Origin of the sequence: Streptomyces sp. NPDC052036 (assembly GCF_040680495.1) — a bacterium.
Classification (GTDB): domain Bacteria; phylum Actinomycetota; class Actinomycetes; order Streptomycetales; family Streptomycetaceae; genus Streptomyces.
Genome location: NZ_JBFAWW010000029.1, coordinates 1 through 95,901 on the forward strand (window position 1 = coordinate 1; position 95,901 = coordinate 95,901).

Annotated in this window: 83 protein-coding genes; 37 read left to right on the top strand and 46 right to left on the bottom strand. The window is 71.5% G+C overall.

Translation table 11 applies throughout. From position 1 onward, the window contains the following. Positions 1–108: 108 nt before the first annotated feature. The 3 genes from AB0L95_RS30330 to AB0L95_RS30340 all read right to left on the bottom strand — a co-directional run bounded on the left by AB0L95_RS30330 (position 109) and on the right by AB0L95_RS30340 (position 5,110). Positions 109–1,977 carry a cellulase family glycosylhydrolase gene (locus AB0L95_RS30330; RefSeq protein ID WP_365166944.1) on the bottom strand — a complete coding sequence of 623 codons (1,869 nt, stop codon included), beginning with the start codon at positions 1,975–1,977 and terminating at the stop codon, positions 109–111. Between the two features lie 47 nt (positions 1,978–2,024). Next, the gene (locus tag AB0L95_RS30335) at positions 2,025–2,546 is read right to left on the bottom strand and encodes a metallophosphoesterase (protein ID WP_365166946.1); all 522 of its coding nucleotides are present in this window, start codon (positions 2,544–2,546) and stop codon (positions 2,025–2,027) included. Between the two features lie 107 nt (positions 2,547–2,653). After that, the gene (locus AB0L95_RS30340) at positions 2,654–5,110 is read right to left on the bottom strand and encodes a SpoIIE family protein phosphatase (protein ID WP_365166948.1); all 2,457 of its coding nucleotides are present in this window, start codon (positions 5,108–5,110) and stop codon (positions 2,654–2,656) included. Between the two features lie 190 nt (positions 5,111–5,300). Between AB0L95_RS30340 and AB0L95_RS30345 the strand changes: the two genes are divergently transcribed. Next, positions 5,301–5,765, top strand: a complete 465-nt coding sequence (locus tag AB0L95_RS30345) for a hypothetical protein (RefSeq protein ID WP_365166950.1) — start codon at positions 5,301–5,303, stop codon at positions 5,763–5,765. Between the two features lie 130 nt (positions 5,766–5,895). On the opposite strand, the gene AB0L95_RS30350 is transcribed toward AB0L95_RS30345, so the two are convergent. Next, positions 5,896–7,335 carry a S1 family peptidase gene (locus AB0L95_RS30350; protein ID WP_365166952.1) on the bottom strand — a complete coding sequence of 480 codons (1,440 nt, stop codon included), beginning with the start codon at positions 7,333–7,335 and terminating at the stop codon, positions 5,896–5,898. Positions 7,336–7,530: 195 nt separating this feature from the next. On the opposite strand from AB0L95_RS30350, the gene AB0L95_RS30355 reads away from it, so the two are divergent. The 5 genes from AB0L95_RS30355 (at position 7,531) to AB0L95_RS30375 (ending at position 14,717) form a co-directional block, all read left to right on the top strand. Then, positions 7,531–7,938, top strand: a complete 408-nt coding sequence (locus AB0L95_RS30355) for a PaaI family thioesterase (protein WP_365166954.1) — start codon at positions 7,531–7,533, stop codon at positions 7,936–7,938. Positions 7,939–8,552: 614 nt separating this feature from the next. Next, positions 8,553–8,768 (top strand): type A2 lantipeptide, encoded by a 216-nt coding sequence (locus AB0L95_RS30360; RefSeq protein WP_365166956.1) that lies wholly within the window; start codon positions 8,553–8,555, stop codon positions 8,766–8,768. Positions 8,769–8,861: 93 nt separating this feature from the next. Beyond that, positions 8,862–9,668 (top strand): HlyD family efflux transporter periplasmic adaptor subunit, encoded by an 807-nt coding sequence (locus AB0L95_RS30365; RefSeq protein ID WP_365166958.1) that lies wholly within the window; start codon positions 8,862–8,864, stop codon positions 9,666–9,668. Positions 9,669–9,685: 17 nt separating this feature from the next. Next, positions 9,686–11,899 (top strand): NHLP family bacteriocin export ABC transporter peptidase/permease/ATPase subunit, encoded by a 2,214-nt coding sequence (locus tag AB0L95_RS30370; RefSeq protein ID WP_365167128.1) that lies wholly within the window; start codon positions 9,686–9,688, stop codon positions 11,897–11,899. A 1-nt stretch (position 11,900) separates the two neighbouring features. Beyond that, complete coding sequence (locus AB0L95_RS30375; protein ID WP_365166960.1) at positions 11,901–14,717, top strand: NHLP bacteriocin export ABC transporter permease/ATPase subunit; 2,817 nt, start codon at positions 11,901–11,903, stop codon at positions 14,715–14,717. A 3-nt stretch (positions 14,718–14,720) separates the two neighbouring features. Here the strand turns inward: AB0L95_RS30375 and AB0L95_RS30380 are convergent, their stop codons facing one another. After that, positions 14,721–15,251, bottom strand: a complete 531-nt coding sequence (locus tag AB0L95_RS30380) for an SRPBCC family protein (RefSeq protein WP_365166962.1) — start codon at positions 15,249–15,251, stop codon at positions 14,721–14,723. Positions 15,252–15,256: 5 nt separating this feature from the next. Then, on the bottom strand, positions 15,257–15,598 hold the full coding sequence (locus AB0L95_RS30385) for a metalloregulator ArsR/SmtB family transcription factor (protein ID WP_311694672.1): 342 nt from the start codon (positions 15,596–15,598) through the stop codon (positions 15,257–15,259). Positions 15,599–15,786: 188 nt separating this feature from the next. On the opposite strand from AB0L95_RS30385, the gene AB0L95_RS30390 reads away from it, so the two are divergent. Beyond that, positions 15,787–17,286: an MFS transporter gene (locus AB0L95_RS30390; RefSeq protein ID WP_365166965.1), complete on the top strand. Its 1,500-nt coding sequence runs from the start codon at positions 15,787–15,789 to the stop codon at positions 17,284–17,286. Here the strand turns inward: AB0L95_RS30390 and AB0L95_RS30395 are convergent, their stop codons facing one another. Next, on the bottom strand, positions 17,287–18,897 hold the full coding sequence (locus tag AB0L95_RS30395; protein ID WP_365166968.1) for a phosphatase PAP2 family protein: 1,611 nt from the start codon (positions 18,895–18,897) through the stop codon (positions 17,287–17,289). 198 nt (positions 18,898–19,095) lie between these two features. Then, complete coding sequence (locus AB0L95_RS30400) at positions 19,096–19,578, bottom strand: VOC family protein (protein ID WP_365166971.1); 483 nt, start codon at positions 19,576–19,578, stop codon at positions 19,096–19,098. 138 nt (positions 19,579–19,716) lie between these two features. On the opposite strand from AB0L95_RS30400, the gene AB0L95_RS30405 reads away from it, so the two are divergent. The 3 genes from AB0L95_RS30405 (at position 19,717) to AB0L95_RS30415 (ending at position 22,273) form a co-directional block, all read left to right on the top strand. Further along, entirely contained in the window at positions 19,717–20,919 is a 1,203-nt protein-coding gene (locus AB0L95_RS30405) for an epoxide hydrolase family protein (protein ID WP_365166973.1), read from the top strand. A 111-nt stretch (positions 20,920–21,030) separates the two neighbouring features. Then, on the top strand, positions 21,031–21,669 hold the full coding sequence (locus tag AB0L95_RS30410; RefSeq protein WP_365166975.1) for an ATP-dependent Clp protease proteolytic subunit: 639 nt from the start codon (positions 21,031–21,033) through the stop codon (positions 21,667–21,669). A gap of 1 nt (position 21,670) precedes the next feature. Then, positions 21,671–22,273: an ATP-dependent Clp protease proteolytic subunit gene (locus tag AB0L95_RS30415; protein ID WP_365166978.1), complete on the top strand. Its 603-nt coding sequence runs from the start codon at positions 21,671–21,673 to the stop codon at positions 22,271–22,273. Positions 22,274–22,307: 34 nt separating this feature from the next. Here AB0L95_RS30415 and AB0L95_RS30420 read toward each other — a convergent pair whose 3' ends face one another. Beyond that, positions 22,308–22,769, bottom strand: a complete 462-nt coding sequence (locus AB0L95_RS30420) for a helix-turn-helix transcriptional regulator (protein ID WP_365166980.1) — start codon at positions 22,767–22,769, stop codon at positions 22,308–22,310. Positions 22,770–23,027: 258 nt separating this feature from the next. On the opposite strand from AB0L95_RS30420, the gene AB0L95_RS30425 reads away from it, so the two are divergent. Then, entirely contained in the window at positions 23,028–23,915 is an 888-nt protein-coding gene (locus tag AB0L95_RS30425; protein ID WP_365166982.1) for an RNA polymerase sigma factor SigF, read from the top strand. A 105-nt stretch (positions 23,916–24,020) separates the two neighbouring features. Here the strand turns inward: AB0L95_RS30425 and AB0L95_RS30430 are convergent, their stop codons facing one another. Next, positions 24,021–24,473: an ATP-binding protein gene (locus AB0L95_RS30430; RefSeq protein WP_365166984.1), complete on the bottom strand. Its 453-nt coding sequence runs from the start codon at positions 24,471–24,473 to the stop codon at positions 24,021–24,023. A 237-nt stretch (positions 24,474–24,710) separates the two neighbouring features. Between AB0L95_RS30430 and AB0L95_RS30435 the strand changes: the two genes are divergently transcribed. The 4 genes from AB0L95_RS30435 to AB0L95_RS30450 all read left to right on the top strand — a co-directional run bounded on the left by AB0L95_RS30435 (position 24,711) and on the right by AB0L95_RS30450 (position 27,301). Then, entirely contained in the window at positions 24,711–24,857 is a 147-nt protein-coding gene (locus AB0L95_RS30435) for a hypothetical protein (protein ID WP_311694682.1), read from the top strand. Further along, the gene (locus tag AB0L95_RS30440) at positions 24,854–25,462 is read left to right on the top strand and encodes a PRC-barrel domain-containing protein (protein WP_365166987.1); all 609 of its coding nucleotides are present in this window, start codon (positions 24,854–24,856) and stop codon (positions 25,460–25,462) included. Before AB0L95_RS30435 ends, AB0L95_RS30440 begins: the two co-directional genes overlap by 4 nt. Further along, entirely contained in the window at positions 25,462–25,881 is a 420-nt protein-coding gene (locus AB0L95_RS30445; protein ID WP_365166991.1) for a PRC-barrel domain-containing protein, read from the top strand. Before AB0L95_RS30440 ends, AB0L95_RS30445 begins: the two co-directional genes overlap by 1 nt. A gap of 109 nt (positions 25,882–25,990) precedes the next feature. Then, positions 25,991–27,301: a streptophobe family protein gene (locus AB0L95_RS30450; protein ID WP_365167131.1), complete on the top strand. Its 1,311-nt coding sequence runs from the start codon at positions 25,991–25,993 to the stop codon at positions 27,299–27,301. A gap of 68 nt (positions 27,302–27,369) precedes the next feature. Here the strand turns inward: AB0L95_RS30450 and AB0L95_RS30455 are convergent, their stop codons facing one another. Next, entirely contained in the window at positions 27,370–27,780 is a 411-nt protein-coding gene (locus tag AB0L95_RS30455; RefSeq protein WP_365166993.1) for a hypothetical protein, read from the bottom strand. Between the two features lie 402 nt (positions 27,781–28,182). On the opposite strand from AB0L95_RS30455, the gene AB0L95_RS30460 reads away from it, so the two are divergent. Beyond that, positions 28,183–28,569 (top strand): nuclear transport factor 2 family protein, encoded by a 387-nt coding sequence (locus tag AB0L95_RS30460; RefSeq protein WP_365166996.1) that lies wholly within the window; start codon positions 28,183–28,185, stop codon positions 28,567–28,569. Here the strand turns inward: AB0L95_RS30460 and AB0L95_RS30465 are convergent. Both AB0L95_RS30465 and AB0L95_RS30470 read right to left on the bottom strand, forming a co-directional pair. Next, positions 28,566–31,118, bottom strand: coding sequence for an ATP-dependent Clp protease ATP-binding subunit (locus AB0L95_RS30465; protein ID WP_365166998.1), 2,553 nt, complete (start codon positions 31,116–31,118; stop codon positions 28,566–28,568). The genes AB0L95_RS30460 and AB0L95_RS30465 overlap by 4 nt on opposite strands. Positions 31,119–31,387: 269 nt before the next feature. Next, positions 31,388–32,305 (bottom strand): AraC family transcriptional regulator, encoded by a 918-nt coding sequence (locus tag AB0L95_RS30470; RefSeq protein WP_365167001.1) that lies wholly within the window; start codon positions 32,303–32,305, stop codon positions 31,388–31,390. A gap of 181 nt (positions 32,306–32,486) precedes the next feature. Here AB0L95_RS30470 and AB0L95_RS30475 point away from each other — a divergent pair, with 181 nt between their 5' ends. Further along, positions 32,487–33,470, top strand: coding sequence for an oxidoreductase (locus AB0L95_RS30475; RefSeq protein ID WP_365167004.1), 984 nt, complete (start codon positions 32,487–32,489; stop codon positions 33,468–33,470). Here the strand turns inward: AB0L95_RS30475 and mgrA are convergent. Continuing rightward, entirely contained in the window at positions 33,448–34,449 is a 1,002-nt protein-coding gene (mgrA, locus tag AB0L95_RS30480; RefSeq protein ID WP_365167007.1) for an L-glyceraldehyde 3-phosphate reductase, read from the bottom strand. The two genes, AB0L95_RS30475 and mgrA, sit on opposite strands and share 23 nt — an antisense overlap. Positions 34,450–34,559: 110 nt before the next feature. Here mgrA and AB0L95_RS30485 point away from each other — a divergent pair, with 110 nt between their 5' ends. Together AB0L95_RS30485 and AB0L95_RS30490 are read left to right on the top strand one after the other, a co-directional pair. Continuing rightward, positions 34,560–35,468, top strand: a complete 909-nt coding sequence (locus tag AB0L95_RS30485) for a LysR family transcriptional regulator (protein ID WP_365167010.1) — start codon at positions 34,560–34,562, stop codon at positions 35,466–35,468. 126 nt (positions 35,469–35,594) lie between these two features. After that, positions 35,595–36,110 (top strand): DinB family protein, encoded by a 516-nt coding sequence (locus tag AB0L95_RS30490; RefSeq protein ID WP_365167012.1) that lies wholly within the window; start codon positions 35,595–35,597, stop codon positions 36,108–36,110. Here AB0L95_RS30490 and AB0L95_RS30495 read toward each other — a convergent pair. The 4 genes from AB0L95_RS30495 to AB0L95_RS30510 all read right to left on the bottom strand — a co-directional run bounded on the left by AB0L95_RS30495 (position 36,092) and on the right by AB0L95_RS30510 (position 39,105). Further along, entirely contained in the window at positions 36,092–37,162 is a 1,071-nt protein-coding gene (locus AB0L95_RS30495; protein ID WP_365167014.1) for an adenosine deaminase, read from the bottom strand. The genes AB0L95_RS30490 and AB0L95_RS30495 overlap by 19 nt on opposite strands. Positions 37,163–37,208: 46 nt before the next feature. Then, entirely contained in the window at positions 37,209–37,601 is a 393-nt protein-coding gene (locus AB0L95_RS30500; protein ID WP_365167016.1) for a VOC family protein, read from the bottom strand. 206 nt (positions 37,602–37,807) lie between these two features. Continuing rightward, positions 37,808–38,737, bottom strand: a complete 930-nt coding sequence (locus tag AB0L95_RS30505; protein WP_365167018.1) for a M56 family metallopeptidase — start codon at positions 38,735–38,737, stop codon at positions 37,808–37,810. After that, entirely contained in the window at positions 38,734–39,105 is a 372-nt protein-coding gene (locus tag AB0L95_RS30510) for a BlaI/MecI/CopY family transcriptional regulator (RefSeq protein ID WP_365167020.1), read from the bottom strand. The genes AB0L95_RS30505 and AB0L95_RS30510 overlap by 4 nt, the downstream gene beginning before the upstream one ends. 176 nt (positions 39,106–39,281) lie before the next feature. On the opposite strand from AB0L95_RS30510, the gene AB0L95_RS30515 reads away from it, so the two are divergent. Then, entirely contained in the window at positions 39,282–39,962 is a 681-nt protein-coding gene (locus AB0L95_RS30515) for a phosphatase PAP2 family protein (protein WP_365167134.1), read from the top strand. Between the two features lie 4 nt (positions 39,963–39,966). Here the strand turns inward: AB0L95_RS30515 and AB0L95_RS30520 are convergent, their stop codons facing one another. Together AB0L95_RS30520 and AB0L95_RS30525 are read right to left on the bottom strand one after the other, a co-directional pair. Continuing rightward, positions 39,967–40,872: an oxidoreductase gene (locus tag AB0L95_RS30520; RefSeq protein WP_365167022.1), complete on the bottom strand. Its 906-nt coding sequence runs from the start codon at positions 40,870–40,872 to the stop codon at positions 39,967–39,969. 54 nt (positions 40,873–40,926) lie between these two features. Beyond that, positions 40,927–42,291, bottom strand: coding sequence for an RICIN domain-containing protein (locus tag AB0L95_RS30525; protein WP_365167024.1), 1,365 nt, complete (start codon positions 42,289–42,291; stop codon positions 40,927–40,929). Positions 42,292–42,699: 408 nt separating this feature from the next. On the opposite strand from AB0L95_RS30525, the gene AB0L95_RS30530 reads away from it, so the two are divergent. After that, on the top strand, positions 42,700–43,752 hold the full coding sequence (locus AB0L95_RS30530) for an acyl-CoA dehydrogenase family protein (RefSeq protein ID WP_365167026.1): 1,053 nt from the start codon (positions 42,700–42,702) through the stop codon (positions 43,750–43,752). Positions 43,753–43,828: 76 nt separating this feature from the next. Here AB0L95_RS30530 and ssuE read toward each other — a convergent pair whose 3' ends face one another. From ssuE to AB0L95_RS30555, 5 genes are all read right to left on the bottom strand, one after another. Beyond that, entirely contained in the window at positions 43,829–44,383 is a 555-nt protein-coding gene (gene ssuE / locus AB0L95_RS30535; protein ID WP_365167028.1) for an NADPH-dependent FMN reductase, read from the bottom strand. A 61-nt stretch (positions 44,384–44,444) separates the two neighbouring features. Then, complete coding sequence (locus AB0L95_RS30540) at positions 44,445–44,612, bottom strand: hypothetical protein (protein ID WP_365167030.1); 168 nt, start codon at positions 44,610–44,612, stop codon at positions 44,445–44,447. 192 nt (positions 44,613–44,804) lie between these two features. After that, complete coding sequence (locus tag AB0L95_RS30545) at positions 44,805–44,888, bottom strand: putative leader peptide (protein ID WP_365167136.1); 84 nt, start codon at positions 44,886–44,888, stop codon at positions 44,805–44,807. Between the two features lie 134 nt (positions 44,889–45,022). Continuing rightward, a complete protein-coding gene (locus AB0L95_RS30550) occupies positions 45,023–46,930 on the bottom strand; it encodes a DUF305 domain-containing protein (protein WP_365167032.1) in 1,908 nt (635 codons plus the stop codon). Between the two features lie 439 nt (positions 46,931–47,369). Beyond that, positions 47,370–47,537, bottom strand: coding sequence for a hypothetical protein (locus AB0L95_RS30555; RefSeq protein WP_365167035.1), 168 nt, complete (start codon positions 47,535–47,537; stop codon positions 47,370–47,372). A gap of 300 nt (positions 47,538–47,837) precedes the next feature. Between AB0L95_RS30555 and AB0L95_RS30560 the strand changes: the two genes are divergently transcribed. The 4 genes from AB0L95_RS30560 (at position 47,838) to AB0L95_RS30575 (ending at position 52,587) form a co-directional block, all read left to right on the top strand. After that, on the top strand, positions 47,838–49,367 hold the full coding sequence (locus AB0L95_RS30560; RefSeq protein ID WP_365167037.1) for an SDR family oxidoreductase: 1,530 nt from the start codon (positions 47,838–47,840) through the stop codon (positions 49,365–49,367). Between the two features lie 71 nt (positions 49,368–49,438). After that, positions 49,439–50,815: a deoxyribodipyrimidine photo-lyase gene (locus tag AB0L95_RS30565; RefSeq protein ID WP_365167039.1), complete on the top strand. Its 1,377-nt coding sequence runs from the start codon at positions 49,439–49,441 to the stop codon at positions 50,813–50,815. Positions 50,816–51,079: 264 nt separating this feature from the next. After that, entirely contained in the window at positions 51,080–52,033 is a 954-nt protein-coding gene (locus AB0L95_RS30570) for a YihY/virulence factor BrkB family protein (RefSeq protein ID WP_365167042.1), read from the top strand. Positions 52,034–52,146: 113 nt separating this feature from the next. After that, entirely contained in the window at positions 52,147–52,587 is a 441-nt protein-coding gene (locus AB0L95_RS30575; protein ID WP_365167045.1) for an SPW repeat protein, read from the top strand. A 90-nt stretch (positions 52,588–52,677) separates the two neighbouring features. Here AB0L95_RS30575 and AB0L95_RS30580 read toward each other — a convergent pair whose 3' ends face one another. Then, positions 52,678–54,126, bottom strand: a complete 1,449-nt coding sequence (locus AB0L95_RS30580) for an APC family permease (RefSeq protein WP_365167048.1) — start codon at positions 54,124–54,126, stop codon at positions 52,678–52,680. Positions 54,127–54,330: 204 nt separating this feature from the next. On the opposite strand from AB0L95_RS30580, the gene AB0L95_RS30585 reads away from it, so the two are divergent. Together AB0L95_RS30585 and AB0L95_RS30590 are read left to right on the top strand one after the other, a co-directional pair. Then, positions 54,331–55,515: an ROK family transcriptional regulator gene (locus tag AB0L95_RS30585; RefSeq protein ID WP_365167050.1), complete on the top strand. Its 1,185-nt coding sequence runs from the start codon at positions 54,331–54,333 to the stop codon at positions 55,513–55,515. Positions 55,516–55,620: 105 nt separating this feature from the next. Further along, complete coding sequence (locus AB0L95_RS30590) at positions 55,621–58,428, top strand: sugar-binding domain-containing protein (protein ID WP_365167053.1); 2,808 nt, start codon at positions 55,621–55,623, stop codon at positions 58,426–58,428. Here the strand turns inward: AB0L95_RS30590 and AB0L95_RS30595 are convergent. After that, on the bottom strand, positions 58,415–59,875 hold the full coding sequence (locus tag AB0L95_RS30595; protein ID WP_365167055.1) for a hydrolase: 1,461 nt from the start codon (positions 59,873–59,875) through the stop codon (positions 58,415–58,417). The genes AB0L95_RS30590 and AB0L95_RS30595 overlap by 14 nt on opposite strands. 335 nt (positions 59,876–60,210) lie before the next feature. On the opposite strand from AB0L95_RS30595, the gene AB0L95_RS30600 reads away from it, so the two are divergent. Further along, entirely contained in the window at positions 60,211–60,474 is a 264-nt protein-coding gene (locus tag AB0L95_RS30600) for a GlsB/YeaQ/YmgE family stress response membrane protein (RefSeq protein ID WP_365167057.1), read from the top strand. Between the two features lie 123 nt (positions 60,475–60,597). Here the strand turns inward: AB0L95_RS30600 and AB0L95_RS30605 are convergent, their stop codons facing one another. The 3 genes from AB0L95_RS30605 to asnB form a co-directional block, all read right to left on the bottom strand. Then, on the bottom strand, positions 60,598–61,452 hold the full coding sequence (locus AB0L95_RS30605; protein WP_365167059.1) for a GNAT family N-acetyltransferase: 855 nt from the start codon (positions 61,450–61,452) through the stop codon (positions 60,598–60,600). Positions 61,453–61,690: 238 nt separating this feature from the next. Next, positions 61,691–62,320 (bottom strand): chaplin, encoded by a 630-nt coding sequence (locus tag AB0L95_RS30610; protein ID WP_365167062.1) that lies wholly within the window; start codon positions 62,318–62,320, stop codon positions 61,691–61,693. 185 nt (positions 62,321–62,505) lie between these two features. Next, a complete protein-coding gene (gene asnB, locus AB0L95_RS30615) occupies positions 62,506–64,347 on the bottom strand; it encodes an asparagine synthase (glutamine-hydrolyzing) (protein WP_365167064.1) in 1,842 nt (613 codons plus the stop codon). 371 nt (positions 64,348–64,718) lie between these two features. Here asnB and AB0L95_RS30620 point away from each other — a divergent pair, with 371 nt between their 5' ends. From AB0L95_RS30620 to AB0L95_RS30630, 3 genes are all read left to right on the top strand, one after another. Then, the gene (locus tag AB0L95_RS30620; RefSeq protein ID WP_365167067.1) at positions 64,719–65,813 is read left to right on the top strand and encodes a chemotaxis protein; all 1,095 of its coding nucleotides are present in this window, start codon (positions 64,719–64,721) and stop codon (positions 65,811–65,813) included. A 60-nt stretch (positions 65,814–65,873) separates the two neighbouring features. Then, positions 65,874–66,908 carry a Gfo/Idh/MocA family oxidoreductase gene (locus AB0L95_RS30625; RefSeq protein ID WP_365167139.1) on the top strand — a complete coding sequence of 345 codons (1,035 nt, stop codon included), beginning with the start codon at positions 65,874–65,876 and terminating at the stop codon, positions 66,906–66,908. A gap of 267 nt (positions 66,909–67,175) precedes the next feature. Then, a complete protein-coding gene (locus tag AB0L95_RS30630) occupies positions 67,176–68,597 on the top strand; it encodes a SpoIIE family protein phosphatase (protein ID WP_365167069.1) in 1,422 nt (473 codons plus the stop codon). A gap of 79 nt (positions 68,598–68,676) precedes the next feature. Here the strand turns inward: AB0L95_RS30630 and AB0L95_RS30635 are convergent, their stop codons facing one another. Further along, positions 68,677–70,176, bottom strand: a complete 1,500-nt coding sequence (locus AB0L95_RS30635; protein WP_365167071.1) for a hypothetical protein — start codon at positions 70,174–70,176, stop codon at positions 68,677–68,679. A gap of 233 nt (positions 70,177–70,409) precedes the next feature. Between AB0L95_RS30635 and AB0L95_RS30640 the strand changes: the two genes are divergently transcribed. Both AB0L95_RS30640 and AB0L95_RS30645 read left to right on the top strand, forming a co-directional pair. Beyond that, on the top strand, positions 70,410–71,549 hold the full coding sequence (locus AB0L95_RS30640) for an aminoglycoside phosphotransferase family protein (protein WP_365167074.1): 1,140 nt from the start codon (positions 70,410–70,412) through the stop codon (positions 71,547–71,549). Positions 71,550–71,836: 287 nt separating this feature from the next. After that, the gene (locus AB0L95_RS30645) at positions 71,837–73,810 is read left to right on the top strand and encodes a peptidoglycan recognition family protein (RefSeq protein WP_365167077.1); all 1,974 of its coding nucleotides are present in this window, start codon (positions 71,837–71,839) and stop codon (positions 73,808–73,810) included. Positions 73,811–73,881: 71 nt separating this feature from the next. On the opposite strand, the gene AB0L95_RS30650 is transcribed toward AB0L95_RS30645, so the two are convergent. The 7 genes from AB0L95_RS30650 to AB0L95_RS30680 form a co-directional block, all read right to left on the bottom strand. Next, positions 73,882–74,379 (bottom strand): hypothetical protein, encoded by a 498-nt coding sequence (locus AB0L95_RS30650; RefSeq protein WP_365167079.1) that lies wholly within the window; start codon positions 74,377–74,379, stop codon positions 73,882–73,884. Between the two features lie 288 nt (positions 74,380–74,667). After that, a complete protein-coding gene (locus AB0L95_RS30655) occupies positions 74,668–75,585 on the bottom strand; it encodes a universal stress protein (RefSeq protein ID WP_365167081.1) in 918 nt (305 codons plus the stop codon). A 133-nt stretch (positions 75,586–75,718) separates the two neighbouring features. After that, positions 75,719–75,961 carry a DUF397 domain-containing protein gene (locus AB0L95_RS30660; protein ID WP_365167083.1) on the bottom strand — a complete coding sequence of 81 codons (243 nt, stop codon included), beginning with the start codon at positions 75,959–75,961 and terminating at the stop codon, positions 75,719–75,721. Between the two features lie 82 nt (positions 75,962–76,043). After that, on the bottom strand, positions 76,044–77,210 hold the full coding sequence (locus tag AB0L95_RS30665; protein WP_365167085.1) for a thiolase domain-containing protein: 1,167 nt from the start codon (positions 77,208–77,210) through the stop codon (positions 76,044–76,046). Beyond that, a complete protein-coding gene (locus tag AB0L95_RS30670) occupies positions 77,207–78,277 on the bottom strand; it encodes a thiolase domain-containing protein (RefSeq protein ID WP_365167087.1) in 1,071 nt (356 codons plus the stop codon). The genes AB0L95_RS30665 and AB0L95_RS30670 overlap by 4 nt, the downstream gene beginning before the upstream one ends. Continuing rightward, a complete protein-coding gene (locus tag AB0L95_RS30675) occupies positions 78,274–79,215 on the bottom strand; it encodes an OB-fold domain-containing protein (RefSeq protein ID WP_365167090.1) in 942 nt (313 codons plus the stop codon). Before AB0L95_RS30675 ends, AB0L95_RS30670 begins: the two co-directional genes overlap by 4 nt. 40 nt (positions 79,216–79,255) lie before the next feature. Continuing rightward, positions 79,256–80,056 carry a crotonase/enoyl-CoA hydratase family protein gene (locus tag AB0L95_RS30680; RefSeq protein WP_365167093.1) on the bottom strand — a complete coding sequence of 267 codons (801 nt, stop codon included), beginning with the start codon at positions 80,054–80,056 and terminating at the stop codon, positions 79,256–79,258. Between the two features lie 187 nt (positions 80,057–80,243). Between AB0L95_RS30680 and AB0L95_RS30685 the strand changes: the two genes are divergently transcribed. Next, positions 80,244–81,860 carry an acyl-CoA synthetase gene (locus AB0L95_RS30685; protein ID WP_365167095.1) on the top strand — a complete coding sequence of 539 codons (1,617 nt, stop codon included), beginning with the start codon at positions 80,244–80,246 and terminating at the stop codon, positions 81,858–81,860. 103 nt (positions 81,861–81,963) lie between these two features. Here the strand turns inward: AB0L95_RS30685 and AB0L95_RS30690 are convergent, their stop codons facing one another. Further along, the gene (locus AB0L95_RS30690) at positions 81,964–82,800 is read right to left on the bottom strand and encodes an alpha/beta hydrolase (protein ID WP_365167097.1); all 837 of its coding nucleotides are present in this window, start codon (positions 82,798–82,800) and stop codon (positions 81,964–81,966) included. A gap of 192 nt (positions 82,801–82,992) precedes the next feature. Between AB0L95_RS30690 and paaK the strand changes: the two genes are divergently transcribed. Further along, positions 82,993–84,288 carry a phenylacetate--CoA ligase PaaK gene (gene paaK / locus AB0L95_RS30695; protein WP_365167100.1) on the top strand — a complete coding sequence of 432 codons (1,296 nt, stop codon included), beginning with the start codon at positions 82,993–82,995 and terminating at the stop codon, positions 84,286–84,288. 6 nt (positions 84,289–84,294) lie between these two features. Here paaK and AB0L95_RS30700 read toward each other — a convergent pair whose 3' ends face one another. The 3 genes from AB0L95_RS30700 to AB0L95_RS30710 all read right to left on the bottom strand — a co-directional run bounded on the left by AB0L95_RS30700 (position 84,295) and on the right by AB0L95_RS30710 (position 89,187). Then, entirely contained in the window at positions 84,295–85,794 is a 1,500-nt protein-coding gene (locus tag AB0L95_RS30700; protein WP_365167103.1) for an acyl-CoA synthetase, read from the bottom strand. 82 nt (positions 85,795–85,876) lie between these two features. Further along, positions 85,877–87,073: a MerR family transcriptional regulator gene (locus AB0L95_RS30705; protein ID WP_365167106.1), complete on the bottom strand. Its 1,197-nt coding sequence runs from the start codon at positions 87,071–87,073 to the stop codon at positions 85,877–85,879. A 995-nt stretch (positions 87,074–88,068) separates the two neighbouring features. Continuing rightward, entirely contained in the window at positions 88,069–89,187 is a 1,119-nt protein-coding gene (locus AB0L95_RS30710; RefSeq protein WP_365167109.1) for an NAD(P)/FAD-dependent oxidoreductase, read from the bottom strand. 53 nt (positions 89,188–89,240) lie between these two features. Here AB0L95_RS30710 and AB0L95_RS30715 point away from each other — a divergent pair, with 53 nt between their 5' ends. Continuing rightward, positions 89,241–89,927 carry a TetR/AcrR family transcriptional regulator C-terminal domain-containing protein gene (locus AB0L95_RS30715; RefSeq protein WP_365167111.1) on the top strand — a complete coding sequence of 229 codons (687 nt, stop codon included), beginning with the start codon at positions 89,241–89,243 and terminating at the stop codon, positions 89,925–89,927. A gap of 187 nt (positions 89,928–90,114) precedes the next feature. Next, positions 90,115–90,312, top strand: a complete 198-nt coding sequence (locus AB0L95_RS30720) for a hypothetical protein (protein WP_365167114.1) — start codon at positions 90,115–90,117, stop codon at positions 90,310–90,312. 7 nt (positions 90,313–90,319) lie between these two features. On the opposite strand, the gene AB0L95_RS30725 is transcribed toward AB0L95_RS30720, so the two are convergent. From AB0L95_RS30725 to AB0L95_RS30740, 4 genes are all read right to left on the bottom strand, one after another. Then, a complete protein-coding gene (locus tag AB0L95_RS30725; RefSeq protein WP_365167117.1) occupies positions 90,320–91,870 on the bottom strand; it encodes an acyl-CoA synthetase in 1,551 nt (516 codons plus the stop codon). Continuing rightward, positions 91,867–92,976 (bottom strand): nitronate monooxygenase, encoded by a 1,110-nt coding sequence (locus tag AB0L95_RS30730; RefSeq protein ID WP_365167121.1) that lies wholly within the window; start codon positions 92,974–92,976, stop codon positions 91,867–91,869. Before AB0L95_RS30730 ends, AB0L95_RS30725 begins: the two co-directional genes overlap by 4 nt. A 65-nt stretch (positions 92,977–93,041) precedes the next feature. Next, positions 93,042–94,646, bottom strand: coding sequence for an NAD(P)/FAD-dependent oxidoreductase (locus tag AB0L95_RS30735; RefSeq protein ID WP_365167124.1), 1,605 nt, complete (start codon positions 94,644–94,646; stop codon positions 93,042–93,044). A gap of 82 nt (positions 94,647–94,728) precedes the next feature. Further along, positions 94,729–95,637 carry an oxygenase MpaB family protein gene (locus tag AB0L95_RS30740; protein WP_365167126.1) on the bottom strand — a complete coding sequence of 303 codons (909 nt, stop codon included), beginning with the start codon at positions 95,635–95,637 and terminating at the stop codon, positions 94,729–94,731. Between the last annotated feature and the right edge of the window lie 264 nt (positions 95,638–95,901).

Consider the following 95,901-nt stretch of genomic DNA (forward strand, 5'->3'; position numbering starts at 1 on the left):
CCTCAGCGGACAGAGTGACTTCAACAGCACGAGGACCCGGCGACATGAAAACAGGCCACCAACTTACCCCCGAAATTTCTGGCGCATCACACTAGCCGATCTCCTCCGCTAGCTGAACTCCTTCGCCGCCCACGCCGACAGCTCCGTCCGCGCCGCGCTCAGCAGCGACGCGGACGGGGCCGTCGCTCCGTTCGCGACCAGCGCGTAGTGCACGGCCGCGGTGCCGGAGGCGGTCAGCAGCAGCCGTTGGCCGCCCGCGCCACCGGGTTCGTCCGCCACGGCGATCGGGGTGGACCCGGTGTACGCGGGCAGTCCCGCCGTGGTGCCGAGGTCGGAGACCACGGTGGTGGACGCGGCCGGGAAGGAGGCGGGCAGATGCAGCTCCGTGGGCGCGGCGGAGCCGTCCGAGCGCCAGACCAGCAGGCCGTACTGGCCCGAGCCCACCAACTGCGCCACGTCGGGCAGCGAGGCCGGGACCGGATTCCAGGTCAGGGTGGTGGAGCCGTCCCGGGAGCGGTCCTCGTACGTGAAGGCGAGCGCCGTCCCGGCGGTGGCGCTCGGGTAGAGCCGGTCCAGCAGCCGGGCGTCCTGGCGCACCACCGGGGAGCCGGAGTCGTCGAGGGCGACCGCCGAGAGATCCTCCCCGTTCCAGGCGTCGCCCGAGGTGAGGACCTTGTCCGGGTTGCCGTTCATCGCCTCGTGGTGGCGGCCGCTGTAGAGATCCCACTGCCACTGGGTGCCGGACAGTACCGGTCCGGAGGCCGCCGGGTCGTTCCACCAACTCGCGCCCGGCAGCCGGGAGTCGAGGGCCTGGTACATCGCCTTCACCACGGTGGGCGCCTTGTCGGAGACCGAGCCGGACAGGGGATGGCCGAACTCGCTGACGACCGCGGCCGTGCCCAGGGCGGCGGCCCGGTCGCGCACGGTGGCGAAGTCGGCCGCGTACTGCCCGTCCCCGGCCTTTCCCCACATCAGGATGCCGGAGATGGCCTTCTGATCGTAGAAGTGGGCGTTGAAGACATAGCGGGGTCCGAGCGTGCCCGCGTCGAGGAGTCCCCCTTCCTGCTTCTGGGTGGAGATGTTGGCGTTCCAGAAGAGGTTCGGCTCGACGAAGGTCGGTTTGTCCTGCCAGCCGGCCGCGTCCATGCGCGCCCGGAACCGCTCGTAGAACGGCAGGAGCACGTTCTGCTCCCAGGTGCGGCTCGTCTCGCCGGAGTCGTAGGTGCCCGCGTGCGGCTCGTTGTACGGGTCGAAGCCCACGACGCCCGCGAACTCGTCGTCGGTCAGGTGCTGGGCGAGGTACGCCATGGTCTGCTGGGCGGTGGCGAGGAAGGCGTCCTGCACGCCGTACGCGTTGTGCCAGAAGTCGTACGACGCCTTCGTCACCGCCTGGTTCTGGGTGATGTTCTGGCCCCAGAAGAGACAGATCCCGCAGGACTCCGCGGGGTAGCTCCCGGCAGCCACCGCCCATTGCGGGGCGCCGTCACCGGTGTACCAGCTGCCCTCGTCGAACAGGTACCGCGAGTAGAGGTCCTGGTGGAAGTCGGGCAGAACGCGAATGCCGGCGTCGAGGAACGGCCGCATCTGCTCCGTGACCGCGGCGAGATAGGCCGTGTCGGTCCGGCCTCGTACGGGCTCGGCGTGGGCCCACGAGAGCAGGAAGCGGACCGTGTTGCCACCGCCGAGTGTGCGCAGAGCGGCCGCGGACTTCTGCGCGTCGGCGACCGAGGCGAAGGGCAGTCCGCTGTTCTCCGCCAGTTTGGTCTCGCCCGAGACGTTGTAGCCTCGCAGCACGACCTCGCGGCCGAGGCCGTCGGTCAGGTGACCGTCCCGGACGGTGAGGGCGGACCGGGCTCGGGCGTCGAACCAGAGGGAGCCCGGGAGAGAGGCGGCGGCCACGGGATGCCCGCCCGTCGCCGCGAGCAGGCCGGTGAGCGACACGAGAACGCCGAGCAGATGCGCACGCAGTTTCGCCATGACCATTACAATCCGGCGAGAGGTGCGATGCGTCAACTCCCTTTCGGCTACGGCCTGTTGGGGTGCCCGGTCCGCGGGGGCAGGCTGTGCAGCCGTACGTCCATGAGCGCGCCCTCGGCCACCGTCGCGGTCATGTATGTGCAGTGGGGTAGGCGGCGCCGGTCGGTCGGGGAGCCGGGGTTGAGCAGTCGCAGGCCGGTGTTCGTGGTGGTGTCCCACGGGATGTGGCTGTGCCCGAAGACCAGCACGTCGAGATCGGGGAAGCGCGCGGCGCAGCGGGTTTCGCGCCCCTGGGCGGCGCCGGTCTCGTGGACCACTCCGAGGCGCAGACCGCCGAGGTCGGCGCGGGCCACCTCGGGCAGCCGGGCACGCAGGGCGGGACCGTCGTTGTTGCCGTGGACGCCGATCAGCCGCGCGGACCGGCTCTCCAGCAGATCGAGCGTGGCGACGTCCACCCAGTCGCCGGCGTGGATCACGACGTCGGCGCGCGGGAGTTCGGCGAGCAGCTGCGGGGGCAGTTCCCTGGCGCGCCGGGGGACGTGGGTGTCGGACATGAGCAGCAGACGCACGACGTCAGGGTGTCATGACGCAGCGACCGGGGCGCGCCGCCCGCACGGGGACGCGTCCACGGCCCTGCGCAGGCCGGCGTCCGTGGTCGTGTCCACGTGTGGTGTCGTCAGGTGCGGGCACTCGTCGGTGTCTGTTCGAGGAGGATGTCCGCCCACACCTGCTTGCCGCCGCTGACCGGGAGCGTCCCCCATGCCGCGGCGACGGCCCCGACGAGCAGGATGCCCCGGCCGCCGGTGGCCTCCCAGCCGATGCTCGTCGGCTTGACGGGCGTACGCGGTGAGGCGTCCGCGACCGCGACGCGCAGCCGGTGGTTGAGCAGGGTGAGGTCGAGGCGCACCCGGCCGTCGGTGTGCACAAGGGCGTTGGTGACGAGTTCGGAGACGACGAGGAGCACCGTGTCGAGGTCCTCCGTCGCCACGCCCCAGGTACGCAGGGAGCGCCGGGTGAAGCGGCGGGCGTGCCGGACCGCCTCGGGCACACGCCACACCGTCCAGGTCTCGCGCAGCGGGCGCACCGCCATGCCGTCGTAGCGGACGAGGAGAAGCGCGACGTCGTCGCTGCGGTTGGCGTCGGCGAGCAGCGCGTCCGCGACGAGCCCGAGGTGCCCGGGATCGGCGGCGGTCAGCTCCCGGGCCAGCCGCACAAGGCCGTCGTCGAGGCTGGTCTCGGCGGTCTCCACCAGGCCGTCCGTGGTGAGGGCGATGACCGCGCCGGGCCCCAGCCGCAGCTGGGTCATCGGATACTCGGCCTGGTCGACGACGCCGAGCGGCGGTCCGCCCTCCGCCTCGACGATCTCCGCTCTGCCGTCCGGATGGCGCACCACCGGCGGGATGTGCCCGGCACGGACGCACCAGGCGGTGCCCTCCTCCAGGTCGACGTCGACATAGCAGCAGGTGGCGAAGAGGTCGGACTCCATCTCCACAAGGAGCCGATTGGCGTGCGAGACGACGACGTCAGGGGGATGGCCCTCGGCGGCGTAGGCGCGCAGGGCCGTGCGCATCTGGCCCATGAGGGCGGCGGCTGAGGCGTTGTGACCCTGTACGTCGCCGATGACGAGGGCGGCGTGGTTCTCGGGCAGCGGGATCACGTCGTACCAGTCGCCGCCGAGTTCCAGGCCCGCCGTGGTCGGCAGATAGCGGGCCACGGCGTCGGCGCCGGGCAGCCGGGGCAGACGGCGCGGCAGAAGGGCGCGCTGGAGCATGCCGATCAGTTCGTGTTCGGCGTCGAAGGCGTGGGCGCGCACGAGCGCCTGACCGGCGAGGCCCGCGGCGGCGGTGAGCAGGGCGCGCTCGTCGGGGGTGAAGTCGTGCGGGCTGTCCCAGCCGATGAGGCAGGCGCCCGCCGTTCGTCCGCCCGCCGGCAGCGGCAGCACGACCAGGCCGCCGGGCCCCACCTCGGCGAGTGCGGGTTCCAGATCCGTACCGGCGGGCCAGATCCCCGCGCGGCCCTCCCGCAGTGCGGCGGCGAGGGTCGGCATGGCGCGTACCGGAGCGTCGGGCCACTCGGTGCGCCATTCGGTGCGCCACAACTCGGGCCAGGCCTCCGGTTCGGGCGGGTCGAGGACGGTGACGACGAGCCGGTCGGACTCCAGCTCGGCCAGGGCCATACGGTCCGCCCCCAGCGGGGTGCGCAGGGCGGCGACCACGGCCCCGCTGACATCGCGGACGGTGCCCGCCATGGCGAGGGCCGCGGCGAGCCGTTGGATACGGGTGACGTCACTGACGGCGGGGCGCAGTTTCGAGGCGTCGGCGACCGTACCGACGAGCCGGGCAGGCCGTCCCTCCTCCACGGGCAGCAGCCGCCCGCGCAGCCGCAGCCACCTCGGCGCGCCGGAGGGCTGGAGGATACGGAACTCCAGTTCCCGGTCGCCGACGGAGAAGCGGTCGGGTTCGACGACGGACATCAGGGCCGGCACGTCCTCCGGCACGGTCCGGGCGAGCAGGGTCTCGACCCTGCCGTCGAACGTGTCCGGATCGATGCCGTAGAGATCCAGCACCTCGCCGTCGACCTCGACCCGGCCGGTGTCCACGGTGAGAACGAACGATCCGCCGACCGGTCGGCCGGGCCCGGCCGTGCCCGGCGCGGGGCCGACGACGGCGTCGGCGACGAGCTGGAGGCACTCGCGGTCCTCGGTGTCGAAGCCGTCCGGATGGTCGGTGACGGCGGCCAGGCAGCCTCCGTCGCGCAGCGGCAGGATCCCCAGCCAGAAGTCCGGGTCCGGCAGCGAGCCCCCGTCGGAACAGCGGCCGAGGTCCTCGGGCGCAAGCCACAGGGGCTGCCCGGTGCGGTGGACGTCCGCCAGGGGGGACCCCGCGGGAAGCGGATGGACGTCGCGCAGCCCGTACAGGGTCCTTGGCACACCGACCGCCTCGGTAAGCCGCACCCCCTCACCGTCCTCGTGCGGGACGTAGACGGCGACGAGGGTCGCCGTGGTGAAGGCCAGGGCCTGTTCGAGGACGCGGCGCAGCCGCTCGCGCGGTTCGAGGTCCGAGGTGAGCGTCTTGAGGGCAAGTTCCGCACGCTGCGTTCTCGTTCTGCGTCCCGCAGCGCCCTCACTGCCCACTCTGCAATTACAGCGCTTCCGCCGCTGCGGCGCAGCCCCTCTGCGCGTGTCGGCGCAGCTCTTTGTGCGTGTCGTTACCTCGGGGCGCCGCCGGACGGTCGTGGTGGAGCCCGGCCGGGGTGCCGGACGGCGGTGCGTCCCGGTTCCTGGGGTGACGGGGACACCCGGGAAGCGCGGGAGCGGCCCTACGGTGGTCCCAGCCCGGCGAGCCGGCCTCCCGCAGGCGGGGCGCCCGGCCGGAGCAGCCGCCGGAGCGGGTGCCGGTGAGCATCCATCGGCTCATCGACGACTGGACGCGCCATCCGGCCTGCGCAGTGAGCGCTTCCGTCTGCTGTGGAGCCGCCACGAGGTACGGCCGCGGCGCAGCCGGCTCACCCACCCCCAGGTCGGCGATCTGGAGCTGCACTCGAACAAGTTCGAGATCGGCGGTACGGACGAGATGACCCTCGTGGTCTTCCGTCCCGAACCGGGCAGCCGCAGCGCCGAGTCGCTGGCACTGCCGGGGAGTCTCCACGCGGGCTCGGGCGACGCCGACGGCCCGCTGCGCACGGGGCCCGCGGAGGGGGACGCGGGCGCTGCCGGGGAGCGCCGTACGGATCGGATCGCGCCGCGGCAAGGGCGGCGTTCCGGCCACCGCGCCGCCGACGAGGGGTGACCGGTCCGGGCTCCCCCAAGGTGGGGTGACTTCGCGGTCGCGAACGCCTCGGAGAGCGCGTTCCCTGCCGACGTCGAACGGTCCGGCCCTCCCGCCGGAGGGCCGGACCGTGACGCATCGACCTACCGGCTCAGTGGCTCGTCAGCGAGGAACCGTCGCCCGCGCCACTACCCTGCGCCTGCCCGGACGGCTCGCTGCCGGACTGCTCACCACCGGACTGGTCGGCCGCACCGCCCGCCTGCTGACCGGCACCACTCTGGTCACCGGCACCGGCGCTCTGCTGACCGGCACCGCTCTGGTCACCAGCACCGGCACCGCTCTGGTCACCGGGGCTCGCGCTCTGGTCACCGGCACCGGCACCACTCTGGTCACCAGGGCTCGCGCTCTGGTCACCCGAGCCCGCCGCGCCGCCTGCGCCCGCTGCGCCACCCGCGCCGAGCGTCGCGCCGGTCGCCTTGAGCGCCGCGGTCACCGGCTGGAAGAAGGTCTCGCCACCGGCGGTGCAGTCACCGCTGCCGCCCGAGGTCAGACCGACCGCGCTGCCGTCCTGGGTGAACAGGGAGCCACCGCTGTCTCCGGCCTCGGCGCAGACGTCGGTCTGGATAAGCCCGGTGACGGTGTCCACACCGCCCGGGACGGTCTCGCTCTGGAAGTTGACGGTGGCGTCGAGACCGGTGACGGATCCGTCGTGCAGACCGGTCGTGCTGCCCATCCGGAAGACCTGCTGGCCCACCACCGCGTCCGCGGCCTGGGTGATCTGGACCGTCTGCCCGTTGCCGGCGTTGACCTCGCTCGGCGCCTGGGTCTGGGGGTCGTCGTACTTGACCAGCGAGAAGTCGCCGTTGCCGGGGAAGGTGGCCTGGTCGACGGTGGCGATCGGCTGCCCGTTCTGGGAGTCGGACCACTCCTTGGCCGCGACGCCGCAGTGGCCGGCCGTCAGGAAGGCCGGGCTGCCGTCGCTCGCGGTGACGTTGAATCCGAGGGAGCAGCGGACGCCACCGCCGTTGGCCTGGGCGAAGATGGCGTCACCGCCCGACACCAGCGTCTTGAAACTGCCGCCGGACTTCTTGAGGGTCGCCATGCCCGAGCCGAGGCTCTTGACCGTCGACTCCACCTTGTCCCACTTGGCGCCGGTGACAGTGCTGTCGGCGCTGACCTGGATCTTGTTGGTCTTGGGGTCCACGGACCAGGCGGTGCCGGGGACCGTGGCCTGCGCCTTGAGCGTCTTGGCGGCGGCCTGGAGCGCGGCGGTGCTGTTCTGCACCTTGTTGGGGATCGCGCCGGCCTTTGTGATGGTGTTGATGACATTGCTGTCGTTGCCGACCACATTGACGACGATCTGCTGCTTGTCGGCGTTGTAGTACGAGCCGGCGAAGGCATCACCCAGCTGGGCGGCGATCCCCGAGGCGAGGCTCGAGACGTCGTTCGCCTTGAACGTCTTCGGAGTGGCGTCCGACGAACCCGTCTGGGACGCGTTGGCGTTGGGCAGCAGAAGGGCCGCCGCTCCGAGCGCCGCCACGCTTCCCACCGCGATCGCGGCCTTGCGCTTGGGTATGCGTTTGTGACTCAACTCTTTACCTCCTGGGGACGGGGGGTACATCGCCGCCGTCCGGCAGCTGACTGGGGCGCCTGGATGCCTGTTGATACGCACGTGTCACGAGAGGTGTTCAACAGGTCTGACATCTGGCCGAGTTGGCGTATGCGAAAGCGTTAAATAGGTGGCAAACGCGTCTGCGGAGTCCCGGAGGGGGGTAAGAAATCACGCATGACGCCAGCCGAAGCCGACAAGATCCTCGCCGGCAGCTTCGCCCCCTGGGTGCAGGACCTGGGTCTGAGCGTGGTCGAACTGGACGAGCGGCGGGCCGTGCTGCGGCTGCCCTGGTCCACCCGCCTGGCCCGGGAGGGCGGCGCGCTGTCGGGGCAGGCACTGATGGCTGCGGCCGACACGGCCACGGTGATCGCGGTGTCGGCGGCGCGCGGCGGCTTCGTCCCCATGACGACCGTCCAGCAGTCCACCAGCTTCCAGCGCGCGGTCGTGGACACGGATGTACTGGTGGAGGCGGTCCTCACCAAACTGGGCAGGCGTATGGCGTTCGCCGACATCACGATGACGTCGGGCGACGCGGCCACGATCGCGGCACGGGCGAGCACGGTGTACGCGCTGCTGGGTTGACCCCCGGCGAACGGTCCGCGGCGGTTTCTCCAGGCGCCCGGTCGCGCCGGATTCCGTACGCGAGCGACGGCACCGGAGCACATACCCGACCGCCTCAGGCACCGTACGCACGACCGCCGCAAGCACCGTACGCACGACCGTCACAGGCACCGTTGAGACACGCTTCGCGACCGCTCGGTGACGTACAGTCCCGTACCGGGAGCGGAATCCCGGCTTCAGGGAATCTGCACACCGATTGCGCATCCGGGTCACCGTGCACGACGGATCTGCACACTCGCGCGCCGGGGTCCGCGCCATTGGACCAGGAGTGTCCTATTCGGATTCCGGACCGCAAGCGGCCGGGGGCACCGAAGGGGCGCCCCATGTGAAGAAGTGGCCGACACGGCGTGCGCACACCTGCACGGATCGCCCTCTCGGAACATCAATTGCCCTGGTGAGAGCGTTGGTTGATTGGAAGAGCCGGGCTCCGGCGTGCTTTGATCCGTTGCACCGCGGGGGCCGCCCCCATGGGGCCCGGCGACGGGTTCCCGGCGTCCGCGGGCGCGGCCGACCATCTGTCCCCAGAGGGGGCCGCTCTCCCCCTTGTGAATATCCATATGAAGGGAAGTTCCATCATGAACTCCACCCCCCAGGTTGCGACCGCCGAGATCTCGGACGCCGAGCTGGACGCCGTTTCCGGCGGCCTGCAGCTGAACGCCGTTGGCACCGTCACCGGCCTGGTGGACGGCGTCGCCCCGGTTTCCGGCCTGGTCGGCACGGCTGTCGGCACCGTCGAGGGTGTCACCGGCCTGAACACCTCCCCGGTCACCCAGCTGGTCGCCGGTCTCTGATCGCACCTTTGTACCGTTGAGTCCCGGAACCGTATCCCGGTTCCGGGACTCTCGGATGCCGTAAATCTCTCCGAACAGGTGAGGGAAAGTTCCGTGCAGTTCCGCCAACAGGCCCTCGCCAAGCTGCAGTCGCCCGAAGAGCTGGATCTCCCGGTGCGCTTCGCCCGCCCCCAGGGCTGGCTCGTGCTCACCGTGACGGTGGTTGCCATGGCCGCCGCGTCTGCGTGGGCCGTCACCGGCTCGGTGACCTCCACGGTCGGCGCACCGGCCATCCTCACGCATGGAGAGGGCAGTTACCTCCTGCAGAGCCCTGTCGCCGGACAGGTCACCGCGGTCCTCGCCCAGGAGGGCGAACAGCTTCCCGCGAACGCACCCGTGGTGAAGGTGCACACGAGCGACGGCGACTCCGTGGTCCGCACGGTCGCCGCGGGCCGCGTCACCGCGCTCGCCGCCACCATCGGCCAGATCATCCAGACCGGGGCGAACGTCGCCTCGGTGGAGAAGGTGGCCCACGCCTCCGACCCGCTGTACGCAACGATGTACGTGCCGGCCGAGAACGCCGCCGCCATCCCCGCGAACGCCTCCGTGGACCTCACGGTCCAGTCGGTGCCGACCCAGCAGTACGGGGTGCTGCGCGGTCATGTGAAGTCCGTGGACCGGGCGCCCCAGTCGGCGCAGCAGATCGCCTCGTTCCTGGGCGACGGCCAGCTCGGTGAGCAGTTCACCAGGAAGGGCCGCCCGGTGGCCGTCCTGGTGCGGCTCGACAAGTCCTCCGGCACGAAGAGCGGCTACCGATGGTCGTCCGTGGACGGCCCCCCGTTCGCTCTCACCTCCATGACCCTGGCCTCCGGTTCGATCCGCATGGCCGATCAGCGTCCCGTCGATTGGCTCCTGCCGTGACCGCTCCCTCGGACACCCTGCCCCCGGTACGGGGCAGACGCCGCGCCACGCCGCCGAAGCGCACGGTGCCCAAGGGCCGGACGAAGACCGTCCGCACGCCCACCGTGCTGCAGATGGAGGCCGTGGAGTGCGGTGCCGCCTCCCTGGCCATGGTGCTCGGGCACTACGGCCGGCACGTCCCTCTCGAGGAGCTGCGCATCGCCTGCGGTGTCTCCCGCGACGGCTCACGCGCCAGCAACCTCCTGAAGGCGGCCCGCAGCTACGGTCTGACGGCCAAGGGCATGCAGATGGACACGTCCGCGCTCGCCGAGGTGCGGGCGCCGGCCGTCCTGTTCTGGGAGTTCAACCACTACGTCGTCTACGACGGCATGGGGCGCCGCTTCGGCCGCCGCGGCGTGTACGTCAACGACCCCGGCAAGGGCCGTCGTTTCGTGCCCATGGAGGACTTCGACACCAGCTTCACCGGTGTCGTCCTGGTGATGGAGCCGGGCGAGGACTTCACCCGGGGCGGGCGCAAGCCAGGCGTCCTGGGCGCCATGCCCGCCCGGCTGCGCGGCACCTCGGGCACGATGCCCGCCGCGATCCTCGCGAGCCTCCTGCTGGTGGCGGTGGGCGCCGCGCTGCCCGCGCTCAGCCGTACCTATATCGACATGTTCCTGATCGGCGGGCAGACCTCGCTGCTCGGGGTGCTGTTCGCCTCGATGGCCGCGTGTGTGCTGCTGACGATCGTGCTGACCTGGTTGCAGCAGGCCAATCTGCTGCGCGGCCGAATCATCTCGTCCACGCTCTCCAGTGCCCGCTTCCTGCGCCATCTGCTGCGCCTGCCGGTGACGTTCTTCTCCCAGCGCAGCCCGGCCGACCTGGTACAACGTCTGCAGTCCAACGACGCGGTCGCCGAGACCCTGGCCCGCGACCTCGCGGCGGCCGGTGTGGACGCGGTCGTCGTCGTGCTCTACGCGGTGCTGTTGTACACGTACGACCCACAGCTGACGTTCGTCGGTGTCGGCGTCGCGCTGCTCAACGTGGTGGCGATGCGGGTGGCCGTACGACTGCGGGCGACACGCACCGCGAAGCTGCGGGCGGACAGTGCCCGGCTGACCAACACCGCCTACACCGGGCTGCAGTTGATCGAGACGATGAAGGCCACCGGCGGCGAGGACGGCTACTTCCGCAAGTGGGCGGGGCAGCACTCCACGACGCTGGAGGAACAGCAGCGGCTCGGGGTGCCGAGCGCCTGGCTGGGAGTGGTCGCGCCGACGCTCGCCACGCTCAATAGCGCGCTGATCCTGTGGATCGGCGGGCTGCGGGCGGTCGAGGGACACATCTCGGTCGGTCTTCTGGTCGCCTTCCAGGCACTGGTGACACGGTTCACCGCGCCGATCACCCGTCTCAACGGCGTCGCGGGCCGTATCCAGGACTTCGCCGCGGACGTGGCACGCCTGAAGGACGTGGAGAGCTTCCAGGCCGACCCGCTCTACGGCCGCTCCGGACGCGGCGAGTCGACCCGCCGGCTGCACGGCCATGTCGAACTCGAACACATCACCTTCGGTTACAGCCCGCTGGACAAGCCGCTGCTGAACGGCTTCAGCCTGACGGTCGGCCCGGGTCAGCAGGTGGCGCTGGTCGGCGGTTCCGGCAGCGGCAAGTCGACGGTGTCCCGGCTGATTTCGGGCCTGTACACGCCGTGGGAGGGCGAGATCCGTATCGACGGGCGACGCCTGGAGGACATCCCGCGCGGCGCGCTCGCCGCCTCGGTCTCCTTCGTCGACCAGGACGTCTTCCTCTTCGAGGGCACGGTCCGGGACAACGTGGCGCTGTGGGACCCCTCGATCCCGGACGACGCGGTGGTCGCGGCGCTGCGGGACGCGGCCCTGTACGACGTGGTGACGCGCCGCCCCGGCGGCATCCACAGCCGGGTCGAGCAGGACGGTCGGAACTTCTCCGGCGGGCAGCGCCAACGCCTGGAGATCGCCCGGGCGTTGGTGCGCGATCCCAGCATCCTGGTCCTCGACGAGGTGACCAGCGCCCTGGACGCGGAGACCGAGCAGACCGTGATCGACAACCTCCGCAAGCGAGGCTGCGCCTGTGTGGTGATCGCGCACCGGCTGAGCACCGTGCGTGACAGCGACGAGATCGTGGTGCTCCAGCACGGCACGATCGTGGAACGGGGGCGGCACGACGCCCTGGTGGCGGCCGGCGGGGCGTACGCCGAGCTGGTCAGGGAGCGATGAGATGACAGCGGTTCACGAGGGCGACCTCGTTCTCGGCGCTCTGGGCGCGATGGGATCCCCGGTCGACTGCTCCGGCCTCGGCCGGCTCGACCTGGAGGGCCCTCAGGTGCTGTGGCTGGTCGCGGCCGGCGCGCTGGACCTGTTCGCGGTGGACGCCGCGGCGCAGGGCCACTGGCACCACCTCGGCCGCCTGGAGGCGGGCACGCTGCTGCTCGGCCCGGTCCCGGGACCCCAGCACACCCTGGTCGCCCGCCCGGTGCGCGACTGCGCGGTGCGCCGTATCCAGCTGCGCGAGCTGTATCAGCAGGCCGACACCCAGACCTGGTCGTACGACGAGTACGGCAACCCGCAGTACGTACCGCCGACGACGAGCCCGCTGGAGTACGCGCTCGCCCTGGGCGTCGGCCGGAGCCTGTCGATCCTCTTCCAGGCACCGACGGCGAACGAACGGGCCGCCGAGATCACCGACGACGACGTGTTCTGGATGCAGGTGCCGCCGGGCAGCGTCCAGTACGGCTCGCTCTACGGGGCGGAGGCGGCGGCCGATCTGCTGATGGATCCCGCGGTCTGGCAGGGGATGGTCGACCAGCAGTACCGGCTCCTCACCACCCTCGACCGGTGGATCGAGCAGGTGGAGCGCAGCCACGAGACCCGTACCGCGGCCGGTATCAAGGCGGGCGAGGCGGTCCGCGCCCAGGCCGACCGCACCCTGCTCGCCTCGATCGGCAGGGCGTCGGCCCGGCGCACGACGGCGGCCGACGACGACGCCACCTACGCGGCCTGCCGACTGGTGGCGCGCGCCGCCGGGATCACGCTGGCCGACCCCACGGGGGGCGACACCGAGAGCGACCGCCTCGACCCGGTCGAGCGCATCGCCGTCGCCTCCCGGGTGCGGACCCGGGTGGTACGGCTGGACGGGCGCTGGTGGCGCGACGACGTCGGACCGCTGGTCGGCCACCGGGCTCTGTCGGGCGCGCCGGTCGCGCTGTTGTGGCGGCGCGGCGGCTATGTCGCCGTGCAGCCCTCGTCGGGCCGGGAGACTCCCATCGAGAAGGCGAACGCGGCGGAGTTCGAGCCGCGGGCCGTGATGTTCTACCGGCCGCTGCCCGAGCAGCGGCTCGACCCGCTGCGGCTGCTGCGGTTCAGCATGCGCGGCACCCGGGGCGATCTGCTGGGACTGCTGCTCAGCGGTCTGGTGACCGTCGCCATCGGCTCGCTGGTGCCCATCGCCACCGGCAAGGTGCTCGGCGAGTATGTGCCGAAGGCCCAGCAGGGGCTGATCGTCCAGGTCTGCCTCGCCCTGATGGTGACCGGTGTGGTGGCCGCGGCGTTCATGCTGTTGGAGAACATGAGCATCCTGCGCCTGGAGGGACGGATCGAGGCGACGCTCCAGCCGGCGGTCTGGGACCGGCTGCTGAGGCTGCCGACGAAATTCTTCGCGCAGCGCTCCACCGGTGAGCTGGCGAGCGCGGCGATGGGTATCAGCGCCATTCGCCGGCTGCTCGCCGGGGTCGGCCCGGTGGTCGCCCAGTCGGTGACGGTCGGCGTGATGAACCTGGGGCTGCTGCTGTGGTACAGCGTGCCCATGGCGCTGGCCGCGATCGCCATGCTCGTCGTCATCGCCGCTGTCTTCCTGGGGCTCGGGCTGTGGCAGGTGCGCTGGCAGCGGCGACTGGTGCGGCTCGGCAACAAGCTGAACAACCAGGCGTTCCAGACCCTGCGCGGGCTGCCCAAGCTGCGGGTCGCGGCGGCCGAGAACTACGCGTACGCCGCCTGGGCCGGCGAGTTCGCGCGCAGTCGTGAGCTGCAGCAGAAGGTGGGCCGGATCAAGAACCTCACCACGGTGCTGGGTTCGGTGTATCTGCCGCTGTGCTCGCTGCTGCTGTTCGTCCTGCTCGCGGGCCCGGCCAAGGGCACCCTGTCGGCCGCCGACTTCCTCACCTTCAACACCTCGGTCACCATGCTGCTGACCTCGGTCACCCAGCTCACCGGCGCGTTCGTCTCGATGGTGGCGGCGCTGCCACTGTTCGAGGAGATCAGGCCGGTGCTGGACGCGACACCGGAGGTGCGTACGGCGAGCACCCGCCCGGGTGTGCTGTCCGGCGCGATCGAGGCGCGCCGGCTCTCGTTCCGCTATGCCGACGACGGTCCCCTGGTCCTCGACGATGTGTCCTTCGCCGTGCGGCCGGGCGAGTTCGTGGCGATCGTGGGCCCGAGCGGCTGCGGCAAGTCGACGCTGCTGCGCCTGCTGATCGGCTTCGACAAGCCGTCCTCGGGCAGCGTGCTGTACGACGGGCAGGACCTCGCGGCGCTCGACCAGTCGGCGGTACGCCGGCAGTGCGGGGTGGTGCTCCAGCACGCGCAGCCGTTCACCGGCTCGATCCTGGACGTCATCTGCGGCACCGAGCCGTACACGCCGGAGGAGGCGATGGCCGCGGCGGAGATGGCGGGACTGGCCGAGGACATCAAGCGGATGCCGATGGGCCTGCACACCATCGTCCAGGGCAGCGGCGCGATCTCCGGCGGACAGCGGCAACGGCTGATGATCGCGCAGGCCCTGATCCGCCGCCCGCGCATCCTGTTCTTCGACGAGGCGACGAGCGCGCTGGACAACGAGACCCAGCGCAGGGTCATCGAGTCGACCCGGGCCCTGAACGCGACCCGGATCGTGATCGCCCACCGGTTGTCCACCGTGCTGGACGCGGACCGGGTCATCGTGATGGAGGACGGGAAGGTCGCCCAGCAGGGCCCGCCGGCCGAGCTCCTCGCGGACACCGGCGGGCGACTGCACGAGCTGGTACGACGTCAGATGGCGTGAGGGTCAGGCGTCGCTGCCGGGAACGGGCGCGCCCGAGGGGATCCCGGCCCGGATGTACCGCTCGTAGTAGTCCTTCCAGGGGGCGGTCTCCCCGGCATGCGGGCCTTCGAAGCGCTCTCCGCGGGCCCGGGCGTCCAGGGCCGCGAGGCAGACCTCCCAGCCGGCGCCGTTGCGGGCGGCGGTGTTCTGCTCCCCGAGGACGTTGGTGAGGGTGAAGCGGGTCCGTCCGCCCTCCAGTTCCTCCAGGTCGAAGCGCAGTTCGTCACCGCCCCAGGTGAAGGAGAGATGCCGGGGCGCGGCGACGGCCAGGACCGCGCCGGTGGGCTCCGGCATATGGGGGTCCCCGCTGAAGTGGACGGTGCCGCCGGGACGCAGTTCGAACTCGGCGCGGGAGGGGAACCACCGGACGAGTTCGTCGGGGTCGGTGACCAGCCGCCAGACATGCTCGACCGGGTGGTCGTAGACCCGGCTGAAGCGGACGGCGGGGCGGCCGTCGTCGAGGGTGAGATAGGTGCCGGTGAGGTCGGCGGCCATGGTGATCAGTCCTTCGCGGAGGGTCGGTCGGGGTCGTCCGAGGTCTCGTCGAGGCGCCGCCCCAGCGCGTCGAGGCTGCGGTTCCACAGCCTGCGGTAGGGGTCGAGCCAGGCGTCGAGTGCGGCGATCGGGGCCGGGTCGAGCGCGTACACGCGGCGCTGCGCGTCCTGTCGTACACGCACCAGGCCCGCGTCGCGCAGCACCTTCAGATGCTTCGACGTGCTCGGCTGGCTGAGACCGCACGCCTCGACGATCTCACCGACGGGCCGCGGCCGCTCCAGGAGCAGCGCGACGATGGCCCGTCGGTGGGGGTCGGCGAGGGCAGACCACAGGGAGGCATCGGACACCGCTCCAATATGCCCCATCAGTTATATTCCCGTCAAGGAATGAAGGGCTCCACCGGAGGCCCGCCCTTCCGCGCGAACCGGCCCATCGAAACGTTGCCGTTTCGCGGGAAGCGGTCTAGGCTCGAAGTGTACGAAACAGTTTCGTTTATGGCTGTCCCCGAACGACTTTCCCTGGAGTGGTTTCTGCCATGTCCCAGACGGTGAAGACCGGTATCCCGACGGACGCCGTGGAGACACCGCCCACGGCCTCGCCGAAGCGGTGGTGGATCCTCGCGGTCATCGCGATCGCGCAGCTGATGGTGGTGCTGGACGCCACGATCGTGAACATCACCCTCCCGTCCGCCCAGGCGGACCTGGGCTTCTCCGACGCCAACCGGCAGTGGATCGTCACCGCGTACGCGCTGGCGTTCGCGTCCCTGCTGCTGCTCGGCGGGCGCATCGCGGACCTGTTCGGCCGCAAGCCCGCCTTCCTCGTCGGGGTCGTCGGCTTCGCGGCGGCCTCCGCGCTCGGCGGCGCCTCCACCGGCTTCGGCATGCTGGTCACCGCCCGTGCTCTGCAGGGCGTCTTCGGCGCGCTGCTGGCGCCGGCCGCGCTGTCGCTGCTGAACACCACGTTCACGGACGCCCGGGAGCGGGCGCGGGCGTTCAGTGTGTACGGCGCGATCGCGGGCGCGGGCGGCGCGGTCGGCCTGCTGCTGGGCGGGCTGCTGACCGACGCACTCGACTGGCGCTGGACGCTCTATGTGAACGTGGCCATCGCCGTCGTCGCCTTCGCGGGCGGCTGGATCCTGCTCGGCAACCACCGCGACGCCGCGAACTCCAAACTCGACGTGCCGGGCACCGTCCTGGTCGCGGGCGGTCTCTTCGCCCTCGTCTACGGCTTCTCGAACGCCGAGACGCACCACTGGGGTTCGCCGCAGACCTGGGGCTTCCTGATCGCGGGCGGTGTGCTGCTCGCCGCCTTCTCCTGGTGGCAGACCCGGGCCGCGCACCCGCTGCTGCCGCTGCGCGTCCTGCTCGACCGCGACCGTGCGGCCTCCTATCTCGCGGTCCTGATCACCGGCGCGGGCATGTTCGGTGTCTTCCTCTTCCTCACCTACTACCTTCAGCTGAACCTCGGCTTCAGCCCGACGAAGACCGGTGTGGCGTTCCTGCCGATGGTCGGGGCCCTGATGGTGTCGGCGCAGCTCGGTACCACGGTGCTGCTGCCGCGGATCGGGCCGAAGATCATGATCCCGCTGGGCTTCGCCGTCGCCACGGCCGGCATGGCCTGGCTCACCGGCATCGGACTCGGCTCGCACTATCTGAGCGCGGTGCTGCCTCAGCTGATCGTGATCGGCGTGGGCCTCGGCCTGGTGATGCCGTCGGCCATGCAACTCGCCACCGGCGGGGTGGCGGCCGAGGACGCCGGGGTCGCCTCCGCGGCGGTCAACGCGATGCAGCAGGTGGGCGGTTCCATCGGTACGGCGCTGCTGAACACGCTGGCCGCGAGCGCCGCGACCGACTACCTGGCCGGGAAGGACGCGACCAGCAGGCTGGTCCGGGCACAGGCGACCATCGAGAGCTACACCACCGCCTTCGAGTGGTCGGCGGGCCTGTTCGCGGTGGGCGCGGTCCTCGCGTTCCTGCTCTACCGCGGCGGCACCCAGCAGCCAGCCGCCGAGGGCGCCCCCGTCGTCCACATGTGATCAGTACCCGTGAGCCGAGGGGCCGCCGTCCGCAGGGAGACGGCGGCCCCTCCCCCGTCCGCGGAGCCGGGCGACGGCGGCGGCGAGCCACGCCTGCTGGACGATCTCACTCCGCGGCAGGGCGGGCCGGTAGACGACCAACGCCCGGTTCCGCTTGCCCAGCCTCAACGCCCCCGGAGCCGGGACGACTTCACCGTCGTAGGCACAGGTGTCCGTGCCCTTGAGGTCCTCGATCCGCACCTCGGGCACCCGCTCGGCGACATACACCGGGGAGTGTCCGAGGGCCCCGAGGAACGCCGCGAGGACCACCCGGGTACGGGCCAGCCGGTGGTCCCCGTCGATGAGCCGCAGATCGAGCAGCCCGTCGTCGAGCCGCGGGCGGAAGGCGGGCGCGAAACCGTCAGGCACATAACGGCAGTTGCCCGCGAAGAGCAGCCAGAGTCTGCGGCGCCGTCCGTCGATGCGCACGTCCGTGGGCGCGGCGGCGCGCAGAAGCCGGATCAGCGCCACGGTCGCCGCGGGCCATTTGCCCAGCCGCCGCTCCAGGCGCTCGCGCAGCCGGACCAGTTCGGGATAGAGACCGATGGCGAAGGTGTTGAGGAACTCCACCGGAACCGTGTCCGCGTCCTGGTCCGCGTCCGTGCTCATTTCCTGGGGAACGGCGGTCCCGAGGTCCACGGCGACCGCCTCACCGCGTTCCACCGCGGCCACCGTGTCCTCGACATGCGGGACACCCACATCGAGGGCGAAGTGGTTGAGGGTGCCACCGGGGAACACCGCGAGGGGCAGGCCGTGCCGGGCGGCGGACCGGGCCACCGCGTTGACGGTGCCGTCGCCTCCGTGGACGCCCAGCGCGCCGCCTCGCGCGAGGGCTCGGCGGACCGCCCGGTCGAGCAGCGCGTCGAAGGCGTCGTCCGGTCCGCACTCCACGAGTTCCGCCCCTGGCAGGAGTTCCGCCAGGAGGGTGGTGACCGGCAGCGGGGCGGCCGGGGGCCCGGCGCCGGTGTTGACGAAGACGACGAGCCCGTCGCCGCCGGGCAGGGCGGGTGCCGCGGCGGGCGGGCGCTCGCGCTCCGGATTCACCTGGCGCGGCGGCCACCAGCGGCAGGTCAGCACCGCCGCGCCGACGCCGATCGCCGTCCCGGCCAGGACGTCCCCCGGGTAGTGCACACCCACGTAGACCCGCGAGAAGGCGACCGCGGCGGCCACCGGGGCGATCAGCGCGCCGTAGCGGACGGATTCGAGGGCGACCCCCGTGGCGAAGGCCGCGGCCGACGCCGAGTGACCGGAGGGGAAGGAGGTCGTACGCGGCTGGCGCAAGAGGTGCCGGATCTGCGGCACGGGGTCCAGGAGCGGTCGCGGGCGCCGAGCGGACCACTTGACGAAGGTGTTCACGGTCAGCGAGGCGAGGACGAGCGAACCGGCACCGCGCAGGGCGGCGCGCCGACCGGTGCGACCGCCGAGCGTCACGAGCCCGGCCGCCGCGCCCAGCCACAGCCGGCCGTGGTCCGCCGAGCGGCTCAGCCGGGTGAGCGCGGGGTCCGCGCCCGGCACACGGGCGGCGGCGACCCGGATGAACAACCGCTGGTCCAACTCGCCGAGGAAGCGCATGCTCCACGGCTACCGGCCCGTGCCGACGGCGGCATCCGGGACGCACCCGACCGGCCGCGTCGCTGCTCCGAACGGCGGACCCCCGCGGGTCCCGCGTCGGCCGGGAGCGCGGAGCACGCCCGGGCGTCGGCGACAGCTCAGGGGCGTGCGGCGGCCACTCCCGGCAGGGCGCGGCGCGGCTCCGTACGCCCGCGGCCGCTACTCCCCCGCGTACGCCTTCTCCAGGGCCGCGATGTCCAGCTTGGACATCGTCATCATGGCCTGGGTGGTGCGGGCCGCCTTCGCCGCGTCCGGGTCGCTGATCAGCTCGATCAGCCTGGCCGGTACGACCTGCCAGGACAGGCCGTACCGGTCCTTGAGCCAGCCGCAGGGGCCGGGCTCGCCGCCGCCCTCGGTGAGCCGGTTCCAGTAGTGGTCCACCTCGTCCTGGTCGTCGCAGAAGATCTGGAAGGAGACGGCCTCGTTGAACGTGAACTGCGGTCCGCCGTTCAGCGCGACGAACTTCTGGCCGTTGGCCACGAACTCGACGGCCATGACGGAGCCCGCCTGGCCGGGGCCCGCGTCGGTGTAGCGGCCCACACGGCCGAGCTGGGAGTTCTTGAAGACGGACACATAGAAATCGGCCGCTTCCTCGGCCTGGCCGTCGAACCACAGACAGGTGGTGAATGCCTCGGCGGACATCGGTACCTCCTCGGGTGGGAACGTCATCCTCCCGGTAGACCGATCCTCGGCCCCCGACTCATCGGTGGCGAGCCGACCGCTTTTCCCGGCCACGTGATCGGGGGGTGCACCCCGTGGCCGGGACTACGATCCGCCACCATGACCACCTCCGAGAACGCGGCGTCCCCGCAGCCGTTCCGCATCGACATCCCGCAGAGCGACCTCGACGACCTGCACGAGCGCCTCGACCGCACCCGTTGGCCCGACGCGCTGCCGGATGTGGGCTGGGCGTACGGGGTCCCCCTCGACTATCTGCGCGAGCTCGTACGGTACTGGCGCCACGACTACGACTGGCGCGCCGCCGAGGCGCGGCTGAACGAGTGGCCGCAGTTCACCACGGAGATCGACGGAGCACGGATCCACTTCGCCCACATCCGTTCCCCCGAGCCGGACGCCACCCCGCTGCTGCTCACCCACGGCTGGCCGGGCTCGATCGTGGAGTTCCTCGACGTGGTCGGGCCGCTCGCCGATCCGGCCGCCCACGGCGGCGACCCCGCCGACGCCTTCCACCTCGTGGTGCCGGCCCTTCCCGGCTACGGTTTCTCCGGCCCCACCCGGGACACCGGCTGGGAGGCGGGCCGCATCGCCGACGCATGGGCCGAGCTGATGGACCGGCTCGGCTACCGGCGGTTCGGCGCGCAGGGCGGCGACTGGGGCGCTGCGGTCTCCCGGGAACTGGGCCGTGCCCACCCCGACCGGGTGATCGGTGTTCATCTCAATCTGCTGCCGGGCGCGCAGCAGACCACGGAGCCGACCACCGAGGAACTGGCCGCGCTGAGCCCGCACGAGCGGGAGCGCACCCTCACCTCCTGGCGCCGATGGGAGCAGTGGCAGCGGGAGGGCACGGGCTACGCGATCCTGCACTCCACCCGGCCGCAGACGCTCGCCTACGCCCTCACGGACTCGCCGGTCGGCCAGCTCGCCTGGATCGTGGAGAAGTTCCGCGAGTGGACCGACTCGCGGGAGCTGCCCGAGGAGGCCGTCGACCGGGACCGGCTGCTCACCGACGTGATGCTGTACTGGCTGACCGGCACCGCCGGTTCGGCGGCCCGTATCTACTACGAACGGGCGCATGCCGCGGGCCGCGCCGCCGCACCGTCCGAGCCGTCGACCGCGCCGACCGCCGTCGCCGTCTTCCCGGCCGAGCTACAGATTCCGCTGCGGCACCGGGCGGAGCGGACCGAGAACATCGTGCGCTGGACGGAGTTCGACCGGGGCGGGCACTTCGCGGCGATGGAGGAGCCCGACCTGCTGGTGGACGACGTGCGGGCCTTCTTCCGGCAGCTGCGCGAGAAGAACTGAACCTGTCTCTCTGCCCTCGGCGAATCTGCGGCGGGCAGAGAAACGGTGTCCGCCCGTCGCGGCGGGCCAACAGTGGAGTCGACGGCATCCGTGCCACGACAAGGAGACCCGATGACTCCACTGACCACGCTCTTCCCGCGCGCGGAGGAGGGCGACACCTCGCCCAGCCGGTTCGACGACCATCTCGCCGCACAACTGCTCGCCCAGCGCATCGTCTTCCTGGGCACGCAGGTCGACGAGGTGTCGGCGAACCGGGTGTGCGCGCAACTGCTCCTGCTGTCCGCGGAGGACCCGCGTACCGACATCGGCCTGTACATCAACAGCCCCGGCGGATCCGTCACCGCCGGGCTCGCCATCTACGACACCATGCGGCTCATCCCCAACGACGTGTCGACGCTGGCGATGGGATTCGCCGCCAGCATGGGCCAGTTCCTGCTGACCGTGGGAACGCGCGGCAAGCGCTTCGCCCTGCCGAACGCGCGGATCATGATGCACCAGCCCTCGGCGGGCATCGGCGGCACCACGGCGGACATCGAGATCCAGGCGGAGAACCTGGCGTACACGAAGCAGGCCATCGAACGGATCACCGCCGAGCACACCGGGCAGAGCGAGGAGACCATCGCGCGGGACGGCGACCGTGACCGCTGGTTCACGGCCGATCAGGCCCGGCAGTACGGGATGGTGGACCGGGTCGTGGAGTCGCTCGCCGACGTCCGCCCGGCCGCCGCGCGCCGACGGATGGGGCTGTGACATGGGGTCGTACACGGTTCCTTACGTCGTGGAGCGGACCGCGCAGGGCGAGCGGTCCTACGACGTCTTCAGCAGGCTGCTCTCCGAGCGGATCGTCTTCCTCGGCACCGAGATCGACGACGGTGTCGCCAACGTCGTCATCGCTCAGCTCCTCCATCTGGAGTCCGCGAACCCGGAGCAGGAGATCGCCGTCTACATCAACTCCCCGGGCGGGTCGTTCACGTCACTGATGGCGATCTACGACACGATGACGTTCGTCCGGGCCCCCATCTCCACCTTCTGTGTCGGACAGGCGGCTTCGACGGCGGCGGTGCTGCTGGCCGGCGGCGACCCCGGCCGGCGGTTCGTGCTCCGGCACGCCCGGGTGCTGCTCGGCCAGCCCGCGGCCGGCGGGCAGCAGGGAACGGTCTCCGACCTGAGCCTGAAGGCCAAGGAGATGGTCCGTATCCGCTCCCAGGTGGAGGAGGTCCTCGCCCGGCACACGCACCACGAGGTGGCGACCCTGCGGGCGGACATGGACCGGGACAGGATCTTCACCGCGGAGGAGGCCGTGGCCTACGGCCTCGCCGACCAAGTTCTCGGCCGGCGAGGCACGTTCGAGTGATCCGGCGGGCCGGGAGCCGGACTCCGCGGGACGGTCAGGCGACGAGGCACAGCCCGTCGTAGCGACCGCCCGGCCGGGCCGTCAGCGACGTACGGCCCCGGCCCGGCCGGTTCCGGGCGCCTCGCGCCAACTCGTCCTGGGCGAGCGAGAGCAGGTCCCCGAGACCGAGCCCGAGCGCCCGGGCAGCGGCCGCGAGGACCTCGGAGGACGCCTCCTTGCGGCCGCGCTCCAGCTCGGACAGATAGGGCATCGAGATGCGCGCCGCTTCCGCGACGTCCTTGAGCGTGCGCTCCTGGGCAAGTCGTTCGCGCCGCAGTGTCTCCCCGACGAGGTCCCGCCACAGCGGCTCCTTGGGCGCTGCCGTCCGCGGCGCCGGTCCCGGCTGCGGCGCGGTGCGGGGCGCTGTGCCGGTGCCGGGCGCTGTGCCCGTGCGGGGTTGCGCGCCCTTCGGGCGGAGCGGGATGACGCGGGCTTCGTTCGGCGCATGAGGGCTCACCCCCTCAGCCTAGAGACGGCGAGCGCGACGGGAAGGGGGCAGTGTTGCGCCCTGGGTGAACCCACCGCCGCCATAGGGCACATGGCCGCCGAGCCGTCCGACGGTCCCCGCCGCGTGAACGGCGTCACGCCATACGGGCGACAACACTCACATGAGATGCCGACTTCGGGGTAGACGCGCCCACACACGGATGGACGACGCCCAACAGGCCGACAACCAAAAGGCCGAAGAGTGAGTTTCGTGGGAGAGGTAAAGGTAATGGACACCGCCATGAGCTGGTCGACGGTCACCGACGACAGCGTCCGTACCAGGACTGGTGAGGGGCCCCTGCCGACCGTGACGGATCCGCGGACCGTGGCTCCTCGTGACGCGCGGCAACTGTCCCGGCAGTTCTTCCACCGTCTGACCACCCTGGACGAGGGCACACACGAGTACCAGTACGCGCGCAACACCCTCATCGAGATGAACATGTCGCTGGTGCGGTTCGCGGCCGGACGGTTCCGGGGCCGCGGCGACGACATGGAGGACATCGTCCAGGTCGGAATGATCGGCCTCATCAAGGCCATCGACCGGTTCGAGATCTCACGGGAGGTGGAGTTCACCTCCTTCGCGGTGCCCTACATCGTCGGTGAGATCAAGCGGTTCTTCCGCGACACCACCTGGGCCGTCCATGTGCCGCGCCGCCTGCAGGAGTTGCGGGTGGAGCTGGCGAAGGCGCGCGAGGAACTCTCCACCCGCCTGGACCGGGAGCCGACCGTCGCCGAGCTGGCCGCGCTGATGAACCTGTCCGAGGACGAGGTCATGGAGGCGCGGATCGCTGCCAACGGCTACAACTCGTCGTCCCTGGACGCCACACTGACCGGGGACGACCAGGACGGGGAGACGGTGCTCGCCGACTTCATCGGCGAGGAGGACGAGGGCCTGCGTCTCGTCGAGGACTTCCACACCCTTGCCCCGCTGGTGGCGAAGCTGAGCGAACGGGACCGGACGATCATCCATCTGCGCTTCGTGGAGGAGGCCACCCAGGCCGACATCGGCGCGCGGCTCGGCTGCTCCCAGATGCATGTCTCGCGCCTCATCAAGCGCATCATCGAGCAGTTGCGCAGCGGGATGCTGGACGAGGTGAACCGGGTCGACGCCGTCTGAGCGGGGGGCGGTCGACAGCGACCCAGGACGGCCGGTGGTGACCGGCGGCTCCGGCCGATGGCGGGGGCCCGCACCACCGGCCGCTCGGGTGCGGACGCGGCCGGCTCAGCGGGTCAGCCGTACGAGCGCCCGTACGCACTTGCCCACCGGCACCAGCTCGGCCGTGACCTGCGCCGACACCGCATGGACGATCTCCAGACCGTGACCGCCGACGCGCCCCGGGTCCTTGGGATATCGCCGGGGCAGCGCCGCACTGCTGTCGTAGACGGCGACCGTGACGGCCGTGTCGGTGCCCTCCAGCTCCAGGATGTACGGGCCGTGGCTGTGCCGCTGCGCGTTGGTGACCAGCTCGCTCACCACCAGCAGCACATCGCCGGCGGCGCGCCGGTCGACCGGGGCACACCACTCGGACCTGAGCTGATCGACGAACAGTTCCCCGAAGGCCCTGGCCTCGGCGATGGACCCCGGCTCCCCTGTGTAGTGCGCCGCCCGCCGCAGCGGCTCAACGGGCATGTCGAAGTCAGTAGGTATCACCGCTCCGTCCATGTGCTCCATCATGCGGTTCTCTCTCGGAAATCCGGGTTTCATACGACGCGGCGCCCTCGTCGGAGGAACACCGCATCAGTGCTCGTACCCAGCGATACGGTCTCCAGTCCCCCCGGGAGCGGATCCGAGGGCGCGGTGACCGGCTGCGGGGAGGCCGGCACCGCGGGGCATCTTCGGATGCGTCCGGGGCATCCGCATGGTACGGCGCCCGGCCGACGGCGGCCGGGGCCGGGGTACCGGAGGTGGACCGTGAGCTGGTGGGAGTGGCCGGTCCTCGTGGTGGTGGCGGTGGCGCTGCTGTCCGGGCTGTCGCTGTGGGTACAGGCGCGCCGGCGGGCGGGCACGGTGATCGCGGTCCGCCGGGGCGACCGGCCCGGAAGGCGGGATGGGCGATGAACGAGCTGACGGGGGCGCGCGAACTGTCCGGGCGTCCCGTGGTGACGCTGGGCGGCGACGCGGTCGCCCAGGTGCGGGACACGGTCTTCGACGGCCCGGCCGGCCGGATCACGGGGTTCACGCTCAGCGGCCGCGGTCTGCTGGCGGGACCGCTGCACAAGAGCCTGCCGTGGGGCGCGGTGCACGCGCTGGGCCGGCACGCCGTGCTGATCCGCGCTCAGGACGTGCTGGCCGAGTCGTCCGCGGTGGTGGCGCGCAAAGAGGCCGCGCAGGGGCAGGTGCTCGGCGCCAGGGTGCTGACGGACGCGGGCACGGAGATCGGTGTCGTGCTGGACGTGGTGGTCGAGGGCGGCACCAGCGGTCGGGTGGTGGGTTTCCGGCTCCAGGCGCGGGAGTCGCTGGTCGCGGGGTCGCGCAGGCGTCGGCGCCGGGTGTTCGTGCCGCGTGGAGAGACTCTCGCGGTGTCGGGGCGGGCTCTGGTGGTTCCCGCGGACGCGGTCCGGTTCGTCGCGGACGACCTCGCCGGATTCGCGGCCCGTGTGGAGGCGTACCGGTCGCGAGGCGGCCCCGTCGCGGAGGGTGTCGAGAGGGGGCCGCTGCCGTGATGACGTTCTCGGAGGCGCGCGGGCTGCCCGTGGTGACGCTGGGCGAGGCGCGGGAGATCGGCGCGCTCGCCTCGCTCGCCCTCGACGCGGCGGCCGGCCGGATCACCCATCTGCGGGTGGCGGGACCGCGCGGCCGGAAGGAGACGGTCGTCGCCTGGAAGGCCCTGCACGCGGTCGGCCCCGACGCCGTGCTCGTGGCGTCGGACGGACCGCCCGACCCCGGCCCGCCCGGCCCGCGCCACGAGGTGCTGGGGATCCGGGTGCTGTCCGAGGAGGGCGAGGAGCGCGGCACGGTCCAGGACCTGGTCTTCGACCCGTCCACCGGCCGGATCGACAAGGTGGTCACCACCCTGGGCGAGGTCGCGGGCGACCGGCTCCTCGGGCTCGGGGACTACGCGCTCGTGGTGCGGGCGAACTGAGGCGGTCGGCCCAGGTCGGCGGGCGGAGCGGGCAGGGGCTGCTTACCGTGGCAGCGTGAGTGCCCCGACCTCCTCCGACCGGGCCGCCGTCCGCACCGACGGCCCGCCGATCGCCCCGTACGGCTGGCTCCAGGCCGTGTGGACGGTGCTGGCCGGACTCGTCGTCATGGGAGCGCTCGCCGCCCTCGGGCTGTGGGCGGCGGGCGGTACCGGCATCCCCGAGAACGGCTTCCCCCGGGCGGTCGTGGCCGTGGTCGTCGTCGCGGTCGGCGGCAGCGTGCGGCTCGCGGGGGACGCGGGCCCGCTGGCCGGCAGCCGGGCCGGGCTCACAGTGATGCCGTTGTCGGTGACGCTCGCGGGGGCGCTGGTGATCGCCGCCGGCTTTCTGCGCCCGCTGCGGCACCGGGCCGTCGCGGGGGCGCCCGAACTGGCGGGCTGGGCGGCCCGGATCGCCGTGCTGTGGCTGCCGGCGCTGATCGGCCTGGCGCTGGCGGCTCGCCAGACCTTCCCGGTCCCGCTCGGCGGCGGCACGATCGGCGACATCGGACAGTTGTTCGGAATCGCTCCCCGGATCGGCTACACGACGGACCTGCCGCAGACCGTGGTGTTCGGACTCCTGTGGCTGGCGGGCGTGTTGGCCGTCGCCCTGCTGGTCTCGCCCGGGGTCCCGCTCCCCGACCGGCTGCGGCACCGTCAGGAGTCCCTGCGTCCCGCCGCGTACGCGGTGGTGGCCCTGCTTCTCGCGTACGTCGCCCTGGGCATCGTCATCGCGCTGGTGGTGGCGGCGACGCGCGGGCACCCCGCGCAGACGCTCGCGGTGATTCTGCTGGGGCTGCCCAATCTGGTGTGGCCGCTGTTCACCATCGGACTGGGGGCGACCTGGCACGGCCGGGTGGACGGGCCGTTCGGCCTGCCCGCGCCGCATCTGCTCGACGAGGTGCTGCGCACGCCGGACGTCTCGACGCTCGATCTGCGCACGCTCTCCGCGCACGACGGCCGCGTGTGGTGGCTTGTCGTCGTGAACGCCCTGCTCGTCCTCGCCGCCGCGTGGCTGATGGCGGCGCGCTCCCCGGCAAGGACGCGGGCGTGGTGGCACGCGGCGCGCATGGCCGTCGCGCTGGTGTCGGCGGTGCTGATGATCTGCCTGGTGTGCCGGATCCGGGCGCACTACGGGCTGTCGCTCCTCGGCGTGGGCGACCTGAGCGGCGGCCTGTCCGGTGTGCTGATGCTGACGCCGCAGTGGTGGACGGCTCTGGGCCTGGCCGCCCTGTGGGGTCTCGCCGCCGGTTTCATCGCCGGCCCGGCGGCCGGGCTCATGCGGCGGCGGGGCGGCGGGCGCGGTGAGGTGCCCGCTCCGGTTCCGCGGCGCAGGGCCACGGCGGAGCCGGACAGCGGCTCCACCGGCGCCCCGGACGACTGAGGCCGCGGAGCGGCTCCGGCCGTACGCCCGGGTACGCGTCCGGTCGGGGGCGGGCCGTACGGGGCCGGTCAGGCCGCCGGGGTGGAGAGCGCGGGGACGAAGCGCTGCATCCGCAGGGCGTCCACGGACTCGGCGAGCAGTTCGTACTCGGTGGTGTCGTCGCTGACGGCGACGCGGACCAGCCGTCCGGCGGCCAGTTCGTCGGCGACCTGTTCCTGTCGGCCGGTGTCACCGCACCAGGCGCGCAGAACACTGGGCACATCGGGGACCGTGTCGGCGACGGGGGCGACGGAGTTCGGGGGGAAGTGCGGGCTGTCCGGATCCGGGTCGAGTCGCTCGGCGATCCAGGAGGCACGGTCGCGCATCCACCACAGTGCGAGGGCGAGGGTCGGCGCGCGGTAGGTTCCTAAGGGCACGCCGACTCGCTGACCGCCGCAGATGCCGTATGCGGTGACATGGCACAGGAATTCGTCGTGCACGTTCGTCCCCCAGTGCGGTGCTCGGTGCCGGGCGGGCCCGTGGTGCCTTGCCTGCGCGCGCTGTGCACGGGGGTGGTCCGGCCCCGGCGCATCCTCCGCTCCGGGATGTGGGCCGAATCACCCTGTCACTCGAGTATCGCCACTCCTGACACTCTGTCACCATGCCATTTCAGCCAGTCTCCTGGCATATGCGCTGCCGTCGTTGGCCGAAAGGAAGTGACCCGGCCCGCCGCGGCGGGCGCCCGCGCCGCCGTACCGCACCGAGAGCGTCCTTACCCGGGAGGTAATCGACGCCCGCCGGGCGCCCCGGCATGGTGGAGACATCGGCTCCCCGACGGACACGACGCCCCCGGAGACCGACGTCCGACCAGCGCTTACGACCTTCCTGGAGGCTGATCCGCCATGTCCGCAGACACCCAGCGCCACGAGTCCGCCGTCGCCCGCTACCTCGAGGCGTGGAACGCCCGCGACCCCCAGACCCTGGCCAAGGCGGTCGCCGCCGCCTGGGGTCCGGACGGGACCTACACCGACCCGCTGGCCGACGTCGCCGGGCATGTGCAGATCACCGCCGTGATCGCAGGAGCGCACGAGCAGTTCCCGGGGTTCTCCTTCCGACTCCTCGGCACGGTCGACGGGCACCACGACATCGCCCGCTTCGCCTGGGAGCTGGTGAGCGACGCGGACGGCTCGGCGCCCGTCGCCGGCTTCGACGTGATCGCCCTGGCCGACGACGGACGCATCCGCACGGTTCACGGTTTCCTGGACCGCGTGCCGACGGCCGCCGCCTAGGAGATCGGGCCGGGCCAGCTCGGGGGCTGCTCGCCGGAGCCCTCCGAGCTGCCCGGCGCCTTGTCGCCGGACTCCGCCCGCGCGGCCTTCTCCTCCTCGGTCACCGCCTTGAGCTTGAGCACCAGCTCGTCCTCCGCGACATCGACGACGACCGTGTCGCCCGCGTTCAGCGTGCCGTCGAGCAGCATGTTCGACAGCCGGTTGTCGAGTTCCATCTGGATGGTGCGGCGCAGTGGCCGGGCGCCGAACTCCGGCTGGTGGCCACGTTCGGCGAGCCACTCCTTGGCCGCGTCGGTGACCTCCATCCGCACGCCCTGCGCGTGCAGCCGGCGCCGGGTGCCTTCGAGGAGCAGATCGACGATCTGCACCAGGTTCTCGCGGTCCAGCGCATGGAAAATGATCACTTCGTCGATCCGGTTGAGGAACTCGGGGCGGAAGTGCGCCTGGAGCTCCGCCATCAGATCGTCCCTGATCTCCTCGACGTCGCCCTGGTGGTCGAGGATGTGCTTGGAGGCGATGTTGCTGGTCATGATGACGACGGTGTTGCGGAAGTCGACCGTACGCCCCTGGGCGTCGGTCAGCCGTCCGTCGTCCAGGACCTGCAACAGCAGGTTGAAGATGTCCGGGTGGGCCTTCTCCACCTCGTCGAACAGCACGACGCTGTACGGCTTGCGGCGCACCGCCTCGGTGAGCTGACCGGCCTCCTCGTAGCCGACGTAGCCGGGCGGGGAGCCCACGAGCCGGGAGACGGTGTGCTTCTCCTGGAACTCGCTCATGTCGAAGCGGACCATGCGGTCGGGGTCGCCGAAGAGCAGTTCCGCGAGCGCCTTGGCGAGTTCCGTCTTGCCGACTCCGGTGGGGCCGAGGAAGAGGAAGCTGCCGGTGGGGCGGTTGGGGTCGCCCATGCCGGCCCGGCCGCGCCGCACGGCCTGGGCCACGGCCGTGACCGCCTGGTCCTGGCCGATGACGCGCTCGTGCAGCAGTTCCTCCAGCTTCATGAGCCGCTCACGCTCGGTCTCGGTGAGCTGGGAGACCGGGATGCCGGTGCGCGCGGAGAGCACCTCGGCGATGTCGTCGACGGTGACGAGAGGGGGCGTCGCCATGGCGCCGCCGGTGATCTCCGAGAGCTGCTGCTCCAACTCCGCGATCCTGCGCTTGATTTCACTCGCGCGCTCGAAGTCCTCGGTGCTGACCGCCTCGTCCTTCTCCCGGCTCAGCCGCCCGAGGCGCTCCTCCAACTCGGCGGTCTCGGCGGGGCTGTCCATGGTGCGCAGTTGCACCCTGGCTCCGGCCTGGTCCATGAGGTCGATGGCCTTGTCGGGCAGGAACCGGTCGCTGATGTAGCGGTCGGAGAGGGCGGCGGCCGCGTCCAACGCCTCGTCCAGGTAGCGGACTTGGTGGTGGGCCTCGTAGGAGTCGCGCAGCCCGCGCAGGATCTCCGTGGTCTCCTCGACGGTCGGCTCGGGCACCATCACCGGCTGGAAGCGGCGTTCGAGCGCGGCGTCCTTCTCGATGTGCTTGCGGTACTCGTTGAGGGTCGTGGCACCGACGACGCTCAGGTCCCCTCGCGCGAGTGCCGGCTTGAGGATGTTGCCCGCGTCCATGGACCCTTCGCCGGTGGCGCCCGCGCCGACGACCTGGTGCAGTTCGTCGAGGAAGAGGATGATCCCCTTCTTGGCGCCGGTGACCTCGTCGATGACCTTCTTCAGCCGTTCCTCGAACTGGCCCCGGTACTGGGCCCCGGCGACCAGACCGGCGATGTCCAGGGCCACCACCCGGCGGTCCTTCAGCACCTTGGGCACCTCTCCGGCGACGATGCGCTGGGCCAGCCCCTCGACGATCGCGGTCTTGCCGACGCCCGGCTCGCCGATGAGGACAGGGTTGTTCTTGGTACGCCGGGCGAGAACCTCGATCGTCTGCTCGATCTCGACGGCCCGGCCGACCACGGGATCGAGACGGCCGCTGCGCGCCTCGTCGGTGAGGTCACGTCCGTACTCGTCCAGCGTCGGGGTGTCGGGGTGGCCGCCCGCCGCGCGCTTCTCGCGCGCGGCGCCGCTCAGCGCGCCCGGCGAGGCACCCTCGGTCTGGAGTGTCTGGGCGAGCGGGGAGCGCGGGTCATCGAGAAGCGCGGCGAGGATGTGCTCCGGGCCGATGTAGGAGGCGTCGGCCGCCTGGGACCGGGCGTGGGCCGCGAGCAGGGCGCGCTTGGCCGCCGGAGTGAGCGCGGGCTCCCCCTCGCCCGTCCCGGAGGGCAACGACGCCTGGAGATCGGCGGCCAGCCGGTCCGGATCCACGCCGGCCTGCTCCAGGACCTGGCGTGCGGACGGCACCTGGGTGGCGGCCCACAGAAGATGGACGGCGTCGAGATCAGACCCGTCCTCCGCCGCCCGGCTGCCGGCGGCGCCCAGCAGCTCGTGCGCGGAGTCGCTGAGGAGCCGTCCGATGGGGACGCGTTGCACGGCAGGCGGGGAGGTCGCCGGGCTCATGCCGAAGAAGCGGTTGAAGAGATCGGAGAAGGGGTCACCTGACCCGAAGGGTGAGATCGTCACGGTTGACCGCCCGTCCGGCGTGCGACACGGCCGCGTCGCACGCCGTAGTCGAATTGCCCGTACTTGCCCAGTCTTGGCCAGGTCGCGTCGCACCACAACACAAGGATCACCCGGCCCATCGGGGTGGTTGGGGATGGTTGGACAGGGAGTACGCGGGTACTCGGCCGCGTCTTCGTCACCCGCCCCGAGGCCGTCGGCTCGCGTCCGCGTACGCCCTCACGCTTCGGCGGGTCAGCCCCGTATCGCGTCCCCGGTAGCGCTTCGCCGGGTCAGCCCCGTGCCGCGTCCCGGTAGCGCTTCGGCGCGAGGCCCACGGTGCGCTTGAAGGCGTTGCTGAAGGCGCTCTCCGAGGTGTAGCCGACGGACTGGGCGAGGGCCCCCACGGGGGTGTCGTCCTCGCGCAGGGCCCGCGCGGCCAGGCTCATCCGCCAGTTGAGGAGATATGTCAGGGGCGGCACTCCGGCCGCCTCCTTGAAGCGCAGGGCGAAGGTGGTCCGGGACATGGCGGCGGCCCGGGCCAGTTCGTCGAGCTGCCAGGGGCGCGACGGGTCGCCGTGCATCAGGCGCAGTGCCGGGGCGAGACGCTCGTCGGCGAGCGCCCGCAGCCAGCCGGCCGGGAGCGTCTGCGCATCCACCAGACAGACCCGCAGCACCTGGAGGAAGAGCAACTGGGCGATCTGGTCCGAGGCGAACCCGGAGCCCGCGCGGCCCGCCGCCATCTCCCCCAGCAGCTGCCCGATCAACCAGCCGAGCACCGGGGCCTCGACGGTGGCGGCCCGCACATGGATCATCTCGGGCAGGGCCCGGCGCAGCAGGTCGCCGCTGTCCCTGCTGAGGTCGATATGACCGGACACGCACAAAAAGGCCTCGCCGTCGCCGAGGTGCGCCATGCGGTCGCCCGGGTCCACCTCCACCTGTTTCGAGTCCAGCGGCGCGACGCCCGGGGCGCTGCACAGCACGTAGGAGCGTCTGCCGTCGGAGACGACGATGTCGCCCGCCTCCACCCGAAGGGGCTCGCCGCCGTCCTCGCGGACCAGCAGGCAGTGCCCCCGCACCACGGCATTGACCTTGAGCTTGTCCCGCCCGCGGAGCCTGATGGCCCAGTCACCCCCGGCCGTGAAGCCGCCGGAGAAGACACAGCGGGCATCGGCGACGGCGAGGGCGTCGGACAGAGGATCCAGGGACACACCTGAACTATCGCGCAAGTAATGCGGATTCTCCAGCATTCATCGTACGGATCTCTCGTCCTACGGTGGTCCGGACAGCCCGCGAACCACCCCCGCCGGGACACCGAGGGCCCGACCGGAGAGGGAAGGCGCGTCGGCGCCCCGCCGGGGACACCCAGGGATTCACAAGGAGACACGCACCATGACCACCGCACAGCAGCCCGTCCGCTCCGGCTTCGACGCCGCCTCCACCGCCGATGAGGTCATCACGGGGATCGACCTGACCGGAAAGGTCGCCGTCGTCACGGGCGGCTACTCCGGCATCGGCCTGGAGACGACCCGGGTGCTGCGGGCCGCGGGCGCCGAGGTCGTCGTACCCGCGCGGGACGTCGAGCGGGCCCGGGCCGCGCTCCGTGCCGTCGACGGCGTCGAGGTCGAGCCGATGGACCTGATCGACCCCGCCTCGATCGACGCCTTTGCAGCCGCCTTCCTGGCCTCCGGCCGTCCGCTGCACATCCTGGTGAACAGCGCCGGCATCATGGCCACCCCGCTGACCCGGGACGCGCGCGGCTACGAGGCGCAGTTCGCCACCAACCACCTCGGTCACTTCCAGCTGGTCTCCCGGCTGTGGCCCGCGCTGGTCGCGGCCCACGGGGCGCGGGTGGTCGCGGTGTCCTCCCGGGGCATCCGCTTCTCCCCCGTCGTCTTCGAGGACCTGCAGTTCGACCACCGGCCCTATGAGCCCTTCGTCGCCTACGGCCAGTCGAAGACCGCGAACGCCCTGTTCGCCGTGGAGCTGGACCGGCGCGGCCGGGCGGAAGGCGTGCGGGCCTTCTCCGTGCACCCCGGCACCATCATCGACACCGGGCTCGCCAAGCACCTCTCCGACGATGTGCTCCGGGCGGCCGGCGCCATGGACGACGAAGGTCGCCCCGTACGGGACCCCGCCCGGCAGCTGAAGACGGTCGCCCAGGGGGCGGCCACCAGCGTCTGGTGCGCGACCAGCCCCCAGCTCGACGGCCTGGGCGGGGTCTACTGCGAGAACTGCGACATCAGCCCGCTGGTGGCCGAGGCGGACGAGGCCGCCTGGCGTGTCAACGCGGAGATCCCCGGCGTGCTCCCCTACGCGGTCGACCCGAAGGCGGCCGCCCGCCTCTGGGACGTCAGTGAGCGCCTTGCAGCTTGATCGCCGCGTCGATCCGCGCCAGCTCCTCCGCGTCGAAGTCCAGGTTGCGGATCGCCGCCACGCTGTCCTCCAGCTGCCGCGCGCTGCTCGCGCCGACCAGCGCCGACGTCACCCGGCCGCCGCGCAGCACCCAGGCCAGGGCCATCTGCGCCAGTGACTGGCCGCGGGAGCCGGCGATGTCGTCGAGCGCGCGCAGCTGCCGCACCAGGTCCTCGGTGACCTGGTCTGCCTTCAGGAACGGGCTGTCGCTCGCGGCCCGGGAGCCCTCCGGGACGCCGTCGAGATAGCGGCCGGTCAGCAGTCCCTGCTCCAGCGGTGAGTAGGCGATGGAGCCGACCTGGAGCTCGTCGAGGGTGTCCAGGAGCCCCTCCTCGGGGCGGCGGTCGAGCATCGAGTAGCGCGGCTGGTGGATCAGCAGCGGGGTGCCGAGTTCGCGCAGAATGCGTGCGGCCTCACGGGTCTGCTCCGGCGAGTAGTTGGAGACGCCGACGTAGAGCGCCTTGCCCTGCTGGACCGCCGAGTGCAGGGCACCCATCGTCTCCTCGAGCGGGGTCTCGGGGTCGTAGCGGTGCGAGTAGAAGATGTCGACGTGGTCGAGGCCCGTCCGCGTCAGGCTCTGGTCGAGCGAGGACAGCAGATACTTCCGCGAGCCCCATTCGCCGTACGGCCCCGGCCACATGAGATAGCCGGCCTTGGTGGAGATGACCAGCTCGTCGCGGTAGGGGCCGAAGTCCGCCCGCAGGGCGTCGCCGAGGGCGGACTCGGCGGCCCCGGGCGGCGGCCCGTAATTGTTGGCCAGGTCGAAGTGCGTGATGCCGAGGTCGAAGGCCCGGCGCAGGATCTGCCGCTGGGTCTCCACCGGGCGGTCGGGGCCGAAGTTGTGCCACAGGCCGAGGGACAGCGCGGGCAGGCTCAGACCGCTGTGTCCGGTGCGGCGGTAGGGCATGGCCTCGTAACGGAAGGAATCTGCCGTGTACAACGTGCACTCCAGAGGGACGCTCACTGACAACGCGGTCCACTCTCGCCCGACCGCCGTACAGCGGTCCAACAGAGGAATCGGATAGGATTCAGCGCTTAGGCTTCTCAATCATGGAATTGCGTCATCTCCAGCACTTCGTCGCGGTCGCCGAGGACCGGCACTTCACCCGGGCAGCGGAACGACTGATGGTGTCCCAGTCGGGGCTGTCGGCCTCGGTCCGCGCACTGGAGCGGGAGTTGCAGGCCCCGCTGTTCGTGCGCACCACCCGCAGTGTCACCCTCACGGAGGCGGGCCGTGCGCTGCTGGTCGAGGCCGAGCGGATCCTGGCCCAGGTGCGCGCGGCCCGCGAGGCGGTGGCGGCCGTGCAGGGTGTGCTGCGCGGCACGCTCTCGCTGGGGACCGAGCAGTGCATCGCCGGGGTGGCCGTCGCCCGGCTGCTCGCCGCGTTCCGGCGGCGCCACCCCGACGTGGAGATCCGGCTGCGGCAGGCGGGATCGGGCGCGCTGGCCGAGGAGGTCGCCGCGGGCCGGCTGGACCTGGCGTTCGCGGTGCGCACCCAGGCGGACACCGATCAGCTGCGGTCCGTCCCGCTGACCAGCGAGTCGATGACCGTGCTGTGTCATCCCTCGCATCCGCTGGCCACGGGCGGCCCCGTGACCCCCGAGGATCTGGGAGGCGAGGCGTTCGTCGACTTCCACCCCGACTGGGGACCGCGCCGCACCACCGACGCGGTGTTCGCGGAGGCAGGGGTCCAGCGGACCGTGACGCTGGAGGTCAATGACGTGCACAGCCTGCTGGAGCTGGTCCACGAGGGACTCGGTGTCGCCGTCGTCCCGCGCCACTTCGGGGCCAAGCCCGAGGCATCGACGCTGGTCTCGCTCCCCGTCAAGGTCGACGCCGAGTACGAGACAGTCGCGATGCTGCCACCGCACGAGGCCAGCAGCCCGGCGGCGCGGGCGCTGATGAGCCTGCTCGCGACGGACCCGGCGGACCCGCCGGACACGCCTCCGGCCGGCTGACCGGCGCGCGACGCACGCGGGGCACACTCCGGGGCCGTGGCGCACGCGGTGTGCCCCGGACGGACCGAGCGGCTCGCCGGGCGGGTTCGCCGTACGCCCGCGGGCACGATGCGCGATGGTGGACCCATGCATGCGAAGGACATCCTCATCGACGCGTACAGCCGCATCCAGGAAGAAGTCCATGCCGCCGTCGACGGTCTGGGGCCGGACGACCTCAACGCCCGGCCCACCGCGGAGACCAACTCCATCGCCTGGCTGATCTGGCACCTCACCCGGGTCCAGGACGACCATGTCGCAGACGCCTTCGACCTCGACGAGGTATGGCTGTCACAGGACTGGGAGAAGCGCTTCGGGCTCGATCTGCCGCGCCGCGACACCGGGTACGGCCACAGCCCGGCGAAGGTCGCCAAGGTCCGGGTCGACTCCGGCGACCTGCTGACCGGATACCACGACGCCGTGCACGAGCAGACCCTCGGGGCCCTGCGGCAACTGGCCGCCAAGGACCTGGAGCGCGTCGTGGACGACGGCTGGGATCCGCCGGTCACTCTGGGCGTACGCCTCGTCAGCGTCCTGTCCGACGCACTGCAGCACGTCGGACAGGCCGCCTATGTGGGAGGGCTGCTTCAGAGCGCGGCCTCGTAGCCGGGCAGGACCACGTCGCGGATGAGGGCATTGCGCTCGTCGAACGGGATGAACGCGCTCTTGAGGGCGTTCACCGTGACCGTGCGCAGGTCCTCGACGCTCCAGCCCGCCTCCTCGACCAGCAGGGACATCTCGCGGGTCATCGTCGTGCCCGAGACCAGACGGTTGTCGGTGTTGAGGGTGACCCGGAAGCCCAGGTCCTTCAGAACGGTGATCGGGTGCTCGGCGATCGAGGTGGCGGCGCCGGTCTGGAGGTTGGAGGTCGGGCACATCTCCAGCGCGACACGGCGGTCCCGCACCCAGCTCGCAAGCCGGCCGAGCTTGCCGTCGACGATGTCCTCGGTGATGCGCACACCGTGGCCGATGCGCTGGGCGCCGCACACCTGCAGGGCCTGGTGGATGCTGGGCAGACCGTGCGCCTCACCCGCGTGGATGGTGAACGGGACGCTCTCGCCGCGCAGGTGCTCGAACGCGGCCAGGTGGTCGGCGGGCGGGAAGCCGTCCTCGGCACCGGCGATGTCGAAGCCGACGACTCCGGCGTCACGGTAGGCCACGGCCAGATCGGCGGCCTCGCGGACGCGGTCGAACATGCGCATGCCGCAGAGCAGGGTGCCGACCCGGACGGGCGTACCGGCGGTGGCGGCCTTGGCCATACCGGCGGCGAGGCCCTCCTGGACGGCCTCCACGACCTCGCTCATCGACAGCCCGCCCTGGGTGTTCAGCTCGGGGGCGTAGCGCACCTCGGCGTAGACGACGCCGTCGGCGGCGAGGTCCAGGACGTACTCCTCGGCGACGCGCAGCAGGCCCTCGCGGGACTGCATCACGGCGAGGGTGTGCTCGAAGGTGGCTATGTAGCGGACCAGGTCACCGGAGTTGGCGGCCTCGAAGTACCAGGCGGCGAGCTCGTCGGGGTCGGTGGTGGGCAGGGCGTGGCCGACCGCTGCCGCGAGTTCGACGACGGTGGCGGGGCGCAGGCCGCCGTCGAGGTGGTCGTGCAGGACGGCCTTGGGCAGGCGGCGGATCACTTCGGCGTCTACGCGCGTAGCAGTCATGGCGGGTCTTTCCTTGAGCAGGCGGTTCGGAGCGGTGGGAAGAGGGTCAGTCAGCGGGCTGGAGCAGGTCCCAGCGGTTGCCGTACAGGTCCTGGAAGACGGCGACACTTCCGTACGGTTCGTGCCGCGGCTCTTCCAGGAAGGTCACGCCGGCGGCGGTCATCCGGGCGTGGTCGCGGGCGAAGTCGTCCGTGTGCAGGAAGAAGCCCACGCGCCCGCCGGTCTGGTCGCCGATCCGGCCGCGCTGGGCGTCGTTCTTGGCCCGGGCGAGGAGCAGACCGGTGCCGTGGTCCGCGAGGCCGGGCTCGACTACGACCCACCGGGAGCCGTCGGGCCGCGGCTCGTCGGCCGCGAGCCGGAACCCCAGGGCCTCGGTGTAGAAGCGGATCGCCTCGTCGTAGTCGTCGACGACGAGGGTGACCAGGGCAATGCGTCTCATCGGGCCTTCCGGGGGTGCGGCGTCACGGCATCACGGTGTTGCCGCGTTATACGTAACACGTAGCGTACGGCATCCCGTCAAGCGGCCGGGCTCGGGCACGGGCAAGGCGCGGGTCGCACTCCGGGGAGGGCAGGCGCGCCCGCCGGGTCGGGAAGGCACCCTTCGGGGGGAAGGCACCCCTCGGGGCGGGAGGCCGCCCCGGCGGGTCAGTCGCCCTCTTCGCCCTGGGCGACCTCGACCGCGTGGTGGAAGCCGATGATCCCGGTCGCCGAGGCGCAGGCGGAGACGGCGGCGCAGGCGATGAGGAGGGCGGCGATCCAGCGGGCGGTCCGGTGCGGCGCCCGCGGGGCCGCCAGCAGCGCGGCGACACGCTGCGGCACGGGCCCGGTGGTCGCCGCGGGGGCGAAGGACGGCCGCTCCCCCTGGGCGGCCCGGGCGGCGAGCGCGGCCCGGCCGATCGCCTGGGCGGTCAGCCGCCGGTTCCCGACCACCGTGGCGGCGACCTCGTCGGCCGCGCGCTCGGCGGCGAGCCGGATGACCGCACCCATGGGCCGCAGCCCCGGGTGACAGACCGCGGCGAGCTCGGCGAGTGCGAGGAAGTAGTGGTGTCCGGCCGCGTTGTGGGCGCGCTCGTGGGCGAACAGCGCTTCCCGCTCGTCCGGGCTGAGACTGCGCAGCATCCCGGTGGTGACCACGATGCGGTGCGGGCGTCCGGGCAGGGCGTACGCGTCCGGGCGCGGGGAGTCGATGACGCACAGGTCACCGGCGGTGGAGCGGCGGTCCGCCTCGCTGGTGGCGGCACGGAAGGCCTGTGCCTGATGCGTCACAGTGCGGCACACGGTCCACAGGCTCACGGCGAGCGCGCCCACGGAGAACGCCGCCGCCGGCACGACGACCAGGTTCGAGGGGGTGCGCAGCGGGCGGACCAGGTCCCCGAACGCGGCGAACAGCGGCAGCTTGAGCAGCCCGGTGAGGACGAAGGCGCCCAGCGCGGTCAGGGAGCAGCACGCGAGGACGACCGTGGCGCCGGTCACCAGCCACAGCGCGGTCGCCGGGGCAAGCCGCTGGAGCGCGCGCCGGCCCAGGGGTGCCGTCACGAACGGCAGCGCGAGCGGGATGAGCAGCAGGAAGGTCACTGCTCACCCGATTCCAGCAGATCCCGCAGGATGCGCTCGTCGTCCTCACTGAGCTGGGCGACGAAGCGGGCAAGCACGGTGTGCCGGTCGCTGTCGCGGGCCAGTTCGGTGTGCATCCGCCGGGCGGTCAGGCCGTGGGCGTCCTGGACGGGGAAGTAGGCGTAGCCGCGACCCTGGCGCCTGCGGTCGACCACGCCCTTCTCGTGCAGCCGGGAGAGGATCGTCGTCACCGTAGTACGGGCGAGACCGGCACCCAGACTCACCTGCACCTCGCCGGGGGTCTGGGGCATGCCCGCGGCCCACAGGGCGGCCATGACGCCGGCTTCCAGTTCGCCCGCCGGGCGGCGCTCGTCCCTCGCTTCGGTCATGGGAACCTTCCTCACCCCGTGGTCGTCTACATTTCTGTAGACCGTCTACAGAAGTGTAGTCCTCGTGGGTCCGGCCAGGGCCGTACCGCACGTCCATTATGAGAGGGGTCCACGAACATGGGCGCAGTACCGTGCACCGCATCGCGGCGCACGCCCGACGTCCCCCGGGCGGCGGCGTGAAGCGGGCCGACACCGCGGACCTCGCCGGTTCGACGGCGCTGGGCGCCCTCGCGGCGTTCGTACTGCTGGCGCTGACCGTGCGGGGACGGGGTGGTTCCCCGCTGTTCGGCGACGCCGACCTGCTGGCGTGGTCGGTGGGCCACCGCCCTGACGCGGTGGTCGCGGTGGCGCGGGCCGTGACGTTCACGGGCACGGGAGCCGTCCCGTACCTGCTCGCCGCCCTGGCCGGTCTGCTGGCCGGACGCACCCCGCGCCGACGGGTCCTGTGCGTGGCCGCCGCGGTCGCCTGCCTGGCCGCGGGCCAGACACTGCGGTACGGGGTGATGACCCTGGTGGCACGCCCTCGCCCGGCCACGCGTGACTGGGTCACCCAGGCGTCGGGCTGGTCCTTCCCCTCGGGTCATACGACGACGGCCGCGATCACGGCAGGCCTGCTGGCTCTCGCGATCCTGGCCCGCGCGCCACGAGCCAGAACGGCGCTCCTGGTGACCGTTCTCTCCTGGGGCATACTCGTCGGCCTCACCCGGGTGTATCTGGGCGTCCACTGGTTCTCCGACGTCCTGGGCGGCTGGCTGTTCGCCGCGTGCTGGCTGGGCGTGTGCCTCTACGCCACCGCCCGGTTCGCCCCGCGCACCCTGAGCGGCGCGGCGGATCCGGTCTCGTCCTCGACATCCTGATGCCTCAGCCCCGCCGACGCAGCGCGTCGAGGCGGGTGACGTCGTCGTCCGTCAGTCGCAGCGCGCCCGCCGCCACGTTCTCCGCGAGATGGTCCGGGTCACCGGTGCCCGGGATGGCCAGCACATGGGGACCCTGCCGGAGCGTCCACGCCAGCCGGATCTGGGCGGGCGTGGCCCTGTGCGCCCGTGCGACGGCGAGGACCTCGTCCTCCTCGTCGTGGGCCGCCCCATGGGCGCCGCCGTTCCCGGCGACCGCGTAGAACGGCACGAACGCGATGCCCTGCTCACCGCAGAGCCGCAGAAGTTCGTCCCCGTCCGGGTCCGGCGCATGGAGCCCGTACTGGTTCTGTACGCACACCACGGGCGCGATCGCCTGCGCCTCCGCGAGATGGCGTGGTTCGACGCCCGAGATGCCCAGGTGCCGGATCATCCCGGCGTCGCGCAGTTGGGCCAGCGCGCCGAAGTGTTCGGCGATCGAGTCCCAGCTTCGCATCCGGCGCAGGTTGACCACGTCCAGGTGGTCGCGGCCGAGTTGGCGCAGGTTCTCCTCGACATGTCCGCGCAGTTGGTCCGGCCGCGCCGAGGTGCCCCACTCCCCCGAGCAGTCACGGTGGGGGCCGACCTTGGTGACGATGACAAGGTCGTCGGCGTAAGGCGCCAGCGCACTGTTGATCAGCTCGTTGGCGGAACGCAGCGACGAGAAGTAGAAGGCGGCCGTGTCGATGTGATCGATGCCGAGTTCGACCGCCCTCCGCAGCACGGCGATCGACCGCTCACGATCGCTCGGCGTCCCCAGATGGAAGGCGGCGCTGCCCGTCAGCCGCATCGCGCCGAAACCGATGCGGTTGACGGGCAGGTCGCCCAGTTTCCAGGTGCCCGCGGCGTCCGCGGTGATCGTCTGTGAGGTCATCCGTGGATGATGCGCACACCGTTCGGGCCCGCGCAGGCGCTTTTGGGGAGCGCTTTACGGATAGGTGTAGGTGTTCAGGGTGTTCACGGCGGAGGCCGGGTTCCCGAGGTCGTAGCGGTCGACCGCGAGGTAGTTGGGCTTTTTGCGGGCGGCGGGCTGGCAGAACCGCTGGGCGCGGTCGGTCAGCTTGGTGTTGTCGGTCTGGGCCGTGGAGGCGATCGTCGCGTCACGGAAGTGGTTCATGACGAACAGCGGGCGAAAGGCCGGTTCGGTGCGGGTGAGGGGGATGGTGGTGTTCGCGTCATACCAACGGCTGTAGCAGGACCAGTCGGAGGATCCGATGCCCGAGCCCATGGACCAGTAGTTCTCCACCGTCCAGTCCTTCTGGTACATCACGCCGAAGCTGTCGCGGGTGAGTCCGGCGGCCTCGTCGGAGGAGCGGCTGTGGTCGGTGAAGATCAGCAACCGGTGGTTCGCCGCAATCAGATCGGCCATCTTCGGCCAGCCGTTCTGCCGCACACCGGTCTGGTCCGGCCGGTAGAGGACGTCCGACAGGCCGTTCACCCGGGCCAGTTCGCTGCGCAGCACGCCCGGGTCGGCGTAGTCCTCCAGGAAGACGGTGATGAACTGATCGGGGTGCGCCTTCAGGAAGTCCACGATGCGCTGGACGTCCACCCACAGCGCGACCGGCTTGCTGACCAGGGTGCAGCTGTCGTGACAGAGGATGGCCCCGTCGGGCGTCTGGTGGATGTCCAGCATGAACCCGCGTACACCGTCGGCGAGTTGCTGGTTGATACCGCGGGTCTGGTTGGGCACCAGGTTCACGAACGGCGGGGCGAAGCCGCCGTCGACGCCGTTGGCGTACGCGTTGTGCGCGGTGAGGAACGTGACCTGGTCCAGGGTGCGCTGGTCCGGGGACGGCATGGGGCCCGTGGGAGACGTGACCGGTGTGAGGTACCAGGAGGCGAGGCCGCCCGAGGGCCCGATGGCCAGCTGAGCAGGGTAGTTGGCGCCGGAGGGCTTGGCGGCGACCGTCAGATAGCGTTCGGTCCCGGGGGCCTTGAGCGTGTACTGGTCGCCGCCGGCCGGAGCGATCTCCCAGGCCGCGTCGGCACTCGTACAGGCGACCGTGCGCGCCTGGTCGCCGGAGCGGCCGAGGCAACTGCCCGCGGTGTCGGCGCTTTCGAGGACGTACGAGGGTCCGGCGGCCTTGAGGCTCCACTGCTGGTGGTCCTCGTTGCCCTTCGGGTTGTGCTGTTCGACGGCTCCCCCGTTGTCGGCCGCGTTGAGCCCGGTCGTGGCGCTCTGCACGTAGTAGGCACCGGCGGCGGGGACCGCGGCGGCCGCAGGGGACGGGGGTGCCACAACCGCGGCGGCCAGCGCGGTGGCCGCCGCGAGCAGGGCGTGGGGGGTTCGCATGGCAGAGCCCTTCATTCGACGAGGCAAAGTCAGGTTCATGACAGCAGCCCCGGCGGTCGGGCGCCGACAGGGAAGGTTGCCGCCGGGTGAAGCTCCGCGAACCCGGGCACGGCCGCTCCCGGCAAGGGCGCAGCGAGGCGGCCCTTGCGCGCACGCGCCGGTCTGGCCGGCCACGGCGTGGGGGCGGCCGCGGTGGGGGGTTGCGGAGGCACACTCAACCGCGTTGATGTACACCAGTCAAGGGTTTAGACCAGTCGACCGAGGCTGGGTACACCCGGCGGCTCGTTGCGGCCGGAGAGCCGCGGATGCCCCGCCCTGCCGGTCCCGCAGGTGCCCTGGCCCTGGCCGGTTCCCCCGTTCGGCGGGATCGCACCAGGTCCGCGAGACCGCTGACGGAGAATGCCTCTCATGACCACCGCAGCGCACCCGCTCGTCGTCCGTGCCCGTCAGCTGGCCGCCGATCTCCTCGGACCGCAGGCGGAGCGCGTCGACCAGGAGGGCGTACCCGCGAGCCATGTCAAGGCGCTCAAGGGCTCGGGGCTGCTCGGGGTGAACGCGCCGACGGAGTACGGCGGGGCGGCAGCGCCCGCCGCGGTGGCCCGGGAGACCGCGGAGATCCTGGCCGGCGCCTGCTGTTCGACGTGGTTCGTGCTGACGCAGCACTACACACCGGTCAAACTGCTGGCGTCGACGGAACTGCCCGTGCGGGAGCGGCTGCTCGGCCCGTTGGCCTGGGGCGAGTTGCTGTCCGGGATCGCCTATGCCCACGTCCGTGCCTTCCCCCGGGTCCCGGTGCGGGCCACGCCCGAGCGAGGCGGCTGGCGCTTCGACGGGACCGTGCCGTGGTACACGGGGTGGACGCTGAACGACGTGATGCTGCTCGCGGGCGTCTCCGAGGCGGGCGAGGTGGTCTTCGCCTTCACCGAGGCGCGAGAGCAGCCGGGGCTGCGCCCCACGGCGCCTATGCGGCTCGCGGCGCTCACCGCCGCGCACACGGTCTCGCTGGATGTGAACGGCCTGTGGCTGTCCCGGGATTCAGTCGTACTGCGCACACCTCGGGAGAAGTTCGCCCTGGTCGACCGGCCCCGGAACACCAACGCCTCCCCGGCCGTCTTCGGGGTGGCGTACGCGGCGCTCGATCTGCTGGACGCCAACCCGGAGGCGCAGGAGACGGCACGTTCGCTGCGGGGCCGTCTCGACGAGGCACGGCGGGAGGCCTACGTCCTGTGGGACCACCCTGTGCCGCACGAACGCATCGAGGAACGGCTCGCATGGAAGTTGCGGGCCCACGATCTGATGCGGACCGCGACGACCGCCGCGCTCGTGGCCGGGGGCGGCCGGTCCATGGCCCTCGGCAGCCGGGCCCAGCGACTGGCCCGGGAGGCGATGTTCCTGCTCGTGCAGGGACAGACGGCCGAGGTGCGCCACGCCCACCTCGGCCATCTCTCCGAACTTCCCTGACCCCTCCGGCCGGCCCGGCTCCCCCGCTGTCACGGACCTCTTCGGCTCGGCGGACGGACAAGGCCCGGCATGCCGCTCAGCCCGCCGCGGCCAGCAGCGGGGTGGAGCCGAGCGCCGCCGAGAACTGGTCGACCACCTGGGTCAGCGCATCACCCGCGCCCGGTGCGACGGTGAGGGAGCCGTCCTCGTGCACGGTGATGTCCTTGTCCAAGGTGAACCAGCCCTGCACTATGTGCGCCGCGCCCATGGAGTTAAGGACGGGGCGGAGGGCGTAGTCGATGGCCAGCACATGCGCGGTGCTGCCGCCGGTGGCGAGCGGCAGCACGGTCTTGCCGGTGAGGGCGTACTGCGGAAGCAGATCGAGCAGCGCCTTGAGGACGCCGGAGTACGACGCCTTGTAGACGGGGGTGCCGACGACGACGCCGTCGGCCTGAGCGAACAACTCGGTGGCCTCGACGATGGCCGGATGCCGGAAGTCCGCGCCGAGCAGGGCCTCTGCGGGAATCGTACGGACGTCGAGCGGCACCACCTGGTGTCCCTGGGCGATCAGCCGCTGGTCGAGGTGGCGCAGCAGGCGGTTGGTGCGGGAGGAGACGGAGGGACTGCCGGAGACGGACAGGACGGTGGCCATGCGGTCCTCTTTCGGGAGGGAGGGAGCGGTCGGTCGGGCGGGCGGGCGGTCAGGGGGCCGATCAGGCGTGCGCCGGGACGGGCTCGCTGTCGGCGCCGGGGTCGGTGTCGCCGCCGCGGTCGCTGCCGCCGCAGGCCGTCCGTTCCCCGACGAGGGGCAGCGCACGTCCACGATCGCGCAACCGGCAGAAGTCACCGGCTGGTTCGGCGAGGGCCTCGGTCCGGACCACGCGCAGGGCGCGGATGCACTGCGGCTGCGGCAGGCCCTGACGCGGTTCGGCGGGCTACGACGTGACGGCGGCGCGCCGACTTCGAAGGACGGAGCACGCGCACGCGTCCGTACGGGCGCCAGGAGCGTCGTGGGTCACGTGCGCGTCAACGCGCGGACATGTGCCGGGAGAACGCGGCGGACCGGAGGGCGATCAGGCCGCGGTGCAACAGCAGGCGCTGGAGACACGCGCGAGGTCGACATGGCGTCGTCGCGTGAGGTCCAGTCGCATCGTCATGCCGTCGATCGTGGCAGCCGCAGACTCGGACAGTCAAGGAGCACCTTTCACCTTGAAGTCGAAGTCACGGGGCCGGCGTGGGTCACGAAGGGTGTGCGCGCGCCGGTCGGGGCTGCGATCGGAAGGACATGACGTCAGCGCTGGGTACCGCCCGCGATGGGGGCCGGGTCCGGGGATGGACCCTCCGAGGAAGGCATGGGCTGGGATTCGTCTTGAAGGGCCACGGGGGTGCCACCGCTCGCCGGCGTGATGATGAGATAGCGCCGGGCCGGTGCCGATTTCGAGGACTCTGGCGGGGTGAGCACTTCACGCATGAGCCCGATCGCCTGACTGACCTGCGCGCCCGCGGCGTTGGCGGTGAACATGGTGAGCGCCTGCTCGCGGCCGAAGGGGGCGGTGCGGTGCTCGGTGAGCAACAGCAGGTATTTCTCACCGGGCTTCAGGCCGGTGGCCGCGACTTGGAGGAGGTCCAGGGCACCGAGTGCGTTGACCGACACCGTGGCGTGGGCATGGCCGTTCTCGCCCTTCGGCGCGGAGAGCGTGAGATGGCCTGCCTTGCCCGCGACCCCGAGCGGCTCGAGATGGGCGGTGCCCTTGCCGTGCGGCACGGCACGCGGCACGTAGAGCAACTGCTGCGGCTGCTGGCCCACAGGGATGGTCGCGATGACCCTGTTCTTGAGCGTGTCGACGGCCACGACCGCGTCCTGGTTCTCCAGCCCCACGTAGACGCGCGTGCCGTCACCGGAGCCCCAGATCCCGTGCGGGAGATCGCCGGTGGGGACGGTGGCCACCAGGGCCGGGGTGCTGCCGCGTCGGTAGACCTTGATGACGTTCTCGCCGCCCACCGTCACGTAGGCGAACTTGCCGGCGGTGTTGTCGACGAGGGTGACATGGTTGCTGATGGGCCCGCTGTCGATCGTGGAGAGGATCCGAAAAGGCGGCCGGGCGCTCATGACCTGGGTCTTGCCGCTGTCCTTGAGCGTGAACCACACCTCGGTGCCGTCCCGGCTCACCGCCAGGTTGGGCGAGAAGGGACTGGCCTGCGGCACCCGCGCCACGACCCGGTAGGTCCCAGTGTCCACGACGTCGACCTCGGGGGTGAAGCTGGAGGGCACGAAGGCGTACTTGCCGTCCGGACGGAACAGCACCATGCCCGGTCCGTTGGCCGTGGCGACGCGGCGCTTCTCCCGCATCTGCACGGGGTCGATCACGGAAACGTAGTTCTCGCCCCGGACAGTGGCCCACAACTCCTTGCCGTCGGGCGTGAAGAACGCCTCGTGCGGGGACCGGCCGACGTACACGACGCCCTTGACCTTGTTGGTCTCCGTGTCGATGAGGGTAACCGAGTTGGAGCCGATGGAGACGGTGGCCAGTGTCCGGTGGTCCGGGGAGAAGCCCCCGCCATGGACGAGCAACTGGTTCCGGTACAGCGGGCTGAGCGATCCCGGCACCGGATCGCCCAGGCGGATCACCCCCAAGAGGCGATTGGCGGCCGGATCGATCACGGACACGGTGTTGGACGTCTGGTCGGAGGTGTAGACGCGATCCTGGCTGGATATCGGGATCACCGGCCCCGTACCCGGGTCGGTCTGCGGCCCCGCTTTCCGCTTGCGCGGGTGTGTCACGGCGGGGGGCGCGTTGCGCGGGGCCGCGGGCTTCGCCGACAGCCGGTTCTCCATCACCCCGATCTCCTGCTGCTGCGTAACGATGATCTCCTGCGCCAGTCTGCGCAGGACGGGGTCCTTGCCATGCTCGAGAACCGCCTTGGCCATGGCTATGGCGCCCTGATGGTGGGGCACCATCAGGGCCGCGAAGTCGTGATCAGGATCGCCGGTCATGGAGGAGTCGGCCATGGCCTTCGTCATGGACTTCATGCTCTCGTCCATCTCCTGGGAGAACGCCGCGTGTGCGCCTTCGTGAGCCATCGGTGAGCGGGCCGAGTCGGCTGTTCGCTGCTCCGCTGCTTGGCCGACGATCAGTCCCAGCGCCACGACTCCCGCTGTCGCAGTGATGCGGAGCCGACGGTGTGCCCTGCGTGCCATGTCTCTCCCTATACGTGCCGCCCGAGACTGCGCACCCCCGGATCCTGGGGCCGGAACGCCAGTCTTTTCAGCCGATGAAAGGGTCGCCACTTTCACGCGTGCAGGAGGGTGACATGGCGTCCGCGGCCGGCGACCACACGACCGCGGCCCAGCGGAGGGCCTGGGACGACCAGGGGCAGCAGGGCGCACATCAACGGGATCCAGGGCCGCCGTCCGCGGCAGCGCCGAGTCAGCCGGCGCGCACGCCCTGACGGCAACCCGCTGGAGCGCGGCGGCATGCTCATCGGCCGACCCGTGTCCGTCCCCAGAGCGGCGTCCGTACGAGGCGTTCGTCCGCAGGACGCGGGAGCCGAGCAGAGCGCCCCCTGGCCGTACAACGCCGGGAGAGAAGCCGTACGACGCCGGGAGAGAAGACGTGCGGCTCCCAGTAGCCCTGCGGTCAGTCGTCGTCCCGCGTCGGGACCACCACGAGGAACGCGTCCGACTTCAGATCCATGACGACCTTCGCGGGCTCGCCCTCGGCACGGCGCGCCGCCGCGTACTCCTCCGCCGGCCATGCTCCGCGCGGAGCACCCGCGGGAAACCGCTCCAATACCTTCGCGCCCATAGCGGCAGACACCTCCAGCGTCGACCGGCATCGACCCGCATCGACCGTCGACTCGAACCAGCAGTTCTTTTTTCCTCCTGTTCGCCTGCCCTCGACAGGCGCCGACATGTCCGCCTCAGGGAAACCAGGTTCCTGGCGCCGCCAGACCCCGAGGAGGGCCTCCCTCCTGCCCCGATGACCTCGCGGTACTCCCCGGCGCATCCGGCGTACCCCCGAACGGGGGAGGGATCGCCGAAGGACATGGACGACGAAGGCCCGAGGGCCGAGGATTGAGGATCTAGGGTCGAGGACTGAGGAACGATGAACGGCGATGAGGCCGGACCGGGGCTGAGCTGCCTCGTGACCGGCGCCACGGGATACATCGGCGGCCGGCTCGTGCCGGAACTGCTCGCCGCAGGCCACCGGGTGCGCTGTCTGGCCCGCTCGCCGGACAAGCTGCGCGACCACCCCTGGGCGGGCGAGGTCGAGGTGGTGGCCGGAGACGTCACCCGGGCGGAGTCGGTCGCGGCGGCCATGCGCGGCGTCGACGTCGCGTACTACCTGGTGCACGCCCTCGGCACGGGCAGCGGCTTCGAGGAAACGGACCGCACGGCCGCACGGATCTTCGGGGAACAAGCCCGGGCCGCGGGCGTACGGCGCATCGTCTACCTCGGCGGTCTGACACCCGCGGGCGTCCCTGAGCGGCAGCTGTCCCCGCATCTGCGCTCGCGGTCCGAGGTGGGCCACATCCTGCTGGACTCAGGAGTCCCGACCACCGTGCTGCGGGCCGCCGTGATCATCGGCTCGGGCTCGGCCTCCTTCGAGATGCTGCGCTATCTCACCGAGCGTCTGCCCGCGATGGTCACACCGCGCTGGGTGCGCACCCGGATCCAGCCCATCGCGGTGCGGGACGTGCTGCGTCTGCTGGTCGGCAGCGCGCGTATGCCGGACGACGTCAACCGCGCCTTCGACATCGGAGGGCCGGACGTGCTGACGTACCAGGAGATGATGGTCCGGTACGCGGCGATCGCGGGTCTTCCGCCCCGGGTCATCGTGCCCGTCCCGGTCCTCACCCCCGGCCTGTCCAGTCTCTGGGTCGCACTGGTCACGCCCGTGCCCGGGTCCATCGCCCGGCCGCTCACCGAGTCGCTGCGCCACGAGGTCGTCTGCGGCGAGCACGACATCGACCGCTGTGTGCCCGTCCCGCCGGGGCATCCGATCGGGTTCGACGAGGCGGTCCGGCTGGCTCTGCAACGGGTCCGCGACGCCCAGGTCACGACCCGTTGGTCGTCCGCGTCGCCGCCCGGCGCGCCGAGCGACCCGCTGCCGACCGATCCGGACTGGGCCGGTGGCAGCCTCTACACGGATCGCCGGGAACGCACGGTCGACGCCTCCCGCGAGGCACTGTGGCGGGTCATCGAGGGCATCGGAGGTGACAACGGCTGGTACTCCTTCCCTCTCGCCTGGGCGGCACGGGGGTGGCTGGACCGGCTGGCCGGCGGTGTGGGGCTGCGCCGGGGGCGCCGCGACGCCGAGCGGCTGCGGGCCGGGGACTCGCTGGACTTCTGGCGGGTCGAGGAGATCGAGCCGGGGTATCTGCTGCGGCTTCGGGCCGAGATGCGGCTGCCGGGGCTGGCCTGGCTGGAGATGTACGTCGAGCGGGACGAGCAGGGCCGTACCCGGTACCGGCAGCGGGCCCTGTTCCATCCGCACGGGCTCCTCGGGCACGCCTACTGGTGGAGCGTCTCCCCCTTCCACGCCGTCGTCTTCGGCGGCATGGCCCGCAACATCGCGAAGGCAGCGGCCCGGACCCCCGCCGTCGACACCGAGGACGGCGCCACCACCCGCTGACACCCACGTCCACCGGGCTCTCCCGGAAGAGCAGCTCACAGCCCACCCTCTCGCGTCCCGGAGTGCGCGCCATGAACGTCTCGGTCGTCCTGTTCACCTCCGATCTGCGCCTGTACGACCATCCGCCGCTGCGGGCCGCCCTCGACGACTCCCGGCAGGTGGTGCCTCTGTTCGTGCGCGACCGGGCGGTGGCCGCCGCCGGGTTCGCCGCGCCGAACCGGCTGGCGTTCCTCGCCGACTGCCTGCGGGACCTCGACGCGGGTCTACGGGCCCGGGGCGGCCGTCTCGTCGTCCGTTCGGGAGACGTCGTCGACGAGGTGTGCCGGGTGGCAGCCGAGACGGACGCCGACGTGGTGCATATGGCGGCCGATGCCAGCGCCTACGCCCACCGGCGCGAGACGGGGCTGCGGCGGGCCCTGGAGGCGGCGGGGCGCCGGCTGCGCGTCCACGACGCCGTGACCACCGCCGTGCCGCCCGGCGAGGTCACCCCGGCCGCCTCGGACCACTTCGCCGTCTTCACGCCGTACTTCCGGCGGTGGTCCGGGCAGCGGTTGCGCGAGACCCTGGGCGCGCCCCGCACGGTCGGGGTGCCGGACGCCGTCGGGTCCGAGGAACTCCCGGTACGGGCAGAGGTTCCGGAGCTCTCCCCGGGGCTCGCCCCGGGCGGCGAGAGCGAGGGCAGAAAGCGGCTCGCGGCCTGGCTGCGCGGCGGTGTGACCGCGTACGGGGACCGCCACGACGACCTGGCGGGCGATGCCACGTCCCGTCTCTCGCCGCATCTGCACTTCGGCACGCTTTCCCCCGTCGAGCTCGTCCACCGGGCCCGGCAGGCAGGCGGCCCCGGCGCCGACGCCTTCGTACGGCAACTGGCGTGGCGGGACTTCCACCGTCAGGTGCTGGCGGCGCGGCCGGACGCGGCCACCCGCGACTACCGCACGAAGCACGACCGCTGGCGTTCGGAGCGCGCGGCACACGCGGATGTCGAGGCGTGGCGGGAGGGCCGTACCGGATACCCGGTGATCGACGCGGCGATGCGCCAGCTGCTGCACGAGGGGTGGATGCACAACCGCGCCCGGCTGCTGACCGCGAGCTTCCTGACCAAGACCCTGTACGTGGACTGGCGGGTCGGCGCCCGTCACTTCCTGCGGCTGCTGGTCGACGGCGACCTCGCCAACAACCAGCTGAACTGGCAGTGGGTGGCCGGAACCGGCACGGACACCCGGCCGAACCGGGTCCTCAATCCGATCGCCCAGGCCAAGCGCCATGACCCGGACGGGGCGTATGTGCGCCGCTGGGTGCCCGAACTGGCCGGGCTCGACGCGCCGCTGGTGCACGAGCCGTGGAAACTGCGCGGCCCGGAGCGCGCCGTCTACGACGCCTACCCGGACCCGATCGTCGACCTCGCCGAAGGCCTGGCCCGCTTCAAGCACGCGCGCGGCCACGACTGAACGGCTCCGCCCGCGGCCGGAACGGGCAGACCGGCTCGGCAGACCCGAACGAGCCACCGCCCGGCGGCATCTGACGACCAGCCGGGCCAGGCTCGGACAGCCCGTCGAACCCCGGGCCGGGCCTCCTTCGACCGGGTGACAGCATGGCCTTTCGTGTGCGGGTCAGGGAATGGGTGACAGACGGGTCCGCCACCCGGCCCCCGCATATGCGGGCCGGGCGAGGGTACGCATGGTCGCGCGCGACGCGGCTCGACGGGAAGGGCAGTGGTGGAAGGGCAGGCGTCGGTATCCCCCAGGAGACGGCCACGGCTGCGGCGGGTCGGCGCGCCGGCCGGCCCGGACACGCCGGACGTTCCCCAGCATGCGTTCACCCGGGCCGGCCGCTCGTGGCCGGTGTTGTGGACGGCCCTGCGGCGCACACCGGTGGCGATGTGGCGGGACGATGTGTCGGACTGGGCGGCGGCCCTGACGTACTACGCCATCCTCGCCCTGCTGCCCACGTTCCTCATGACGTTCTCCCTGATCGGGGCGGTCAGCCCGCATCTCACGGACGCTCTGATCATGCGGGTCACGGCCTGGGCGCCGGCGGAGGCGGGGGCGGCTCTGCACAGTACGCTGCGCCGCCTGGCCGGGGAACGGTCCGCCGCGCTGACGGTGGCCGTCGGCGGCGGGGCGAGCGCGCTGTGGTCGGCCTCCAGCTATCTGGCCGTGTTCCGACGCGCGCTGCACGACCAGCACGGTGTCGCGGACAATCGCCCCGCCTTGCGCAAGGCGCACCGGATCCTGCTGACGGCCGTGACGCTGCTGCCCCTGCTGTTCGGCAGTGCGCTGCTGCTCGTCCTGAGCGGCCCGCTGGTGCGGGCGCTGGGCCGGTGGGCGGGGCTCGGCGAGGCGAGTGAGACCGTCTGGGTCCTGCTGCGCTGGCCCGCGCTGATGGCCCTGGTGGCGCTCCTGGTACTGGTTCTCTTCCGGACCGGTCCGCCGCAGGCCCGCACCCTGCGTCATGCGGTGCCGGGCGGGGTGCTGGCGGCGGCACTGTGGCTGGCCGCCTCCGTGTCCTTCACGGCGTACGCCGACGGGCTCGGCGCCTACAGCAGGCTTTATGGGTCCCTGGCGGGCGTGGTCGTCTTCCTCGTGTGGCTGTGGATGTCCCATCTCTCGCTGCTGGCGGGGTCCCAGTTCACGGCCGAACTGACGCGTGCCGAGCGGGAGAGCTGACGCGGCCATATCTACACATAAAGAAAAAATAAGAGCACAATATTGCGTACGCAGCCCTTCACCGCATACCGCACCAGACGCGGTCGTGCCTGCGAAGTGGAAGGAGACGAGTGATGGCTGACGTCTCGCACACCAGAGGGGACATCACGACCCACCCCGACGTCCATGAGATGCGGGACCGCTACGCCCGTGTACTGGGCGGCCGCGATGTGGCGCTCATGGACGGACCGGTGTTCCTGCTCGGTCTGTACTGTGCCGCGTCCCCGTGGATACTCCACTACACGACGAGCCAGCCCCCACTGGTGACACACAACCTCATCATGGGGATAGCGATCGTTCTGCTGGCTCTCGGGTTCACCATCATGCCGGCGCGTATGTACGGTCTGAGCTGGGCCATGTGCGCACTGGGCGCCTGGATGATCATCTCGCCGTGGATCGTCGGCAGGGCCCCGGACACGGGAGTCGTCGTCAACAACATCGTCATCGGCGCTCTCGCCGTGGTGCTGGGCATGCTGTGCACGGGCGCGGCCATGAAGGCCACTCCGCGCCCGTAGCCGTACCCGCGCGTCACCGAGCACCGCGCACACCACAAGCACGTGGGCCGGTCCGCGGCAGCGCACCGGCCCACAGATCCCGCCCGAGGACTACGCGCTCGCGGGTTCCGCCTTCGGGGCCGCGAGGTACTCCTCCACGATCTCCTTCGGCCCGAACGGCCAGACCTTCTCCAGCCGGGCCCACACGAGGAACGCCACACACCCCAGCGCCAGCCAGCCCAGCGACCACTCGATGGGATGGCGGCCCGGGGAGTTCTTGTCCGCGTAGCCGTAGATGACCAGCCAGCCGACGAGGGCGAGGAGGCTCGGCACGGGGTACAGCCACATCCGGTACGGGCGGCGCAGCCCCGGCTGCCGTCTGCGCAGTACCGTCACGGCCGCGATCTGCGCCAGCGCCTGGACGAGCACCATCACCGTGGTCAGCAGCTGGATCAGGGTGGCCAGGTCCGTGTGACGGCCGATCAGGAAGCCGATCGCCGTGATCACGCCCATGGTGCCCAGACCCAGCACAGGAAAGCGGTGCCGGGGATGCAGCTTGGCGTAGGGGCGGAAGAAGACCCGGTCGCGGGCCGCGTCGTACGGCACCCGGGAACCGCCCAGCAGGCCCGTGAACACGGACGCGAACGCCGTGATCAGGATGAGGACCGTGACCGTGTCCGCCGCACCCTTGCCCCAGGTCTTCTCCAGCACCGCCGACGCCACCGACGTGGAGGCGATGTCGTTCGGGTCGGTCATACGGTGCCAGTCGACGACGCCGAGCGTGCCGATCTGCAGCAGCAGATAGATGGCCATGATGCCGACGATGGAGAAGATGATCGAGCGCGGCAGCGTACGGCCCGGGTCCTTGATCTCCGCGCCCATGTAGGCGGTGGTGTTGTACCCCAGGTAGTCGTAGATGCCGATGGTCAGGCCCCCCGCGAAGCCGAGCCAGAAGTGACCGCTCGTCAGCTCGAAGGCGTGCGCCGGATAGGTGAAGGCCTGGTGGGCACTGAAGTCCGAGGCCGCGGCGACGATCACCAGCAGTACGGAGGTGATCATGACGGCCCACATCACCGCAGTGATGCGGGCGATGTTCTCGATGCCCCGCCACAGCAGAAGGACCACGAGCGCGATCACGCCGAGCCCGACCAGATCACCGGCGGTGCGACCGAGATGCGGGGCCAGATAGCCCAGGTACTGCACGAAGCCCACCACGCCGGTGGACATGATCAGCGGGATGAACAGCATCGCGGTCCACACGAACAGGAACGGCATCAGCCGGCCCGTGCGGTACTGGAAGGCCTGGCGCAGATAGACATAGCTGCCGCCGGAGCCGGGCATCGCCGCGCCCAGCTCGGCCCAGACGAGCCCGTCGGCGAGCGCCAGCAGGGCGCCCGCGACAAAGCCGATGACCGCCTGCGGGCCGCCGAACGCGGCGACCATCAACGGGATGGTGACGAACGGCCCGATGCCGCACATCTGGCTCATATTGATCGCGGTCGCCTGGAACAGGCCGACTCGGCGGACGAAGCCGCCTCCTGGTGGCGGGCTACCGGACACGGGACCTCCTGAAAGCGGGACTCGGGGAGTGGGGTGCACGGACTGCGGACCGACCGCGCGGGGCGGCCCGCGGATCAAGGGCGGCGGGTGTCCGGCCGGCGCTGGGCTCCCCTTGACTCGCCCGGCGAGGCTGACTGGCCGATATAGTTAAGGAGTCTTACTAGAGGCGTCAAGAGCGTGTCATGAATGCGTGAGAATGGTGCGATGCCCGCCAGCGACGCCGTAGAGCGGCCGGAACAGCCCTGGAACCGCCGACGGCTGCGCAGCACCAACGAGCGGTTGCTCCTGGACCGGCTGCGCACCGCCGGAGCCGCCTCGCGCGCCCAGCTCGCCCGGGAGACGGGCCTGTCGAAGCCGACGGTCTCCAGTGCGCTGGCCGCACTGGAGGAGGCGGGACTGGTCCGCGAGGCCGGTACGCACACGCCCGAGCGCGGCCGGATGGCCGTGCTGTACGCCCCGGATCCCTCCGCCGGGTACGCGCTCGGCATCGACATCGGCCGCGGCTGGCTGCGGATCGCGGTCGCCGACCTCGCCGGCGAGGTGGTGGCCCGGTCGGACGTGCGCAACCGGGCCCGCACCTCGGGAGCGCTGGCCGACCTGGTCGTCGACACCGCACGGCAGGTGATCGCCGGCTCCGGGACGCGGATCGAGGAGGTGGCGCACGCCGTGGTCGGGACGCCGGGCGTGTACGACGAGGAGCGGCGCCGGGTGCGGTACGCGATGCATCTGCCGGGCTGGGGGCGAGCCGGGCTGTTCGACCTGATGCGGGAGGAACTGGGCATCCCCCTGGAGGTCCACAACGACGCGAACCTGGCCGCACTCGGGGAGTACGCCTATGGCGTCGGCACGGGCAGCCGGCTGTTCGCGTACATCCTGATCGGTACCGGCCTCGGCATGGGAGTCGTCAGCGAAGGGCGGCTGTTCACCGGTGCGCACGGCGGGGCCGGGGAGATCGGGTTCCTGCCGTGGCCGGGACGGCAGAAGCCGCAGACGCTGGAGGACGCGGTGTCGGGCGTGGCCGTCGTCGAGTCGGCGCGGGCGTTCGGAATGACCGGACAGCTCACCGCGAAGGCGGTGTTCGACGCGGCCCGGCAGGGCCACCCCGCCGCGACCCGGGCGGTGGAGCTGGAGGGCGAGCGCATCGCGCACACGGTGGCGGCCGCGGCGGCCGTGCTCGACCCCGACCTGGTGGTGCTCGGCGGCGGGGTGGGCCACAGCGTCGATCTGCTGCTGCGCCCCGTGCGCGACACGCTGCGCGCCCTCACCCCGCTCCGCCCGAAGATTGTGCCGAGCCGGCTGGGCGAGGACGCCGTGCTGCTGGGGGCGCTGGCGACCGCTCTGGGCACGGCACGGGACGTGGTCTTCGAGCGCCGGTCGACGGCGTCCTGACCAACTCCCCCGTCCGCAACGGCGATTGACAGCGTGCATCCGGCACCCTAGCGTGAGGCCGCGTTAGTAAAGTTTCCTAACTTTACGAAGAGGCTGGAGGACCCTGTGTTCCACCGCCCCGCCGCCCCGCCTCGTCCCGGCACCGCACGCCGTCTCGCCCCGGCCGTCGTCGCCCTGGGTCTGCTGGGCACCCTGACGACCAGTGCGTGGGCCGGGCCCCCCACCGAGCGCGCCGCCTCGCGCCCCCGGGTCACCCGGGTCTCCTCCGCGCCCGGCAGCGCGACCGCACTGTCCGGCTACGCCATCCAGTCGACGGCCAAGGTCGCGGACCCTGCGGACGCGGTCTCCTCCCCCGGCTATCCGGCGACCGGCTGGTACCCGGCCGACTCCCGCTCCACGGTTCTCGCCGCGCTGCTCGCGGACGGCGTGTACGCCGACCCGTTCTACTCGGTCAACCAGCAGAAGATCCCGAAGGCCGACTTCCAGGTCCCCTGGTGGTACCGCTCGGACTTCACGGTCGCCGATCCGTCCGAGCGCACGTCTTTGGACTTCAGCGGGGTGATCTCGGCCGCGGACGTCTACGTCAACGGGCGGCAGGTCGCCCGGGCCGCCGATGTGACGGGCGCGTACACCCACCACGAACTGGATGTGACCTCGCTGGTCCGGCAGGGCACCAACACCGTGGCCTTCCGCATCCGGCCCAACGACCCGGACAAGAACCTGACCATGGGCTGGATCGACTGGCTGCAGCCGCCACCCGACCAGAACATGGGCATCGTCCGCGATGTGCTGGTGCGCCGCGGCGGCCCGGTCGCGCTGCGCGACGTCCACGTCGTCACCCGGCTCGACATGCCCTCGCTCGCCTCCGCGGACCTGACGGTCAAGGCACTGGCCCGCAACGACTCGGACGCACCGGTCACCGCCCGGCTCTCCGGGACCGTCGGCTCGGTCTCCTTCACCAGGGACGTACCGCTCGCCGCCCAGGAGTCCAAGACGGTCACGTTCACTCCGTCCGACGTTCCCAGCCTGCATCTGATGTCACCGAAGGTGTGGTGGCCCGCCGGTATGGGCGGCCAGCCGCTGTACGCGCTGGACCTCACGGCGTCCGTCTCGGGCACCACCTCGGACACCGCCCATGAGACCTTCGGCATCCGGGACGTGAAGGCGCCGCTCAACTCCGACGGCGCACGGCGGTACAGCATCAACGGCCGCAGGCTGCTCATCAAGGGCGGCGGCTGGTCACCGGACGAGTTCCTGCGCTGGGACCGCACCTACGTCGAGGACCGCCTCAAGTACGCCCTCGATCTGGGGCTCAACACCATCCGCCTCGAAGGGCACATCGAGCCCGACGAGTTCTTCGACCTCGCGGACCGCTACGGCATCCTCACGCTGCCCGGCTGGGAGTGCTGCGACAAGTGGGAGGGCAACGTCAACGGCGACGAGCCGGGCGAGAAGTGGACCGCCGCCGACTACCCTGTCGCCAAGGCGTCGATGGCCGCCGAGGCCGCCCGGCTGCGCGACCATCCGAGCGTCGTCTCGTTCCTCATCGGCAGCGACTTCGCACCCGACGCCACCATCGAGAAGAACTATCTGGACGCCCTGAAGTCCGCCGACTGGCCCGATCCGGTGGTCGCGGCCGCCTCGGACAACTCCTCGCCGCAGCTGGGCAGTTCCGGAATGAAGATGACGGGCCCCTACGACTGGATCCCGCCGGACTACTGGTACGCCAAGCGCGAGGGCGGCGCCACCGGCTTCAACTCCGAGACCGGCGCGGGCCCCGACATCCCGACCCTCGACACCCTGCGCCGCATGATGACCCCGGCGGAGCTGGACACCCTCTGGAAGGACGCGAGCGCCAAGCAGTACCACCGCTCGCCGTCGTCGACCTTCAGCACGCTCAAGCTCTACGACGACGCGCTCGCCGGACGGTACGGCCCGCCGACCGGTCTCACGGACTACGTACGCAAGGCGCAGCTCGCGCAGTACGAGAACGTACGGGCGCAGTACGAGGCGTACGAGCGCAACGCCACCGACGCCGCCAAGCCGTCGACCGGCGTCGTCTACTGGATGTTCAACAGCGGCTGGACCTCGCTGCACTGGCAGCTGATGGACCGTTGGCTCGACCAGGGCGGGGCCTACTTCGGGGCCAAGAAGGCCAATGAGCCACTGCATGTCCAGTACGCGTATGACAACCGCTCGGTCGTGGTGGTGAACAACCGGCACGCGTCCGTGTCCGGGCTGACCGCCCGGGTCACGCTGTTCACTCCGGACGGAACGCAGAAGTACGACCGGACGGCGAGCGGAGTGAGCGTCGCGGGGGACGGCGCGCACACCACCGCGCTCACTCTGCCCTCGTCGGTGAGCGGCCTGACGACCGCCTACTTGGCCCGGCTGGTCCTGACCGACTCGACGGGCAAGGAGGTCAGCCGCAATGTCTACTGGCTGTCCACCAAGCCCGACACGCTCGACTGGTCCCGCACCGACTGGTACCACACGCCGACGACGAGCTACGCCGATCTGACGGGACTGAGCTCGATGGCGCAGGTGCCGGTGGCGGCCACGGCGTCCACGAGCACCGGTCCGAACGGCACCTCGACGACCACGGTCACCCTGCGCAACTCGGGAACGGGCAGGACGCCCGCGCTGCTCACGGACGCACACCTGGTGGACTCGGCGGGCAGGCCCGTGCTGCCGGTCCGCTGGTCGGACAACGAGGTGAGCCTGTGGCCGGGCGAATCGACGACGCTGACCGCGACGTATCGAACGGCCGATCTGCACGGCTCGACGCCCGGCGTGCGCGTCTCGGGTTGGAACACTCCGGAGCGGACGGTACCGGCCGTGGGACCCGGAGCGGAAGGCGGACAGGGGTGGGCCCGTAGGCCCACCCCTGTCCAGCGGGTCAGCTCACATTGAGCGCCGTGTCGTCGATGACGAACGACGTCTGGAGGCTGGAGCCCTCGGTACCGGTGAACTTGAGGGTCACGGTCTGCCCGGCGTAGCTCGCGAGGTTGAGGCTGCGCTGGGTGTAGCCGCTGCCGGCATTGAGGTTGGAGTACGTCGCCGGGGTGCCCAGCACGGTCCCGGAGCTGTTGAGGACCTGGACCTTCAGCGTGTCGTACGCCGTGCTGGTGGTGGTCTCCGCCGTGTCGATGTGCAGATAGAAGGTGAAGGCGGCGGAGGTGCAGCCCGAGGGGATGGTCACCGACTGGGACAGGGTGTCGGTGTGCGCGGAGCCGTAGCCGTCGAGCCAGGCGTAGTACGAGCCCGTACGGGGCGACTCGCTGCTGGAGTTGGTGATGACGCCGCTGTCGGCGCTCCAGGTGGTGGCACCGGACTCGAAGCCGTTGTTGCCGAGGAGCTGGGCGGCGGTGCAGGAGCCGGTGCCGCCGCCCCCGCCTCCGCCCCCGGTGCTGCCGCTCCCGCCCGCGAGCCATGCGGTGGCGTTGAGGGCCAGGGCCGCGTTGGTGGCGCCGGAGTCGTTCCAGCCGTCGTAGAGCGTGTTGCCGGACTGGCCGGTCCCGTCGTCGATCGGCGAGCTGTCACCCCAGAAGGCGACGCGGCCGCTGCCGAAGGTGCTGGTCAGGAAGAAGGCACCGGTGTTGCCGGAGTAACCGCTGCGGTAGACCAGGCCCTTGACGGAGGAGTTGTCGGAGGGCTTGAGCGTGGCGGTGGTGCCGTTGGCGATGAGGCTCTTGGTGACGGTGCCGAAGGAGCCGTGCAGCACCGGGTCGGTGCTGTCGCTGATGGCGGCCGGGTAGCCGGAGGAGATGTTCAGCGAGTCGATGGAGAAGCCGAACGGGTCGGTGGAGTCGACGCTGTTGTTGGTCATCAGGTCGTTCAGGATCTTGACCGCGTCGGCACCGTCGTTGTTGCGGTCGGAGCCGGTGTGGTCGGAGATCATGAACAGTCCGCCGCCGTTCTTGACGAAGTTCATGATGGCCGTCTTCTCGGCCGTCGTGAACAGCGTGTTCGGCTCCGGCAGGACGAGCGTGTCGAAGTTCGACAGGTCGGTCGAGGACGAGCCGCCGTAGCTCAGGCTGGAGCCCGAGGGCAGCGTCTTCAGGCTGTAGTCGCCCGTCTTCTGCAGGGCGACGCCCCAGGACGAGAGGGCTCCGGTCCAGTCCGTCTCGGCGGACGGGGAGGAGTCCTGGCCGAGGGGGTCGGGCTGGCTGGTGGAGATGATCCAGTCGGCGTTTCCGGCCGTCTCCGCGTGCGCGTTGTCGAACAGGACGCGGTGCGGGGTGGCGGCGTGGGCCGGTGTGGCCGCCGTGGTCGCCTGGACGGCGGCGCCCGTGGTGAGCAGGCCGAACACGGCGAGGGCCGTGGTGATTCTGTGTCGGGCCTTGGTGGATCGGAGCATCCGGCAGACCTCCGTGAGGTGAGGGGAGTTGGGGAGAGTGGGGGTGAGGCGAGCTCGGGCGGAGCGGGGTGCGGGTGCCACGGGTCTTCGCGCGTAGAACCATGACCGCGGTCTGCGCGCGTAGAAATCCTTCCTACGCCGCCCACGCGACCGACTGTTGAACCGTACATGGCAAAGCAGGGGCGGAACAGAAGAATGCTGCTCCGGCAGGGCGAGGATTGACCCGGCGTTGACCGGAGGTTGAACGTTGACCGGAGGTGGAAACAGAACGGACTGTTGCCGCGCCCAGCGGGCACATTGGAGGAGTGCGGAGACCTTCACGATAAGGGGCGAAGATGGAGATCTCGGGGATTATCAGCGCAATCGTCATCGGGCTCGTCATCGGCGTCCTGGGGCGCCTCGTCGTGCCCGGCCGCCAGCACATCGGCGTGCTGTGGACCATCGTCGTCGGCATCGTGGCGGCCTTCATCGGCTCCGGGATAGCCGCCGCGTTCGGCGTGGCGAACACCAAGGGCGTGGACTGGATCGAGTGGCTCATCCAGATCGGGCTGGCGGCACTGGGCGTCGCGGCCCTGGACCGGGCGAAGGCGCGGCGCTGACGCGTTCCGTCACGCCGGATTCCGTTGCGGGCGACAGGCCGTGGCGGCCGGGTTCCGCGGGCTTCCCCCGCACCCGGCCGCCAGGCTTGCTCGCAGCAGCCTGGCGACTGAGGCCTTGACGCGTCAGCCGAGTTCCAGGGTGGTCACCCCGTACACACGCTCGCTCGCGAACGGCCTGACCGGGCCGGTGTACATCCGGGCCGTCTCGAAGGACGGGGTGAGGCCCGCGCGTTCGGCCAGCGCGACGGCCGCGGTGTTGGGTTCGGGGACGTCGATGGCGATCTCCCGGCCGGCGGCCTCGGCGCTCAACGCGGCGAACAGGGCGTCGGCGTCCTCCGCGGTGTCGGCGAACAGCGGACCGATGCGCAAGGCGTCGCGGGCCGGGCGGAGCACGGCGTAACCGGTCAGCCGGTCGCCCTCGCCGCGGACGAGGACCCGGTGGCCGGGCGCGGTGAGCCAGTGCTCCAGGAAGCGGGGCCGGTCGGCCGGGTAGCAGGCGCTGTCGTACGCCGTCACGGCGTCGAGGTCCGTCTTCTCGGCCGGGCGCACTCCGGACGCCGCCTCACCCGTGGGGGCGGGTCCGGTGTACCGCACGGTGCGGTGGGCGAACGCGAATCCGGAGCGGCGGTAGTTGTCCTGCTGGGCGACGACACCGTCCAGGCCGATCGTACGCCCGCCCGCATGGGCGAGCCCCGCCTCCCAGGTGGCCAGCCCAAGGCCCCGGCCGCGCAGATCGGGGCGTACGAGATAGCAGCCCAGGAAGGCGTAGTCGGCGCCGTAGGTGACCACGGAGACGGCCGAGACGGGCTCCTCGCCGAGCCGTCCGATGAAGAAACCCCCGGGGTCCTGGGCGAAGAAGGCCGGGCCGTCGGACAGTCCCGGGTTCCAGCCCTCGTCCGCCGCCCAGCCGCTGATCACCGGCCAGTCGTCGAGCGTGGCCCGGGTGACGACAAGGGCTCGGGGGCCCGCAGAGGTCATCGTTGCGCTCCGTTCCGTCGGGGGGTGGCGATCGGTGCGGGGATCGGCCGCACCGGACCCGCAGCATCCTTCCCGATCCCGGGGTCCTACGCCATGTCGACTCCCCCTGTGGCCGAGAACGATCTGCCTGCCGCGGGCCGGCTTATGACGAACCGTCGACTCCTCCGGCCCTCACTCCGGACGAGGGCCCCGCGGATTGCTCGTCCGGCGGGGCCCTCCTCGGCCTGCGGAGGCCGGCTCAGCGGGCCGCCCTCACACGGAAGCGGCGGTAGAGGATCGTTCCTCCGAGCACCAGGGCCGCACCTCCCGCGAGCCCGGGCAGGGGTGCCTCCGCGCCCGTGTGGGCGAGCATCGCCGTCGACTGCGGGACGGGCCGGGCCACGACCGGTGCGGGAGTGTGCGCCCTCGGCGGCGCGACCGGCCGCGGGGCGGGGTGGGGCCGGCCGGGCGAGGAGTTGACGGACGTGTTGCCGACAGCCTTGTCGCCCAGACCGACCACATTCACCGAGTTGCCGCTGATGTTCACCGGGAGGTGAACCGGCACCTGCACCTCGTTGCCCGCGAGCAGGCCCCCCGAGCCCTTCGCCCTGCCGTACGAGGAGGCGGCACCGGAGGCGGTCCCGATCCCGTGGCGCGGGCGTGCGCGGTGCATGTCCCGGTTCACACAGGCGTTGCCCGCGGCCGGGTCGAGGAGTCCCAGGACGTTCACGGTGTTGCCGCACACGTTGACCGGCACGTGCACCGGGAACTGAATGCTGTTGCCGGAGATCAGTCCGGGCGAACCCGCATCGGTGCCGTGCGCCGCGGAGTCCGCGTGCGCCGGCAGCGCCGTGGCCAGCGCCCCTGAGGCGGCGGCCGCGGCGATCAAACCATTTCGGGTAACCCGTTTCATAGGTTCTCTGCCTTCCAGACATGGTCGCGAGCACTCGCCCGCACCCGATAAAACGCAGAGGAACCAATCCGAGTTATGGCTTATCTGCCTTTCACCCCTTCGAGTGGCCCGGTGTCGAACCCCAGGACTCACCGCACGCGCCGTCCGTGCGCCCCGAGGCGTCAGGTCAGGGACACCTCGGGCGTGTAGAGGTCGAGCCACAACGCGAGGTCCAGGGTGCGTTCGAGGCCGCGGCGCGAGTTCTGGGTGATCTGCGGTGTGACGCGCTCGGTCGCTTCCCGGACCCGTTCCCGGTCGACCAGGTCGAAGACCGGGTGGCCAGGGCGGGCGAGGAGAGCCTTGGCCTGTTCCTGGAGGGCGACCGCGTACCGGGGGTCCTGGGTGGAGGGGTAGGGGCTCTTGACCCGGTCGTAGACGGACCTCGGGAGCAGGTCCCGGGTGGCCTCCCGGAGCAGGCTCTTCTCCCGGCCGTCGAACGACTTCAGCGACCAAGGGGTGTTGTACACGTATTCCACGAGCCGGTGGTCGCAGTACGGCACCCGTACCTCCAGGCCGACCGCCATGCTCGTACGGTCCTTGCGGTCGAGCAGGATGCGTACGAAGCGGGTCAGATGGAGATGACAGATCCGCCGCATCCGGTACTCGAAGTCGCTCTCGCCGTCGAGGCGCGCCACAGCCGAGACCGCCGTGCGGTACCCGTCCGCGATGTAGGAGTCCAGATTCAGGACCTCCGTCACCTCGGGGCGCAGGATCTCTTCGTCCCTGCCCAGTCGCAGGGCGGAGGGCACGAGCCAGGGGAAGGTCTCGGCGGCGCGGGCCTCCTCGTCGAAGAACTGGAGATAGCCGCCGAAGACCTCGTCGGCGGACTCCCCCGACAGCGCGACCGTGGAGCGCTCACGGATCGCGCGGAACAGCAGCAGGAGCGAGGTGTCCATGTCGCCGAACCCCGTCGGAAGGTCCCGGGCGCGGATGACCGCCGCGCGCACGTCGAGGTCGGCGAGGGCTTCCACGTCGAGGACGATGTCCTGGTGGTCGGTCCCGCAGGCCTGCGCCACGTCGTGCACGAACGGCGCGTCGGGCGTGCGGCGCAGCTCGTCGGCGACGAAGTGCTCGGTCTGACCGACGAAGTCCACCGCGAAACTACGCACCTTCTCGCCCTGCACAGCCAACTGCCGTGCGGCCAGCGCGGTCATCGCGGAGGAGTCGAGTCCTCCCGACAGCAGGGTGCACCGGGGCACGTCGGCGACCAACTGGCGGCGCACGATGTCGTCGAGCAGCGAGCGCACCTTGGCGACGGAGGCGGCGCGGTCGTCGGTGTGGGGGCGGGTCTCGAGCTGCCAGTACACGCGCCGCCGGGGGCCGTTGCGGTCGACGGTGACGACCGTGCCGGGCTCGACCTCGTGCATGCCGTCCCAGACGGCGTGCCCGGGCGTCTTGACCATGGTGAACAGTTCGCGCAGCCCGCCGAGGCGGACCCGGGCCGGGGCCAGCGGGTTGGCGAGGATCGCCTTCGGTTCCGAGCCGAAGAGGACGCCGTCGGAGGTCGGGTAGTAGTAGAGCGGCTTGATGCCCATGCGGTCGCGGATCATCACGAGGGTGTCGTTGCGGCCGTCCCAGACGGCGAAGGCGTACATGCCGTTGAGGCGTTCGGCGAGGGCGTCGCCCCATTCGAGGTAGCCGCGCAGGACCACCTCGGTGTCGGAGTCGGTGCCGAAATGGTGGCCCCGCCCGGTCAGTTCGCGACGCAGCTCGGTGAAGTTGTAGGCCTCTCCCGAGTAGACGAGCACGACCGTGCCGCCCGGGGTGTCTGCGGACATCGGCTGGCGTCCGCCGGGCAGGTCGATGATCGCGAGCCTACGGTGTCCGAGGGCGGCGGGTCCCTCGGTCCAGGTGTCGCGGGCGTCGGGACCGCGGCAGGCCATCGTCTCCGTCATCGCATCCAAGGTCGCGCCCTCGGTCCGCAGATCGCGGTCGTAGGAGACCCAGCCGGTGATGCCGCACATGTGTGACCTCCCGCTTCCTGTCGCCCGGGACCAGCCCGTTCACCTGCGACTTCCTCAGGGTCCGGACCGCTCCCGGGCAAACCAGGTGCATGGAGCAGCTATATGTCGAGCGTCTGCCACACAGGGGACGCGGTCAACTCGTCCGCAACCCGACGGGCCCCGGCCACTCGACCGTTCCTGCCCCGTTTTGCCCTGTGCGGACCCGCCGACCGGCTTCGCCTCGGGCCGGAACGGTCAGGTCCTGGCCATGGACAAAGAGTTTCCCAATCCCTCCACGACCGGGCGCCGGCCTCGCCGTACGCCATGGCGGTGAACCCGTCGGCCCGATTGCCCCGAATGCCCTACACGCGAATCGGTCCTAAGGTGCTGATATGGAAGCGCTCAGTCCCTCGACCCTCGCGGAACTGCGCCGGCCGCGACCCTACCCCGCGGTGTCGGTCCTCGCGCCGACGCACCGCCGCGAGCCGGACAACGCCCAGGACCGCGTGCGGCTGCGCAACGCGCTGGCCGACGCGAAGAAGCAGTTGGAGTCCGATCCCGCGGTCACGCGCGAGCGCCGGATCGACGTCGAGACCCAGCTCGACCAGGCGCTCGGTGAGATCGATCTGACGTACACCGAGGACGGCGTCGTGATCTTCGCCGCGCCGGGTGAGCACCAGGTGTGGGCAGTGGGCCGTTCGGTGCCCGAGCGGGTGGTGCTGTCCGACACCTTCCTCACCCGCAACCTGGTGGCCGCGAACGCCGCGGAGCGGCCGTTCTGGGTACTGGCGGTCTCCCCGGACCGGGTCACGCTGTGGAACGGCGGAGCCGGTCATGTCACCGAGGCCCGCACGGGCGGCTTCCCGCTGATCAGGGGCCGGGAGAACTTCGACGCCGAACGCCGGATGCAGATCGGTGACACCCCGAGCACCTTCCGCGACGAGGACACCCGCCATTTCCTGCGCGAGGCGGACCTCGCGATGGGCAGGCTCCTGCGCCAGGACCCGCGGCCGCTGTACATCAGCGGCGAGCAGGCGGCACTGTCCGTGCTCGACGAGTCCGGCGGCGTCGCCAGGGAGGGGGTCCAGGTGCCGCACGGCGGTCTCGCGCACGGCACCCCCGAGGCCGTGTGGCAGGCGGTACAGCCGGTGATCGCCGCCGAGGCCCGCAGGAACGTCGAAAGGGTCCGCCGGGAGCTGGAGGCGGCGCGCGGCCGCAAGGCGTTCGCGGCCGGTGTGGACGAGGTCTGGCGGAACGCGTCGGACGGCCGGATCCGGCTGCTCGCCGTCGAGGAGAACTACCGTGTGACGGTCCGTGACGACGCCGGCGACCACCTCGTACCGGCCGAGCGCGGGGACCTCGACGCCCGCGAGGACATCGTGGACGAGATCGTCGAGCGCTGTCTGGACACCGGCGCCGAGGTCCGCTTCGTCCCCGACGGCGCCCTCGGTGACGCACAGGGCATCGCCGGGGTGCTCCGCTACTGAGGCTGGTCCCTTCCGGGGTCTACCCTGCCGGGGGTGATCCACGGAAGGGGAGAGCGGCACATGGGCGACCTGCTGGGCGTGGCGGTACTGGGTGCGGGGCACATGGGTGCCGACCACATACGTCGTCTGAGCCATGGCGTGAGCGGGGCCAGGGTGGTGTCCGTGGCGGATCCCGACACGGACCGCGCCAAGCAGGCCACGGGCGGTATCGACGGCGTATTGGTGTACTCCGAACCGCAGGCGGCGCTCGACGCGCCCGGTGTCGAGGCCGTGCTGGTCGCCTCGCCCGGAGCGGCGCACGAGGAGGCGCTGCTCGCGGCCTTCGCGCGCGGCCTGCCGGTGCTGTGCGAGAAGCCGCTGGCGCCGGACGCGGCCGGGGCGCTGCGCGTGGTGGAGGCGGAGGCCCGGCTCGGGCGACGGCTCGCGCAGGTGGGGTTCATGCGGCGGTACGACGCCGAGTACGTGCGCCTGAAGTCCCTGCTGGACAGCGGACGGCTGGGCCGGACGCTGATGCTGCACTGCACGCATCGCAATGTGTCCTCGCCGTCGCACTTCACCACGGACATGCTGATCAACAGCTCGGTGTCGCACGAGATCGACGCGGCCCGCTGGCTGCTGGGCCAGGAGCTGACCGCGGTGTCGGTGCTGCGTCCGCGGCCGTCCGGGAACGCCCCGGAGGACCTCATCGACCCCCAGTTCGTCGTGTTCGAGACCTCGGGCGGCGCCCTGGTCGACGTGGAGGTCTTCGTCAACTGCGGCTTCGGGTACCAGGTGCGCTGCGAGGCGGTCTGCGAGGACGGCAGCGCCCGGATCGGCGACGGACACTCGATGGTCGTGACCCGTGCGGGGACGGCGTACGAGGAGGTCGCGCAGGACTATCTCGTACGGTTCGCGGACGCCTACGACCGGGAGGTGCGGTCCTGGGTCGACGCCACCCGGCAGGGTCGGGTCTCCGGGCCGTCCGTGTGGGACGGGTACGCGGCCTCGGCGGTGGCCGAGGCAGGGGTCCGGGCGCTGCACGAGGGTGTGCGGCAGACCGTGGATCTCGCCCCACGGCCGGGGCTGTACGGGGAGGACGGCAACCGCCCCCACTAGTCGCACATATGCCCAACGAGCGCACGCTTGAACGAGGGAACGTCCGCCCCTCGGGCCCCTCAAATCCCTTGTGTCACAGCCGACTTGGCCGGTCCGGGCATCCGCACCCGTCGGCCCGCCGCAGCGCTCCGCCAGGCCGCTGACATATGCCAGAAGCACCACCGTATCGTGTCTTGCCAAATCCCTTACAGGGCGTCGCGGGCTGTGCAACAGTCGTAGTGGTCCTTCCGTAACCCTTGGTCGAACCGTCCCGTATCGGAGCGCGTCATGCCACCCCACCTCTCCGCGGACCGCCCAGCCGCCGGGTCGCCCCAGCGCGGCACGGTGGATGCGCTCATCTCGCAGACACGGCAGCTGCGCGGAGAGGTGGACGCCGTACGACAGGAGGCGTCCGAGGACGGATCGGATCCCGAAGGCCGATGGCAGCGCGCACTGTGCGATCTCGCGCTGCACCAACTCAGGGACCTGGACGAGCACTTGGGCCAGCTGCGGGACGGCCCCCCGGCTGTGCCCGCCGACGACCGCCCCGCGGACCCCACCCCGGCGGCCCCGCCCGCCGCACCGGGGGGCTCGCTGCTCAGCCGGGTCGGCAGCGCGGAGTGGAACCTCCTGACGGACGAGGTCAGTTGGTCCGGCGAGCTGTACCGGATCCTGGGCCGCGACCCCGCGGCCCCCGCGCTGACCCTCGACGAGCTGCCCTCACTGGTGCACGAGGAGGACCGGCCGCTGCTGACGGCGATGGTCACGGACTGTCTGGTCGACGGCAAGCCCATCGACGGGGAGTTCCGGATCGGGCGTCCCGGCGGCGAGGTCCGCACCGTGCACATGATGGGCGAGCCCGTGCTCGACGCCGACGGCAGCACCGCCTCGATGTGGGCCGTACTGCGGGACGTCAGCTCACTGCGCCGCACTCAGCACACCGTGCACGAGTCCCGTGACTCGCTGCAACGGCGCGCGCACACCGAGCACCAGCTCGCGGTCGAGCTCCAGGAAGCCGTGCTGCCGCCCTGGCGCGGCTCCCTGCGGCTCTCGCAGCAGGGTCCCGGCACACTGGATCTGGCCGCCCGCCGGCTGCCGTCCTCCGCGAGCCGACCGATCGGCGGCGACTGGTACGACGCGCTGGAACTGCCCGGCGGGGACACCCTGCTCAGCATCGGCGACCTCACCGGACACGGGGTGACCGTGGCCTCCGGCATGGCGACGCTGATCGGTGCCCTGCGCGGTATGGCCGTCACGGGGGCCGAGCCGGGCCGTCTGATGGGCTGGCTCAACCAGCTGCTCGACGCCTCCGCCCAGCCGGCCCTCGGCAGCGCGGTCTGCTGCCGCTACCGGCCCGCCACCCGCACCCTGAGCTGGGCGCAGGCAGGACACCCCGCCCCGCTGCTGTACCGCGGCGGGACGGGGCGCGTGCTCGCAGCACCGGACGGCGTGCTGCTCGGGGCGACCTCGTCAGCCGCCTACGGGCAGGCCGAAGTGACCCTCCGGGCAGGCGACCTGCTGCTCCTGCACACCGACGGGCTGGTCCCGCGGCACGGTGACACGGCTGCCGTCCAAACGCTGCTCGACCTGGCCCCGCGCCTCGGCGGCGCCCGCACGGCCCAGGACTGCGTACGGACCGTCGTGGAGGAGTTCGGCGAGAGCGAGCGCGTGGACGACGCCTGTCTGCTCGTCGCCAGGGTCGTCTCCTGAGGGACGAGACACACGAGTTCGTCACGCACGCACAAGGACAGCGAAGACGTGCGGGACCTCAGGTCCGGCACCAACCGCCTCATGCCGGGGTGCTGTTGCCGCTCCTGGGCTTCGACAGCCCCTTCGGAAGCGCCAGTTTGATCTCCTCACGCAGATCCTGGATCTTCGGGTAGCTGGCGTACTGCCCTGTGAGCCGGTACATCTCACGCAGTCGGTCCCAGGTACGCAGCGAGGAGTTCGCGCCCATCGATGTCAGGGCCAGCCGTGCGTAGCGGTCGGCCTGTTCCGGGTCGTCGGCGATGAAGCAGGCGGACGCGAGCGAGATGTGGTCGAAGATCTTCGACCGCTCCCGGCCGGTCCCCCGCAGCTCCAGCGCCTCCTTGGCGTGCCGCTGGGCGATCAGGGCTGCCCCCGGCTCGTGTTCGGCGAGGGTGCGGTAGGCGAGGGCCTGCATTCCGTGCAGATCCGCCTCGTCGAACATCTGCATCCAGCTCGGCGGGGGCACATCTCCCTTGTCGGAGACGAACAGGTCCTCCGCCTCGCCAAGGGTGCGCCGCATGGCCTGCCCCTTGCCCATGGACGCCTGTGCCCAGGCCTCGATGGTGCAGAGCATGGCCTGGGTGCGCGGCAGCACCTCGTCGCCGGAGCCGGACTTGGCGAGCTGCATCAGGTCGAGTGCGTCGTCGGGCCGGCCGAGGTGCACCATCTGGCGGGCGGCGCGGGAGAGCGCCTCCCCGGCGCGGGGCCGGTCGCCGCCCTCACGGGCCGCGTGGGCGGCGATGACGAAGTACTTCTGGGCCGTGGGCTCCAGTCCGATGTCGTGGGACATCCAGCCCGCGAGGACGGCGAGATTGGCGGCGACGCCCCACAGGCGCCGCTGCAGATGGTCGGGGTGGTGGTAGGAGAGCATGCCTCCCACCTCGTTGAGCTGCCCCACGACGGCCTTGCGCTGCAACCCGCCGCCGCGGGAGGCGTCCCAGGCGCGGAACACCTCGACCGAGCGCTCCAGTTCCTCGACCTCCTGCGATCCGATGGGGGCGGCCTCGTAGCGGTCGAACCCAGCGGGGTCGGCGTGCAGGGGATCGTCGTAGCGGGGGGCGTCGGCCACGAGGGCCGGGTCGGTGTGCAGCCAGTCGTGCATGGCGCTGCTGAGTGCGGATCCTGCGGCGAGCGCGGCGCCCGCGCTTACCAAGCCGCGTCGGTTGAGCATGAGGTCCATTCCCGTGAATTCGGTGAGGACCGCAGCTGTCCGCTCGGGCGCCCACGGAACTCCGTCGGGGTGCTGCGCATGCCCGTCGTCACGCCGTCTCCCCACGCGCCCGTGCCGGACCAGACCGAGGTCCTCGATGGTCACGACACGGCCGAGTCGCTCGGTGAACAGCGCCGCCAGCACCCGCGGAACCGGATCGCGCGGGATCTCTCCCATGTCGATCCAACGCCGCACCCGTGAGGTGTCGGTCGCCAGCTGGGGGTGGCCCATGGCCGCCGCCTGCCGGTTGACCATCCTCGCGAGTTCGCCCTTGGACCAGCCGGCCAGGCCGAACAGGTCCGACAGGCGGGTGTTGGGTTGTCCGCTCACGTCAAGCCCCCAGGTTCTCGGCTGAGTTGACAGTAGCCCCCCGTCAGTTGCTTGTGGACTATTCGCCAGGGTTCGCCAGGGTGCGCCAGATGGTGTGCCACGGGGCGACGGGTGTCAGGTAGGAACGCGCCACCCCGACCCGGTCGCCGCAGGGACATTCCCCAGGGTGCACCCACGACGGCCGAGCCGGGTGGCGCGGAATTCGCAGGCACACGAAGGGATCTGTATCACCCATGTACGCAGCATCGTCCTCCGTGTCCGCCCCGCCCCGGCCGCTGCGCCCCCGCCCGGGTGGCGGCGGTCCTTATCTCGAACCCGCGCGGCCCCCGGCCCCGGTGCTCGGTGCCGGCCGTACGCGCCGCGTTCCGGGCGTCGGCGCCCAGCCGCTCAGCGGCAGAATCGACTTGTCCGGCCCCCAGGGCGCCCAGCTGCGCACGGCGATCGCTTCGGTGCACCGCATCTGCCCGGAGTTCGCTCCGGTCCAGGTGCTGCGCCGTAGCGGGCGGTCCGTGCTCCTCATCGGCACGACCGGGCGCAGTACGGCGGTCGCCAAGTGTTTACTGGACCACTCACCCATCTGGTCCGAGCGTATCCGCCACGAGATAGCGTCGTACCGGGCGTTCGTCAGGCACCGGCCCCCGGTACGGGTGCCGCGCCTGATCGCAGCGGACCCGGACAACTGCACCCTGGTGATCGAGCGGATGGCGGGCCGGGTGGCGGCGTTGCAGCGGCACCCCGTGGAGGCACCGCCGCGCACGGACATCCGCACGGCGCTCGGCGCGATCTGCCGGCTGAACGCGTGGCGTCCCCCGGCCGGCACGTTCGACGCCCCGCTCGACTACCCGGAGCGCATCGCGCGCTTCCATGAACTGGGGCTGCTCACGGACCGGGACATGGGCGACCTGCAGAAGCTGCTGCACGACATCGCCCACACGGCGGGCCGGCAGGGCATGGGCCAGTTCTGTCACGGCGACGCGCTGCTGTCGAACATGCTGCTCTCACCGGCGGGCCCGGTGCTGGTGGACTGGGAGCACGCGGGCTGGTACCTGCCCGGGTACGACCTGGCGACGTTGTGGGCGGTCCTCGGTGACGCCCCCGTGGCCCGGCGCCAGATCAGCCAGATCGCGCAGTCGGCGGGTCCGGCCTCGCGCGACGCCTTCCTGGTGAACCTGATGCTGGTCCTGACCCGGGAGATCCGTACCTACGAGACGGCCGTGCAGCGTTCGATGCACGACACGGCCCCGGCGGCACCGGGAGTGGCCCCCCAGGGTGCCGCGCCGTCCGGCGAGGAGCAGCGGCTGCTGCTGAGGCGGCTGCACGACGACTGCCAGTTGGCCCGCCGGGCCGTACGAGCGGCGGTCGGCACTCGCTGAGGGGGATGACGGTCCGCGGTGCGTGCGCGACAGCGCGGTACCGCGGACCTTTGTCGTTCCCGGACGGTCCTGCCGCCTCCCGGGTGTGCACCGTTCGGGTCATTGGTCCACTCCACTGACGCCCCGCAGGCCGCGTCACCACCCCGAGGAAACCTCTTGCCACTGCCGCTGACATGGGAAATCGCCTTTGTCCGGGCGTGATTGACGGAACGTCGGAGAGCCGGTACCACTGACGCACGTTCGGCCCCGGCACGCCCCAGAGCGCCCGACCGTCCCAGGAGGCTGCATTGCGAGGTTCCGTCACAGACCGTCACTCCCCCGCCTGGCACAGACGCGCCCTGAGGACGGCGGGCGCCGTCGCCTCCGCGGCGCTGCTGCTGCCGCTGCTGGGCGCCGCCCCGGCCCCCGGCCCCGCTGCCCCGGCCGGACTGCAGGGCGCGTTCGCCGCCGCGGCCGACACGTACCACGTACCACGCAGTGTGCTTCTCGGCGTCTCCTATCTGCAGTCCCGCTGGGACACCCACGGCGGCGCGCCCAGCGTCTCGGGGGGCTACGGCCCTATGCATCTGACCGATGCCCGCACCGCGCTCGCCCAGGCCGCACACCACAGCGAGGGTACGGAGGACGCCCGGGGCGACCAGGCCCGCGCCGCGCTGCTGCCGACGACGAAGGTGCCCCCGGACGCCGACCTGCCGGCCCGGCTCAAGACCCTGTCCAGGGCCGCCGAGCTGACCGGCATCCCGGCCGCCTGGCTGCGCACCGACCCGGCCGCGAACATCGCGGGCGGTGCCGCGCTGCTGGCCGCGGCGCAGAAGCAGTTGGGCGAGCCGCTCAGCGACGATCCGGCGGACTGGTACGGCGCGGTGGCCGAGTTCTCGTCCGCGGAAGACCGGGCCACGGCGGCGGCGTACGCGGACGACGTCTTCTCCGTGCTGCGCACCGGCGAGCGGCGCACCACGGACACGGGCCAGAGCGTCACGCTCGCCGCACGGCCGAACCTCGCCCCCGACACCACCCAGCTGGGACGGACCGGACTGCACACGGCCGACACCGGCGAGACCGAGTGCCCGAGGCTCGTCTCCTGCGAGTGGATCCCGGCACCGTACGAGCAGTTCGGCGACAACGACTACGGCAACCACGATCTGGGCGACCGGCCGGTGTCCCAGAGCATCAAGTACATCGTCATCCATGACACCGAAGGCCAGTGGGATGGTGTGATGAAGCTGATCCAGGACCCCACGTATGTGTCCTGGAACTACACCGTGCGCTCCACGGACGGGTTGATCGCCCAGCATGTGAAGGCGCGGGACGTGGCCTGGCACGCGGGGAACTGGTACGTCAACGCCACGTCGGTCGGCATCGAGCACGAGGGCTTCCTCGCCGCCCCGGACGCCTGGTACACCGAGGCTATGTACCGTGCGTCCGCCCGGCTGGTGCGGTATCTCGCCGAGAAGTACGGCATCCCGCTGGACCGGCAGCACATCCTCGGGCACGACAACGTTCCGGGCCCGACGACCTCGACGATCCCGGGCATGCACACGGATCCGGGTCCGTACTGGGACTGGCGGCACTACTTCGAGCTGCTCGGCAGGCCGTTCCACACCACGGCCGGCCCCCGGGGCGGCCTGGTCACCATCCTGCCGGACTACACCGCGAACGAGCCCGTCTACACGGGTTGCACCACCCCCGGCACGCCGTGCGCGGCGCACGGTTCCAGCGAAGTGCGCCTGTACAGCGCGCCGGACGAGACCGCGCCGCTGATCAAGGACATCGGGCTGTATCCCCAGGGGAACGACTCGACGATCGATGTGAACGACGTGGGCTCACGGGTCTCGACCGGCCAGCGGTACGCGGTCGCCGGCCGTGACGGGGACTGGACGGCGATCTGGTACCTGGGGCAGAAGGCCTGGTTCCACAATCCGAAGGGGCAGCGGACCGCGGTGAACACGTCCGGCCTCGTGGTGACGCCCAGGGCCGGCCTCGCGGACATCCCGGTCTACGGCCGGGCGTACCCGGAGAAGGAGGCGTACCCGGCGGGGGTGCCGGTGCAGTCGGTGTCACCGCTGCCGTATCGCCTGCCGTCCGGCCAGCGGCATGTGATCGGCGACAGGGTGCCGGGCGAGTACTACTACTCGGTCACCTTCGCCCCGGACTCGCATCGGGTCGTGGTCGGCAAGGACATGTACTACGAGGTCCAGTTCGGTCACCGGGTGGAGTTCGTCCGGGCGGCGGACGTCCAGGTGGAGCGCTCGGGCGCGTAGCCGCCGGGCACGGCCGTCGGACGCCGATGGGCCGGACCCGCCGCCTGCGGGTCCGGCCCATCGGTTGTCGATCAGTCCTGCCGGAACAGCTCCGCGGGCAGTGGCTTCAGCAGCGTGTACAGGTCGTCGGTGATCGGGCGGTCCCAGGCCGCGATGGTCACGAGGACGTTGTCGCTGCGGTCGAACTGGACGCAGGAGATCCGGCTCTCGGAGAGCTTGAGGCGGCGCACGATGAGGAGGTTGTCCCCCTGCATCACGGGGATGTCCTCGGTCCCGACGACGGTGACCTCCTCGTCGTTCCCCAGCGCGACCAGGAGCTGGGTCGCCTCGAAGGGGATCTCGCCCTCGGCCACGTCGCGTGCCGGGGAGCCCTCCGGCAGATTGCCGATGATCATCGCGGTGCCGCGGCCGCCGAACAGGTCGTAGCGCAGGAAGACGCCCTGGCAGCTGCCGTCGGGGGCGGGCAGCAGGCCGGCACCGAGGTTGCCCGGCCAGTCACCCGGGTCCATGGCCAGTACGTCGAAGTCGGGCCCGGCGGGGGTGGCGCTGCGGCGGCGGAGGAAGGACATGCCGCAATGGTACGTGCCCGGGCGAAGAGCCGGGCCCTGGGTCCGGCCGCGCGGAGAGCCGGTCATCTGCCGCCGCGTACCGCGACAGGTGGTGGCTAGGTCGGCCGATGTTCGGGGAACGACGGTCTCGGTCGGCATGGTGAGGGAGGCGACGTGATCGACGAAGAGGCAGCGTCTTTGTCGTAAGGCTCCCGTCGTCGCCGTCCGTTGACCGGCTCCGCCGACACAAGCTCGGGCAGGGTGAGCAGGCCGTTGTGACCGGTTCTGCGCGGTGAGCGGTTCGTGCGGTCAGCCGTCGGTGTGGGCGGCGTCCGCCGAGAGCGGGATCACCGCGACCGGGCACGCCGCGTGCAGCAGGACCGCCTGGGTCACCGAGCCGAGCATGCGGGCGGGCGCCAGGACCCGGCGGCGGTGGCGGCCCACGACGACGAGTTCCGCGTCCTTGGAAGCCGCCACGAGATGGCCCGCCGCGTCCCCGGGCGGGGTCGACAGATCGACATGGACGTCCGGGTGCCGCTCGCGGTGGACGGCGAGGAGGCCCATGGCCTGGGTCCGGATCTCGTCCTCGACGGCGTTCTCATCGACGGCCGGGGGCATGAGTTCACCGGGCGCCGGCCAGAGCTGCACCGGGGGCCACGGGTACACGGCGATCACCTGCAAGCGGGCGCTTCGGCGGTCCGCCTCCGCGAAGGCGAAGGCGAGGGTGGCCTCGGCGGGGCTGTCGATGTGCAGGCCGACGACCACCCGTGGCCCCGGGGCCACGGACGGGCCCTCGTGCACCTCGCGTCCCGGGCGGGGCACGACGACCACCGGGCAGGCGGCGTCGCGGGCCGCCGCGAGGCTGTTGGAGCCGAGCAGCAGGCTGGCGAAGCCTCCGCGACCGCGTGAGCCGAGCACCATCAACTGGGCGTCGGCGCCCAGTTCGGGCAGGACCGCGACCGGAGGGCCCTCCGGGGCCGCGTACTCCACGACCGGCCGCTCGGCCCGGCGCTCGACAAGGCTCCGCGCCTGGTCGAGTGCAGGGTCCTGGGCCGGCTCCGGGGGACCCGCCACGAGCACATCGGGCTGCCCCCAGGGCGCGTACTGCCGTACGTGGACCACGCGCAGCGTCGTCTCGCGCAGTCGGGCCGCGGTCAGTGCCCAGTCCAGGGCGCGCAGGCTGTCGTCCGACCCGTCGACGGCCGCGACGACCGGCAGGGTGCTCATGGAATCTCGCCTCCGGCACACAGCTGTGATCGTTCCGGGGCCAGCCTGGCGCACAGGGCGGCCCCGGGACGGTTTCCACGGCCGCGTGTCCGTGAATTGCGGACCGGGTGGCGGCTGCCGTCGGTGGCGGCCCTCAGGTGAGGTCGAACTCTCCCTCTCGCGCCCCTGACACGAACGCACCCCACTCCGCCGGGGTGAAGATCAGGGACGGGCTCTCGGGACTGCCGCTGTTGCGCATCGCGATGAAGCCCTCGACGAAGGCGATCTGGACATCTCCTTGCCCACGGCTGCTGGAGTGCCAGTCGGCGTTGGTCAGATCCAGCTCCGGCTTGTCCCAGCCCGCGAGCGGCTGCTGCTGGGTGGTGCTTTCGGCCACGTCCGTGCTCCTCCCGATTCGTCGTCCGCGGCCAGCCTAGCGATCGTGTCCCCCTGCCGACAGAGCGTGTGGAGGGATGGCCTCAGGAGGTGGGCGGCCGGTCGCCGACCAGCCACATGGAGAAGAACTGCGACCCCCCGCCGTAGGCGTGCCCGAGCACCCGGTGCACCCCCTCCACCTGGTGTTCTCCGGCCTGGCCGCGCACCTGGAGGGCCGCCTCGGCGAAGCGGATCATGCCGGAGGCCCCGATGGGATTGGTGGAGAGGACCCCGCCGGACATGTTGACGGGCAGGTCCCCGTCGAGTTCGGTGACGCCCGACTCGGTGAGCTTCCAGCCCTCGCCCTCCTCGGCGAAACCGAGGTTCTCCAGCCACATCGGCTCGTACCAGGAGAACGGCACGTACATCTCCACCGCGTCGATGTCCCGGCGTGGGTCGGTGATGCCCGCCTGCCGGTAGACGTCGGCGGCGCAGTCCTTGCCGGCCTGCGGTGACACGAAGTCCTTGCCCGCGAAGAGGGTCGGCTCGCTGCGCATCGCGCCGCCGAGCATCCACGCGGGGGGCCGGGGCGAACGGGCCGCTCCGGCGCGGTCGGTGAGCACCATGGCGCAGGCACCGTCGGAGGACGGGCAGGTCTCCGAGTAGCGGATCGGGTCCCACAGCATGGGCGAGGACTGCACCTTCTCCAGGGTGATGTCGTGCTCGTGGAGGTGTGCGTAGGGGTTCTTCAGTGCGTTGCGCCGGTCCTTGTAGGCGACGAGGGAGCCGATGGTGTCGGGGGCGCCGCTGCGTCGCATGTACGCACGCACATGCGGGGCGAAGAATCCGCCGGCGCCGGCCAGCAGCGGCTGCTGGAAGGGGATCGGCAGGGACAGGCCCCACATGGCGTTGGACTCGGACTGCTTCTCGTACGCGAGGGTCAGCACTGTGCCGTGCACGCGGGCCGCGACGAGCTTCGCGGCGACGAGCGTGGTGGAGCCGCCGACCGATCCGGCCGTGTGCACCCGCAGGATGGGCTTGCCGACCGCGCCGAGGGCGTCGGCGAGGTACAGCTCCGGCATCATGACGCCCTCAAAGAAGTCGGGGGCCTTCCCGATGACCACGGCGTCGATGTCGGACCAGGTCAACTCGGCGTCGTCCAGGGCCCGTCGGGCCGCCTCCCGGACAAGCCCGGCGATCGACACGTCTCGGCGCGCCGCGACATGCCGGGTCTGGCCGATGCCGGTGACGGCCACGGGCTCCTTGCTCATCGCGGGTCTCCTTCGAGTACGGCGACCAGGTTCTGTTGCAGGCACGGGCCGGAGGTGGCGTGGGCGAGGGCTCGGTCGGATTCGCCGCGGTGAATGCGGGCGGCGGCTTCGCCGATGCGGATCAGCCCGGCGGCCATCATCGGGTTGGCGGCGAGTGCTCCCCCCGAGGGGTTGACCGTGACGTCCGGCCCGAGCCGCAGTGCCATGCGCAGGATGACCTGCTGGGCGGTGAACGGGGCGTGCAACTCGGCGGTGTCGACGGGACGTTCGAAGGCGCCGGCCCGCTCGGCGGCGAGTCGTGCGGACGGCGAGTCGGTCAGGTCGCGCGCCCCGGGCGCATGGGCCTCGACGCGGTGGTCGATGCCCCGGATCCACGCGGGCCGTCGGCACAGCTCGCGGGCGCGTTCGCCCGCCGCGAGGATCACGGCGGCGGCGCCGTCGCCGATCGGAGGGCAGTCCCCGGTGCGCAGGGGCCGTACGACCGGGTCCCCGTGCGGCACCGAACCCCTCAGCTGGGCGTGCGGGTTGGCGGTGGCGGCCCGGCGGTCGCGGGCGGCGATCCGGGCGAGTGCGGTCTCGTCGGTCTCGCCCGCGTCGATGAGCGCCTGGGTCTGCAGGGCGGCGAGCGCCACCGAGTCCGGCCACAGCGGTGCCAGGTAGTAGGGGTCGAGCTGACGGGTGAGGACGTCGCGTACGGATCCGGGCGACGACTTGCCGTACGCGTAGACGAGCGCGGTGTCGGCGTCGCCCGTGAGCAGTTCGGTCCAGGCCTCGTACAGCGCCCACGCGCCGTCCATCTCGACATGGGACTCGGAGACGGGCGGCCAGGCTCCCACTCCGTCGAGGGCGAGCGTGAAGGAGAAGGCGCGGCCCGCGAGATAGTCACTGGAGCCGGAGCAGGTGAAGTCGATGTCGGCGGTCTTCAGGCCGGTCCGGTCGAGGACGTCGTGCAGGACCGGCATGAGCATCTCCACCTCGGAGAGCTCGTCGCTGGTGCGCCGGTGGTCGGTCTGGGCGAAGGCGACCACGGCGATCTCCCGGTGGTTCGGGGTGCCTTCGCGTGTCACAGCAGCTCCTTGTAGGTGTCGTAGTCCGCGTCGGGTTCGCCGGTCGGCCGGTAGTGGTCGGGGTGACGGGCCCCTTCGGTCCATACGGGCTCGACGCGCAGGCCCATGCGGACCTGGTCGTAGGGGATGCCGCCGATGCGTCCGTGCAGCGCGAGGTCGGCGCCGTCGAGCGCGATGTGGGCGTAGACGTAGGGCACCTCGATGTCGAGGTTCTTCGCTTTGATGTTGACGACGCAGAAGGTGGTGACGGTGCCGCGGGGCCCCACTTCGACCTGTTCGGCGGTGGCGACGCCGCAGGTGGGGCAGGCGCCCCTCGGCGGGACGTACACCTTGCGGCAGGAGGGGCAGCGTTCGCCGACGGTGCGCTGTCCGGACAGGGCGTCGAGGTAGGCGGACTGGGCGCGGCCGGGCGAGTAGGTGTAGTCGAGGCGGGCGGGGGCGACGATGCCGGTCACGGGGTTCTCGAACGTGCCGGGGTGACCGGCCGGTTCGGCGGGGTCGCCGTCGTACGGCTCGAAGCAGGTGATGTCGGTGATGGCGCCGTGGCGTTCGGCGGCCCAGCGGATGCGGACCCTCATTCCGGTGCGGACGGCGTCGGGTCCGGGGGCGTCCAGGGCGTGCAGGAGGGCGGTGTCGGCCCCGTCGAGCCGGACCAGGACCCAGGCGAAGGGGGTGTCGAGGGGCTGGCCGCGGCGTGGCGCGTGGTTCCAGGCCCAGGTGGTGACGGTGCCGGTGGGGGCGACCTGGACGAGGTCACGGAGTTCCGCGGCGGTGACGGGGTCGTACTCGACCGGTGGCACCAGGGTGCGGCCGTCGTCGGTCCGCACTCCGAGCACGACGCGTTCCCGCAGTCCGGTGAGGAAGGCGCTCTGTACCGGGCCGAGGGAGCGAGTGAAGGGGAACTCGACGACGAGGGGGGCTTTGAGGGCTGAGGGCATCCGGGGGTCTCCTTGGGTTGCCGCTGGGGTCTGCCGCCGGTCAGGCGCGCCTGTAGACGGGCGGGCGTTTCTCCGCGAAGGCGCGGGCGCCCTCCTTGGCGTCCTCGGTGTCGAAGACCGGCCATCCGCGCTTGAGTTCGGCGGCGAGCCCCTCGGTCTCCGTCAGCTCGGCGGCCTCGTAGACGGACGCCTTGACGGCCTCGACGGCGAGGGGCCCGCAGGCGTTGATCCGCTCGGCGATCTCCAGGGCCCTCTCCAGGGCGCTGCCCTCGGGCACGACATGGCCGACCAGTCCGATGGCGGCGGCCTCGGACGCCGAGTACGGGCGCCCGGTCAGCAGCATCTCCAGGGCGTGGGTGCGGGGGATCTGGCGGGGAAGGCGGACCGTGGAGCCGCCGATGGGGAACAGCCCGCGCCTGACCTCGAAGAGCCCGAAGGTCGCGGACTCGCCGGCCACCCGGATGTCGGTCCCCTGGAGGATCTCGGTGCCGCCCGCGACGCAGGGGCCCTCGACGGCGGCGACGACCGGTTTGCGGGGGCGGTGGTGGCGCAGCATCGCCTTCCAGTGCAGATCCGGGTCGGCGGTGAGCCGGTCCCGGTACCGCTGTCCCTCCGTCCCCCGGCCGGCCAGGGCCTTGAGGTCCATGCCGGCACAGAAGGAGCCGCCGGCTCCGGTGAGCACGATCGAGCGGACCCGGTCGTCCCCGTCGGCCTCGATCCAGCCGTCGTAGAGCCCCACCAGCATCGGCAACGAGAGCGCGTTCTTGGCCTCCGGCCTGTTGAGCGTGAGCACGAGTGTGGCGCCTTCGCGCTGCACGGTGAGGTGTTCCGTCCCGCTCATCGCTTTCCTCCCGTCTCCGGAACGAGAACAGGTTGCAGGAGGCGCGCGGTGAGGACAAGCCTTTTCTGACACTCAGTCAGATTTCTTGGCCACGGGCCTTCACAGGTGCGTCCGCCTTTGCTCTGATGACCGGCGAACCGACGGACGCGACCTACCTCGCCGAGCGTCGCCGGGGACAGGAGGAGCGGTGGAGTACAACCTTGCCGACCTGTTCGAGTCGGTCGTCGACGTGGTCCCGCACCGTGAGGCGCTCCTCTACGTCGACCACCCGGGCACGGGAGCGGAGCGCCGGCTCACCTACGCGGACCTGGACGCGGCGGCCAACCGTATCGGGCACCATCTGCTCGACGCCGGGATACGGCCCGGGGAGCACCTCGGGCTGCATCTGTACAACGGGGTGGAGTACCTGCAGACGGTGCTGGGCTGCCTGAAGGCGCGCATCGTGCCAGTCAATGTCAACTACCGCTATGTGGAAGAGGAGTTGGTCTATCTCTACCGGGACGCCGACCTGGTGGCGCTGGCCTTCGACGCGGAGTTCACCGACCGGGTGGCGGCGGCACTGCCCCAGGTCCCGGGGCTGCGGCGGATACTGCGGGTGGGGGCCGCGGCGCCGGGTGCCGCCCCGCTGTCCGCCCTGGAGTTCACCGAGGCCGAGGCAGCCGGATCGCCGGAGCGCGGGTTCCCGCCCCGATCGGGAGACGACCAGTTCATCATCTACACCGGCGGCACGACCGGGATGCCGAAGGGGGTGATGTGGCGGCAGGAGGACCTGTTCTTCTCCGGGCTCGGCGGCGGTGCTCCGACCGGGGAGCCGGTGCGGAGACCGGCGGAGCTGGCCGAGCGGGTCAAGGCCGGCGGGGAGGGCATCACCTTCTTCCCGACTCCCCCGCTGATGCACGGCACCTCCACGCTCACGGCGTTCATCGGTTTCAACTTCGGCCAGCGGGTCGTGCTGCACCGCAAGTTCGTCCCGGTGGAGGTCCTGCGGACCGTGGAGAGGGAGAGGGTCAGCAGTATCTCGCTGGTGGGGGACGCGATGCTGCGGCCGCTGATCGACGCGCTGAGCGGGCCCATGAAGGGGACGGACTGCTCGTCGCTGTTCAGTGTGTCGTCATCCGGGGCGATCATGTCGGACACCGTGCGCGCGCGGTTCCAGGAACTCGTGCCGAACGCGCTCCTGCTCAACAACTTCGGATCCTCGGAGTCGGGCTTCAACGGCACCGCGACCGGCGACTCGGGCCCGGAGAGGGGCTTCAGGGTCCGGGTCAACTCCCGTACGCGGGTGGTGGATCCGGTCACCCGGGAACCGGTCGCGGCGGGACAGCCGGGCCGTATCGCCCAGCGGGGACATGTGCCCCTCGGCTACTACAACGACCCGGCGAAGACCGCGGAGACGTTCTTCCGGAAGGACGGCGAGCGGTGGGTGCTGCTCGGCGACATGGCGACGGTCGACGACGAGGGCGTCGTCACGGTCCTCGGGCGCGGCTCGCAGTGCATCAACACCGGCGGCGAGAAGGTGTATCCGGAGGAGGTCGAACAGACCCTCAAGGCGCATCCGGACGTCTACGACGCACTGGTCGCGGGGGTGCCGGACGCGACCTGGGGCAACCGTGTGGCGGCGGTGGTGCAACTGCGCGAGGGGGCGCCGCGGCTGTCCCTGGAGGACGTCCAGGCCCACTGCCGGTCACGTCTGGCGGGCTACAAGGTCCCCCGTCAGCTGGTGCTCACCGACACCGTCCGCCGTTCGCCCAGCGGGAAGGCGGACTACCGCTGGGCCAGGGAGGTGGCGGCGGAGGCCGGCTGAGCCCCCGCGGCCGGGCTCCGGCGGCAGCGGCGCCCGGCCGCCTCCGCGGGATTCGCGCCTGTCATCCGTCACGCGTCACCCGTCACCCGTCACGCGTCACGCGTCATCGGCTGAAGAAGTCGCCGACCCGGGCGGTGAACCGCTCCGGATCGTCCAGCCACGGGTAGTGGCCCCCGGCGGGCTGGACGAAGAACTCGGCGTTCGGGACGAAGCCGGCCACCCGGCGGGCCAGTTCGGGCGTGGGACCGCCGTCGACCTCGCCCGCGTACACGAGGACCGGCGCGGTCAGACCGGCGAGTGCCGCTCCGGTCGCGGGCGGATCGTAGGCGCCCTCGGAGTGGTAGACGTCGGCCGCCGCCTCGTTGGTCTGCTCCACGTCGGCTGCCGCGTGGGCCTGGGCCACCGCGTCCCAGCGCCCGTAGAAGAACGGCACGAAGGCGGGGTCGTACTCGCCCTCTGCTGCCAGCCAGGCCCGGAACGCCGGGAAAGCGTCCTCGAACCAGGGCTCGTCCTTGCGCAGCCGGGCCGCCGCGAGCCGCTGCTCGGGGGTGGCGCGCATCCCCAGGGCCCACGGGATCGCGGTGATCAGGGCCAGTCGGGAGACGCGCTCGGGGTACCGCGCCGCGTAGCGCAGAGCGAGGCTCCCGCCCGCCGAGTGCGCGAGGATGTCGATGCGCTCCAGCCCGAGATGCGTGCGGAGCGCCTCCACGTCGTCGACGAGCCGGTCGCACCGGTACGTCCCGGGATCCGCCGGCGTCGCGGAGTCACCGGTCCCGCGCAGATCGAGCAGCACCAGCCGGCGCCGGGCGGCGAGTCCGCCGAGGTCCCCGAAATAGGCGGACGCCCGCATGGGCCCACCGGGCAGCACGACGAGCGGCTCGCCCTGTCCGCGCAGGTGGTACGTGAGTCTGGTCCCGTCGTACGCATCGAAGGTCGACATGTACCGATCATGGTGGCGGGCGAGCCCGGGGGCAATGCGGTTCCGGAGTATGTTTCCCGACACGGACGTGCCGCCGGAAAGTTCCAACCGGCCCCTTGCCTTCGGGCCGACGAGCTGGATTACTGATCCCCACAAGATCCGACCGAATGATCGGTCGCCCGGAATGGTGTGATTGGCGAGGGAGACGCCCTCATGGCGAACGCGCACGACCTGCTGGACGCGGGGGAACGGCTCGATCCGGAAGCGCTGCGGGACCTGCAGCTGGAGCGGTTGCGGGCCTCGCTGCGGCACGCGTACGCGCACGTCCCCTTCTACCGGGACGCCTTCGACAAGGCAGGCGTCCACCCGGACGACTGCCGGACGCTCGCCGATCTCGCCCGGTTCCCGTTCACCGCGAAGACCGACCTGCGGGAGAACTACCCGTACGGGATGTTCGCCGTGCCCCGCGAACGGATCCGGCGGCTCCACGCCTCCAGCGGCACCACCGGGCACCCCACCGTCGTCGGGTACACCGACGGCGACCTCTCGCTGTGGGCGGACATGGTGGCCCGGTCGATCCGCGCGGCGGGCGGACGCCCCGGCGACACGGTGCACGTGGCGTACGGCTACGGCCTGTTCACCGGCGGCCTCGGCGCCCACTACGGCGCCGAACGTCTCGGCTGTACGGTGATCCCCGCGTCCGGCGGCATGACGGCGCGCCAGGTACAGCTGATCCAGGATCTGAGGCCGGGCGTCATCATGGTGACCCCGTCGTACATGCTGACCCTCCTCGACGAGTTCGAGCGCCAGGGCGTCGACCCGCGCACCACCTCCCTACGGGTCGGGATCTTCGGCGCCGAGCCATGGACCGAGGAGATGCGGCGCGAGATCGAGGAGCGGTTCGCGATCGACGCCGTAGACATCTACGGGCTGTCGGAGGTGATCGGACCTGGCGTGGCGCAGGAGTGCGTCGAGACCAAGGACGGCCTGCATGTGTGGGAGGACCACTTCTACCCCGAGATCGTCGACCCCCTCACCGGCGAGGTGCTGCCCGACGGCGAGGAGGGCGAGCTGGTGTTCACCTCCCTCACCAAGGAGGCCATGCCCGTCATCCGCTATCGGACCCGGGACCTGACGCGCCTGCTGCCCGGCACGGCCCGGCCCTTCCGCCGCATGGAGAAGATCACCGGCCGCAGCGATGACATGGTCATCCTGCGCGGGGTCAACCTCTTCCCCACCCAGATCGAGGAGATCGTGCTGCGCACCCCCGGGGTGGCGCCGCACTTCCAGCTCCGGCTCACCCGCGAGGGGCGGCTCGACGCGCTGACGGTGCGGGCCGAGGCCCGGGCCGGTGCCACCCCCGAACAGCGCGACGCGGCGGCGCTCGCCATCGCCACGGCCGTGAAGGACGGGATCGGCGTCTCGGTCGGCGTGGAGATCGTCGAGCCGGAGTCGCTGGAGCGGTCGGTGGGCAAGATCCGGCGGATCGTGGATCTGCGGCGGCGCTGATCCCTCTCAGGCGCGTGCGAAGCGGTCCCGCAGCACCCGCTTGAGGATCTTCCCGCTCGCGTTGCGGGGCAGCTCGTCCACGAACAGCACCCGCTTGGGGGCCTTGAAGGAGGCGAGCTGCTCGCGCACATGCGCGAGGAGTTCGCTCTCGGTCACCTCGCCGCGCGGCACGACGACCGCGGTGACGGCCTCGATCCACCGCTCGTCGGGCAGGCCGATCACCGCGACCTCGGCGACCCGCTCATGGGTGTACAGCGCGTCCTCGACCTGCCGCGAGGCGATCAGCACGCCACCGGAGTTGATGATGTCCTTGACCCGGTCGACGATCGTGAAGTAGCCGTCGGCGTCCCGCACCGCGAGATCGCCGGAGTGGAACCAGCCGTCACGGAAGGCCTCGCTGGTCTCCTCGGGCTTGTCCCAGTACCCCTCGCACAACTGCGGTGACCGGTAGACGATCTCGCCCCGCTCCCCGTCGGGCACGTCCTTGCCGGACTCGTCGACGAGCTTCGCCTCCACGAACAGCACGGGGCGCCCGCAGGAGTCCATCCGCCCCTTGTGCTCATGGGGCGCGAGGACCATGGCCAGCGGGCCGATCTCGCTCTGCCCGAAGCAGTTGTAGAACGCGAGCTTCGGCAGCCGCTCCCGAAGCCGCTCCAGGACGGGTACGGGCATGATCGAGGCGCCGTAGTACGCCTTGCGCAGCCCGCTCAGGTCGCGCGTGGCGAAGTCGCGGCGGCCCGCGAGACCGATCCACACGGTGGGCGGCGCGAACAGGCTGTCCGCGTGGCCCGTCTCGATCAGGTCGAAGAGCCGGTCGCCGTCGGGCGCGTCCAGGATGATGTTCGTCGCCCCGACGGCGAGAGAGGGCAGCAGGAAGACGTGCATCTGCGCCGAGTGGTAGAGCGGCAGCGCGTGCACGGGCCGGTCGCCCGCGCTCAGGTCGAGTGCGGTGATCGCGCTGAGGTACTCGTGCACCAGTGCCCGGTGCGTCATCATCGCGCCCTTGGGGAGCGCGGTCGTGCCGGACGTGTAGAGCAGCTGCACCAGGTCCTCGCCGCGCGGTTCCTCGCCGTCGTACGGCTCGGTCTCCGCGAGGCGGTCGAGCAGGGAGTCGTCCGCGTCCCGCAGCGGCTGCACGCGCACGCCTTCGGGAAGGTTTCCGGCGAGGCCGGGATCGGCGAGGACGAGGGCGCAGCCGGACTGCTCGACGAGGTGGGCGAGGTCGTCGCCGGTGAGGTTCTGGTTCACCGGCACATGCACCAGTCCGGCGCGGGCACAGGCCAGGAAGCCGATCAGGTACGCGTCGGAGTTGTGACCGTAGGCGCCGACCCGGTCCCCGGGGGCGAGTCCGCTCTCGCGCAGGACCCGGGCGGCCCGGGAGACGGCGTCGTCGAGTTCGGCGTAGGTCCACGACCGGTCGTCGTAGCGGATCGCGACCCGCTCGGGGGTCCGCCGGGCGCTGCGCCGCAGTGTGCCGTCGACCGTGACGCTTCGTCCCGCCGTCATGTACCGCCCCTTCGTCCTGACTTGCTGCTGCCGCGATCCTCGTGGCGGCACGCGACGCGGGTCAAGCCTGTCGTCGGGGGCGTCAGGGGGCGTCATGGGCGAGCCCGAGGTACCGCAGATAGGCATGCAGGGCCGCGGACGCCTGCAACCGGTGGAGGCTGCGGCGGTAAAGGTCCCGTTCGCGGTGGGTCAGTTCTTCGAGGACGCGGTCGGGGCTGCCGCTCGTGCGCAGTTCCTCCAGGACCGCGTCGATGGTGTCGAGCGGGTGGTGGGCCCGGCGCAGCAGCGCGACGATGTGTGCGGCGATCTGCTCGGAGCGGGGGTAGAGGCGGTATCCGGTGGAGGGCTCCCGCTCCGGTCGCAGCAGACCGCGGCTCTCCCAGAGCCTGAGTACCGGTGGTTTGACGCCCACGGCGCGGGCGACCTGGCCGATACGCAGCCGGCGGTGCCCGGTGCCCGGGTGGATGGTGTGGTCCGTCACGACGGACTTCAGGGCGTCGCGGACCGCCGCCAGTTCGCCGCGCTCCCGGTGCAGCAGGGCATGGCTCGCGTCCAGCGCGGCCAGTGCGGTCTCCAGGTCTGCGGTGTGTACGGCACTCAGGACGAGACGGGTGGTCCCCCAGCCGTGGCCCGCGGCCAACTGCCTTGCGGTGGCGAGGGCTTCGGCGTGTACGTCGGTGAAGACGCGGTAGCCGCTCGGGGTGCGTTCGACCGGAGGCAGCACCCCTGTCTCCACATAGCTGCGGACCTGCTGGACCGAGATCCCTGCCGCTCGCGCCAGATCACTGACGCGCAGCCGGTTCCCCATGCCCCTCCCCCGCTGTCGGCTGTCGAACGCACTCGTGGAGTGTTCCTCTGCGAGCAGGAGCAATATGTCGTGGCGGGTTCGCCCGAGCACCCCGGCCAGCGCGTCGTCCGTGCCGCCGGCCCCGGTCGGCGGGAGCGGCAGACCGGGACCGGCGGAGTAGGTCAGGAACAGGGGGCTGTCGGGTCGGTGGGAGATGAGGGGATGGCCGGTCCAGTGGAAGGTGGGCATGAGGACCACGCCGTGTCCGCGCAGTGTGATGTCCCGCTCGCCGGGCGCCTTGAGTTCCCAGCCGCCCTCGTGAAGCCGGGTGCCGGGGACGAGCTGGGCCGGGGCGGCGCCGATGCCGCGCTCGGCCACGGTCAGCGCATGGCGGGTGAACTCCGCGTGATGCAGGTCGCACCAGGGACCACACGGGTCGCACGACCGTCTCGAACGCCGGGTGCTGGGCGCGGAGGAGGGGCTGCCACGCATCGGCGTCGCCTCGGTGCAGATCGCGGATCCACAGCGGAGCCAGGGACGTGCGCTTGGCATACACCCGCTCGATTTCGGAGCGGACCAGGTCCGGGCTTGAAGCTCGGACGCTCTCCAATCCGTCCTTCAGGGTGTCGCTGAACTCGTCGATGAAGCAGGGGGCCTCCGCCGCAGGGGCCAGATCCGCCAGCGGCAGAACGGTGACCGGCAGGGAATGAAGCAGCCGTCGTCTCCAGCGGCCGAAGAGCAACTCGTCGTGGGGGTGGCACATCATCATCAGTGCAGCGTTCAGCTCTTGCAGCGGGGCCGGACGGGGCGCGAACCGGACCCGGGCCAAGTTGGCGGCCGTCAAGTGAATCCGAATCACTGCTCTCCCCAGCGGTGCTTCGCCATCGTTTCGGACTGGGCCTGAACCATCGCCCGCACGCCCCTTGGACGTCAGCATTCGGGGCACGCCCCCGTCATTCACTCAAGCGCCACCGGAAGGCGCAAGGGCGTCGATCACGAGGCATAGGGCAGAGCCATGATTCCAAGGTGGACCGTCACCAAGTCAGCCGTGCTGGCAACTGCGCTGCTGCTCGCGGGCGGTGGTGGCATCGCTCCGGCCTCGGCCGTGAACGGCCGGACCCTGCGGTTGCCGGCGCCGACCGGCCCGCACCGGACCGGTGTCGCCACGCTGTATCTGGTCGACCGGTCCAGGCGCGACCCGTGGGACCCCGTGATCCCCGTTCGGGAAGTGATGGTCACCGTGTTCTACCCGGCCCGCACCGTCCACGGCTTTTCGGTCGCACCGCAGATGACCAGGGGCGCGGCGAAATCGTTTCCTGGCCCTGGCCGTCGGCAACGGCGCCCGCGCCGCGGAACCGCTGGGCGTGCGCGGGGTCGATCTCGACCGGGGTGACCAGTTCGTGCGGGTCGCGCGCAAGGGCACGCTCGCCGAGCAGCGGCTGCCGGCCAGCCCGGAGGCGTTCATCTGGATTCGCCGCACTTGGCAGTCAGGATGGCTGGACTTGGTCGAAGAGGGCGAGGGCTTCGGCGGGGTCCGGGCTCACGAGGCGTTCCAGACCGGCCGTCGTGATCTTCGCCCATCTGCCGGCCCGTGCCCACATCTGTTCCTCGAAGGCGCGGACGGCCTCGTCCAGATCTCCAGGGCCGGTGGCGATGGACTCGGCGAGTTCGGCGCCCTCCAGCATCGCGAGGTTCGCGCCCGCCCCCAGCGGGGGCATCAGATGGGCGGCGTCGCCCAGGAGCGTCACCCCGGAGACGTGGGTCCAGGTGTGGGACACGGGCAGGACGTAGAAGGGGCGGTGGACGAAAGCGGTGCCGTTGCGGAGGAGGTCGAGGACGGGAGCGGCCCAGCCGTCGAACAGAGCCAGCAGGCTCGATCGCACGGCCTCGACGTCGCCCAGGTCCAGGTTCGTGTGCCAGTCCAGCGGCGCGCGGAATTTGGTGTACACCTTCACGTGGCCGCCGCTGTTGCGCTGGGCGACGAGGCTTCGGTTCACGCCGTACACAGCCATGGAACCGTCGCCGATCAACCGGGCGAGGTCAGGGTGGCGGCTGTCGACGTCGTCGAGGGAGGTCTCGATCGAGGTGACGCCGGTGTAGTGCGGCGTCACCGACGAGAGGGCCGGGCGGACCCGGGACCAGGCGCCGTCCGCGCCGACCACGAGGTCGAACGTCTCCTGTCGCCCGTCCGCGAAATGGACCCGTACGCCATCCCGGGTCCCCGGCGCCACCTGCGTCACGCCCCGGCCCCACTGGACCGCGAGAGGGCCGAGCAGCAGGTCACGGAGGTGCCCGCGGTCGATCTCGGGATTGGCCCGGTCATCAGGACGGGGCCGCCAGTCGCGCAGGACGGTCCCGTCCGCGTCCAGGATGCGCATGGCCTGCCCCTCGGAACGAGACAGCGCCTGGAACTCCGCCAGCAGCCCCGCCTTGTCCAGCGCGAGCTGGCCCAACCCTTCGTGCAGGTCCAGCGTGCCGCCCGGGGGGCGGGCGTCGGGGGCGGGATCGCGTTCGAGGACGGCGACGGGGTGGCCATGGCGGTGCAGGACGCGGGCGAAGGTAAGGCCGGCGGGGCCGCTCCCGACCACGGCGATACGATGTCTCATGGCGATACACTGTATTTCTCCATTGCGCTGCATCGCAACAGAACGGTGTGACCATGACTGTGTGGGACCGGCCGGAGCCGCCGACTCGCCCCGTGCCGCTCGACCGGGAGCGGATCGTCGCCGCCGCCATCGCGCTGGCCGACGAGGGCGGGCTGGAGGCGGTGTCGTTGCGCAAGGTCGCCGCCCGGCTGAACGCCGGCCCCATGCGGCTGTACGGATACATCTCCACCAAGCAGGAGCTGTTCGACCTCATGGTGGACGAGGTCCACGCCGAGATTCTCCCCGAGGAGCAGCCCGGTGACTGGCGGGAGGCGCTGCGGATCCTCGCCCATCGCACCAGGCAGGCCGCTCTCCGTCACGAATGGCTGGCCGACCTGCTCGGCGGCCGCCCGACCCTGGGCCCGAACGGTCTCGCCGTGACCGAGGCCACGCTGGCCGCCCTCGACGGCCTCGCCGACGTCGACACCGTCATGCGCGCTGTGGAGACCGTCAGCGCCTACTTCACCGGTGCGATCAGGCGCGAGATCGCGAACCTGCGGGCCGAGCGCGCCACGGGCCTGTCCAAGCGCGACTGGCAGCGTGCCTCCGGCCCGCATGTGACGAGGATGTTGGCCACGGGCCGCTTCCCGGCGCTGGCCAGGGCCGTGTACGACGGCACGGACGTGGACGCCGAGGCATCCTTCGCGACCGGCCTGGACTGGGTCCTCGATGCCGTGGCCGCCAAACTCACCCGGCCTTGACCGTTTCCTTGGTCCGGAAAAGGACCCGGCGCCTCACCCTCGGTTGAGACTTTTCCGGCATTCAGCGGAGACGACCTGCGGTGAGGGACGTCGAAGTCCCTTGTAGCACTTGAATGAAACAATTGATACCGCGGATCGCGCCCGGACGGGCCGGGCCGAACACGTTCATGAGGGGAAGGCGGGGCACATGAGGTTTCAGCTCGACGTCGACATGGCTGACGGGTGGTCCACGGAGGAAGCCGTACGGGAATTGGGGCGCATCCTGCGGTACTGGGGCGGCAACCTCGGCCACTACGCCCTGAAGCCCGGCGACGGCGCGGCCGTCCACGACTCGGACTACCGGGAGGTCGGTCAGTGGCGCATCGTCGCCGCCCCGGAGGCCTGACCCCGGCTCACAACGGGCGGGCGCGGTCCTCCCAGTAGGGTGCGCGCAGCCGGCGCTTGTACAGCTTGCCGTTGGGGTCGCGGGGCATCGACTCGATGAAGTCGACACTCTTGGGCCGCTTGTAGCCGGCGAGTCGCCGGGCGCAGTGGTCGAGCAGGTCCGCGGCGAGGGCGGGGCCCGGCTGACGGCCGGGAGCGGGTTCGACGACCGCCTTCACCTCCTCGCCCCAGTCGTCGTGCGGGATCCCGAAGGCGGCGGCGTCGGCCACCGCGGGGTGTCCCAGCAGGGCGGCCTCGATCTCGGCCGGATAGATGTTGACCCCGCCGGAGATGATCAGGTCGATCTTGCGGTCGCGCAGGAAGAGATAGCCGTCCTCGTCGAGACAGCCGAGGTCGCCGACGGTGAAGAAGTCGCCGATCCGGTTCTTCCTCGTCTTGGTCTCGTCCTTGTGGTACGAGAACCCGCCGGTGCTCATCTTCATGTAGACGGTGCCGAGTTCACCGGGAGGCAGCCGGTTCCCGTCGTCGTCGAAGATCGCCAGTTCGCTGATGGGCCACGCCTTGCCGACGGTGCCCGGCTTCTTGAGCCAGTCCTCGGCGGTCGCGAAGGCGCCGCCGCCCTCGCTCGCCGCGTAGTACTCCTCGACGCAGTCGCCCCACCACTCGATCATCGCCCGCTTCACATGGTCGGGGCAGGGCGCGGCGCCGTGGATGGCGTGCCGCATGGAGGAGACGTCGTAGCGCTCCTTCACCGCGTCGGGGAGGGCGAGAAGGCGGTGGAACTGGGTCGGCACCATATGCGTGTGTGTGCACGCGTGGGTGTCGATGAGACGGAGCATCTCCTGAGGCGTCCACCGGTCCATCACCACCAGCCGGTGCCCGAGGTGCAGGGACGCGCCCGCGAACTGGAGTACGGCCGTGTGGTAGAGCGGCGAGCAGACGAGGTGGACGTTGTCGTCGTAGGGCCTGATGCCGAAGATGCCGAGGAAGCCTCCGAGGTAGGCCTCCTCGGGGGGTTTGCCGGGCAGCGGCCGGCGGATGCCGCGCGGGCGGCCCGTGGTGCCCGAGGTGTAGTTCATGACCCAGCCGAGGGTGCGTCCCTCGGGCGCCGAGTCGGGCTGTCCGGCGAGGAGTTCGGCGTACGGCCGGAAGCCTTCCGCCTCGCCGACCGCGTACCGGCGGCCGGCCGGCAGCTCCGCCTGGTCGGCGGCACGGCGGGCCGCGTCGGCGAACCGTTCGTGTGCGATCAGCACCTTGGCGCCGGAGTCGGCGACGATCCAGGCGATCTCGGGCCCGACGAGGTGGTGGTTGACGGGCACCAGATAGAGCCCGGCCTCGGTGGCGGCCAGATAGGCGGTGAGGAACTCGACACTGTTGGGCAGCACGATGGCGAAGGAGTCGCCGCGTTCGAGTCCCGCGGCGCGCAGTCCGTGCACCAGCTGGTGAGCCGAGGCCAGCAGCCGCCAGGCGGTCCACTCCTCCCCGTCGGGGGCGACGAGAACGACACGCTCGGGGTCCGCCGCTGCCTGGGCCCAGAAACCGGGGGCGGTCTGGCTCATTGCTGGCTCCTTCCGGCGATCCGGTTGATACGGTCGACGGCCCGCTCGAATCCGCGGGTGAGGTCGTCGACGACGGCCTGGACGCTGCGTTCGCCGGTCATCCGGCCGACGATCTGACCGACCGGCGTGCCGAGCAGGGGCTCCACCCCGTACTTCTGGATGCGAGTGACCGCCTCGGCCACGAGCAGTCCCTGCAACGGCATGGGCAGGGCGCCGGGCCCGTCGGGGGCGTCCCAGGCGTCGGTCCACGCGGTACGCAGCTGCCGGGCCGGTTTTCCGGTCAGCGCCCGTGAGCGGACCGTGTCGCCTGAACCCGCGGCGAGGAGCTTGCGGACGAGGACGGGCGAGGGGAGTTCGGCCTCCGTGGTGGTCAGCCAGACCGACCCCAGCCAGACCCCCTGCGCGCCGAGCGCGAGCGCGGCGGCCGCCTGTTCTCCGCTGCCGATACCGCCCGCCGCCAGGACCGGCAGCGGGTCGACCGCCTCGACGACCTCGGGAGTGAGCACCATCGTGGCGATCTCTCCGGTGTGGCCGCCCGCCTCGTATCCCTGGGCGACGACGATGTCGATGCCGCAGTCCCGGTGCTTGCGGGCGTGCCGGGCACTGCCGGCGAGGGCGGCGACCAGGACCCCCTTGTCGTGGGCGCGGGCGACGACGTCGGCGGGCGGGGAACCGAGGGCGTTGGCGAGCAGCTTGATCGGGTAGTCGAAGGCGACATCGAGCTGGGTGCGGGCCACTTGCTCCATCCAGCCGGTGATCCGCCACCCGGAGGCCTCGCCCTCGGTGAGTTCCGGCACCCCGTACGCGGCGAGGGTGTTCTTGACGAACTGGCGGTGCCCTTCCGGGATCATCGCCTCGACGTCGGCCTCCGTGACACCTTCGACCTTCTTCGCGGGCATGACCACGTCGAGGCCGTAGGGCCGGCCGTCCACGTGGGCCTCGATCCAGTCGAGGTCGCGCTTCAGTTCGTCGGGGGCGGTGTAGCGGACCGCGCCGAGCACTCCGAAGCCGCCCGCCCTGCTGACGGCGGCGGCGACTGCGGGGAACGGCGTGAAGCCGAAGAGGGCGTGTTCCACGCCGAGTTGCTTGCTCAGCTCCGTCTGCATGGGCGCAGGATGCCGCAGCCACCGGAAGGAGGGAAGACTGTTTCTGATACTCCGTCAGATCTCTGTCAGATCTGCCCCCGTGCGCCGCCCCCGAGGTCTTCGAGGACCGCCATCGCCGCGTTGTGCCCCGGCACCCCGCTCACCCCGCCGCCGCGCACCGCGCCCGCGCCGCACAGCAGGACGTTGGCATGGCGGGTCTCCACGCCCCAGCGTCCCGTGCCCTCCTGGGCGTACGGCCAGGCCAGCTCGCGGTGGAAGATGTTGCCGCCGGGCAGCCGCAGATCCCGTTCCAGGTCGAGCGGCGTCCTCGCCTCGATGCAGGGGCGTCCGTCCGCGTCCCTGGCCAGACAGTCCTCCAGGGGCTCGGCAAGCTGGGCGTCCAGTTGGGCGAGCGTCGACTTCAGCAACTCCTCCCGCACACCGTCGTTGTCGCGCTCGAAGAGCCGCGCGGGGGTGTGCAGACCGAAGAGAGTGAGGGTCTGGTAGCCCCGCTCGACGAGCTCGGGGCCGAGGATGGTCGGGTCGGTGAGCGAGTGGCAGTAGATCTCCGAGGGCGGCGCGGCGGGCAGCGCGCCCGCGGCCGCCTGGGCGTGCGCGGTGGCCAACTGCTCGTATCCCTCGGCGATATGGAAGGTCCCCGAGAAGGCCTCGCGCGGATCGACCTCCGGGTCGCGCAGCGCGGGCAGTCGCTTGAGCAGCATGTTCACCTTGAGCTGGGCACCCTCGGCCGGGGCGGGCGGAGTGTCGCCGGTGAGCCGGGCCAACTCCTGCGGCGACGCGTTCACCAGGACGTGCCGGGCAAAGACCGTGCCGTCGCCGTCCGCGGTGCGGAACGCGACCTCCGCGGTGCGCCCGTCGCTCTCGATGCCGACCACCTCGTGCCCGGTGGCGATCACCACGCCGGCGGCCCGCGCGGTCGCGGCCAGCGCGTCGGTCAGCGCGCCCATGCCGCCGACCGGGACGTCCCAGGCGCCCGTACCGCCGCCGATCACGTGGTAGACGAAGCAACGGTTCTGCCGCAGCGAGGGCTCGTGGGCGTCGGCGAAGGTGCCGATGAGCGCGTCGGTCAGCACGACCCCGCGGACCAGGTCGTCGGCGAAGTACCGCTCCACGGCGGCGCCGATCGGTTCCTCGAACAGCACCCGCCACGCCTCCTCGTCGTCGATACGACGGCGCAGTTCGTCCCGGGTGGGCAGCGGCTCGGTGAGCGTGGGGAACACCCGCTCGGCAACCTGTCCGGTCATCCCGTAGAAGCGCTGCCAGGCCTCGTACTCACGGTCGGATCCGGTCAGCCGGGCGAACGCCTCCCGGGTGCGCCGGTCTCCGCCGCCGACGAGAAGGCCGGTGGGGCGCCCGCCGCGTTCGACGGGGGTGTACGAGGACACGGTGCGCCCGCGCACCCGGAAGTCCAGGTCCAGATCCCGGACGATCTTCCGCGGCAACAGGCTGACCAGGTACGAGTAGCGCGACAGCCGGGCGTCGACCCCGGCGAACGGCCGGGTGGACACGGCGGCGCCCCCGGTGTGGTCCAGCCGTTCGAGCACCAGCACGGAACGTCCGGCCCGGGCCAGATAGGCGGCGGCGACCAGCCCGTTGTGGCCCCCGCCGACGATCACGGCGTCGTATCCCTCGTGGCCCTCGTGGCCGTGGCTTCGCTCGTGTACAGGCATGCCCCTTCGTAGCACGCCATGATCCGGCCCGGCCAGAGCCGGGCCGTGCAGAGGCGGCCGGGCACCCGGTCCGCGCGCTTTGTCACTCGTCCACCGGCGGCGCGGTCGTACGGCGCTGCGCGGCGGCAAGGATCTCGGACGGACCGCGCGCCCACTCGAGCGTGCGGCCGACCAGTGTGGCCGTCGGCCGATCCCAGCAGCGGCGGACCGCCGCCGGACGGTGCATACGGAGTTCGGCCTGTGCCCAGTCGGGAAGGAGCCCGACGGAGGCGTTCATCAGCACGCCCACGACCAGCCGCTCCCGTCCCGTACGGCCGAAGCCGCGCAGAAACCGCACGGAGTCCAGCGCGGCCGGTGTGGCACACAGTCGGGGGCGTATCCGGGCCAGGTAGCGCTCGACCTCCCGTACGCTGCCGGGCACCTTCTCCGCGCCCAGCGCCTCGGCGACCGGGACGACCTGACGGTAGTACGCGTCGCACTCGTCGGGTGTGAGCCGGGCCGGCCGTGGTGCGTACGTCTGGTAGCCGGCCAGGAAGCTGCTCACCTCCGCGGTGTGCACCCAGGTCAGCAGCTCGGGGTCGTCCGCGCGGTACGGCCGGCCGTCCGGGGCGGTGCCGTTCACCCGGGTGTGGATCCGGCGGACCAGGGCGATGGCCTCGTGCGCGGCCGACACGGACCCGAAGGTCGTCGTCGTGACGAACCGCGCGGTGCCGATGAGCCGGCCGACCGGGTCGGACCGGAAATCCGAGTACTGCTGGACCCCGGCCATGGCCAGAGGGTGCAGTGACTGGAGCATCAGCGCGGCGAACCCGCCGGTCAGCATGCCGGTCGGATGTCCGTGCACCCGCCAGGCCGGATCGCCCGGGGTGATCCCGAGCAGCCCGGGATCACCGGCCGGACCCTCGTACCGTTCCAGTTTGAGGTCCCCGCCGTGCACGGTCGCCTTGAGCTCGTCCGAGATCCGGGCCCGCACTCCCACCAGCACCTCCACGATCCCCTGCGCACTGCCCCCGCGTCGCCATTCTCGCGCTTCGTCAAGGTCACCGGCAGGGGCGGGACACGCCCCGCGGAACCGAGCACGACGAGCGCGCCTCCGGCCACGGCCGCCCGCTGAACGTTGCCGGACACAGCGGTGCCGGGGCGGACGAGGGCGTGTTTCGAAAGTAGCGTCGTCCGCCCGAAGGGCGGGGGCCGCGGCGTCTGGTGCGGTGCATCGAAAGGCGGAGGGGCGTCCGCGTACTGGGCGTACGCGGAC

Bases quoted from the DNA above. Each gene is read 5' to 3' on its own strand.
- AB0L95_RS30720 (WP_365167114.1), top strand. From the start codon at position 90,115: ATGAGGTTTCAGCTCGACGTCGACATGGCTGACGGGTGGTCCACGGAG.
- AB0L95_RS30530 (WP_365167026.1), top strand. From the start codon at position 42,700: ATGACCACCGCAGCGCACCCGCTCGTCGTCCGTGCCCGTCAGCTGGCC.
- AB0L95_RS30490 (WP_365167012.1), top strand. From the start codon at position 35,595: ATGCATGCGAAGGACATCCTCATCGACGCGTACAGCCGCATCCAGGAA.
- paaK (WP_365167100.1), top strand. From the start codon at position 82,993: ATGGCGAACGCGCACGACCTGCTGGACGCGGGGGAACGGCTCGATCCG.
- AB0L95_RS30410 (WP_365166975.1), top strand. From the start codon at position 21,031: ATGACTCCACTGACCACGCTCTTCCCGCGCGCGGAGGAGGGCGACACC.
- AB0L95_RS30445 (WP_365166991.1), top strand. From the start codon at position 25,462: ATGACGTTCTCGGAGGCGCGCGGGCTGCCCGTGGTGACGCTGGGCGAG.
- AB0L95_RS30555 (WP_365167035.1), bottom strand. From the start codon at position 47,537: ATGGGCGCGAAGGTATTGGAGCGGTTTCCCGCGGGTGCTCCGCGCGGA.
- AB0L95_RS30680 (WP_365167093.1), bottom strand. From the start codon at position 80,056: ATGAGCGGGACGGAACACCTCACCGTGCAGCGCGAAGGCGCCACACTC.
- AB0L95_RS30710 (WP_365167109.1), bottom strand. From the start codon at position 89,187: ATGAGACATCGTATCGCCGTGGTCGGGAGCGGCCCCGCCGGCCTTACC.
- AB0L95_RS30495 (WP_365167014.1), bottom strand. From the start codon at position 37,162: ATGACTGCTACGCGCGTAGACGCCGAAGTGATCCGCCGCCTGCCCAAG.
- AB0L95_RS30705 (WP_365167106.1), bottom strand. From the start codon at position 87,073: ATGCGTGGCAGCCCCTCCTCCGCGCCCAGCACCCGGCGTTCGAGACGG.
- ssuE (WP_365167028.1), bottom strand. From the start codon at position 44,383: ATGGCCACCGTCCTGTCCGTCTCCGGCAGTCCCTCCGTCTCCTCCCGC.
- AB0L95_RS30735 (WP_365167124.1), bottom strand. From the start codon at position 94,646: ATGCCTGTACACGAGCGAAGCCACGGCCACGAGGGCCACGAGGGATAC.
- AB0L95_RS30700 (WP_365167103.1), bottom strand. From the start codon at position 85,794: ATGACGGCGGGACGAAGCGTCACGGTCGACGGCACACTGCGGCGCAGC.
- AB0L95_RS30665 (WP_365167085.1), bottom strand. From the start codon at position 77,210: ATGAGCAAGGAGCCCGTGGCCGTCACCGGCATCGGCCAGACCCGGCAT.
- AB0L95_RS30375 (WP_365166960.1), top strand. From the start codon at position 11,901: ATGACAGCGGTTCACGAGGGCGACCTCGTTCTCGGCGCTCTGGGCGCG.
- AB0L95_RS30545 (WP_365167136.1), bottom strand. From the start codon at position 44,888: ATGACGATGCGACTGGACCTCACGCGACGACGCCATGTCGACCTCGCG.
- AB0L95_RS30415 (WP_365166978.1), top strand. From the start codon at position 21,671: ATGGGGTCGTACACGGTTCCTTACGTCGTGGAGCGGACCGCGCAGGGC.
- AB0L95_RS30475 (WP_365167004.1), top strand. From the start codon at position 32,487: ATGACCACCGCACAGCAGCCCGTCCGCTCCGGCTTCGACGCCGCCTCC.
- AB0L95_RS30355 (WP_365166954.1), top strand. From the start codon at position 7,531: ATGACGCCAGCCGAAGCCGACAAGATCCTCGCCGGCAGCTTCGCCCCC.
- AB0L95_RS30460 (WP_365166996.1), top strand. From the start codon at position 28,183: ATGTCCGCAGACACCCAGCGCCACGAGTCCGCCGTCGCCCGCTACCTC.
- AB0L95_RS30620 (WP_365167067.1), top strand. From the start codon at position 64,719: ATGGAAGCGCTCAGTCCCTCGACCCTCGCGGAACTGCGCCGGCCGCGA.
- AB0L95_RS30690 (WP_365167097.1), bottom strand. From the start codon at position 82,800: ATGTCGACCTTCGATGCGTACGACGGGACCAGACTCACGTACCACCTG.
- AB0L95_RS30500 (WP_365167016.1), bottom strand. From the start codon at position 37,601: ATGAGACGCATTGCCCTGGTCACCCTCGTCGTCGACGACTACGACGAG.
- AB0L95_RS30630 (WP_365167069.1), top strand. From the start codon at position 67,176: ATGCCACCCCACCTCTCCGCGGACCGCCCAGCCGCCGGGTCGCCCCAG.
- AB0L95_RS30550 (WP_365167032.1), bottom strand. From the start codon at position 46,930: ATGGCACGCAGGGCACACCGTCGGCTCCGCATCACTGCGACAGCGGGA.
- AB0L95_RS30725 (WP_365167117.1), bottom strand. From the start codon at position 91,870: ATGAGCCAGACCGCCCCCGGTTTCTGGGCCCAGGCAGCGGCGGACCCC.
- AB0L95_RS30485 (WP_365167010.1), top strand. From the start codon at position 34,560: ATGGAATTGCGTCATCTCCAGCACTTCGTCGCGGTCGCCGAGGACCGG.
- AB0L95_RS30650 (WP_365167079.1), bottom strand. From the start codon at position 74,379: ATGTCCTTCCTCCGCCGCCGCAGCGCCACCCCCGCCGGGCCCGACTTC.
- AB0L95_RS30405 (WP_365166973.1), top strand. From the start codon at position 19,717: ATGACCACCTCCGAGAACGCGGCGTCCCCGCAGCCGTTCCGCATCGAC.
- AB0L95_RS30520 (WP_365167022.1), bottom strand. From the start codon at position 40,872: ATGACCTCACAGACGATCACCGCGGACGCCGCGGGCACCTGGAAACTG.
- AB0L95_RS30675 (WP_365167090.1), bottom strand. From the start codon at position 79,215: ATGCCCTCAGCCCTCAAAGCCCCCCTCGTCGTCGAGTTCCCCTTCACT.
- AB0L95_RS30430 (WP_365166984.1), bottom strand. From the start codon at position 24,473: ATGATGGAGCACATGGACGGAGCGGTGATACCTACTGACTTCGACATG.
- AB0L95_RS30575 (WP_365167045.1), top strand. From the start codon at position 52,147: ATGGCTGACGTCTCGCACACCAGAGGGGACATCACGACCCACCCCGAC.
- AB0L95_RS30640 (WP_365167074.1), top strand. From the start codon at position 70,410: ATGTACGCAGCATCGTCCTCCGTGTCCGCCCCGCCCCGGCCGCTGCGC.
- AB0L95_RS30525 (WP_365167024.1), bottom strand. From the start codon at position 42,291: ATGCGAACCCCCCACGCCCTGCTCGCGGCGGCCACCGCGCTGGCCGCC.
- AB0L95_RS30625 (WP_365167139.1), top strand. From the start codon at position 65,874: ATGGGCGACCTGCTGGGCGTGGCGGTACTGGGTGCGGGGCACATGGGT.
- AB0L95_RS30715 (WP_365167111.1), top strand. From the start codon at position 89,241: ATGACTGTGTGGGACCGGCCGGAGCCGCCGACTCGCCCCGTGCCGCTC.
- AB0L95_RS30330 (WP_365166944.1), bottom strand. From the start codon at position 1,977: ATGGCGAAACTGCGTGCGCATCTGCTCGGCGTTCTCGTGTCGCTCACC.
- AB0L95_RS30655 (WP_365167081.1), bottom strand. From the start codon at position 75,585: ATGAGCACCCTGCCGGTCGTCGCGGCCGTCGACGGGTCGGACGACAGC.
- AB0L95_RS30600 (WP_365167057.1), top strand. From the start codon at position 60,211: ATGGAGATCTCGGGGATTATCAGCGCAATCGTCATCGGGCTCGTCATC.
- AB0L95_RS30425 (WP_365166982.1), top strand. From the start codon at position 23,028: ATGGACACCGCCATGAGCTGGTCGACGGTCACCGACGACAGCGTCCGT.
- AB0L95_RS30360 (WP_365166956.1), top strand. From the start codon at position 8,553: ATGAACTCCACCCCCCAGGTTGCGACCGCCGAGATCTCGGACGCCGAG.
- AB0L95_RS30595 (WP_365167055.1), bottom strand. From the start codon at position 59,875: ATGCTCCGATCCACCAAGGCCCGACACAGAATCACCACGGCCCTCGCC.
- AB0L95_RS30400 (WP_365166971.1), bottom strand. From the start codon at position 19,578: ATGTCCGCCGAGGCATTCACCACCTGTCTGTGGTTCGACGGCCAGGCC.
- asnB (WP_365167064.1), bottom strand. From the start codon at position 64,347: ATGTGCGGCATCACCGGCTGGGTCTCCTACGACCGCGATCTGCGGACC.
- AB0L95_RS30395 (WP_365166968.1), bottom strand. From the start codon at position 18,897: ATGCGCTTCCTCGGCGAGTTGGACCAGCGGTTGTTCATCCGGGTCGCC.
- AB0L95_RS30390 (WP_365166965.1), top strand. From the start codon at position 15,787: ATGTCCCAGACGGTGAAGACCGGTATCCCGACGGACGCCGTGGAGACA.
- AB0L95_RS30440 (WP_365166987.1), top strand. From the start codon at position 24,854: ATGAACGAGCTGACGGGGGCGCGCGAACTGTCCGGGCGTCCCGTGGTG.
- AB0L95_RS30380 (WP_365166962.1), bottom strand. From the start codon at position 15,251: ATGGCCGCCGACCTCACCGGCACCTATCTCACCCTCGACGACGGCCGC.
- AB0L95_RS30585 (WP_365167050.1), top strand. From the start codon at position 54,331: ATGCCCGCCAGCGACGCCGTAGAGCGGCCGGAACAGCCCTGGAACCGC.
- AB0L95_RS30730 (WP_365167121.1), bottom strand. From the start codon at position 92,976: ATGCAGACGGAGCTGAGCAAGCAACTCGGCGTGGAACACGCCCTCTTC.
- AB0L95_RS30605 (WP_365167059.1), bottom strand. From the start codon at position 61,452: ATGACCTCTGCGGGCCCCCGAGCCCTTGTCGTCACCCGGGCCACGCTC.
- AB0L95_RS30560 (WP_365167037.1), top strand. From the start codon at position 47,838: ATGAACGGCGATGAGGCCGGACCGGGGCTGAGCTGCCTCGTGACCGGC.
- AB0L95_RS30565 (WP_365167039.1), top strand. From the start codon at position 49,439: ATGAACGTCTCGGTCGTCCTGTTCACCTCCGATCTGCGCCTGTACGAC.
- AB0L95_RS30510 (WP_365167020.1), bottom strand. From the start codon at position 39,105: ATGACCGAAGCGAGGGACGAGCGCCGCCCGGCGGGCGAACTGGAAGCC.